Genomic DNA, 114300 nt, shown 5'->3' with positions numbered 1-114300 from the left:
CTCGCCGACCATGGTGTCCAGCCCGTCGGGCAGGGCGGCGACGAAGCCGTCCGCCTCGGCGAGCCGCAGCGCCGCCCAGATGTCCTCGTCGTCGATGCCGGGCCGGTCCAGCCCGATGTTGGCCCGGACGGTGTCGTCGAAGACGAACGGCACCTGGGCGACCAGCGCGACCGTCGAGGCCAGCGACGCGGCGGTGAGGTCGCGCAGGTCCACCCCGTCCAGGGTGACCGCGCCGTCGAGCGGGTCGACCAGGCGCACCGCGAGCGAGGTGACGGTGGACTTGCCGGAGCCGGTGGGCCCGACCAGGGCCACCGTCTTGCCGGCCGGCACGGTGAAGCTCACCTCGCCGAGCACCTCGGTGCCGGGCAGGTGCGCCTCGGCCGGCTCGTACCCGAAGTGCACGTCGCGGAAGGCGAGCGTGGCCGGCGCCGGATCGGCCGGGTCCAGCACGGTGTCGCCGTACGGCATCTCGCCGGTGGCGTCGAGCACCCGGCTGACCCGGTCCCAGCCGGCGACGCTGCGTGGCAGCTCGGCGAGCACCCAGCCGATCGCGCGCACCGGGAAGGCCAGCACGGTGAACAGGAACGCCACGCTGACCAGGTCGGTCACGTCGATCGCGCCCGCCCGCAGCCGGAACGCCCCGACCACCAGCACGGCCAGGGTGCCCACGCTGGGCAGGGTCTCCAGCATCGGGTCGAAGATGCCGCGCAGCCGCCCGACCGAGATCAGCGCGTCCCGCAGCTCGCCGGCGCGGGACGCGAACCGGGCGGTCTCCTGCGCCTCCCGGCCCATCGTCTTGACCACCAGCGCGCCGTCGAAGCTCTCGTGTGCGATCCCGCTGACCTCGGCACGCAGCCGCTGGGCGCGGGCCTGGCGGGGGGCCATTCGCCGGGAATAGATCACGTTCAGCGCGAACAGTGAGGGGAACACCGCCAGCCCGACCAGCGCGAGCGCCCAGTCGGTGAAGAACAGCGAGACCACCGCGCCGACCAGCATCACCAGGGTGCCGACGGCGAACGGCAGCGGGGCGATCGGGTACCAGGCCGCCTCGACGTCGGAGTTGGCGTTGGACAGCAGCGTGCCGGTGGCGTTGCGGTGGTGCCAGGACACCGGCAGGTCGAGGTAGCGGCGGGTGACCCTGCGCCGGTAGGCCGCCTGGAGGCGGAACTGCATGTAGCCGGCGCCGAGCCGGCGGCCGAAGATCCCCACCACCCGCAGCACGCTGATGCCGAACAGCGCGGCGGCGGCCAGCGCGAGCACGCCGGTGCCCACCGAGCCGCGCTCGATCGCCGGCACCACCACGTCACCGACCACCCGGCCGACCACGAAGGCGCTGACGACCACCATGGATCCGAACAGCACACTGCCGGCCACCGCGACCGCGAAGATGCGCGGTTGCTCCCGGATCGCCCGGCCGAGGACTGCCAGTCCCCGGCGGAGCACGTCGCGACTCGTCCCGCTCGCCACACTCTCCCCCGCCGTAAGCCGCAATTATCTCCCCCATCCTTACCGGTGCGCACCAGCTCCGCCGACCCGGAGTGGTATGTCCGCCGTCACGCGACATCCGGTGGCCCGCCCGGCGCGCCGTCCGGGCCGCGCGGCCCTACGATCGGCGACATGCCGCGGTACGCCCGATCGGAGCGCGAGGCGCTCGCCGACCTGATGCTGGAACTGGGACCGGACGCGCCGACGATCGACGCGGGGTGGACCACCCGGGATCTGGCCGCGCACCTGGTGGTGCGCGAGCGCCGCCCGGACGCGGCGGGCGGCATCGTGCTCCCGCTGCTGCGCGGGTACGCCGAGGTGGTGCGCCTGCGGGTCGCCGGGCGCCCCTGGGCGGAGCTGGTCGGGCAGGTCCGCCGACCCCCGGTGTGGAGCCCGGTGAGCAACCCGGTCACCGACGAGCTGGCCAACACCATGGAGTTCTTCATCCACCACGAGGACGTCCGGCGGGCCCGTGCCGGCTGGCAACCCCGGGAGGTGCCGACCGGCCTGCAGCAACGGCTGTGGAAGCCGGCCGGGCTGCTGGCCCGCGCGGCGCTGCGCCGGTTCCCCGCCGACCTGCTGGTGCAGGCGCCCGGGCACGGCGAGTTCACCGTCGGCCGGGGCGGCGACCGGGTCCGGCTGGTCGGCGCGCCGGGCGAGCTGGCGCTGTTCCTCTCCGGGCGGCAGCGGGTCGCGCGGGTGCAGATCGACGGCCCATCGGCGGTGGCCGAGCGGCTGCGATCGGCGTCCCTCGGCATCTGAGCGAGATCATCACCAGCCGGCGCCCGCCCAGGGCCTCGGCGAGACACCGGGCGCCACCCAGGTGCGTGACCGTGGCCTGGGCGGGGTCGGCCTCACCCCGGCTGTCCTCTCCCTGCCTCGTCAAGCCGCCGTTCGGAGACCCGTGAGCTGCCCGAGGTGGTGGCCTCCTCGACCTGGGCCCGATCGGCTCCGGCCGGTGGCAGCCGGACGAACCGGGCACCGGTCAGCACCACCACTCCGCCGAGCGCCACCAGGGTCAGCGCCGCCGACAGGCCCAACCGGCCGGCGAGCACACCCACCAGCGGAGGGCTGGACAGGAAGCCCGCGTAACCCACGATCGTGATCAGCGAGATCGCGCTGGACCGCCGGTCCGGGCCGGCGGCCCGACCGGCCGCGCTGAGCAGTGTGGGCAGGACGGGGGCGATACCGAGGCCGGAGAGCCCGAACCCGACCAGTGCCCACCACGGGTTCCACGCGGCGGCGCCGATCGCCAGACCCACCCCGCCCAGCGTGCCCCCCAGCATGAGCACCCGGCGGTCACTGAACCGGTCACCGTGTCGTTGCGCGACCATCCGCCCCACCGCCAGGCCCGCCATGTACGCCGCTGGCGCGAAACTGCTCACCAGGGGACCCACCCGGAGCTGCTGCTCCAGGTGGATCGCGCCCCACTGCTCGACCGCGTTCTCCATCAGCAGCGCGGTCGCGCCGATCGCCCCGATCAGGACCAGCGGACCGAGGAGCCGGCGGGGACGGGGGCCGGCGGATTCCGCTGCTGTCTCGTGCCAACCGCGCCGGTCCACCACCAGCACCGCGCTGACGGCCACCAGCAGAGCGATCATGACGAGCACCGCCACGGTGGGAACGCCCACCTGTCGCGCCAGGCCGACCGCGGGCGCCGCGGCCAACATCGCCACCGGAGTGGCGGCGTGCACCCGGTTGAACAGCCGACGGCCGTCCCGGGCCTCGTAGGCCGCCGTGGTCGCGTTCAGCGCTACCTCGATCGCGCCGCTGGACCCGCCGACGAGCAACAGCGCCACGGCGAACGCCGGGAACGACGGCGCGAGCCCGACCAGTGCGACCGCCAGCGCGAACACCACCGTCACCAACGGCAGGGTGTGCTGCCTGAGCCGCCGGGTGAGCCGTCCGGTAAGGAGCATGGCCGGCACCGCGCCGACCGGGATGGCGAACAATGCGAACCCGAGCTGCTGGTTGGTCAGCGCGAGATCCGCCTTGATACCGGGGATCAGGGCGGCCCAACCGCCCCAGAAAATGCCCCAGCTGGCGGCTACTGACAGCAATCCGTCAGCCGAGGCGACGCCACGCTTCACCACAATCTCCCCTGCATCTGCCTGGTTGTTGCCGGTGACCGGCCGGTCAGCAGCTGGCCTGCGGAATGCGTTGCCAGCCACCACCATCAGCTCCACCGAAGGGTGGCGGGCAACGATCGGCCAACCGAACGGTGCTTGGGCTAGCCGATGCCCACGGGCAGGCAATACTCTTCGGTAACCGCAGACCGACGTGACCGCCGTCACGTCAGCCACCCCCGAAGGCGGAAACCGCGATGGCTCTCGATGTACCGTACCGCTCCATCCCCGACATGTTCCTCAAGCGGGTGGCCGCGTCCCCGGCCGCTCACGCGTTCGCCCACCCGGCGCCGGACGACTCCGGCCCGGTCTGGCTGACCTGGGAGCAGGTCGGGCGCCGGGCGAAGGCGGTCGCGGCGGGCCTGCACGGCCTCGGCGTCGGCCCGGAGGACCCGGTGGCGATCCTGGCCAACACCCGGCTGGACTGGGTGATCGCCGACTTCGGCATCATGTGCGCCGGCGGCGCGACCACCACCGTCTACCCGACCACCGAGCCCGAGGACGCGACCTTCATCGTGGCCGACTCCGGGTCCCGGGTGCTGTTCGCGGAGAACCCGGCCCAGGCCGCCAAGCTGGCCGGTGCCGACCTGCCCGCGCTGACCCACGTGGTGCTCTTCGACGGGGCGGCCGACCCGGCCGCCGGCGTGCCCCAGCTGACCCTCGCGGAGCTGGAGGAGCGGGGCGAGCGGGCGCTGGCCGCCGAGCCGGACCTGATCGACCGGCTGGTCGCGCCGATCGGCCCGGACCACCTGGCCACGCTGATCTACACCTCCGGCACCACCGGGCGGCCCAAGGGCGTGGAGCTGCTGCACGGCGGCTGGTGCTGGGAGGGGGTCGTGCAGGCCGAGACGAGTCTGCTGCGCCCCGACGACGTGCAGTACCTCTGGCTGCCGCTGGCCCACTCGTTCGGCAAGACGCTGCTCTGCGGGGCCACCCACGTGGGCCTGCCGACGTACGTCGACGGCCGGGTGGACAAGCTGGTCGACCTGCTGTCGGTGGTCCGGCCGACGCTGATGTGCGGCGCGCCCCGGGTCTTCGAGAAGGTCTACAACAAGGCGGTCACCACCGCCCAGGACGCCGGCGGCGCCAAGGCGAAGATCTTCGCCTGGGGGGTCGCGGTGGGCAAGGAGAAGGTCGCCCTGGAGCAGGCCGGCAAGCCGGTCCCGGCCCCGCTGCGGCTGAAGTACGCGGTCGCGGAGAAGCTGGTGTTCAGCAAGCTGCAGGCCCGGCTCGGCGGCCGGATCCGGGTGCTGGTCTCCGGCGCGGCGCCGCTGAGCAAGGAGATCGCCACCTTCTTCGCCGCTGCCAACCTGCCCATCTCCGAGGGGTACGGCCTGACCGAGACCAGCGCGGGCAACTTCGTCAACCCGCCGGACGGCCTGCGGATCGGCACGGTGGGCCGGGCGATGGGCGACCTGGAGTGCCGGATCGACACCGACGGAGAGATCCTGCTGCGCGGCCGGCCGGTGATGCGCGGGTACCACAACCTCCCGGAGGAGACCGCGGCCGCGTTCACCGAGGACGGCTTCTTCCGCACCGGGGACATCGGCAGCCTGGATGACGACGGCTACCTGCGGATCACCGACCGGAAGAAGGACCTGGTCAAGACCTCCGGCGGGAAGTACATCGCGCCGTCGCACATCGAGGGCATGTTCAAGGCGCTCTGCCCGTACACCTCGCAGGCGATCGTGATCGGCCAGGCCCGCAACTACTGCACGATGCTGGTCAGCCTCGACCCGGACGCGCTCAAGGGGTGGGTGGCCGGCGGCCCGCTGGACGGCCGCGACTACGCCGACATCGTCACCTCGCCCGAGGCGAAGGAGATGGTCGAGGGGTACGTCGCCCAGCTCAACGCCCGGCTCAACCGCTGGGAGACGATCAAGAAGGTGACCGTGCTGCCGCGCGACCTGACCATCGAGCACGGCGAGATGACCCCGTCGCTGAAGATCAAGCGGCGCGGGGTGGAGAGCAACTTCGCCGGCGAGATCGACCGGATGTACGAGGGCACGCTGGCCGAGCTCTGACCGGCCGACCGGACCCCGGTGGCCGTGTCTCCCCGTCCCGGGACACGGCCACCGGCCCGGTCACAGGTGCTCGCCGCGCCACCGCGACTGCTCCAGCTCGAAGGCCAGCTGCTCATCCAGCGCCACCTGCCGGATCCGCCGCCGGCGCGGCCCGTCCACCACCGTCTGGGCCACCGTCGAGACCACGCAGACGACCGCCAGCAGGGCCAGCGCGTCCAGCTCCGGCACCCGGGCGGTCACCGGGGAGAGCGCGGCGAGCACCGCCACCGCCGCCAGCGGCGCCCACCGCACCGCGCCGAGCGCACGCCAGCCGAGGCCGGCCAGCGCGAGCAGGTAGACCGCCACCCCGCCGTGCAGCACCGGCACCCAGAAACCCCCCAGCGGTACGCCCCGGGCCGGCGTCGCCGGATCGGCCACCTCCGCCAGCAGGTCCTTGAGCCCCAGGGCGAAGAAGATGATCCCGGCGATCATCGGCAGGTGCAGCCAGGTGTACGCGTCGCGGGCCAGCCGGGCCCGGGCCACCGGTTCCCGGGTGCGGTGCAGCGCCTGCTCGACGGCGAGCGCCAGGGTGTCGAAGTACGCCCACCACAGCGCCGAGGCGACCGCGATGCCGAACCCCGCCGCGGCCACCACCGGCCAGGTCAGCGGCAGCTCCCGGATGAACTTCGGCCCGAAGCCCAGCGCGATGATCGACTCGCCGAGGGCGACCAGCACGATCAGCGCGTGCCGTTCCGCCCAGTGCCCGGCCGACACCACCACCCAGTACGACCACCCCCAGGCCGTGCCCGCGACGTACTCGACCAGCAACGCGGCGATCCAGAGGCCCAGCCGCAGCCAGCCCTGACCGGCGCCGGTGGCGAGCCGCTGCGGCACCAGCGCGGCGACCACCAGCAGCGCGGTGGCGGTCACCGGCAGCAGGGTGAGCCGCAGCCAGCGCCGGCGCTCGGCCGGGTCGGACCAGGCCACCCAGCCGAAGACCGCGAGCTGGGACGCCCGGACCACGAGGTAGCAGCCGGCGAAGAAGACCGGCCCGTTCAGCCCGCCCGGCCGGTCGACGAACGCGCCCGGAGTGCTCAGCGCCAGCAGGAACGTCGCGGTGACGGTGACGAACCCGACCACCGGCAGCACGCCCTGGTCGGTGCGGACCCGGTTGCCCAGGCCGGCGAAGCCGGTCCAGCACCACCACAGCAGCGCCAGCACCAGCAGGCAGGCGATCAGGTTCCGCACCGTCGGCTCGGTGGAGGTCAGCGTGGTGACGGTGAGGAAGGCGTACACGAAGACCAGGTCGTAGAAGAGCTCCAGCCGGGTGGCCCGCGACCCGGGCGCGCCCTGCCGTACCGCACCCGACCAGCGCAGCCTCCCGCCGTCCACACCGGCAGTCTGTCAACCGGACGACCGCGTCCGCCCCGGATCCCCGATATCGCTCCGGCGGCCGGGCATGGGGCCGCTACCGGCCGGGCGCCGGGCCGGCGCCGTGCTCCTCGAGGAACGAGTCGCGCAGCCGGCGCCGGGCGTCGCCGAAGACCAGCACCTCCACGGCGATCATGGCGACGCAGACCGCGGCGAGCAGCCCGAGCGCGGCCAGCGCCGGCAGGTGGTCGGCGACCGGGACGAGCAGCACCAGCAACCCGGTGGCCACCGCCCGGGGCCAGTTCACCGAGCGCATGTTGCGCAGCCGGAAGCCCAGGTGCCCGAGCAGGTAGACGATCACGCCGCCGTAGAGGGCGAGCAGGCCCAGCCCGTGCAGCGGGTCGGTGAGCCGGTGGTGGGTGCCGTCGCCCACGTACGCCAGGACCTTCTTCAGGCCCAGCGCGAGCAGCACGATGCCGGCGACCATCGGCAGGTGCAGGTAGGTGTAGGAGTCCCGGCCCAGCGCGGCCCGCGCGGCGCCCTGTGCCCGGTGCAGCACCCGCTCGGCGGCGATCGCGACCACGTCGAAGTACGCCCACCACAGCGCGGCGGCCACCGCGACGCCGAGGAACGAGGCGACGATGATCGGCCAGGAGATCGGCAGCGCGGTCACCCCGACGCCGATCGACACCAGCGACTCGCCGAGCGCCACGATGATGATCAGCCCGTGCCGTTCGGTCCAGTGCGCGGCCGAGAAGATCCGCCAGCCGCGCGCGCCGATCGCCATGACACCGCCGTAGTCGATGGCCAGTGCGAGCACCCACAGCAGGGTGCGCAGGGTGTCCTGGCCGTGCGAGGTGTCGGTGAGCCGCTGCGGCAGCAGCGCGGCGGTGAACAGCAGGGTCGCCCCGGCCAGCATCGGCAGGGACACCCGCAGCAGCTGCCGGCGCAGCCCGACGTCGCCGCGGGCGGCGTACCAGTAGAGCACCAGGTGCAGCACCCGCACGACCAGGTAGCCGGAGGCGAAGACCACCGGGCCGGAGAGCCCGCCGGGCAGGTCGTCGAAGGCCTCGGGGATGGTCAGCGCGACCACGAACATGGTGGCCATCACCGCGAACAGCGCCGCCCGCACCGCGCCCTCGTCGGCGCGCACGGTGTTGCCCAGCCAGGCGTAGCAGCACCAGCACCACCACAGCAGGGCCAGCACGAGCAGCCCGTGCAGCATGCCCCACCAGGTGAGGTTCGCCGCCATCAGCGCGGTCACCTGGGTCAGCGCGTAGACGAAGACCAGGTCGAAGAAGAGCTCCAGCGGGGTGACCGTGGCGCCCTCGGTCATCCCCCGCATCCGTGGGGGTCGCCGCGCCGGGCCGCCGTTCGTCACGGCGCACAGTCTGGCAGCCGGGCGGCGCCGCCGGCGGCGAACGCCGCCGACCCGGCTCAGGCGATGACGGCGGGCTCCGACCACTGTGGCCGTCCGCCGCGGTCCAGGTCGTAGCGGACCGCGGCGAGCCGGTCGACCGCTTCGACCAGGTCGGCGGCCGGCAGCGTGAACGGCAGCCGCAGGAACCGTTCCAGGGTGCCGTCCAGGCCGAACCGGGGGCCGGGCGCCAGGCGTACGCCGACCTCCTCGGCCGCCCGGGCCAGCGCGCTGGAGATCGGCCCGTCCAGCTCCACCCAGAGGGTCACCCCGCCGCGCGGCGGATACGACCGCCAGTCCGGCAGCCGCCGGTGCAGCGCGTCGACCAGCGCGTCGCGCTGCACCGCCAGCTGGGCCCGGCGGGCGGCCACGATGGCCGGCGCGTCGGCCAGCAGGTGCACCGCGACGAGCTGGTCGAGCACCGGGCTGGCCATGTCCACCCCGACCCGGGCGGCGGCCAGCCGCTGCACCTGCGGCGCGGAGGCGCGCACCCAGCCGATCCGCAGCCCACCCCAGTACGGCTTACTCATCCCGCCGATGCTGATCACCCGGCTGTGCCGGTCGTACGCGGCGACCGGCGGGGGCAGCTCGGTGCCGTCCAGCGGCAGGTCGACGAAGGACTCGTCGACCACCAGGTCGGTGCCGGCGGCGTGCGCGGTCGCCACCAGCCGCTCGCGCAGCGGCGCCGGCATCAGGTGGCCGGTGGGGTTCTGGAACTCGGGGATCAGGTACGCAAGCTTCGGCCGGGTCTGCCGGATCGCACCCAGCAGCAGGTCGGCGTCCCAGCCGGCGCCGTCGGCGGCCAGCCCGTGGGTGGCGATCCGGGCCCGCCGGGCGGCCAGCGCGGCCAGCGCGTTCGGGTAGGTCGGCGACTCCACCAGCACGTTGCCGCCGGGGGCGAGCGCCAGCCGCAACACCAGGTCCAGCGCGTGCTGGGTGCCGCTGGTGACCATGATCTGCTCGGGGCTGGTCGGCAGCCCCCGCCCGGTGTAGGAGCGGGCGACCGCCTCGCGCAGCTCCATGATCCCGGTGGGGTGGTAGCCGGCCCCGCCCAGGTACCGGGGCAGGTCCTCGGTGGCCGCCCGGGCCGCCGGCACCAGCTGCGGCGGGGCGGCCAGCGCGGCCACCCCCAGGTCGATCATGTCCCGGTCGTCGGCCGGGGTCCACAGGCCAGTGCTGGCCACCCGGTGGGTGCCGGGCAGCATGGTCCAGCTGCCCGCGCCGCGCCGGCTGGCCAGGTGGCCGGTCTCGCGCAGTTGCCGGTACGCCGCGGTGACCGTGGTCCGGCTGATCCGCAGCGCCTCGGCCAGCTCCCGCTCGGCGGGCAGGCGTACCCCCAGGGGGAGCCGGCCGTCGGCGAGCAGGCCGCGCACCGCGGCCGCCAGCGCGGCGTAGTCGGGGCTGCGGCGGCGGCCCGGCAGGGCGTGCCACCGCCCGAGCAGACGGGCCAATTGCGCGCCCCGAACCTGACTGGTCATGGCCACCTCCGCCGGATTGGCTCTTCGCTTCCCGAGATTGGCACCTAGGTTGGCATGCGTGGCACTGATTGGCAATCTCCGAGACCGGCCGGCCCGGCGGCTGTCCCAGCTCTACGCCGGGCTGGTGCTGTACGGCCTGAGCATGGCCCTGATGATCCGCTCCGAGCTGGGGCTGGACCCGTGGGACGTGTTCCACCAGGGGGTCGCCCGGCAGACCCACCTCTCCTTCGGCACCGTCACCATCCTGACCGGCGCGGTGGTGCTGCTGCTCTGGCTGCCGCTGCGCCAGCGACCCGGCCTGGGCACGATCAGCAACGTGCTGGTGATCGGGCTGGTGGTGGACGGCGCCGCCGCGCTGCTGCCGGCCGGGCTGCCGCTCGGCGTACGGATCGGCCTGCTGGTGGTGGGGATCGTGGCCAACGGCGCCGCTACCGGGCTCTACCTGGGCGCCCGGCTCGGCCCCGGCCCCCGGGACGGGCTGATGACCGGGCTGGTGGCCCGCCGCCCCGGCTGGTCGATCCGGCTGGTCCGCACCAGCATCGAGGTGACGGTGCTGGCGCTGGGCTGGCTGCTCGGCGGCACGGTCGGCCTGGGCACCGTGGCGTACGCGCTCGCCATCGGCCCGCTGGCCCAGTGGTTCATCCCCCGGCTGACCGTACCGGCAAGGTCCACTACGGACGGTGTCCGGCCCACCCTCGCTGACCTGCGCTGATCCGATCGCCGGAAAGTCGGTGTTTCCTCCGCCGACACCTGCGGGCATCATTCCTGCATGGGGGAGAACGGATGGCGTTGGGCGGACGCCTGGATCTTCGTGTCACTGGTGATCGCGAGCGGGGCCGGACGGCACCGCCGGGCGGCCGACACCCGGCGCCCGGAGGGTGTCCGGCTGGCCGACGTGATCTCCACGGCCGACCACCTCAACCAGGCGATCCCGGAACGCGACGAGGTCGAGTCGGCGGTCCGCCGGCTGGCCGGCGCCGGGCTGATCAGCGTCACCGACGGCTGGTTCCGGATCACCCCCGACGGTGAGCGGCTCTGGCGCACCCGGCCCAACGCCGGGCTGGCCACCACGGTGGACACCGTGCAGGGGGCGCTGGTCCGCCGGCACGCCCCGGGCAGCGCCGACTGGCAGCTCGCCGACGAGGAGCACGCCAAGGCGGTGCAGGAGTACCTGGTCCGGTCGATCCCCGCGCCGCGTCGCTCGCCGGAGGGCCACGGCGGCCACTGACCCGCGTGGGGCGGATGGCAGGCGACGCCCGAGGCAGAGCGGCCGGCGGCGGCCTCAGCGCACCGGGTGACCGGCGGCGCGCAGGGCGTCCTTGACCTCGGCGACGGTCAGCTCGCCGAAGTGGAACACGCTGGCGGCGAGCACCGCGTCCGCGCCCGCGCCGATCGCCGGCGGGAAGTGCGCCACCGCGCCGGCCCCGCCGCTGGCGATCACCGGGACGTCCACCACGGCCCGCACCGCCTGGATCAACGCCAGGTCGAAGCCGGCCTTGGTGCCGTCGGAGTCCATCGAGTTGAGCAGGATCTCGCCCGCGCCCAGCCCGGCGGCGCGCCGGGCCCACTCGACCGCGTCCAGCCCGGTGCCCCGGCGACCGCCGTGGGTGGTCACCTCGAAGCCGCTCGGGGTGGTGCCGGCCGGCGCCCGCCGCACGTCCAGCGAGAGCACCAGCACCTGCCGGCCGAACCGGTCGGCGATCTCGGCGATCAGCTCGGGCCGGGCGATCGCGGCGGTGTTCACCCCGACCTTGTCCGCCCCGGCGCGCAGCAGGGTGTCCACGTCGGCGACGGTGCGGACCCCGCCGCCCACGGTGAGCGGGATGAAGACCGACTCGGCGGTGCGCCGGACCACGTCGAGCATGGTGCCCCGGTCGCTGGCGGAGGCGGTGACGTCGAGGAAGGTCAGCTCGTCCGCGCCGGCCCGGTCGTACGCCGCGGCCAGCTCCACCGGGTCGCCGGCGTCGCGCAGGTCGACGAAGTTGACCCCCTTGACGACCCGCCCGGCGTCCACGTCCAGACACGGGATCACCCGTACCGCCACCGTCATGCCGCGAGCCTATCCAACAGGTACGCCGCGGCGGCCGGCCCGACCGGGCCGACCGCCGCGAAGGAGTTCCGGGTCACACCCGGACGAGCATCTTGCCCAGGTTCTCGCCGCGCATCAGGCCGAGGAACGCCTCCGGGGCGTTCTCGATGCCGTCCACCACGGTCTCGTCGTACGACAGCTTGCCGTCCCGCAGCCAGCCGGCCATCTCCTGGACGAACTGGTCGCGCAGGTGGCCGTGGTCGCCGACCAGGAAGCCGCGCAGGGTGAGCCGCTTGCCGATCACCAGCGCCAGGTTGCGGGGCGCGGCGGGCGGCTCGTCGGAGTTGTACTGCGCGATCATGCCGCAGATCGCGGCCCGGCCGTGCAGGTTCATCGACGAGATGGCGGCCTCCAGGTGCTCGCCGCCCACGTTGTCGAAGTAGACGTCGACGCCGTCCGGGGCGGCGGCCTTCAGCTGGTCGCGCACCGAGCCGTCGTGGTAGTCGAAGGCGGCGTCGAAGCCGAGCGCCTTCAGCCGCTCGACCTTGGCCGCCGAGCCGGCGCTCCCGACCACCCGGGAGGCGCCCCGGAGCTTGGCGATCTGGCCGACCATGCTGCCCACCGCGCCGGCCGCGCCGGAGACGAAGACGCTCTCCCCCGGCTTCATCGCGGCCACGTCGAGCAGCCCGGCGTACGCGGTGAGCCCGGTCATGCCGAGCACGCTCAGGTAGGCGCTGACCGGCGCCAGGCTCGGGTCGACCGCCCGGGCCGCCTTGGCGTCGACCAGGGCGTACTCCCGCCAGCCGAGCCCGTGCAGCACGGTGTCGCCGACCTTGATCCCGTCGGCCTCGCTGGCCACCACCTCGCCGATCGCGCCGCCGTCGAGCGGGGCGTCGATCGCGAACGGCGGCACGTACGACTTCACGTCGTTCATCCGGCCCCGCATGTACGGGTCGACTGACATGAACTGGTTGCGGACCACGATCTGGCCGGGGCCCGGGGTGGGCACCTCGGTCTCCACGAGGCGGAAGTTGTCGGCGGTGGGCCAGCCCTGCGGGCGGGAGGCCAGGTGGATCTCACGGTTGGTGCTCATCCGGTGGTCGTCCTTTCGTACGCGATGATCGTGGGGCTCGGGGCGGCGGTCAGGCCGCGGCGGCCTCGCGGACGGTGAGGGCGACCTCGATGTTGCCACGGGTCGCGTTCGAGTACGGGCAGACCTGGTGAGCGGCCTCGACCAGCTGCTGGGCGGCGCTACGCTCGACCGCCGGCAGGTCCACCACCAGGGCGACGGTCAGGCCGAAGCCGCCGCTGCCGTTGGGGCCGATGCCGACCTCGGCCTCGACGACCGAGCCGGTCACGTCGGCCTTGGCCTTGCGGGCCACCAGCCGCAGCGCCGAGTGAAAGCAGGCCGCGTAGCCGGCCGCGAAGAGCTGCTCCGGGTTGGCCGCGCCGCCGGTGCCGCCCATCTCCTTCGGCACGGCCAGGTCCAGGTCGAGGGTGGCGTCGGAGGTACGGACGTGGCCGTCCCGGCCGTCGCCGGTGGCGGTCGCGGACGCGGTGTAGAGCACCTGCACGGGGATCACTGCTCCTTCTGTCGGTGGATCGTCTCGGTGACCGTGGTGAGGGTGTCGCGCAGGGCGATCAGCTCGGCCTCGCCCAGGCCGGTGGCCCGGGCGACCCGCAGCGGCACCTGCGCCATCCGCTGCCGCAGGGCCGCGCCGTCGCCGGTCAGCCCCACCTCGACCCGTCGCTCGTCGCGCGCCGACCGGGTCCGGACCACCAGGCCCGCCGCCTCCAGCCGCTTGAGCAGCGGGGAGAGCGTGCCGGAGTCCAGCCGCAGCGCGGCGCCCAGCTCGGAGACCGTCGGGGCGTCGTCGCCGCGCTCGAAGAGCACCAGCAGCACCAGGTACTGCGGGTAGGTCAGGCCGAACTCGTCGAGGATGGGCCGGTAGACGTCGGTGAGGGCGCGCGACGCGGCATAGAGCGCGAAGCACACCTGTCGACGCAGCACCAGATCATCGATCACGGGAAAACCGTAGCGCGCAATTCAGTTGTGCACAACCGATCGGCGTACGGGGGTGACCGCCGCCACGGGCCACCCGCGCGGGTCACTCCGGCTGGACGTACGCCTCCAGCTCGATCTCGACCAGGTGGTCGGGGTGGAGGAGGGCGGCCACCACGACCAGGGTGGCGGCGGGGCGGACGGCGCCGAGCACCGCGTTGTGCGCCCGGCCCACCTCGTCGGCGTACAACCGGTCGGTCACGTACATCCGGGTGCGGACGACGTGCGCCGGCTCGACGCCCACCTCGGCCAGCGCGGCCAGGCCGATCCGCAGCGCCTGGGCGGTCTGGGCCGCCGCGTCCCCCACGTGCGCCACCTCGCCGTCGACCGTCGAGGTGCAGCCGGCCGTCCAGGCCGACGACCCGGCCCGGACCACCCGCGAGTAGCCGTACACGGCCTCCCACGGCCCGCCGGAGCCGAGCCGGGTGACGACCGCGCCGTCGCTGTCGAGGTCGGTCACCCGGCGACCCGCAGCGTCTCCAGCGCCTCGGCCACGGTGAACGCGCCGGCGTAGAGCGCCTTGCCGGCGATCACGCCCTCCACCCCGACCGGCTCCAGCGTGGCCAGGGCGCGCAGGTCGTCCAGGGTCGAGACGCCGCCCGAGGCGATCACCGGGGCCTTCGTCCGGGCGCACACCTCGCGCAACAGCTCCAGGTTCGGGCCGCGCATGGTGCCGTCCTTGGTGATGTCGGTCACCACGTACCGGGACGCGCCGGCGGCGTCCAGCCGCTCCAGCACCTCCCACAGGTCACCGCCGTCGCGGGTCCAGCCCCGGGCGGAGAGGGTACGACCGCGCACGTCCAGCCCGATCGCCACCCGGTCGCCGAACTCGCCGCACACCTGGTCGCACCACTGCGGGTTCTCCAGCGCGGCGGTGCCGATGTTGACCCGGGCCGCGCCGGTGCCGAGCGCCGCGCGCAACGACTCGTCGTCCCGGATGCCGCCGGAGAGCTCCACCTTGACGTCGAGCTGGCGGACCACCTCGGCGAGCAGGTGCGCATTGGTGCCCCGCCCGAACGCGGCGTCCAGGTCGACCAGGTGGATCCACTCCGCGCCGTCGGCCTGCCAGGCCAGCGCGGCCTCCAGCGGGTCGCCGTAGGTGGTCTCGCTGCCGGCGGCGCCCTGGACGAGCCGGACGGCCTGGCCGTCGGCGACGTCCACGGCGGGCAACAGGGTGAGGCTCACGATCTTTCTCCTCGCATCAGATTCGACGGTCCAGGGCGATCACCACGATCGCCGGCAGGACCAGCAGTAGCAGGACGACCAGCAGCAGGCGCAGCGCCAGGTCGTCCACCATCGTCCAGATCAGGGCCAGCGCCGCGACGGTCAGGCCGACGATGCCGGCGCGCTGCCCGCGGCTGCGCCGGGCCAGTCGGCCGGTGCGACCGCGCCGCCACTGCGGCGTCAGCCGAAGCACCAGCGCCCGTCGGCTCCGCCGGCGGGCGAGTTGGCGCTCCCGGACCACCCGGGCGCGGGCCGCCTCGGCCTCCCGGGCCGCGCGGCGGCGGGCCCGCTCCCGGCTCACCGGCGCCAGTCCGGGTGATCGTCGCCGGTGGCGCCGGACGGGCCGCCGAACCCCGGCGGCTGCCCGGCCCGGCCAGCGAGCCGGGGGCCGGCCGGCTCAGTCAACCGTGGCCAACCAGTTGTGCAGCAGCGCCGCGCCGGTCTCGGCCGACTTCTCCGGGTGGAACTGGGCGGCCGACAGCGACCCCCGCTCCACCGCGGCGACGAAGTCCGCGCCGTGGTGGGCGGTGGTGACCCGAGCCCCGGCCGCGGTCAGCGCCGCCGCGTCCACCACGCCGTACGAGTGCACGAAGTAGAACCGGCTGTCGGCGGGCAGCCCGGCGAAGAGCACCGAGCCCGCGGCCGGCGTCACGGTGTTCCAGCCCATGTGCGGCAGCCGGTCGGCGGGCAGCTTGGTCACCCCACCGGGCAGCAGCCCGAGCCCCTTGGTCACCACACCGTGCTCGTCACCGTGCTCGAAGAGGATCTGCATGCCGACGCAGATGCCCAGCACCGGCCGGCCGGCGGCCACCCGCTCGGCGATCACCGGGCCGGCGCCGAGCGCCTCGATCCCGGCCATGCACGCGGCGTACGCGCCGACCCCCGGCACCACCAGGCCGTCCGCCTCGGCGGCGGCGGTCAGGTCGGCGGTGACGGTCACCCGCGCGCCGGCGTGCTCCAGCGCCCGCTCGGCCGAGCGCAGGTTGCCCGAGCCGTAGTCGAGCACCACGATCCGCCGGTCCACCGCGCTCATCAGCCCTCCCCGGGCAGCAGCCAGAGCACCCCGGCGACGGTCGCCAGGGCGGCGAGCAGCCCCGTGGTCACGATCGCACCGCGCGGGGCGCCCTGCCGGTACAACGACAACGTCCCGCCGCCCAGCAGGCCGGCCAGGATCAGCAGCAGGGTCGGCAGCACCGGACCCATCAGAGTTCACCCTCATTCGCGACTGCGGGGCTCCGCTGCGCTGCACTCCTCGCGCTCATCAGAACGCACCTTCATTCGCGACTGCGGGGCTCCGCTGCGCTGCACTCCTCGCGCTCATCAGAGCGCGCCCTTGGTGCTGGGCACCACGCCCGCGTTGCGCGGGTCGAGGGCGGTGGCCTCGCGCAGCGCCCGGGAGACCGCCTTGAACTGCGCCTCCACCACGTGGTGGGCGTCCGGGTGGCCGCCCGGGCGGGCCGCCCGCAGCACGTCCACGTGCAGGGTGATCCGGGCCGCCTGGCCGAACGACTCCCAGATGTGCCGGGTCATGCTGGTCGGGTAGACCGGCCCGATGTACGGCGCGAGCACCGGCTCGTCGTGCACCACGTACGGCCGGCCGGAGAGGTCGACCGCGGCCCGGACCAGCACCTCGTCCATCGGGACGGTGGCCGAGCCGTACCGCCGGATGCCGGCCTTGTCGCCCAGCGCCTGGTCGAACGCGGCGCCCAGGGCCAGCGCGGTGTCCTCCATCGTGTGGTGCGCGTCGATCTCCAGGTCGCCGACGGTACGCACGGTCAGGTCGAAGCCGCCGTGCCGGGCGATCTGGTTCAGCATGTGGTCGTAGAAGCCGACGCCGGTGCCGATCTCGGCCTGGCCGGTGCCGTCGAGGTCGAGCTCGACGAGGACCTTGGTCTCCTTGGTGACCCGCTCGATCCGGGCGGTGCGGCTCATTGCTTGCCTTTCGGTGGCGACTGCGGGGCTCGCAAGCTCACTCCTCGCGCTCCCCCTGGGAGTTGCTCCAAAGCGGTGAGGAAGGCGTCGGTCTCGGCGGGGGTGCCGGCGGTGACCCGCAGCCAGCCGGGCAGGCCGACGTCGCGGACCAGCACCCCCCGCTCCAGCAGGGCCCGCCAGGTCACGGACTGGTCGCCGGCCACGGCGAAGAGCACGAAGTTGGCGTCGCTGTCGGCCACCCGGTGCCCCCGGGCGCGCAGCTCCGCGACGATCCGGTCGCGCTGCGCCTTGATCGCCTCGACGGTGCCGAGCAGGGCGTCCCGGTGCGCCAGGGCCGCCCGGGCGGCGGCCTGGGTGAGCGCCGAGAGGTGGTACGGCAGCCGGACCAGCTGCACCGCCGCCACCACCGCCGGGTCGGCCGCCAGGTAGCCCAGCCGGCCGCCGGCGAAGCCGAACGCCTTGCTCATCGTCCGGGTCACCACCAGCCGCGGGTGGCCGGGCAGCACCGCCAGCGCGCTGAGAGTGCCGGGCCGGGCGAACTCGGCGTACGCCTCGTCGACGACCACCATGCCGGGCGCGGCGTCGAGCACCGCGGTCACCACCTCGGGGTCGAGCGCGGTGCCGGTGGGGTTGTTCGGCGAGCAGAGGAACACCACGTCGGGCCGGTGCTCGCGGACCTGGGCGACCGCCTCGGCGGCGGTCAACCCGAAGTCCACCCCGCGCGGCGCGGGGATCCACCGGGTGCCGGTGCCGAGCGCCAGCAGCGGGTGCATCGAGTACGCCGGCACGAAGCCCAGCGCGCTGCGCCCCGGCCCGCCGAACGCCTGCAGCAACTGCTGCTGGATCTCGTTGGAGCCGTTGGCCGCCCACACCTGCTCGACGGTGAGCCCGTGCCCCAGGTACGCCGCCAGGTCGGCGCGCAGCGCCAGCGCGTCGCGGTCCGGGTAGCGGTTCAGGTCGCGCAGCTCGGCGGCGAGCGCCTTGCCGATCGCCTCGACCACCGGCTCCGGCACCGGGTAGGAGTTCTCGTTGGTGTTCAGCCGCACCGCGACGTCCAGCTGCGGCGCCCCGTACGGGCGCAGGCCGCGCAGGTCGTCGCGGATCGGCAGGTCGTCCAGGCCGGTCAGGCCGCGCTCGCTCACGAGGGATCACCCGGGAAGCGGGCCCGGACGGCCTGGCCGTGCGCCGGCAGGTCCTCCACGTTGGCCAGGGTGACCACGTGCGGCGCCACCTCGCGCAGCGCGTCCTCGGTGTACTCCACCAGGTGGATGCCGCGCAGGAAGGACTGCACGGACAGCCCCGACGAGTGCCGGGCGCAGCCGCCGGTGGGCAGCACGTGGTTGGAGCCGGCGCAGTAGTCGCCGAGGGACACCGGAGACCAGGCGCCGACGAAGATCGCCCCGGCGTTGCGCACCCGCAGCGCCCACTCCCGGGCGTTCTCGGTCTGGATCTCCAGGTGCTCGGCCGCGTACGCGTCGACCACCCGCAGGCCGGCGTCCAGGTCGTCGACCAGCACGACGCCGCTCTGCTCACCGCCCAGCGCGGTGCTCACCCGCTCCACGTGCCTGGTGGCCGGCACCTGCCGGGCCAGCTCCCGGTCGACCGCGTCGGCCAGCGCCACCGACGGGGTGACCAGCACGCTGGCCGCCAGCGGGTCGTGCTCGGCCTGGCTGATCAGGTCGGCGGCGACGTGCGCCGGGTCGGCGGTGTCGTCGGCCAGGATGGCGATCTCGGTCGGGCCGGCCTCGGCGTCGATGCCCACCACGCCGCGCAGCAGCCGCTTGGCGGCGGTGACCCAGATGTTGCCCGGCCCGGTGATCATGTCGACCGGGTCGCAGTGCAGATTGCCCTCGGCGTTCACCGCGGCGCCGTACGCCAGCATGGCGACCGCCTGGGCGCCGCCCACGGCGTACACCTCGTCGACGCCGAGCAGCGCGCAGGCCGCCAGCACCCGCTGGTCGGGCAGGCCGCCGTTGTCCTGCTGCGGCGGGCTGACCACCACCAGCGAGCGGACCCCGGCCGCCTGGGCGGGGACCACGTTCATCACCACGGTCGACGGGTACATGGCCAGGCCGCCGGGGACGTAGAGGCCGACCCGGTCGACCGGCACCCAGCGCTCGGTCACCACCCCGCCCGGCACCACCTGGGTGACGTGGTCGGTGCGGCGCTGGTCGGCGTGCACCTTGCGGGCCCGGGTGATCGACTCCAGCAGCGCGGCGCGGACGGCCGGGTCGAGCGTCCCCTCCGCCTCGGCGATGGTCTTGACCGGCACCCGCAGCACGTCCGGGCTGATCCCGTCGAAGCGCTCGCTGGCCTCGCGGATCGCCGGGTACCCATGGTCGCGGACCGCCTCGACGAGCGGGCGGATCCGCTCGACGGCCACCGAGACGTCGAGCTGGGCACGGGGCAGCAGGCGGCGCGGGTCACGGACGCCGCCGCGCAGGTCGATCCGATTCAACACCCTTGCGAGTCTAGGCGGCCCGCCCGACGACTCCCGGGCCGCCCGTGGCGCGGAAGGGGTGAGCCGAGCCACGCCGCCCGGGCGGGCTCCGGCTAGGCTCGACGGCGTGACCGCTCGGCTGCCGGTGTTTCCGCTCGGAACGGTGCTCTTTCCCGGCCTGGTGCTGCCGCTGCACATATTCGAGGAGCGCTACCGCGCGCTGGTCCGCCACCTGGTCGACCTGCCCGAGGGCGCACCGCGCGAGTTCGGTGTGGTGGCCATCGCGGCCGGCTGGGAGGTGGCGCCCGGCGGCGGCCCGGCCACCCCGGGCGGCGGCGGAATCACCCTGCACGAGGTGGGCTGCACGGCGGAGCTGCGCGAGGTCACCGAGCTCGAGGACGGTGGCTTCGACATCGTCACGGTGGGCCGTCGCCGGTTCCGGATCGCCGACGTGGACGAGGGCGCCGCGCCGTACCTGACCGCCGAGGTGGAGTGGCTGCCCGAGCCGGCCGGCCCCGACGAGGCGGCCGACCTGCTGGCCGCCCGGGTGATCGCCGTGTTCCGGCAGTACCTCGCCCTCATCCGGCCGGGCCAGGAGGACATCTCCGAGCAGCTGCCGGAGGACGCGACCGTGCTGTCCCACCTGGTGGCGGCCACCGCCGCGCTGACCGTCGCCGACCGGCAGCGGCTGCTCGCCATCGACGACACCGCCGGCCGGCTGCGCGCCGAGCTGCGGCTGCTCAACCGCGAGGCGGCTCTGCTGCGCCAGGTGCGGGCGGTTCCGGTGCCGCTGTCGGAGCTGGCGTCCCCGCCGACCCCGAACTGAGCCCGCCCGGGTGGGCGGCCAGCTCCAGGTCCGGCTCGGGGCGCAGCGACGGCCAGCGGGACCAGCCGGCCAGCAGGGTGTACACCACCACCGCGGCGAACGCCGGCAGCAGCACGTCGCCGAACGGCACCGGCAGCACGCCCAGCAGCCGCTCGATCCCGCCGGCCCGCAGGTCGGCGGGCTTCGTGAAGGCGGTGCCCTCCGGCGCGGTGGCCAGCAGCCGCTGATACCCGGACAGGCCGATCCGGCGGCCCACCTGCCAGGCCACCAGCCCGGCGCCGAGCGCGCCCAGCGCGACCGCGAACAGCGTGCCGGGCCCGCGACGCCGGCGCAGCAGCATCCACAGGCCGACCGCGCAGAGCAGGCCGAAGGCGAGGCCGAGCACGCTGAACCAGCCGTCGGCGGCGATCGGCTGCTCCGGCTGCGGCTGCGCGTAGATCGCTCCCTCGGCCGTCTTGAGCACCGGGGTGTCCGGCGCCACGGCCGCCCAGAGCAGGCCGAGCGGCACGCCCAGCAGCGCGACCCCGAGCGCGGTGGCCACGGCCACCGCGACCCGGTGCCGGGGACGGTCGGTGACGACCGGCGCGGCCGCGTACGCCGGTGGCCACGCCACCCCGGGCGGCCCGGCGGCGCCGGTCGGATCGGATGCGGCGGCATGCGGCGCGTCGGGACGGTCGACGGGCCGGTACGGATCGGGGGTGTCCGGGCTCACCCGGTGATCCTCTCAGGCGCGGCCGCGCGCCGGGGCGGCGGAGGCCGGACGTCCCTTCACCGGGCGAACGGCTCCAGCATCACCGCGGCGGCCCGCAGCCACGCCTGCCGGGTCTCCGGCTGCAGCTGGGGGTACTCGATCGACGAGCCGGTCTCCAGCGCCGGGTCGTAGGGCACCACGGTGACCGCCCTGGTCCGGGTGGCGAAGTGCTTCTCCAGGTCGGCCTGGAGCGACGAGCGGCCGGGCGTGGGGCAGGAGATCAGGGTGACCGCGTTGTCGGCCAGCTCCCCCATGCCCACCTCGTGCAGCAGGTCCAGCATCCAGTCCGCGCTGAACGCGGCGTCCTCCCGCGGCACGGTGGTCACCACCAGCTGGTCGGCCGCCTGCATGACGGTGCGCCAGTTCGCGCTCTCCACGTTGTTGCCGGTGTCGACGCAGACCACGTCGTGGGTCCGGCGCAGCAGCTCCAGCACCCGCTTGACGGTGAACTGGTCCAGCCGCTGGGCGAACCGGGGGCTCTCCTCGCCGGCCAGCACGTCGTACGAGCCGTCGGAGGCGTGCCGGAGGTACTCGTCCAACGACTCCAGCAGCTCGGCGCCCTCCCGGATCTCGATGTGCGCGAGATCGCTGATCAGGTGCCGGATCGTCCGGGCGTGCCGGGCGCTGCCGGCGCGCAGCCCGAGGGTGCCGCGCAGCTCGTTGTCGTCCCAGGCGAGCACGCCCCGGCCCCGCACGCTGCCCACGGTGGCGGCGGCCAGGACGGTGGCGGTGGTCTTGTGCACCCCGCCCTTGGGGTTGGCGAAGGCGAGCACCCGGGGGCCGCCCAGCTCGCGGCGGAGCACCCCGGCGGCGCGTTCCTGCTCGTCCTGCGGGCTCTGCGGGCGCCACTCGATCCGGGCCGGCTCGATCCGGGCGGGATAGCCACGGTCCCCGGCCACCGCCGCCGGCTCGGCCTGCGGGTACCCCGGCTCGGCCTGCGGATACCCCGGCTCGGCCCGGTACGCCGGCTCCGCGACGGCCGGCGCGCTCCCCGGCCCGGGCCCGGGGTACGCCGGCTCGGCCGGGTACGCCGGCTCCGGCTGGGCCGGCGGCTGCGGATAGCCGGCCGGGGCGCCGCCGGGAAGGTAGCCCCCGTCCAGCAGGGCGGCGTACCGGGACTCGGCCGGCGGCGGCTCGTGCCGGTAGCCGTTGTCCAGCAGCGCGTAGCGGGACGCCGGCGGCTCGACCGGCGGGGGCTCGGACCGGTACGCCGGTTCCGGCCGGCGGTCCGGGCCCTGCCGATAGGCCGGATCGACCCGGTAGGACCCCTCGGCCCGGTGGCCCGGCTCGCCGGCATGGTCCGGCTGGGCCGGATAGCCGGGCGGGTCGGCGGGATGGCCGGGCGCGGCGGGTGGACGGGGCACGGTCGCGCGTCCCGCGCGGGCGGCGTAGCGCGGATCGGGGACGTATCCCTGCTCGGCGGGGTGGCCGGCATCCGGGCCGTAGCCCTGCTCGGCGGCGTAGCCGGGGTCCGCGCCGTAGCCCGGCTCGGCGGCGTAGCCGGGGTCCGGGGCGTAGCCGGGGTCCGGGGCGTAACCCGGGCCGGCGGCGTAGCCGGCATCCGCGCCGTAGCCCTGCGCGGCCGGGTAGCCGGGATCCGAGGCGTAGCCCGGCTCGGCGGCGTACCCCGGGCCGGCGGCCCGGCCCGGGCCGTAGCCGGGCTCCGGGGCGTAGCCCGGGTCGGCGGGCGGGACGGGCGCGGCGGCCCGGCCGGACCAGCCGTTGGCGGATCGTTGCCGGGGCAACGGGTCCCGGTCACGCGGTGCCGGCTCGTCGGCCCGGCGGTCCGGCTCGCCGTGCTCGGCCGCCCGCCCGCCGAGGCGGGCGCGGTCGAGCAGGGCGCGCCATCGCGGCGCCGGTTCGGCCGACCGACCCCAGCCGGTCTCGCTGCCGTCCAAGGCTCGCCCTCCCCGCCCCATCGATCTTCGTCTGACAGGCTACGAACGAAACCCTATGCGGACCACACCCGTCCGCGCACATCCCCCGGTACGGACGCGCAGCGCTACCGGCCCGTCGACCCGCCGTCACCCGGCCGGCCGGCGAGGTCGCGGGGGTGGTCGGCGGCCCCGGACCGGGCGACGCGGAACGGGTCGCGGCCGGCGCGTCTTCCGACGAATCGCCCACCCGCTCCGGTGCGGCTCAGTCGCGCAGCGCGGCGAGCGCGCGGGCCAGGTCGTCGGGGTACTCGCTGACGAAGGTCACCTGGTCGCCGGTGCGCGGGTGTTCGAAGCTCAGCGAGCGTGCGTGCAGCCACTGCCGGGCCAGCCCGAGCCGGGCGGACAGGGTCGGGTCGGCGCCGTAGGTGAGATCGCCCACGCACGGGTGCCGCAGCGTGGAGAAGTGCACCCGGATCTGGTGCGTCCGGCCGGTCTCCAGCCGCACGTCCAGCAGGCTCGCCGCCGGGAACGCCTCGATGGTGTCGTAGTGGGTGATGCTCGGCTTGCCGCCGGAGACCACCGCCCAGCGGTAGTCGTGGTGCGGGTGCCGGTCGATCGGGGCGTCGATGGTGCCGCTCGACGGATCCGGGTGGCCCTGGACCACGGCGTGGTAGCGCTTCTCCACCTCGCGGTACTTGAACGCCCGCTTGAGCGCGGTGTACGCCGGCTCGCTCTTGGCCACGACCATGATGCCGGTGGTGCCCACGTCGAGCCGGTGCACCACGCCCTGCCGCTCGGCGGCCCCACTGGTGGAGATCCGGTGCCCGATCGCGGCCAGCGCGCCGATCACCGTCGGGCCGGTCCAGCCGGGGCTGGGGTGGGCGGCCACCCCGACCGGCTTGTCCACCACCACGATGTCGTCGTCGGCGTAGACCACGGTCAGGCCGGGCACCGCCTGCGGCACCACGGTCGGCGGCGCCGGCGGGGCGGGCAGCGTCACCTCCAGCCAGGAGCCGGCCTTGACCTTGTGCGAGTTGGCGCGGACGACCCCGTCCACCAGGGCGTCGCCGGCGTCGACCACGGCCGCTGCCGCCGTCCGGGACAGCCCGAAGAGCCGGGACACCGCCTGGTCCAGCCGCATGCCGTCGAGGCCGTCCGGCACCGGCAGGGAACGCTGGTCGCCGCCCGCGGCGAAGGCCGAGGTCACGCCCGCTCCCGGTGCTCAGCGCCGGCCGGGGCGCGGTCCGCCTCGGCGTCGCGGTGACCGGCTCGCCGGCCGTCGCGCTGCCGGCCGGTCAGCTCCAGCAGCACCGCCAGCAGCACGCCGGAGACCAGGCAGCTGTCGGCGAGGTTGAACACCGGCCAGACCTGCCCGTACGGGTCGAAGAGGCTGACCATGTCGACCACGTGCCCGACGAAGTGGCCGGGGGCCCGGAAGACCCGGTCGACGAGGTTGCCCAGCGCGCCGCCGAGCACCAGGCCCAGCGACACCGCCCAGGGCAGCGAGCGCAGCCGCAGGGCCATCCAGCCGATCCAGGCCACCACGCCGATCGTGATCAGCGGGAACACCCAGGTGTGCCCGGAGCCGATGCTCCAGGCCGCGCCGCTGTTGCGGATGAGGGTGAAGTAGACGGCGCCGCCCAGCGCGCGGACCGGACCGCGGTCGTCGAGCGCCGACAGCGCCCACTGCTTGGTGAGCAGGTCGGCCAGCAGGGCGGTGGCGGCGATGCCGAGCAGCACCGCCAACGCCCGACGGCGGGGCGTACCCGCCTGCGGCTCAGCGGTGCCCGGCCCGGCGGGACGTGCTGTGGTCATCGACTCCCCATCGACTCCGGACGGCGGCGAGGGTCCGCCGTCTCACGCGGTCGCCGGGAAGCCGCGTCAGCGCCGCTCCTCCAGCTGCTTGCAGGTCACGCAGAGGGTCGCCGACGGGAAGGCGGCGAGCCGCTCCACCGGGATCGGGTTCCCGCACCGCTCGCACCACCCGTAGCCACCCTCGTCGAGCCGCTCCAGCGCGCGCTCGACCTGGGTGATCCGTTCCCGGATGCTGTTGGCGAGGGAGATCTCCTGCTCGCGCTCGAGCGTCTTGGTGCCGGTGTCGGCCTGGTCGTCCCCGGCCGAGTCGGTCAGCCGGTCGCGCTGCAGCTCGGTGATCTCGCTCAGCGTCTGATCGTACTCGGCGCGCAGCTCGTCCCGCCGGGCCGCCAGCGCGGCGCGGATCTTCTCGGTCTCCGCGGCGCTGCGGGTGGGCTTGGCCACCGGCTTGCGGCCGGCGACCCTGGTGTCGGCTGGCTTCGCCATCGTCAGCTCCCTCGGCCGCCGGAACGCGGCCATCGGCGTGCTTGGCCGAGGGGCGCCGGCCTGGCGTCCCCCGCGTACGCAAACGGGCGCACGACAGCGAGCCGTGCACTCCGGAGGTTGGCAAGAATACGGAACGTACACCGGGTACGACAACGTGCCGCACCGACGAACCGCTTTTCCGCCCCTGGTAGGCCCTGAACAGGGCAAAAGGAACGCTAGCAGATCAGCCGTCGCGGTCCTCGCCGTACTCGCCAAACCACCTGGCCAGACGACCCCGCCGGCTGACCGCGCGGAGCCGGCGCTCGGCCTCGTCGCGGGCCCCGGCGGTCGCCACGATCAGCAGGCTGTCGCCGGCCTTCAGCCGGGTGTCCGCGCCCGGCACGAAACCGGACCCGTCCCGCAGCACCAGGGTCACCGAGGCGCCCACCGGCAGTCGCAGCTCGTCGACGTGCACCCCGGCCAGCCGGGAGCCCGGTGGCACCTCGACCTGGAGCAGGTCCGCGCGCATCCGCTCCAGCGGGGCGGTCTCCACCCGGAGCTCGGCGGCCTCGGCGGGCGCGGTCACCCCCAGCCGCCGGGCGGCCGGGGCGAGGGTGCCGGCCTGCAACAGTGTGAAGATCACCACGAGGACGAAGACCGCGTCGAAGAGCCGGTCCGCGCCGGGCACCCGCTCGGAGAGCGGGATGGTGGCGAGCACGATCGGCACCGCCCCGCGCAGCCCCGCCCAGGACAGGAACGCCTGCTCGCGCGGCCCGACCCGGAACGGCAGCGCGGAGACCGCCACCGACAGCGGCCGGGCGACCAGCAGCAGCGCCAGCCCGGTGACCACCGCCGGCAGCACGGCGGCGGGCAGCCGGCCCGGCGACGCCAGCAGCCCGAGCAGCACGAACAGCCCGATCTGGGCCAACCAGGCCAGCCCGTCGGCGAACCCGAGGATGGCCTGCCGGTGCGGCAGCCGGGCGTTGCCCAGCAGCACGCCGGCGACGTACACGGCGAGGAAGCCGGAGGCGTGCAACGTCGCGCCCGCCGCGTACGCCAGGACGGTGAAGCCGACCGCCGCGATCGGGTAGAGCCCCGCCGAGGGCAGCGCCGCCCGCCGCAGCGTGAACCGGCCGGCCAGCCCCACCGCCAGCCCGACGGCGGCGCCCAATCCAAGCTCGTAGCCGACCAGCAGCACCTCGTACCACCAGGGGTGGCCGGCCACGCCGTCCCGGGACAGCAGCACCACCAGGATCACCACGGGGGCGTCGTTCATGCCGGACTCGGCCTCGAGGGTGGCCACCAGCCGCGGCGGCAGCCGCAGCCGGCGCAGGGTGGCGAAGACGGCCGCGGCGTCGGTGGACGACAGCACCGCGCCGTAGAGCAGGGCCAGCCGCCAGTCCAGCCCGAGCAGCAGGTGCCCGATCAGGCCCACCACCAGGATGCTGACCAGTACCCCGACCGTGGACAGCGCGGCGGCCAGGCCGAGCACCGGGCGCAGCGTGCTCCACCGGGCGGTGAGGCCACCCTCCGCGATGATCACGATCAGCGCGCAGAAGCCGAGCACCCGGGTGAGCTCGACGTCGTCGAAGCGGATGCCGAGACCGGCCTCCCCGATCGCCACCCCGAGCGCCAGGTAGACCAGCAGGCTCGGCACCCCGAGGCGGGTGGAGAAGCGGACCGCGCCCACCGCCACCAGCAGGACGGCCGCGCCGAGCAGCAGCCCGAGGTCCAGGCCCGGCGTCACGGCCGACCGATCCAGGGCCCGGTCACCCGGCCGAGCCGTCGCGCAGCCGGCGCAGCGTGTCGGCCACCGCCGGGGTGGGCCGCTCGACCAGGAACAGCTTGTCCCGGCTGGCCGCCCCGGTACGCAGCGACACCGCCCCCGGCCGGACCCCGAGCGCCCCCGCGAGCGCCCGCCGGGCCGCCTCGGTGGCCCGACCGTCGACGGCCGGCGCGTTGACCGCGATCACCAGGGCGGGGCCGTGCGGGCCGTCGAACCGGCCGCCCACCCGTGCCCGGGAGGTGCCGGGCCGGACCCGTACGGCGACGGTGAGCGCGTCGTCGGACATGGTGGCCGGCTCAGCCGGGGAACGCGTCGGCGAGCAGGGCGGTGGCCGGCGCGCAGCGGCCGCACGGGGTGAAGCCGAGGGAGATCGCCTCGGAGACCGGCAGCTGCTCGTGGTCGCGCCCGAGCAGGTGGACGCAGGAGGCCAGGTGGTAGCGGGGGCGGCCGTCGATCACCTCGACGGCGTTGTCCAGCCGGGCCAGCAGCGCGGCGTCCCCGGCCGGCACCCGCTGCACGGCCGGCTCGTCGGACCAGCCGCCGCCGGTGGCCGCCGGCTCGTCGGCCGGCCACCCCGACCCGGGACCGTCGGCCGTCGACCACTGCGACGGAGTGTCGTCCGGCGTCGGGTCGGGGGGCGTGCCGGCGAGGGTGGGATCGGATCGACCCGGCGCGGCGACGGCCGGTTCGCCGGGGCGTACCCAGGGGGTTTCGGTCTCGGGCTCCCACGGCGCCTCCGGCCGCGGCTGCCACGGCGGGTCGGCGTCGTCCGGGGCCGTCCCCGCGACGCGCTGGCGCGGCAGGTCGGCCCGCGGTTCCCAGGTCGGCTCGGCGCGCGGCTCCCAGGGGGTGCCGGGGCCGGACTCGCCGGGCGCCGGATCCCCGGAGTCGGTGGAGGTCGCCGGCTCCGGGCCGGGCCACGGCGCCGGGTCGGGCGCCGCGGGAAGGGCCACGACGTCCCCGGTCACCGGCCGCGAGGGCGGTTGCCGCCACCCGTCGCCGCCGGTGCCGAACGTCGTGGGAACACCTTGGGCGGGCTCCGGATCCGCCCCGTCTGGGGTGGGGGGAGCCGCCGTCCGCGGCCGGCCTCCGCCCGCCGCCGCCCGGGTGGCCGCCGCCTGGCGGGCGCCGGTCACGAGCGCGACGGCGGCCAGCAGGCTGGCCGCGATGGAGCTGATCAGCAGGGTGCTGGAGCCGTCGGCGAGACCGACCACCAGCAATCCGACCGCGACGAGGATGAGCAACAGACTTGCGACTATCACGGCTCACCCCCGCCGCGCCGGATCGGTGTGGGGCGGCCGGCGGCCCGTCCGGGAGGAACGGGCCGCCGGCCGGTGGATCAGCGGCCCGACTCGAGGGCGCCGGAGCGTCCGCCGCCGTACGAGCCGGCCAGGCTGGCCGAGGCCAGCCCGTTGCCACCCGCGGCGCGGGCGCCCTCGGACCGGGTCATCTCGACCTCCAGGCCCTGGCCCCGACCGTCGAGGTCACGCAGCTGGCTCTCCAGGTACGCCTTGAGCCGGGTGCGGTACTCGCGCTCGAACTGCTTGAGCTCCTCGATGTGCTTCTGCAGCGCGGTGCGCTTGGCGTCCAGGCCGCCCATGGCCTCCTGGTGCCGCTGGCGGGCGTCGCGCTCCAGGGCGTCGGCCTTGGCCCGCGCCTCGCGGGTGACCTCCTCGGCCTTGGAACGGGCCTCGGACAGCAGCTGGTCGGCCTCGCGACGCGCGTCGGAGACGTGGTCGTCAGCGGTCCGCTGGGCCATCATCAGCACCCGCAGCGCCTGCTGCTCGCCGTCACCGACGTTGGCCGGGCCACCGCCGGAGCGGACCTGCTCCAGCTCGGCCTGCATGGCGCGGGCGGCCTGCTCGGCCGCGGCCTTGTCCCGCTGGACCCGGTCGAGCTGGGCCTTGACGTCGTTGAGCTCCGCCGCGAGGCGGCCGTCACCGACCGGGCCGGCGGGCGCGCCGCCGCGGCCGCCACGCTCGACCTGAGCGCGCAGCTCGTTGTTCTCCTCGATCAGGCGGGCGAGCTCGCGCTCGACCTCGTCCAGGAAGGCGTCGACCTCCTCCTCGTCGTACCCCCGCTTGCCGATCGGCGGTTTCTTGAAGGCGACGTTGTGGACGTCGGCCGGGGTCAGCGGCATCGAAACTCCTCGGGTCAGTTGCGGCCGCGTAGCGGGCTGGGCCACCGGATGTTCATCCAATGATCAACCGCTTCAACACGAACTCCATCAGCACGAACAGGATAACCAGGAGCACAAGGGAGGCCAGGTCGATGCTCACGTTACCAATGCGCAGTGGAGGGATCACACGCCTCAACGCCTTGAGAGGCGGATCAGTGACGCTCCACACGGATTCCAGCCCCGCCGACGCTCCCCGCCCTGGTTGCCACCGGCGACCGTACTGGAGGACGGCGCTGAGAACGAATCGGGCCAACAGCACGATGAGGAAGAGATAGAGCAGCAGGTAGAGCACTTGCAGCACGATCGACAACACGGCAGGCGACGTCCCTTGCTCGGGGCGGACTAACTCAGGCTGAAAAAGCCGCCCTCAGCGATCTTGGCCTTGTCCTCAGCGGTGACCTGGACGTTGGCCGGTGAGAGCAGGAACACCCGGTTGGTCACGCGCTCGATCGTACCGCGCAGGCCGAACGCCAGCCCGGCGGCGAAGTCCACCAGTCGGCGGGCGTCGGCCTCGTCCATCTCGGTGAGGTTGATGATCACCGGAACGCCGTCGCGGAAGTGCTCCCCGATGGTGCGGGCCTCCCGGTAGGTGGTGGGGTGCAGCGTGGTGATCTGGTACCGCTGCTCCTCCTCGGCCACCACCGCGCGCTCCCGCGGCGCGGACTGCGGGGCGAGGGCGAGATTGTCCCGGGTGTGGTAGGTCAGGGCGCCGGAGGTCTCCCCGCCGCCGGACCGGGTGATCGACCGCACGCTGGACCGCTCCGATCGCTCGGACCGCTCCGGGCGGTCGTCGTCGCCCCGGTCGGCCTCCGCCGACCGGCCCGTGCTCCGCTCGGACAGCCGACCCCGCTCGCCCAGCCGCGGCCGGGGAGCCGGCGGCTCCTCGGCGTCGTCGTCTTCGTCGGCGAACTCGTCGGCGTACCGGCTGGACCGGTACCGCGACGAGTCACGGTAACCGGGCTTGTCGTAGCCGCCCTCGTCGTAGCCCCGCTCGTCGTCCTCCTCGACCAGGCCGAGCCAGACCCCCGCCTTGCGCAGTGCACCCATCGCCGCGCCCTTCCGTCCGCCGTGCGGCACGCACCCCCGTGCCGTGTCGCTTGATCACGATTGGCAACCCATGCCCGTCGGATCGGACCGGCAATCCCGCGCGAGCGATTCGCGGCGCTCGCCGTGGCCCCCAGACAACGGGACGCCGCTCCTCAAACAACACTGATGTAATTTGCTTCTTCCGCGGTCAGGCTACCGCAGCGTGGGGCGCATTCCGAGCAACGCGCTGCCGACGCGGACATGTGTCGCGCCGTATCGCACCGCGGATTCCAGGTCCCCGCTCATTCCGGCGGAGAGCGCGGTGGCCTCCGGGTGCGCCGCGCGGAAGCCGGCGGCCACCTCGGCCAACCGGGCGAACGCGCGGTCCGGCTCCCAACCCAGCGGCGCCACCGCCATCAGCCCGGCCAGCCGCAGCGCGCCGTCGGCCGCCAACGCCTCGGCCACCGGGCCCAGGCCACGGTCCGGGTCGGCGGAGTCCGGCAGCGCACCGCCCCGGGCCGGATCGCCGTCGATGCTGACCTGCACCAGGGCGTCCAGCGGGCGGTCCCGGCCGGCCGCCGCGGTGGCCAGCGCCCGGGCCAGCCGCACGCTGTCCACCGAGTGCACGACATCGGCGTAGCGCACCACCGAGCGGGCCTTGTTGCGCTGCAGCTGGCCGACGAAGTGCCAGCGCACGTCCACCCCGGCGGCGGCCACCTCGGCGGCCTTGCCGGCCGCCTCCTGGTCGCGGTTCTCCCCGACGTCCCGTACGCCGAGCCCGGCCAGCGCCACCACGTCGCCGGCCGGGTACGTCTTGGTCACCGCGATCATGGTGACCTCGGCCCGGTCCCGACCCGCCGCGGCACAGGCGTCGGCGATCCGGGCGCGGACCCGGGCCAGCCCGGCGGCGAGCTCGGCGCGGCGGTCGGGCCGTACCGCGGTGCTGTCGTCCGTCATCGGCGTCGCTCAGGACCCGTTCTTGAGGAAATCCGGCACGTCGACGTCGTCGAACAGCACCCGGCGCGGCGACTGCTGCGCCGGTGGCAGGGTCGCCGGCGGGGTCACCGGCGGGGTCTGCGGGGTGGGCTGGTTCTGGTTCGTCTTGCGCGGCGCCTCGGCCGCCTTGTACGCCGGGGTGCCGCCGTCGAAGCCGGCCGCGATCACGGTCACCCGCACCTCGTCGCCGAGCGCGTCGTCGATGACCGCGCCGAAGATGATGTTCGCGTCCGGGTGGGCCGCGTCGGTGACCAGCTGCGCCGCGTCGTTGATCTCGAACAGGCCCAGGTCGGAGCCGCCGGCGATGGACAGCAGCACGCCCCGGGCGCCGTCCATGCTCTGCTCCAGCAGCGGGCTGGAGATGGCCGCCTCGGCCGCCTCGACCGCCCGGTTCTCGCCGCGCGCGCTGCCGATGCCCATCAGGGCGCTGCCGGCGCCGCTCATCACGCTCTTGACGTCGGCGAAGTCCAGGTTGATCAGGCCGGGGGTGGTGATCAGGTCGGTGATGCCCTGGACACCGGAGAGCAGCACCTGGTCGGCGGTGCGGAAGGCGTCCATCATGGAGATGTTCCGGTCACCGAGCGCCAGCAGCCGGTCGTTCGGGATGACGATCAGCGTGTCGCACTGGTTGCGCAACTCGTCGATGCCGGACTCGGCCTGCACCTGGCGGCGCTTGCCCTCGAACGAGAACGGCCGGGTGACCACGCCGATGGTGAGCGCGCCGAGCTTGCGGGCGATGTTGGCCACCACGGGCGCGCCGCCGGTGCCGGTGCCGCCGCCCTCGCCGCAGGTCACGAAGACCATGTCGGCGCCCTTGAGCACCTCCTCGATCTCGTCGCGGTGATCCTCGGCGGCGTTCTTGCCGACGTCCGGGTTGGCGCCGGCGCCCAGCCCCCGGGTCAGCTCCCGGCCGACGTCGAGCTTGACGTCGGCGTCGCTCATCAGCAGCGCCTGCGCGTCGGTGTTGATCGCGATGAACTCGACGCCCTTGAGTCCAACCTCGATCATCCGGTTGACGGCGTTCACGCCACCGCCGCCGATACCGACGACCTTGATGACCGCCAGGTAGTTGTGCGGAGGTGTCATCTCCGGTCCTTTCCTTCGAGATTGGCATCGGCCGACCCGTTCCGGCGTGGCCGACCAGCGGTCGACGACAGCTGTTCCCAGCGAGGATCGGGGGTGAACCCTCACCCTCTACTAGAGGCTTACAGTTATGTCAACCACTGGTCCTCTTCGGGGCAACGTAAGCGCCCCCGCCCGATCGACCAAGGACCCGCGCGGCGTGTCGCCGGGCGGAGCGGGCCGACTCACGTTCCGGCTCACCGGAAGGTCACCACGTCCGGGGCACTCACGTCGATGGTCGCGGCGTCCCGCCCGAGCAGCGCGGTGGCCACCCGGGCCTTGTCGGTGCCCCGGGTGGCGTCCCCCCAGACCACCGTCCGGTCGCCGCGCAGGGCCAGGCTGATCCGGGCCAGCCCGTCCACGGTGACCTCGGTGAGCTCCGCCCGCAGCTGCGGGGTGAGCGCGGCCAGCACCTGCAACGCGGCCAGCGTGCCCGGGTCCTCCGGCCCGGGCGCGACCACCCGCACCACCGGCAGCCCGTCCGGGGCGCGCGGCACCGCCCGGAACGCCACCCCGGTGCGGTCGAGCACCAGGAACTGGCCGTCCCGCGGCACCACCGCCACCCCGGTGCGCTCGACCACGGTGACCACCAGGGCGCCCGGCCAGTCCCGGGTCACGGTGGCCCGCTCCACCGGGGCCAGCGCGTCGATCCGGCGGGCCGTCGCGGCCAGGTCGACCCGGGCCAGCGGGATGCCGTCCGGCACCGCCGCCGCGTCCCGCACCTCGACCGGGGTGACCAGCCGGGCGCCGACCACCCGCACCTCGCGCACCCCGAACAGCCCGGTGCCGAGCAGCGTCCAGGCCACCAGCCCGGCCAGCGCGAGGACACCGGCCGCCACCGCCCAGGGCAGCGCCGCCCGCATCCGCCGCCGGCGGGCCCGGGCCATGAACCGGCGGGTCGACGGGGGTACGGCGTCACTGCCGGCGCGGACCAGCTGCCAGCGCCGGACCGGGCCGCGCCGCGGGGCGCCGCCGTCGGCGCCGGCGGTACGGCCGCGCGCCGGACCCGGGCTCATCCGGTGGTGGAGGCCGCGCCGTCCGGGTCGACGGCCGCACCCAGCGCCGGCGTGTCCGCGGCGTCGCCGACCCGCGCCGCCAGGGCGTCGAGCAGCTGGTCACCCATCAGCGAGATGGGCGGCGCGCCCATCGTCACCACCACGTCGCCGGGCCGGGCCCGCCGGGCCACCTCGACCGGGGCGTCGTCCCAGGACTCCACGAACACCTTGTGCTCCGCGCCCAGCGGCACCGCCTCGACCAGCGCCGCCGAGCCCTCCCCCGGCTGGCGCAGCTCGCCCGGGCCGAAGACCTCCAGCAGCACCAGCTCGTCGGCGATGCCCAGCGCCTCGGCGATCTCCGCCTGCAGGTCGCGGGTGCGGTAGAGCCGGTACGGCTGGAACACCACGATCACCCGGCCCTCGCCGGCCACCTCGCGGAGCGTCCGCAGGGCCAGCGTCATCGAGGTCGGGTGGTACGCGTACTCGTCGTAGACCAGCACGCCGTCCGCGATGCCCTTGCGCTCGAACCGCCGGCGCACGCCGGGGAACGCCGCCAGCGCGGCCTCCGCCGCCTCGACCGGCAGCTCCAGCAGGTACGCGGTGAGCACGGCGGCGGCGCTGTTGAGCCCCATGTGCCGGCCCGGTACGGGCAGCCGGATCTCGCCCAGCGAGCGGCCGTCGATCTCGGCGAGGTAGCGCACCCCCCGGGCGGACGAGGCGATCTCGCTCATCCGCAGGTCGGCGTCGGCGGACTCGCCGTACGTCCACACCCGACGGCCCTCGGCCCGCAGCGTCTCGGCCAGCCGCCGGCCGCCCGGGTCGTCGGCGCAGGTGACGATGAACCCGGCCGGGTCGGTGAGCCGGGCGAACTCGGCGAACGTCGCCTCCAGGTTGGCCAGGTCGCCGTACGTGTTGAGGTGGTCCGCCTCGATGTTGGTGATCACCGAGACGTACGGGCGGTAGATCAGGAAGGAGCGGTCGCTCTCGTCCGCCTCGACCACGAAGTGCTCGCCGGTGCCGTGGTGCGCGCCGGAGCCGACCTCGGAGATCTCCCCGCCGATCACGAACGACGGGTCGGCGCCGGCCTGCTGCAGCACCATGGTCACCATCGAGGTGGTGGTGGTCTTGCCGTGGGTGCCGGCCACCGCCACCGTCCGCCGGCCGGTCATCGCCGCGGCGAGCGCCTCGGAGCGGTGCAGCACCCGCAGCCCGCGCCGGCGGGCCTCGACCAGCTCCAGGTGGTCCTGCGGGATGGCGGAGGAGTAGACGACCGTGTCCACGCCGTCGAGGTTCGACGCCTCGTGGGTGGAGTGGATCGTCCCGCCCAGCGCGCGCAGGCCGGCGAGCGACGGCCACTCGCGCAGCTCGCTGCCGGAGACCGGCAGCCCGCGGGTGAGGAAGAGCCGGGCCAGGCCGCTCATGCCGACCCCGCCCACCCCGATCAGGTGGATCCGGCCCAGGTCCTCGGCGGTGAGCGTGCCGGCCGGACTGAACTGCGCGGTGTTCATTCGTTGTACCTTCCCGTCGCGCCGGCCCGCGTCAGCGGGCCACCGCCTCGTAGACGAAGTTCAGCAGGGCGACGTCGCCGTCCCGCCGGCCGTACCCGGCGGCGGCGTGGCTCATCGCGGCGAGCCGGTGCGGGTCCCGCACCAGCGGGATCACCGTCCGCTCCAGCCAGTCCGGGGTCAGCTCGGCGTCGTCGACGAGCAGCCCGCCACCGGCCTCCACCACCGGCAGCGCGTTGCGCTTCTGCTCCTGGTTGCTGTGCGGGTACGGCACGTAGATGGTGGGCAGCCCGATCGCGGCCACCTCGGCGCAGGTCATCGCCCCGCCCCGGGCCAGCATCAGGTCGGCCGCGGCGTAGCCCAGCTCCATCTCGGACAGGTACGGCAGCGAGACGTACGGCACCGGCAGGTCGGTGGGGATCGGCACCGGCTCGTTGCGGGCGCCCATCACGTGCAGCACCTGCACCCCGTTGCGGGCCAGCTCCTTGGCCGCGCCGGAGACCGCGAGGTTGATCGAGCGGGCGCCCTGCGAGCCGCCGGCCACGAAGAGCACCGGCAGGTCGGGGCGGAGCCCGAAGTGGGCCCGGGCGGCGTTGCGCAGGGCGGCCCGGTCCAGGCCGGCGATCCCCCGGCGCAGCGGCACGCCGACCACCCGGGCGTCGCGCAGCGCCTCGGCCTGGGCGGGCTGGTGCGGGAAGCCGACGGCGACGTTCTTGGTGAACTTCATGCCGAGCCGGTTGGCCACCCCCGGCGGCACGTTCACCTCGTGGATGACGATCGGCATCTCCCGCCGCCAGGCGGCCAGGTAACCGGGGACCGAGACGTACCCGCCGAAGCCGACGACCACGTCGGCGCGCGCCTCGTCGATCACCTTGCCCGCCGCGCGGGCCGCCTTCCACATCCGGTCCGGGGTGCGGACCAGGCTCATGTTGACCGAGCGGGGCAGCTGGTACGCGGGGATCTGCCGCAGGTCGTAGCCGGCCGGCGGGATCAGCTCGTTCTCCAGGCCCTTCGGCGTGCCCAGGCAGGTGATCCGGACGGACGGGTCGTGTCGGCGCAGGCAGTCGGCGAAGGCGAGCAGCGGGTAGATGTGGCCACCCGTGCCCCCTCCACAGAGCACCACCGAACGCAGCGGACCCATCAGCGTCTCCTCTCGTCCGCCGCACCGCCGCGGGCCCGGGCCTGCCGGACGCCGCGCGGTGCGGCCTGCTCGTCGTCGCGCCGCGCGCGCGACCGGGGGACCGACCCTCGGCCGGCCGGAGGCGACGCCGGGAGGCGACGCCGGCCCGGCAGCGGCGGCAACGGGGCCCACACTAGTCGGACCCATCGGGCCGGCGGACGGGCATGCAGGGCTCTCGCGGCATCGGGTTCGGCGCGGGCGAAGGAGGCCAGCATGCCGATCGCGGCCAGGGTCACCACCAGGGCGCTGCCGCCGTCGGAGATGAACGGCAGCGGCACGCCGGTCAGCGGGAGCAGCCCGGTCACGCCGCCGATGTTGATCACCGCCTGGCCGACCAGCCAGGCGGTGACCCCGGCGGCGGCGAGCCGACGGAACGGGTCCTCCACCCGACCGGCGATCCGCAGCCCGGAGTACGCCAGCACGGCGAACAGCGCGATCACCACGGTGCAGCCCACCACGCCCAGCTCCTCGGCGACGATCGCGAAGATGAAGTCGTTGTGCGCCTCGGGCAGCCAGCCGTACTTGAAGCTGCCCTTGCCCAGCCCGACGCCGAACCAGCCGCCGTGCTCGATCGCGTAGCGCGCCTGGACGATCTGGTAGCAGTTGGACTCGAGACACTTGCCCGGATCGGACTGGTTGAGCCAGGCGGTGAACCGACCGAGCCGGTAGTTCTCGGCGTCGGCCGAGCCGGAGCCGGCGCCGAGCGACGCGGCCGCGACCAACAGGCCCACCCCGAGCAGGCCGACCGCGGAGAGGGTGGCGAAGACCCGGGTGCGCACACCCGCGGCCCAGAGCATCCCGACCACCAGGGCGAGCAGGCAGAGCATGCTGCCCAGGTCGTTGTAGCCGACCAGCACGAAGAGCAGCCCGACCACCGGGAACAGCGGGGTGGCCAGCTCCTTCCACCAGCCCAGCGCGGCGCCCTTGCGGGCCAGCACGTGCGCGGCCCAGAGCACCAGCGCGAACTTCGCCACCTCGACCGGCTGGATGGAGATCGGGCCGAGGTAGAGCCAGAGCAGTTTCGCCCGCAGCGGGCCGATCGAGTCGACCCGGAACAGCGACTCCAGCGCGACCAGCAGGTTGAGCACCACCAGCAGCACCACGGCCACCCCGAGGAACGGCCGGGCCACCGCCCGGTAGGTGCGCGCGGGCAGCCGCTGGCAGGCCCAGAACGCGACGATGCCGATCACCGCGAAGATCGCCTGCTTGGTCACCGACGCCGCCGCGTCGCCGTTGTTGGCGAAGTCGCGCACGCTGGTGGCCGAGAAGACCATGGTGAGCCCGATCAGCAGCAGCAGGCCGGCGCTGGACAGCAGCAGGTAGTAGGAGGCCAGCGGGCGGGCCAGCAGGCCGCGCAGCGCCGCCAGGCCACCGGCCGGGTCCAGGCCGGCCAGCCCCGCCGGCGGATCGCTGGTACGCCCAGTGCCCGCGCCCCGCCGGGGCGGAAGCTGCGTCGTCGTCGTGCCGGTCGTGCCTCGGTCCTCCCCCACCCGCTCATCATCGCGGTTGCGGCCGGCCCGTTCCGGTCGTTCGGCCCGGTCGGCGTGTCGGAACGCGAAGCGGGGGCCCCTCCGCCAGGAGAGGCCCCCGTCTCCGGTCGCGTACCGGCCGGCGTCGGGCGCCGGCGACGCCTGGTCAGCCCATGCTGGCCAGGAAGTCGCTGTAGAACAGGCCGAGCGCGATGGCCACCCCGATGCCGGCGATGATCCAGAAGCGGACCACGATGTTGACCTCGCTCCAGCCGGCCAGCTCGAAGTGGTGCTGCAGCGGGGACATCCGGAACACCCGCTTGCCGGTGGTCCGGAAGGAGATGATCTGGATCACCACGGACATCGTGATGATCACGAAGAGGCCACCGAGGATGGGCAGCAGCAGGATGGTCCGGGTGGACATCGCCATGCCGGCGATCAGGCCGCCGAGGCCGAGCGCGCCGGTGTCACCCATGAAGATCCGGGCCGGCGAGGTGTTCCACCACAGGAAGCCCACGCAGGCGCCGGCCGCCGCGCCGGCGATCAGCGCGATCTCCAGCGGGTCCCGCACGGTGTAGCAGTAGTTGCTCGGGTCGGCGGTGTACGTCGGGTCGGCGCACCAGTGCCGGTACTGCCAGAACGCGATCAGCGCGTACGCGGCCAGCACCATCACCGAGGCGCCGGTGGCCAGGCCGTCCAGGCCGTCGGTGAGGTTCACCCCGTTGGTCGCCGCCATCACCACCAGGATGATCACGATCACCGAGGCGATCTTGCCGATCTCCAGCGCCGGGATGTCCCGGATGAAGCTCAGCATGGTGCTGCCGACGGTCTCGGAGTTCGTCCGGGCGCCGCCGGAGTCGGTCATGGTGCTCGGGAAGTAGAGCGCGATCACCCCGAAGATCGCGCCGACCAGGATCTGGCCGGCCAGCTTCCCGCGCTTGTTCAGGCCGCCGCTGTGCCGCTTGCGCACCTTGAGGAAGTCGTCGATGAAGCCGACCGCGCCGGAGAAGACCATCAGCCCCAGCAGCACCAGCGCGGTGATGGTCGGCTCGACCTGGGCGATCTGGGCGTCCGGCAGGGTGGTCAGGGCCAGGTGACCCGCGACGTACGCGATCACCGTGGCCAGGATGAACACCACGCCGCCCATCGTCGGCGTGCCCTTCTTGCCCTGGTGCATCGCCGGGCCCTCGGCCCGGATCGGCTGGCCCGCCTTGAGCCGGGTGAAGACCCGGATGGCGATCGGCGTGCAGAGCAGGGAGACCAGGAACGCCACGCCGATGGCGACGATGACCGCCCTCACGCGGCGCCGCCCTCGGTCGCCGCGGCACCGTCGGCGGCGTCCGCGCGCAGCGCGTCGGCCACCTCCCAGGTCCGGTACCGGGAGCCCTTCACCAGGACGACGTCCCCCGGCCGTAGCTCGCTGCGCAGCACCTCGACGGCCGCCGCCTGATCGGTGAGCAGCACCGACTCTCCTCCCCAGTCACTTACCGCTGTCGCGCCCTCGTGGATCGGCGCGGCCGGCTCACCCACCACGAGCAGCCGGTCGACACCGAGCTCGGCCGCGAGCCGGCCGACCTCCCGGTGCCCCTCGTCCTCGAACTCGCCCAGCTCGGCCATGTAGCCCAGCGCGGCGAAGGTACGCCCACCCCGGCGCATGCCGGTCAGCGCGCGCAGCGCCACCGCCATCGACCCCGGGTTGGCGTTGTACGAGTCGTCGATCAGGGTCACCCCGTCGGGCCGTTCCACCACGTCCATCCGGCGGGTGGAGACCAGCCCCAGCTCGGCGAGCGCGGCGCCGATCTCGGCCACCGGCATGCCCAGCTCGCGGGCCACCGCGGCGGCGGCCAGCGAGTTGGAGACCTGGTGCCGGCCGGTCAGGCCGAGCCGCACCGGGACGCTCCCCTCCGGGGTCACCAGCGTGTACGCCGGCCGCCCCCGGTCGTCCAGCGTCACGTCGACCGCCCGGACGTCGGCGCGGTCGGACTCGCCGTACCGGACCACCCGGGCGGCGGTGCGCGACGCCATCGCGTCCACCCGCGGGTCGTCGGCGTTCAGCACCGCCAGCCCGTCGGCCGGCAGCGCCTCGACCAGCTCGCCCTTGGCCAGCGCGATGTTCTCCACCGAGCCGAACTCGCCCAGGTGCGCGACCCCGACGTTGAGCACCACGGAGATCCGCGGCGGCACCACGTCGCACAGGTAGCGCACGTGCCCGACCCCCCGGGCGCCCTTCTCCATCACCAGGTAGCGGGTCCGCTCGGTGGCCTGCAACGCGGTGTACGGGTGACCCAGCTCGTTGTTGAACGACCCGGGCGGGGCGACCGTCGGGCCGAGCCGGACGGTCAGCTGGGCGATCAGGTCCTTGGTGGTGGTCTTGCCGGACGAGCCGGTCAGCCCGATCACGGTGAGCTGCGGCAGCCGGTCCACCACGGTGCGGGCCAGCCGGCCCAGCGCGTCGAGCGCGTCGTGCACCAGCACCATCGGCACCCCGGGGACCTCCCGGGTGCCCAGCACCGCGACCGCGCCCGACTCGACGGCGGCCACCGCGTAGTCGTGCCCGTCCACCCGCTCGCCGGGGAACGCCACGAACAGCGATCCCGTGCCGACCTTGCGGGAGTCGAACTCGACCGCGCCGGTGACCACGGCGTCCGGGTCGGCGCCGGCCAGCCGGCCGCCGACGGCCGAGGCGACCTCGGCCAGGCTCAGCGGGATCACCGGTGACCCGCCAGGTCCCCGAAGCGCACCCGCAGCGCGTCAGCCAGCTCGACCCGGTCGTCGAAGGGCAGCACCTCGCCGGCGATCTCCTGGCCGCGTTCGTGGCCCTTGCCGAGCACCGCCACCACGTCCCCCGGCTCGGCCAGCCGGACCGCCTCGTCGATGGCGGCCCGCCGGCCCGGCGCCTCGATGATCCGGGCGGGGGTGGCCGCCGCGTACGCCCCGGCGAGCACCTCGGCCCGGATGGTGGCCGGATCCTCGCTGCGCGGGTTGTCGTCGGTCACCAGCACCACGTCCGCCCCTTCCGCCGCCGCGGCGCCCATCACCGGGCGCTTGCCCCGGTCCCGGTCGCCGCCGGCCCCGATCACACAGATCAACCGTCCACTACCCGTCTCCCGCAGCGCGGCCAGGGCGGCCACCACCGCGTCCGTCTTGTGCGCGTAGTCCACCACCCCCCGCACCGGGGCGTCCCCGCTGACCAGCTCGAGCCGGCCGGGAACCCCACCGCAGGCGGCCACCCCGCGCGCGGCGGTCGCCGGGTCGACCCCGGCGGCCACCAGGCTGGCCAACGCCAGCAGCGCGTTGGCGATGTTGTGCCGTCCGGGTAGCGCCACGCCGGCCGGAACCGTCACGTCGCCGGGGCCGTGCGCGGTGAACCGCTGGGCGTACCCCTCGCCGTCGACGTCGGACGCCCACCAGGTGGCGGCCGGGTCGCCGGCCGCCGAGTAGCTGACCGTGGCGGGCTTGAACAGCGGGCGCAGCGCCGGGTCGTCGAGGTTGAGCACCTCCACCCCGCAGCGGCCGTCGAAGAGCTTGGCCTTGGCCGCGAAGTAGTCCGCCTCGTCGACGTGGAAGTCGAGGTGGTCGGAGCCGAAGTTGGTGTAGCCGCCGACGGCGAACCGGACCCCGCCGACCCGGCCCATCGCCAGCGCGTGGCTGGAGACCTCCATGACCACCGCGGTCACCCCGCGCTCCAGCGCCACCGCGAGCATGGCGTGCAGGTCGGTCGCCTCGGGGGTGGTGCGCACGCTGTCCACCACCAGGTCGCCCAGCCGGGTCTCCACGGTGCCGACCAGCCCGGTCACGTGGCCGGCCGCGCGCAGGCCCGACTCGACCAGGTAGCTGGTGGAGGTCTTCCCGGCGGTGCCGGTCATCCCGATCACCGTCAGCCGCGCGGTGGGGTCGCCGTAGACGGCCGAGGCCAGCTCGCCGAGCACCGCCCGCGGGTCCGCCACGACCAGCGCCGGCAACCCGGCCGCGGCGACCGCGGCGGCGCCGGTCGGGTCGGTCAGGGCGGCCACCGCGCCGGCGGCCGCCGCCCCGGCGGCGAACTCCGCGCCGTGCCGGCGGGCGCCGGGCAACGCCGCGTACAGGTCACCGGGGAGCACCTCCTGGCTGGCGTGGGTCGCCCCGGTCAGCACCAGGTCGGCGGCCCCCTCCGGCGGGGTGACGGCGAGTCGGGCGGCGAGGTCGCCGAGCCGGACTCCGGGCACGGTACGGGGACGTGGATTGCCGGGCACGGCGTCAGACCCTACCCGGTCGCCCGGTTCCGACCGCACAGCCGCCCCGGTGGTTCGTCGCCACTCACCGATGATGTCCCGCCCGCCCCGCTCAGCGCGGAAAGACCTCGAAGTTGGGGGATTTACCGCTCGACGGCGGCACCTTGTAGTGACGCAGCGTGAAGCCCATCATCTCGCGGAACGCCGGCGCGGCGACCGCGCCGCCCTCACCGCCCGGGCTCCACACGAAGACCGCCACCACGTAGCGCGGGTGCTCCGCCGGGGCCATCCCGATGAACGAGCCGACCTCGCCGGGCTGCTGCTTGCCGTTGTCGTAGCGCAGCCCGGTGCCAGTCTTGCCGGCCACCCGGTAGCCGGGCACCGCGGCGGCCAGGCCGGTGGCCCGCCCGTCCGGGCCGTCGACCGTGGTGACCGCCTCCAGCATGGTGCGCAGCTCCTCCGCCGTCCTGGGGCTGAGCACCGAGCGGGTGGTGGGCGGGGCGGACGGGGTGTGCTTGCCGTCGGCGCCGACCACCTCCTTGATCAGGTGCGGCTGCACGTACGTGCCGTCGTTGGCGATCGCGTTGTACGCGGCGGCCATCTGCAGCGGCGTGGCGTCCACGCTGTGCCCGATCGGCACCGACCCGTACGACGACCCGCTCCACTCCTGCGCCGGCAGCAGCCGCCCGGACGCCTCGCCGGGCATCCCCTCGCCGGTGCGCTGGCCCAGCCCGAACCGCTTCTGGTAGTCGATCAGGCGGTCCTTGCCGAGCTTCTCGGCGATCTCGATGGTGCCCACGTTCGAGGAGAACGCCAGCATCCCCGGGATGCTCATCGGCCGGCCCTCGGCCGGATGGGTGTCGGCGAAGGTGACGTCGCCCATGGTGATGGTGTTCGCGATCGGCAGCACCGTGCTCGGGCTGATCACCCCCTCCTGCAGGGCCGCGCCGAAGGTGATCGCCTTGTGGATCGAGCCGGGGTCGACGATGAAGCTGGTGGCCGCGTCCTCCCGGTCGGTCGGGGAGGCGACCTTGTCCGGCGCGGACGCGTCGTAGCTGGGGTAGCTGGCCTGGGCCAGCACGTCCCCGCTCTTGACGTCCATCGCCACCAGCGCGCCGACGCTGCCCTTGGTCTGCGCCATCTGCCGGCTGAGCACCTGCTGCGCCTGGAACTGCAGGTCGCGGTCGACGGTCAGCACCAGCGAGCTGCCCGGCTTGGCGGGGGTGGTCTGGCTGTAGCCGCCCGGGATCGGCGCGTCCAGGTCGCCCAGGCCGGCCTCGTAGAGCCGCTGGCCGTCCTTGCCCTCCAGCAGGTCGTCGTAGCGGGCCTCCAGCCCCTCCAGGCCGTTCATGTCCTGGCTGACGAAGCCCACCAGGTTGGCGGCGAGGTCACCGCCGGGCACCTCGCGCCGCTCGTCGCGGTGGGTGCCGATGCCGGAGAGATCCAGCGCCAGGATCTGCTTGGCGACGGAGATGTCGACGCCCCGGGCGAGGTACTGGAACTTGGACTCGCCGGTGCCGCCGGGCAGCGGCCGCCGCTTCATCTTGTCGGCCAGGTCGGACACCGGCAGGCCGAGCAGCGGGGAGAGCGCCCTCGCGGTGGCCTCCCGGTCCTTGATCAGGGTGGGGTCGGCGAAGACGTACCGCGCCTCGATGCTGCGGGCCAGCGGCGCGCCGGTGCGGTCCAGGATCGCCCCGCGCGGAGCGGGCAGGTCCACCCGGGTCAGCCGGGCGGCGAGGCCGCCGCCCGCGTACGCCGGGGTGTCCACGGCCTGGAGGAAGACCAGCCGGATGCCGACCACGGCGAAGAGGCTCAGCACCAGCAGGGTGCCGAGCCGCAGCCGGCGGCGCGGATCGGCCAGCTTCGGCGGGCGGCGCGGCTTGCGCACCGGCCGCCGGCCGGCCGGGCGGTCCGCGCGGCGCGGCGGACGGCCGCCGGGCCGGCGCGGCGGCGGCGCCTCGTCGAGGTCGAACTCGCCGTCCGGCACGGGCCGGGCCCGGACGGTGCGGATCACGCCCGCCCGCCCGGCCGCCGCGCTCTCCCGCCGGCCGGCCCGGCCCCCGCCGGCCCGGCCGGCGGCGGCGCGACCACCGTCGAGCACCTGCAGTGCGGGCCGGAACGGGTCGCCGGACCGGGTGGCCCGGGGGGTACGCCGCTGGCCGCCGCCGTGCTCCTCAGTGCTCTCCCGGATGGTGCGCCCCCGCGGGGTGTACGCCCGCGCGTCGGAGATGCCGCCGACGCCCGGCTCACCGGTCCGCGGCTCGGCGCCCCGCCCCGCGCCGCGAACCGGACCGCGCCGGGAGCCCGTGGCGTCCCGGCGCGGATCCTCGGATCTCGGTGGCACCGTGCTATCCCCCGTTGCCCTGCTGGCTGGTGACCGCCGGCTGGCCGTTGGCCGGCTGCGGCACGCCGATCATCCGCCCGTCCGGCAGCCGGATGTACGCCGGCTCGTCCGCCTCGACGAGACCGAGCTTGCGGGCGTTGGCGGTCAGGTTGCCCGGCGCCTTGGCCTCCTCGATCTCCTTCTGCAGCTGGGACTCGTCCACGTCCAGCCGGGCCTGCTGCTGCTGCAGCTTCTCCAGCCGGAACGCGTTCTCGTTGATCTTGGTGTTCACCGTCAGGATGCCCAGCACCCCGCCGACCACCAGCACCACGATCAGCGCCGCGAACGGCGCCCGCGGCACCCGGATCGGCGCCGGCGGCGCCACCCGCAGCCGGGGCGAGCTCGGAGCGGTGGTGGCGGTGACCCGCTCGGCCGGCCGCAGCGCGGCGTTGCCCTGGGTCGGGAACTCGCGCGTCCCCCGGCCGCGAGCCTCGTCGTGCCGGTCGGCGCGGGGCGCCGGCGGCGTCGTCGTACCGGCGCGCGTGGTCCGCTGCGCCGCGGTCCGGCCCCCCGACCGCGGTGCACGCTGCCCGACGGCCCCGTCCCGGCCGCCGCGCTTGTCAACGTTCATCTTCCCTCCCCCTCTTCGTCCGTCCCTCTGCCGGCCCTCGGCGTCGTGCCCGGGCCCCCGGTGGAACCCGTGGCCGACGCCGACCCCGGTTGGTGCATCGCCTTGACCCGTCGGCGGGACCGTTCGCGGTCGGCCCGCCCCTGCTGGTCGTCCTGCGGATCGAGTCGGACCGCGGCCCGCAGGCGCACCGAGGCGGCGCGCGGGTTCGCGGCGACCTCCGCCTCCCCGGGCAGCTCGGCGCCCCGGCTGAGCAGCCGGAACGTCGGGCCCGACCCGGGCAGTTCGACCGGGAGGTCGACCGGGCCCTTACTGCGGACCCGGTCGGCGAGCGCCTGCTTGGTGAGCCGGTCCTCCAGCGAGTGGTAGGACAGGACCACCATGCGGCCACCCACGTTGAGCGCGTCGAGGGCAGCCGGCAGCGCCGTCTCCAGCGCCGCCAGTTCCCTGTTTACCTCGATCCGTAAAGCCTGAAACGTTCTCTTTGCCGGGTGTCCGCCGGTTCGCCGAGCCGGTGCCGGAATGCTCTCCCGGACCAGCTCCGCCAGCCGGGCCGAGGAGGTGATCCGGCCCCGCTCCCGCTCGCGGATGATCGCCGAGGCGATCCGCCCGGCGAACTTCTCCTCGCCGTACACCCGCAGCACCCGGGCCAGGTCCGGATGGGCGTAGCTGTTGACCACCTCCTCGGCGGTCACCCCCCGGGTCTGGTCCATCCGCATGTCCAGCGGGGCGTCCTGGGCGTACGCGAACCCGCGGTCGGGCGCGTCCAGCTGCAGCGAGGAGACCCCCAGGTCGAACAGGATCCCGTCGATGCCCGGATAACCCAGCCGCGCCAGCACCTCGGGCAGCTCGTCGTAGACGGCGTGCTCCAGGTGCACCCGGTCGGCGAACCGGGCCAGCCGGACCCGCGCGTGGGCGAGGGCCTCGGTGTCCCGGTCAAGACCGATCAGCACCGTCTGCGGGTGCCGCTCCAGCACCGCCTCGGCGTGCCCGGCCAGGCCCAACGTCGCGTCGACGTGCACCGTCCGGCCGCCCCGGTCCAGCGCGGGGGCCAGCAGCTCGAGACACCGCTCGAGCAGCACCGGCACGTGCGTGCCGCGAAGCTCCCCCATGTCGACCCCCACCTGTTGCGTGAACTCGTACCTGCTGTGCCTGCTCGTCGGACGACGCCTGCCGTCGTACCGCCAGATCCCCATCCGCTCCCGCTTCATCCGCCGGGCCGCGGTCCCGGGGTGGAAGTCGTGCGCCTGGCACCGGGGAAGGGGTGCCAGGAACGCGAAAGCGGCTGGAGATCTCGCAGTACGCCGGGCGTCGTTCCGCCCTACAGACCGCCGGGCAGCACCCCCTCCTCGATGTCGGCGAAGTCGTCTTCGCTCTCCGCGAGGTAGGTCTCCCACGCCGAGCGGTCCCAGATCTCCACCCGGGTGCTCGCCCCGATCACCACCAGCTCCCGGTCCAGCGCGGCATAGTCGCGCAGGTGGCCCGGGATGGTCACCCGACCCTGCTTGTCCGGGACCTCGTCGTGGGCGCTGGCGAAGAAGACCCGGCTGTAGGCGCGGGCCGCCTTGCTGGTCATCGGTTGGGCGCGTAGCTGCTCCGCGATCCGCTGGAACTCGGGCATCGGGAAGACGTAGAGGCAGCGCTCCTGCCCTTTGGTGATCACGACACCCCCCGCCAGCTCGTCCCGGAACTTCGCCGGAAGGATCAGCCGGCCCTTGTCGTCCAGGCGCGGAGTGTGGGTGCCGAGAAACATCGGCCCAACCCCCTCGCCCCGAGCGGCGTTCGCGGCGCCGCTGACCCCCTGGGCCGGTGGGCCCTCCCGGCCTCACCATCGCGCCCCACTCTACTCCACTTCCCTCCACCTGCAACCAGATTCGCCCGCGTGGCGCGCCATTTGGGCGGGCAAACGCGCACGTCAGAGCGGGTGGGGCGGAGTGGAGGGCCGCGGCCGGCCCCGGCCGCGTCCGCAACCCGACAGGCCGCTCCGCCGTGCGGCGGAGCGGTCGGCGTCCGGCCGACCGGCCGACCCCGGCCGAACGGTTCGCCGTCGGCGGCGATCTGGCGACCGGCGCGGTCCGGTAACCTCGCTCGCGTGACGGACGCGAAGATGCCCCTGCGGGCGAAGGTGGCCACCTCCGTGTCGAAGACCGCCGCGGCGCTCTCCCGGGCCGCCGGGCGGGGCGACGGGTCGGTGATCGGCGGCTGGATCGGGCTGAAGATCGACCCGGACCTGCTGGCGCACCTGTCCGTCGGCCGCGCGATCGCGCTGGTCTCCGGCACCAACGGCAAGACCACCACCACCCGGCTCACCGCCGCCGCGGTCGGGGTGCTCGGCCGGGTCGCCACCAACTCCTTCGGCGCCAACATGCCCACCGGGCACACCTCCGCGCTGGCCAAGGCCGGCAGCACCCCGTACGCGGTGCTGGAGGTGGACGAGCACTACCTGGCGCAGGTGCTGGAGGCGACCGAGCCGCACGTGGTGGCGCTGCTCAACCTCTCCCGCGACCAGCTCGACCGGGCCAAGGAGGTCGCCATGATGGCGCAGCTCTGGCGCGCGGCGCTGGTCCGGCACACCGACGTGCGGGTGGTCGCCAACGCCGACGACCCGATGGTGGTGTGGGCCGCCACCCCGCCCGGCGACCCGGCCAACGGCATCCGCCCGCCGCACGTCACCTGGTTCAGCGCCGGCCAGCGCTGGCACGACGACTCCTGGGTCTGCCCCGAGTGCGGCTCCACCATCCAGCGCTCCGGCGAGCAGTGGTGGTGCACCGGCTGCCCGCTACGTCGCCCCGAGCCGCAGTGGACGGTGGAGGACGACGGCGTGCTGGACCCGGCCGGCGCCTGGCACAAGGTGCGGCTGCAGCTGCCCGGCAAGGTCAACCTCGGCAACGCGGCCACCGCGCTGGCCGTCGCCGCCGAGTTCGGGGTACGCCCCGTCGACGCGGTGTCCCGGCTGGGCAGCGTCAGCTCGGTGGCCGGGCGCTACGCCCAGGTCGACCGGGACGGGCGCAACATCCGGCTGCTGCTGGCCAAGAACCCGGCCAGCTGGCTGGAGGCGTTCGACATGGCCGACGAGGCGCCGACCCTGCTGTCGATCAACGCGCGGGACCCCGACGGGCTGGACACCTCCTGGCTGTTCGACGTCGACTTCGCCCCGTTGCGCGGCCGGCAGGTGCTGATCACCGGCGACCGGGCGTACGACCTGGCGGTCCGGCTACAGGTCAACGACGTGCCGTTCCAGCACGTCCGGACGTTCGACGAGGCGCTCCGCTCGGTCCCGCCGGGCCGGCTGGAGGTCATCGCGAACTACACCGCCTTCCAGGACATCCGAGCGGAGTTGGACCGTGTCAACTGAGAGCCTGCGCATCGTCTGGATCTACCCCGACCTGCTCTCCACCTACGGCGACCGCGGCAACCTGCTGATCCTGGCCCGCCGGGCGCAGCAGCGCGGGATGCCGGTGGAGGTGCTGGAGGTCCGCTCCGACCAGCGGCTGCCCGCCACCGCCGACATCTACCTGCTCGGCGGCGGCGAGGACGGCCCGCAGGCGCTCGGCGCGCAGCGGCTGATCGCCGACGGCGGCCTGCACCGCGCGGCGGCCCAGGGCTCGGTGGTCTTCGGCGTCTGCGCCGGCTACCAGCTGCTCGGCACCTCCTTCTTCGCCAAGGGCGCCCAGTGCGCCGGGCTGGAGCTGCTGGACCTCTCCTCCGACCGGGGGCCCACCCGGGCGGTCGGCGAGCTGGCCGGCGAGATCGACCCGCGGCTGGGCGTCCCGGCGCTGTCCGGCTTCGAGAACCACGGCGGTCGTACCCACCTCGGCCCGAGCGTCTCGCCGCTGGCCCGGGTCACCGCCGGGGTGGGCAACGACGGCGCCACCGAGGGCGCGTGGCGGGGCAAGCTGCTCGGCACGTATTCGCACGGGCCGGCGCTGGCCCGCAACCCGGCCCTGGCCGACCTGCTGCTGCGCTGGGCCACCGGCGTGCAGCAGCTGCCGCCGCTGGACGACTCCTGGCCGGAGCGGCTGCGCTCCGAGCGCCGCGCCGCGGTGGCCGCCGCCACCCGGCCGTGATCCCCGGCGTCCGGCGGCTGCTCGGGCAGCCGTCGGCACGACGGTTCGCTCTGCTGCTGGTCATCCTCACCGGGTTCGCGGTGCTGCTGCTCACCGTGCCCCGCCCCGACCTGCGGCGGCTGCCCGCACTGGCCGACCCGCTCGGCGGGTACGCCCCGGTGGTGGCCGTGGTGGTCGGTGCGCTGCTGCTGGTCGCACTCGTCCCCCGGACCTTCGTCACGCTCGCCGCCGGCGCGGTCTTCGGCCCCTTCGAGGGCGCCGCGTACGCGCTCGGCGCGGCACTGCTGGCCGCGGCGATCGGCTTCGCGGTGGGTCGGATGCTCGGTCGGGAGTTCGTCGCGGAACAGGTCCGTGGCCGGCTCGCCCGGCTGGACGGATGGTTCTCCCGGCAGAGCGTGCTCGGGGTGATCACCGTCCGGCTGCTGCCGATCGCCGGCTTCGGGTTGGTCTCCTACGGCTACGGCACCACCGGCGCGCGGGTGCTGCCGTTCCTGGTCGGCAGCGTGATCGCCTCCGCCCCGACCGCGATCGGCTACGCCGCGATCGGCGCCGCGGTCAGCTCCCCCGGCCAGGTCAACTGGTACGCCGCCGCCCCGGCCAGCCTCGGCCTGATCGCCAGCGTGGTGATCATCAACCGCTGGTGGCGGGCCGAGCGGCAGCGCCGCCGCGACCCCGCCGACGCCCAGCCGTGACCCGGCCCGACCCGACCGGTGGCGGCGCCGCCGAGGAGGTGCTGGCGGGCGGCTTCGTCGCCGAGGTGGTCCGGGTCGGCGACACCGTCCGTCGTACCCTCCCGGCGAACGCCGCCTTCGTCACCGCCCTGCTGGAGCACCTGGCCACGACCGGCCTCGACCTGGCGCCCCGGCACCTCGGCGTGGACGAGCGGGGCCGGCAGGTGCTCGGCCACCTCGACGGCCGGGTGCCGTGGCGGGACACCGAGGATCCCTCCTTCTTCTCCGACGCCGCGCTGACCCGGCTGGCCGAGCTGATCCGGGCGCTGCACGACGCGTGCGCCGGCAGCGACCTGGCCGGCGACGCCGAGACGGTCTGTCACCGGGACCTCTCCCCCAAGAACACCGTCTACCGCGACTCCCCCGCCGGCCCGCTGCCGGTCGCGTTCCTCGACTGGGACCTGGCCGGCCCGGGCCGGCGGATCACCGACGTCGCGTTCGCCGGTTGGCACTGGGCCGCGCTCGGCGCCGGTGCCGACCCGGCGGAGCTGGGCCGGCGCTGCCGACTGCTCTGTGACGGCTACGACGCGGCCGACCCGGGCGCGCCTCTCCGGGCCGGACTCCCCCGGGCCGACCTGCTCGAGGTGATGCTCGACCAGATCGAGGGCACCTGGCGGGGCATCGCCGCCGGCGCCGACCGCGACGAGCCCGGTATGCGCCGGCTCCGCGCGGCCGGCGTCGTCGAACGGGTACGCGGCTGGCACGAGTGGCTCCTCGCAAATCGCCCCACCGTGGACACTGCCCTGCGCGGCTGACCGGTCCGCCGCGTCCGGCGGCGGATGGCCGCGGCGGAAGGCGACTCCGTGCGGCCGGCTCGCCGCGACTCCGAGGTAGCGACGGGCGGCGGCTCCGGCCCGGCTTGCCGCCAGCTACCGGCGGCCTCCGGACGGCCGGGCGGTCCATGGCGGCTGGCCGGCAGCGAATGGCCGTTCACGAAGGCAACGATCCGGACCAGCCTCGCGCGACCACCGCCCGAGACCCTGCGCCAGTGCGGCTCGGTGGCGGGAACGGGGTCGGTCTCGGGCGTGTTGGCGGGTGGAGGCACTCATGTGCGTGAGCGGTATGACGGAGAGGAATATTGATGCCTCTCCGTCATACCGCTCATGACCATGTCCGTCGCCGTGGAGCGACGCTCCGTGTTTCCGGCGCCCTGCGCCCGCCGAGGACGACGGCGGCGAGGTCGACCGATCGGCCCACCGGCCGTCGCGCCTCGCCGACCGCCGACCGCCGACCTTCAGCCAAGGTGCGGAGTGCGGCGGCCTCAACCGGCCGGGGAGACCAGGCCCGCCTCGTAAGCGGCGATCACCAGGTGCACCCGGTCGCGGGCGCCGAGCTTGGTGAAGAGCCGGGCCACGTGCGCCTTCGCGGTGGCCGGACTGATCACCAGCTCCGCCGCGATCTCCGCGTTGGACAGCCCCCGGCCGACCAGGGTCAGCACCTCCCGCTCCCGGTCGGTGACGCCGGCCGGCGGGAGCCGGCGGGGTGACGGGACGGGGCGGCGGACGACGTCGGCGATCAGCCGCCGGGTCACCGCCGGGGCGAGCAGCGCGTCGCCGGCCGCCACCACCCGGATCGCGCCGACGATCTCCTCCAGGGCCATGTCCTTGACCAGGAACCCGCTCGCCCCGGCGCGCAGCGCGCCGTACACGTGCGTGTCGTCGTCGAAGGTGGTGAGCACCAGCACCCGGGTGCGGCCACCGGCGGCGGTGATCGTCCGGGTCGCCCCGATCCCGTCGGTGCCGGGCATCCGCAGGTCCATCAGGACCACGTCCGGCGCCACCTCGCGGGCCAGCCGGACCGCCTCGGCGCCGGTGCCCGCCTCGCCGACCACCTCGATGTCGGCGGTGTCCGCGAGCACCACCCGCAGCCCGGCCCGCACCAACGGTTGGTCGTCGGCGAGCACCACGCGGACGCTCACTCCGTCACCGCCACGGTCCGACCCGCCACCGCGTCACCCGCCGGACCCTCCCCATCCACCGCGTTCCCGGGCGCGGCGGCGTCCGGCAGCGGCAGCCGGACGGCGACCCGGAAGCCACCCTGCGGACGCGGCCCGGCGCGGAACCGGCCGCCGAGCAGGTCGACCCGCTCCCGCATGCCGATCAGGCCGTGCCCCTCGCCGCCGACCGGTCCACCGTGGCCGTCGTCGACGACCTCGACGGTCAGCTCGTCCGAGCGCTGCTCGACGCTGACCCGACAGCTGTCCACCCCGGCGTGCCGTACCACGTTGGTGACCGCCTCCTGCACGATCCGGAACGCGGCCAGGTCCACATCGGCCGGTACCGGCAGGTGCGCACCGATCCGCCGTACCTCCAGCCGTACCCCGGCGTCCGCGGCGGAGCGCGCCAGCCGGTCCAGGTCGGCCAGGCCGGGGGTGGGGTCCAGCGGCGCCGGGCCGCCCTCGGGCCGGCGCAGCGCGCCGAGCGTACGCCGCAGTCCGGCGAGCGCGTCGCGGCTGGCGGTCTCGACGGCGGCCAGCGCCGCCCGCGCCTGGGCCGGCTGCGTCTCGATCACCCGGGCGCCCGCGCCGGCCTGGATGGCGATGACGCCGAGGCTGTGGGCGACCATGTCGTGCAGCTCGCGGGCGATCCGCAGCCGTTCCGCGGTGACGGCCGCCGCGGCGGCACGGTCGCGCAACTCAGCCGCGTGCCGGCGGCGACTGCGGACCGAGTCGCCGACCACCCACGCGGTGGTGACCGCCAGCACCGACAACTCGGCCCGGCCCACCGGGTCGTGGGCCAGGCTGAGGAAGCTCGCGCCGATCTGCACCGCGAGGGTGAGGCCGGCGGCCGGAACGGAGACCCGACGCGGTCGGTGGGCGGCGATCACGCCCACGACCAGGTCGACCACCAGGAACTGCAGGTACCAGATGTCCGCCAGGTAGCCGTCCTCCCAGGAGTGCACGGTCCCGGTGACCAGCGACGAGCCGACCAGCATCAGCGTCAGGGCCAGCATCGGGCGGCGCCCCAGCAGCCCGAGCGGCAACGTGACGACCAGGATCGGCAGCAGGTACCGCAGCGACACCACGACACCACCGACCGTCAGGCCGGCGCCGGTCCCGACCACGGTCGGGGCGAACACCACGACCACGGGCAGGACGGCCACGGCGGCCCACGCCAGCACCGTCCGCACCCGCCCGCCGGTCCGCGCCGCCGTCGCCTCCACCGGCACACGGTATCCAGCAGCAGGCCCGCGGGTCATCGGCCGACGGGCGTACGCCCCGGGGCGGGTCGCCGGCCGGCGGGTGTGGCCCGCGGTGCGACGACCGACGAGGGATGCGCCGGCAGGGTGGAGCCATGATCGAGCTACGAGAACTGACCAAGAGATACGGCCGCACCACGGCCGTCGACCGACTGACCCTCACCGTCCGGGCCGGCCACGTGACCGGGTTCCTCGGCCCGAACGGCGCGGGCAAGTCCACCACCCTGCGGCTGATCCTCGGCCTGCACCGCCCGACCGGCGGCACCGCGCTGGTGGCCGGCCGCCCGTTCGCCGACCGGCCACGGGGGCTGCGCCTCGTCGGCGCGCTGCTCGACGCCGGCGACGTGCACGGCGGCCGGTCGGGGCGGGCGCACCTGGCCGCCCTTGCGGCCAGCAACGGCATCGGCCGGTCCCGGGTGGACGAGGTGCTGCGCGAGGTCGGTCTGGCCGACGCGGCGCGACGCCGGGTCGGCGGCTACTCCCTCGGCATGAAGCAGCGCCTCGGCATCGCCGCGGCGCTGCTCGGCGACCCGCCGGTGCTGCTCTTCGACGAACCGTTCAACGGCCTCGACCCGGAGGGGGTCCGCTGGGTACGCGGGCTGTTCCACCGGCTGGCCGGCGACGGCCGCACCGTCTTCGTCTCCAGCCACCTGATGAGCGAGATGGAGCAGACCGCCGACCACCTCGTCGTCATCGGTCGGGGCGAGCTGATCGCCGACGAGAGTCTCGCCGCATTCGCCGCCCGAGGCGCGCGGCCCCAGGTCGTCGTCCGCGCCGCCGACCCGACGGCACTCACCGCCGCGCTGCGCGGCGCGGGCGTCGAGGTCGCGGTCGGCGCCGACGGTTCGCTCGTCGTGTCCGGCCTCAGCCCGACCGCGCTGGGTGAGCTGGCGGCCGGGCGCGGGATCGTGCTGCACGAGCTGTCCAGCCGGACCGCCTCGCTGGAGGAGGCGTTCATGGAACTCACCGCCGACCGCGTCGACCACCGGGCAGGAGACCACCGATGAATACCCCGATCCGCACCCCCACCGAGATCCGTCCGCTTGTCGGAGAGGCCCCCGACCGATTCCGTCACCTGCTCGCCGCCGAGTGGATCAAACTGTGGTCGCTGCGCTCCACGTACTGGTCGCTGGCGCTGATCGCGGTCTCCGCCGCGCTGTTCAGCGTCCGTGCCGCGCTGGCCGACCACCACAACTGGCCGGACTATTCTCCCGAGCGGCAGGCCGCGTTCGACCCCGTCCACGACGCCTTTCCCGAGGAGGGGTGGCTGTTCGTCATGCTCGCCGCCGGGGCCGTCGGGGCCGTGATGATCGCCGGCGAGTACGCCAGCGGCCAGATCCGCACCACGTTCGCCGCGGTACCGGACCGGCGGGCGGTGATCACCGCCAAGGTCGCGGTGCTGGCCGTCGTGATGCTGGCCGTCGGCGGGCTCGCCGCGGGCCTGTCGTTCGGGTTGTCGCAGGGGATCCTCGCCGACCGGGGCGCCGCCACGTCGTTGGCCGACCCGGAGGCGCTGCGCGCTGTCATCGCGTCGGTGCTGCTGCTGCCGGTGTGCGCGCTGATCGGGCTGGGCATCGGGGCGCTGGTGCGGCACACCGCCCCGGCGATCGTCACCGTGACCACGGTGCTGCTCCTGCTGCCGCTGGGCTTCGACATCACGCACCGCGGGACGGCGGCGATCCATAACGCCCTGCCGGTGCCGGCCTGGGAGCGGCTGGTCTCGAACCCGTACGTGGTGGCGAACCTGCACGTGGCGAGCGTGCCCGGCTCGTGGCTGGTCCTCGCCGCGTGGCCGGTGGCCGCCGCGCTGGTCGCCGTGCTGGTGGTGCACCGCCGAGAGCCCTGACCCGGCGCGGGGCGCGTCCCGGTTCGGGACGCGCCCCGCGAGGACGGACGGTCAGGCCACGACGGAGACCATCCGGCCCTTCACCACGATGACCTTGCGCGGCTCCTTGCCGGCCAGCGCGGACGCGACGGCCTCCAGCGCCGCCGCCCGCACGTCGTCCTCGGCGGCGTCGGCGGGCACCTCGATCCGGCCGCGGACCTTGCCGTTGACCTGCACCGGGTAGGTCACCGTCTCGGCCACCAGCAGGGCCGGGTCGGCGGTCGGGAAGTCCGCGTACGCCAGCGAGCCGGTGTGGCCCAGTCGCTGCCACAGCTCCTCGGCGATGTGCGGGGCGACCGGCGCCACCATCAGCACCAGCGGCTCGGCCACCTCGCGCGGGGTGGCCGGCAGCCGGGTCAGTGCGTTGGTCAGCTCGATCAGCTTGGCGATCGCGGTGTTGAACCGGATCCCCTCCATGTCGCCGCGGACCCCGTCGATCACCTTGTGCAGCAGCCGACGGGTGGCCTCGTCGGCCGGCGCGTCGGCCACCCGGGACTCCCCGGTCTGCTCGTCGACGACCGCCCGCCAGACCCGCTGCAGGAACCGGTACGACCCGACGACCGCCCGGGTGTCCCAGGGGCGGGACACCTCCAGCGGGCCCATCGACATCTCGTACACCCGGAAGGTGTCCGCGCCGTACGCCTCGGACATCTCGTCCGGGGTGACCACGTTCTTCAGCGACTTGCCCATCTTGCCGTAGTCGCGGCGCACCTCGGTCTCGCCGTGGAACCAGCGGCCGTCGACCTCGACGACCTCCTCGGCCGGCACGTAGGCGCCGCGCGGGTCCTGGAAGGCGTACGCCTGGATCATGCCCTGGTTGAACAGCTTGCGGAACGGCTCGAACGACGAGACGTGGCCCAGGTCGTACAGCACCTTGTGCCAGAAGCGGGCGTACAGCAGGTGCAGCACGGCGTGCTCGGCGCCGCCGACGTACAGGTCGGTGCCCCCGCAGTCGCCCGTGCCGCGCGGGCCCATCCAGTACGCCTCGTTCTCCGGGTCGACGAAGCGCTCGCTGTTGGTCGGGTCCAGGTAGCGCAGCTCGTACCAGCAGGAGCCGGCCCACTGCGGCATCACGTTGGTCTCCCGGGTGTACCGCTTCGGCCCGTCGCCCAGGTCCAGCTCGACCTCGACCCAGTCGCGCCGGCGCGACAGCGGGGTCTCCGGGTTGCTGTCCGCGTCCTCCGGGTCGAACGTCTTCGGCGAGAAGTCGTCCACCTCGGGCAACTCGACCGGCAGCATCGACTCGGGCAGCGCGATCGGGGTGCCCGACTCGTCGTAGACGATCGGGAACGGCTCGCCCCAGTAGCGCTGCCGGGAGAACAGCCAGTCGCGCAGCCGCCAGGTGGTCGCCCCGGTGCCGTGCCCGTTGGCCTCCAGCCACTCGATGATCCGGGCCTTGGCGTCGGCGACCCCCAGGCCGTCCAGGTCCAGGCCGCGCTCGGGCGCGGCGCTGTTGATGGCCGGCCCGTCCCCGGTGTACGCCTTGCCGTCGAAGCCCTCGGTCGGCTGGACGGTACGCACGATCGGCAGGTCGAAGACCTCGGCGAAGTCCCAGTCCCGCTGGTCCTGGCCGGGCACCGCCATGATCGCGCCGGTGCCGTAGCCGGCCAGCACGTAGTCCGCGACGAAGATCGGGATCTGCCCGCCGGTGACCGGGTTGGTGGCGTACCCGCCGACGAAGACGCCGGTCTTCTCCCGGCTGTCCGCCTGCCGCTCCAGGTCCGTCTTGGCCGCGGCGGCCTTGCGGTACGCCTCGACGGCCGCCCGCGGGTTGGCGTGCCCACCGGTCCAGGCCGGCTTCGTCCCGGCCGGCCAGGCGGCCGGCGTCAGCGCGTCGACCAGCTCGTGCTCCGGCGCCAGCACCAGGTAGGTGGCCCCGAAGATGGTGTCCGGCCGGGTCGTGAACACCCGCACCGGGGCCGCGCCGGTGGGAAAGTCGATGTGCGCGCCGGTGGAGCGGCCGATCCAGTTGCGCTGCTGCAGCTTGATCGGTTCCGGCCAGTCCAGGGTGTCCAGGTCGTCCAGCAGCCGGTCACCGTACGCGGTGATCCGCATCATCCACTGCTTCAGGTTGCGCTTGAAGACCGGGAAGTTGCCCCGCTCGGAGCGGCCGTCGGCGGTGACCTCCTCGTTGGCCAGCACGGTGCCCAGCCCCGGACACCAGTTCACCGGCGCCTGCGAGACGTACGCCAGCCGGTGGTCGTCGACGACCTGCCGGCGCTCGGCGACGGACAGCCGCGCCCACGGCCGGCCGTCCGGGGTCTGCCGGTTGCCCCCCTCGAACTCCGCGATCAGCTCGGCGATCGGGCGGGCCTTGCGCGCGTCGGTGTCGTACCAGGAGTTGAAGACCTGCAGGAAGATCCACTGGGTCCACCGGTAGAAGTCGGTGTCGATGGTCGCCACCGACCGCCGCTCGTCGTGGGCCAGGCCCAGCCGGCGCAGCTGCTCCTTGTACCGCTCGATGTTCGCCACCGTGGTGGTGCGTGGGTGGGTGCCGGTCTGCACCGCGTACTGCTCGGCGGGCAGGCCGAACGCGTCGAAGCCCATCGCGTGCAGCACGTTGCGGCCGGCCATCCGCTGGTAGCGGGCGAAGCAGTCGGTGCCGATGTAGCCCAGCGGGTGCCCGACGTGCAGGCCGGCGCCCGAGGGGTACGGGAACATGTCCAGCACGTAGAGCTTCTCCGCGCCCGCCCGGGGGTGGTCCGGGTCGGCCAGCGGGCCGGTGGGATTGGGCGCGTGGAAGGTGCCCTCCCGCGCCCAGGTGTCCTGCCACCGGCGCTCGATCTGGTCGGCCAGGGCCGCGGTGTACCGGTACGGGGGAATGTCGCCCGCCGGTGCGGCTGCCTCACTCATGGGGTCTCCTTGGCGCGGGTCATGTCGGATTCGGGGAGCCTCGCTGCGGGCACAAAAAAGCCCCTCGCGCAGGAGGGGCCGCCGTGCTGTCGCGCGTCAGCGCATCAGCACGGCCCGGTAAGAAGCAGGAAGACTCCGGCCATGAGCAGGAGTGTACCCCGTCCCTCAACCTGACGAATTCGGTGCGTAACCGACGGAGTTCCTGCGGGGGTCGGCGATCACGACAAACATGGTTAGCCTGAGAGGCCAGTGAGATTTCTGCGGCAGAAGAGGCTCGACGTCGCGAACCCAACGGCGGGTCCAGGTGCTCTATTCAGAGCTGCCGTCCGGCGACGAGGAGGAGGCCCGTGACACAGCAGACCTGGGACGAGGTGGGCGGCATCCTGCCGCACGACGAGTTCCGCGCCGCCAGCGAGGCCATCGTGGCCAACATCGAGCAGGTCATCGAGGGCAAGACCGCCACCGTGCGGCTGGCGCTGGCCGTGCTGCTCGCCGAGGGCCACCTGCTCATCGAGGACGTTCCCGGGGTCGGCAAGACCAAGCTGGCCAAGGCCCTGGCCCGCTCGATCGACTGCTCGGTGCGCCGGATCCAGTTCACCCCCGACCTGCTGCCCAGCGACGTCACCGGGGTCAGCGTCTACAACCAGGAGACCCACGACTTCGAGTTCCGCCCCGGCGCGGTCTTCGCCAACCTGGTGGTCGGCGACGAGATCAACCGGGCCTCGCCGAAGACCCAGTCGGCGCTGCTGGAGTGCATGGAGGAGCACCAGGTCACGGTCGACGGGGTGACCTATCAGCTCCAGACCCCGTTCATGGTGATCGCCACCCAGAACCCGATCGAGATGGAGGGGACGTACCCGCTGCCCGAGGCGCAGCGCGACCGGTTCACCGCCCGGATCGCGATGGGTTACCCCGGCCCGGACGCGGAGCTGGCCATGTTGGACGGTCACGGCGCCGCGGACCCACTGCAGGAGCTGCGCGCGGTCTCCGACGCGGACACCGTCCGCCGGCTGATCGCCACGGTCCGCCAGGTGCACGTCGCGGACGCCGTCAAGCAGTACGCGGTCGACCTGGTCACCGCCACCCGCGAGGCCCCCGACCTGCGGCTGGGCGCCTCCCCCCGGGCCACCCTGCAGCTGCTGCGCACGGCCCGCGCGGTGGCCGCCCTGGAGGGGCGCGACTTCGTGCTCCCCGACGACCTGCAGGCGCTGGCCGTGCCGGTGCTGGCGCACCGGATCATCCCCACCGCCGACGCCCAGCTGGCCCGCCGCACCACCGACGCGATCGTCTCCGACGTGGTGCACCGGCTGGCGCTGCCGCAGGAGCGCAAGCGCACCCAGTACGACCCGCCCCGACCGGCCACCGGCAACGGCCGCGGCCCGTTCGAGCCGCGGAGGCCGTGACGTGCGCGACGGGCTGCGTGGGCTGACCACCCGCGGTCGCTCGTTCCTGGCGGCCGCGATCGCCGCGGCCATCTCCGCCGGCGTCCTCGGCGAGAAGGACCTGCTGCGCGTGGCGGTGCTGCTGGCGGTGCTGCCGCTGCTCGCCGCCCTCTACGTCGGGCGCAGCCGCTACAAGCTGGCCTGCAACCGCTCGCTGGAGCCGCACCGGGTGCCGGTCGGCGCCAGCTCCCGGGTGGTGCTGCGGCTGCAGAACCTGTCCCGGCTGCCCACCGGCACCCTGCTGCTGGAGGACCGGCTGCCGTACGCGCTGGGCAGCCGGCCCCGGGTGGTGCTGGAGCGGCTCGGCGCGCAGCAGGCGAGCTCGGTGGCGTACACGGTCCGCGCCGACGTGCGCGGCCGGTACGAGGTGGGCCCGCTGGTGGTCCGGATGACCGACCCGTTCGGTCTGTGCGAACTGACCCGGGCCTTTCCCAGCACCGACAGCCTCACGGTGATCCCGCAGGTCAACCCGCTGCCCACGGTCCGCCTCCCCGGCGAGTACGCCGGCAGCGGCGACAGCCGGGCCCGGTCGGTCGCGGTGCACGGCGAGGACGACGCCGCGACCCGGGAGTACCGGATGGGCGACGACCTGCGCCGGGTGCACTGGAAGTCGACCGCCCGCACCGGGGAGCTGATGGTGCGCCGGGAGGAGCAGCCCTGGGAGAGCCGGGCCACCGTGGTGCTGGACACCCGGGCGTACGGCCACCGCGGCGACGGGCCGACGGCCAGCTTCGAGTGGGCGGTCTCGGCCGCCGCCAGCATCGCGGTGCACCTGCGCCAGTCGGGCTACAAGCTGCGGCTGGTGACCGGTTCCGGCGCGGACGTCGACGCCACCGAGGCCGCCGGCGACGGGGTCCTGCTCGACCACCTCGCCGACGTCCGGCTGGACCAGCGCGGCGAGCTGGCGACCCTGGTCCAGCGGGTGCGGCAGCGCTCCGACGGTGGGCTGATCATCGCGCTGCTCGGCTCGCTGACCGGCGCCGAGGCGGAGCTGCTGGCCGGCCTGCGTGGCAACGGCGCGACCTGCGTGGGGTTCCTGTTGAACAGCTCCACCTGGCTCAACCTGCCAGAGAAGGCCCGGTTCGAGGCGGAGCGGGCGCACGGCGCCGCCGCGCTGGCGCTGCTGCAGGGCGGCTGGCGGGTGATCGGCGTCGACCACGAGGCCCGGCTGCCCGGGCTCTGGCCGCAGACCGCGCGCGGCTCCCAGGGGTTCGCGCTGCGCGCCGCGCTGGCCGAGACGGTGGCCGGCGGGGTCCGATGACGAGAAGGAGGGCGTCGTGATCGCCTCCCGTAACCTGGGGTTCGTGGCCGCGGCGGCGACGCTGCTGGCCGCGGCGCCCCTGTCGGCGATCTTCGAGCGCTGGACGTGGCTGATCCAGGCGGCCATCGCGGTCGCCGTGGTGGCCGGCGCGGCGGCGCTGACCCGGCTGGTCCGGGCCCCGCTCTGGGGTCAGGTGCTGGGCATGCTCGCCGGGCTGCTGCTCGCCCTGACCTGGCTCTTCCCCAGCGGCGGCGAGCTGGTCGCGTTGCTGCCCACGCCGGACACCCTGGCCAACTTCGGCGAGCTGCTGCACGGCTCGCTGCGCGACATGCGCGCGTACGGCGTGAAGGTGCCGGACACCACCCCGCTGCTGTTCCTCGCCGTGCTCGGCATCGGCGCGGTCGCGGTCCTGGTGGACGTGCTGGCGGTCGGCCTGCGCCGGCCCGCGCTGGCCGGCCTGCCGATGCTGGCCATCTACTCGGTGCCGGTGGCGGTCTACGTGGACAGCGTCCCGGCGCTGCCCTTCGTGGTCGGCGCCTGCGGCTACCTCTGGCTGCTGGTGACCGACAACGTCGACCGGGTACGCCGGTTCGGCCGCCGATTCACCGGCGAGGGCCGGGACGTGGACATCTGGGAGTCCTCCCCGCTGGCCGCGGCCGGGCGACGACTCGCCGTGGTCGGCGTGGCCCTGGCCGTGGTGCTGCCGCTGGTGCCCGTGCCGGGGATGGACGGCAGCCTGCTCGACCGGATCAGCTCGGCCGGCGAGGGTGCCGGCAACGGCCGGCCCGGGCAGGGCGGCACACCCGGCCGGATCGACCTGTTCGCCGCGCTCAGCGGGCAGCTCAACCAGTCCCAGGTGACCGACCTGGTCAAGGTCACCACCAACGAGCCGAACCCGTTCTACCTGCGCTTCGGCGTCGCCGACGACCTGCGGCCGGACGGCTTCCGGGTACGCGGCCCCAACGGGCGGCCGGTCAACCGGGAGCTGCCGGATCCGGCCAAGCCGGGCGTGGAGCAGCAGCGGTACCGGGCCACCGTGGAGGTCACCCGCGGCCTGGAGATGCCCTTCGTGCCGCTCTACGCCGACCCGGTCAAGGTGGACGGGCTCGGCGGCAACTGGTCGTACGACGCGAACCTCGGGGTGATCTTCTCCAACCGGGACAACTCCCGGGGCAAGCGCTACGAGTTCGACTACGTGCGCTCGACGTACTCGCCGGCGGCCCTGCGCCGGGTCCGGCCGCTGTCGGCCGAGCACCCGATGGTCCTGCAGCAGACCAAGACGCCACCGGCACAGGAGGTCGACCGGCTGGTCAGCCGGCTGGTGGACGGGAAGAACACCGACTACGACAAGGTCCGGGCGATCTACGACTACTTCTCCCGGGAGAACGGCTTCAGCTACTCGCTGAGCACCAAGGGCGGCACCAGCGGCAAGGAGATCGTCGACTTCCTCACCAACAAGACCGGCTACTGCCAGCAGTACGCGGCAGCGATGGCCTGGATGGTGCGCGCCGCCGGCATCCCGGCCCGGGTCGCGTTCGGCTTCACCAACGGCAGCAACGTCAGCGGTGAGGCGCACGTGCTGACCAACCGGAACCTGCACGCCTGGACGGAGGTCTACTTCGACGGGATGGGCTGGGTGCCGTTCGACGCCACCCCGGCGTCCAGCGTGGCCGGTTCCACCCGCTCGGCGTGGGCGCCGGACAGCGACGCGCCCGACCCGGAGACGTCGGAGTCCGCGGCGCCCGGCACCGTTCCGAACGACCCGGCCGCCTCGGCCGGCGCGGAGCGGCCGGACAACGCCGACCGGGACACCGACACCGGCTTCGACCCGAACGCCGCCGCCCCGGCGGCCCAGGCACCGAGTTGGCCGTGGTGGACGGCGGGTGCCCTGGTCGCGCTGCTCGCTCTGCTGGCGTTGCCGGCGCTGCGCCGGGCCGCACTGCGTCGCCGCCGCCACGGTCGGGCGACACCGGCGGCGGTGGCGGTGGACGCCGCCGCGGAGGGTGGCGCGACGCCGATGGTCGTGGTCGGCGCGGACGCCACCCAGGCCCGGGCGGACGCCCACGCGGCCTGGGACGAGCTGCTGGACACCCTGGTCGACTACCGGGTGCCGGTGGACCGGACGGAGACCCCCCGAGCCACCGCGGAGCGGCTGGTCCGGGAGGCGGTCGGCGACGACACCGAGGCCGTGGGGGCGGTGCGGCTGCTCGGCCGGGCCGAGGAGCGGGCCCGGTACGCCCGCGACCCGCTGACCGGCGAGCCGCTGCATCCGGCGCTGCGCGCGGTCCGTGGCACGCTCGCCGCGCGGGCCGACCGGCGGACCAGGTTCCTCGCGACGGTGCTGCCGCCGTCGGTGCTGCTGCGCTGGCGGCTCGCGTTCGGCGACTCGTCGTCGCGCTGGGTGGCCACCGGTGGGCGGGCCCGCTATCGGGCGGAGCGGCTGAGCCCGCGCCGGCTGCTGGCGAACCGCCTCGCCCGCCGCGCCTGACCGACCCGGCCGCCCGCCGCGGCCGGTGCAGGGCCCGGGCACGACTGAGCGGGATGACGGACTGTCGCCAACACGACAACCCGTCATCCCGCTCACGCGTGTCGGGCGCTCGCTCGGGCTCAGGGAGAGGCTCTGCCGGCGGAGGCGGCACTCGGGCTCAGAGGCTCTGCCGGCGGAGACGGCGCTCGGGCTCAGGGAGAGGCCACTGCCGACGGGCGCTCCCGGCCCGGACGTGCTGATCCGACGGAGGTGACCGGACCTGGTCCGGCACCCGCCGCCGCGGTGACGCCCGCCCACCTCAGGGGTGGGTGGCGATCAGCGATGTCCCTCCGGGCGCTGCCGCCACCGGTCCTCCATGCGGTCCAGCAGCGACGACCGTCGACCGGACCGCCCGCGCGGACGGCGACGACTCGTGGTGCCACCCACCACGTGCAGGTCCGGTGACTGTGCCCGGCGGTGTGACTGCACCGCGTAGCCCAGCGCTGCCAACATCACGACGAACCCCGCCAAGCCCAACGGCGGGGTCTTGATCACCACGCCGTAGACCAACAGGGCCAGGCCGACGACGACCACACCGGCAGCGACGAGCAGGCGACGCCGCGCGTGGAAACGCGGGTCGCTGGCGCGAACGGCCGAGGCGAACTTGGGGTCCTCGGCAAGCGACCGCTCGATCTGCTCGAACAGCCGCTGCTCGTGCTCCGAGAGCGGCACGGCACTCCTCCCCGGTCACGTTGGTCGGCCCGGTCGGGCCGACAGACCGTGGCAGCCAACCGGCTGCTTACCGCCAAGTCTACGAGGGGGGTCGCGCGTCGGAAAGCGGGACGACCTACGGCCGGGGTTGATTTTCGCCGCGCCGGGGCTCCCGCTTGCCCAGCAGACTGGCCGGACCTATGACGGATCGCCCGAATCGGGCAGCCGCGGCGTCGGCGGCAGCTTCCGCCTCCCGCCAGCCGTGCTCGGGCGCGCCGAGGGTGAGCTGGCGCGGCGACTCGGCCGCCGCGGCGAGCCCCTCGGCCCGGACGCCCAGCAGCCGGACCCGCTCCCCCGGGTCGAGAGCCGTCCAGAGCGCCCAGGCGGTGTCGAACAGCTCGCGGGCCACGTCGGTCGGCACCCCGAGGGTGCGGGACCGGCTGACCGTGCGGAAGTCGGCCAGCCGCACCTTGAGCGACACCGTCCGCCCGACCTGCCCGGCCCGGCGCAGCCGGACCCCGACCTTCTCGCTCAGCGCGAGCAGGGTCCGCCGGATCTCCCCCGGGTCGTCCACGTCGGCGTCGAAGGTGACCTCGGCACCGATCGACTTCTCCACGTGCTCCGGGCTGACCGCGCGCGGGTCCCGCCCGTGGGCCAGCTCGTGCAGGTGCCCGGCGGCCGCCGCGCCGACCGCCCGGCGGAGCAGGCCCAGCGGCGCCACGGCCAGGTCGCCGATGGTGGTCAGGCCGAGCCGTCGCAGCGTCTCGGCGGACCGCTCCCCCACCCCCCAGAGCGCGTCGACCGGCAGCGGGTGGAGGAACTCCAGCACCCGGTCGGCCGGCACCACCAGCAGGCCGTCCGGCTTGGCCCGGGTCGAGCCGAGCTTGGCCACGAACTTGGTCGGCGCCACCCCCACCGAACAGGTCAACCGCTGCTCGGCGAGGACCCGTTCGCGGATCCGACGGGCGATCAGGGCCGGCGGGCCGAACAGCCGTCGAGCGCCCGCCACGTCGAGGAACGCCTCGTCCAGCGAGAGCGGCTCCACCAGCGGGGTGACGTCCCGGAAGATCCGCATCACCGCCGCCGACGCGGCAGAGTACTGCGGGAAGTCGGGCGGGAGATAGACGGCGTGCGGGCAGAGCGCGCGGGCCCGCGCGGTGGGCATCGCGCTGCGGACGCCGTACCGCCGGGCCTGGTAGCTGGCGGAGCTGACCACGCCGCGCGGCCCCACCCCGCCGACCACCACCGGCCGGCCGCGCAGCTCGGGGCGCCGGCGCACCTCGACCGAGGCGAAGAAGGCGTCCATGTCGACGTGCAGGATCAGGCTGCCCGAATCGTCCCCGTCCGGCCCGAAGCCCGGGTCCCCACCGCGCGGCAACGACTGGCTCCGACCCATGACCGCAGGCTATCCGGGCGGTGAGACAGAACCGCCGGTCAGCCCCGGGCGTGGGACGGAACCGCCGGTCAGCCCCGGACCACCAGCAGCGGGATCGTCATCTCGGCCGCGGTGTCCGCCCCGTGGTACGCCACCAGCCGGGACACCGCCGGCGGCTCGGACCGGGTGGCCAGCACCGCGTAGGTGTCCCGGCAGGTCACCACCACGTCGCCGATGCGCCCCAGGTGCTCCGGCGGCACCGGGCCGAACCGGCCGTCGGCCACCGCCTCCTCGCGGGTCTGCACCAGGGCGGCCGGCCCGAGCACCGCCGACCACGCCGCCAGCACGTCCGGCACCGCGCCCGGCGCCGCGTGCAGGTAGCGCACCCGCGGCTCACCGGCGACCACCCGGACGCCGGCCCGCAGCCGCGGGTCGGTGTCCAGGTCGAAGCGGTGCGCGGCGGGCACGTCGAGCTGCCCGTGGTCGGCGGTGACCAGCAGCGCGGCGTCCGGCGGCAGATCGTCGACCAGCCGGGCGAGCAGCGCGTCCACCTCGGCGGCGGCCACCCGCCAGGGGCCTGAGTCGACGCCGCTGAGATGACCGTGCCGGTCCAGCTCCGGGTGGTAGCCGGAGACCAGGGTCGGGCCGGCACCGGCGGTCAGCGCCGCTCGCATCGTGCCGGCCAGCGCGTCGATGCCGGCGGCGCCCCGGTAGTCGCCGCCCCGGTTGGCGGCCAGGGTCAACCCGCTGCCGGCGAACTCGGGGCGGCTGACCACGGTCACCGCCACCCCGGCGGCCCGGGCCCGCTCCCACTGGGTACGCACCGGCTGCCAGCGCAGCGGGTCCGGGTCGCCGGTCCACTCGATGTGGTTGAGCACCCGGTCGGTGCCGGGCACCCGGACGGTGAAGCCGACCACCCCGTGCGCGCCCGGAGCGGCACCGGCGCCGAGGGTGACCAGGCTGGTCGGGGTGGTGGACGGGAAGCCGGCCGTCAACGGCCGACCCACGGTCGCGGCCAGCCCGGCCAGGGTCGGGGCGTACGGGGCGGCGGTGGGGATCTGGTACCAGCCGAGGCCGTCCACCAGCAGCACCGCGATCCGGCGCACCCCGGCCAGCCGCGGGGCCAGGCCGAGCAGGTCGACCGCGCCGGGGACGCCGAGCACCGCCAGCGCGCTGGGCAGCACGTCGGCCAGGCTGCCGCCGCCGTAGCGCGGGGCCACCACGTCCAGCGGGCCGGGCGGGGAGTGCGTGCCGGTCGGCGCGCTCATGCCGGGCGGCGGGCGAACAGGTGCAGTTGGGCGGCGAGGTCGCGGTACGGCGGGCGGGCGGCCAGCGCCCGTTCCAGCTCGACCAGGGCGCCCGGCTGGCCGTCGGCCACGGCCGCGGGCAGCAGGTCGGCCAGCACGCGTACCCCGTGGGTCTCCTCGACCACCAGCCCGGCGGCGCGCAGCAGCGCGGCGGCGCCCTCGGCGTCGAACCGGCGGCGCAGGGTGTCCCGTCGGCCGGCGGACCCGGCCGGCGCGGTGGCCAGCGCGGCGGCGACGTCGAGGTGGCCGTTCATCGCCCGGCCCAACACCGCGGCGGCCCGGCCGGCCACCAGCACGCTGGCCGCGCCCCCGGGACGCAGCGCGGTGGCCAGGGCGGTGACCACGGGTGCCGGGTCGTCCACCACCTCCAGCACCGAGTGGCAGAGCACCAGGTCGGCGCCGCCCGGCTCGACCAGCCCGGCCATCGCGTCGCCGTCGCCCTGCACGGCGCGTACCCGGTCGGCGACCCCGGCCTCGGCGGCCCGGCGGGTCAGCGCGGCGAGCGCGTCGGGACTGGCGTCGACCACGGTGACCCGGTGCCCGGCCTGGGCGAGCGGCACGGCGAACCCACCGGTGCCACCGCCCACGTCGAGTACGGTCAGCTCGGCGCCGGCGCGGCGGTCCAGCTCGGCGGCGAGCACCGACCAGATGACAGCGGTACGGGGGGTCAGCGGCGGCCCGGCGAACCGGCCTGGGGTGGTCTGCTCCACCCGGTCGAGCCTAGTCACCCGCGCCACCCGACCCCCCGTACCGGTGGTGGGCTGTTTCGATCAGGTCAGGACTCGCCGCCGCCGGCCGGGTCCTCCTCGGCGCGGGAGCGCTGGGCGTTCGCCACCGGCCCCTCGGTCACCTGGTACTCGCGCGGCTCGGCGTCCTGCGCCGGCGCCCAACCGGCGCCGAGCCGGGTGCGCCGGGAGTTCGCCACTCCGGTGTACGTGCTGTTCCCCGTCACTGGTCATTCCCCCTTGCGGCGAGCGGGCCACTCTGCCCGCACGTGCCACGAAGTCTCCCGCCCGCCGGCCGCGGAAACCGTAATGGGGATCACTCCGGTCAGCGAAAATCCCGTGACGCCGGGGTGACCGGCGGCTCGATCGCGTCCAACCGGTCGGCGGTCAGGCTGGTGACTCCCTCGTGCCGCTGCAACCGGCCGCGGACCACCAGGGCCGCGCTGGTCCGGGCCACCCGGCGGTAGCGCTGCCACAGCCCCGGGGAGCACGTGACGTTGAGCATCCCCGTCTCGTCCTCCAGGTTGAGGAAGGTGACCCCGCCCGCGGTCGCCGGCCGCTGCCGGTGGGTGACGATCCCGCCCACCCGGATCCGCCGGCCGGGCTCCACCCGGCCGAGCCGGGCGATCGGCACCGCGCCCAGCGCCGCCAGCCGGTCCCGGATGAACCGGGCCGGGTGGCTCTCCGGCGACAGGCCGGTGGCCCAGACGTCGGCGACCAGCCGGTCCACCGCCTCCATCCCGGGCAGGGTGGGCGCCGCCGCGCCGGTCACCGTGCCGGGTAGCCGGCCCGGCCGGTCCTGAGCCGCCGCGCCGGCCGCCCACAGCGCCTGCCGGCGGGTCAACCCGAAACAGGCGAAGGCGTCCGCGGTGGCCAGCGCCTCCAGCTGCGCGGCGGTCAGACCGACCCGCCGGGCCAGGTCCGGCATGTCCCGGTACGGCCCGCGCGCCGTCCGCTCCGCCTCGATCCGCTCGGCCACCCCGTCGCCGAGGGTACGCACGCCCGACAGCCCCAGCCGGACCACCGGACCGCCCAGCCCCCAGGCGTGCGGCGGCTCCCCCGGCACGCTGCCCCAGCGGGTCTCCGGGGTGGATTCCAGCACCGCCGCGGCGCCGCTGGCGTTGACGTCCGGCCGGCGCACCTCGACGCCGTGCCGGCGGGCGTCGTCGACCAGGGTCTGCGGCGAGTAGAAGCCCATCGGCTGGGCGTTGAGCAGCGCGGCCAGGAACGGCGCGGGGTGGTAGCGCTTGAGCCAGGAGCTGGCGTAGACCAGGTAGGCGAAGCTCATCGCGTGGCTCTCCGGAAAGCCGTAGCTGGCGAACGCGGAGAGCTTGTGGAACACGTCGTCGGCCAGCTCCCCGGTGATCCCCCGCTCGGCCATACCGGCATACAGCCGGTCGGCGATCCGGGCCATCCGCTCCGCCGACCGCTTCGACCCCATCGCCCGGCGCAGCTGGTCGGCGCCGGCCGCGTCGAAGCCGGCCAGGTCGATCGCCAGCTGCATCAGCTGCTCCTGGAACAGCGGGACGCCGAGGGTCTTCTCCAACGCGTTGCGCATCAGCGGGTGGGCGAACTCCACCGGCTCCTGGCCGTTCTTGCGGCGGATGAACGGGTGCACCGAGCCGCCCTGGATCGGACCGGGGCGGATCAGCGCCACCTCCACCACCAGGTCGTAGAACTCGCGCGGCTTGAGCCGGGGCAGGGTGGCCATCTGGGCGCGGCTCTCCACCTGGAACACCCCGACCGAGTCGGCCCGGCAGAGCATGTCGTAGACCTCGGGGTCGTCCAGCGTCATGTCGCCCAGGTCGAGGGTCTCGCCGATCATGTCGTACCCGTAGTGCAGGGCCGACAGCATGCCCAGGCCGAGCAGGTCGAACTTGACCAGGCCGACCGACGCGCAGTCGTCCTTGTCCCACTGCAGCACGCTGCGGCCGGGCATCCGGCCCCACTCCACCGGGCACACCTCGATCACCGGACGGTCGCAGATCACCATGCCGCCGGAGTGGATGCCCAGGTGCCGGGGGAACGTCTGCAGCTCGTTCGCGTACGCCACCACCTGCTCGGGGATGTCCTCGACGTCGACCGACGCGACCGAGCCCCAGCGGTCGATCTGCTTGCTCCAGGCGTCCTGCTGGCCCGGGGAGAAGCCGAACGCCTTGGCCACGTCCCGCACCGCCGAGCGGGGCCGGTAGGAGATGACGTTGGCGACCTGGGCGGTGTGCTCCCGGCCGTACCGGGCGTAGACGTGCTGGATCACCTCCTCCCGGCGGTCGGACTCGATGTCCACGTCGATGTCCGGCGGGCCGTCCCGCTCGGGGGCGAGGAACCGCTCGAAGAGCAGCCGGTGCCGCACCGCGTCCACGTTGGTGATCCGCAGCGCGTAGCAGACCGCCGAGTTGGCCGCCGAGCCCCGGCCCTGGCAGTAGATGTCCTGCTTCCGGCAGAAGTCGACGATGTCGTAGACCACCAGGAAGTAGCCGGGGAAACCCAGCTCGTCGATCATCCGCAGCTCGTGCTCCAACTGCCCGTACGCCTCCGGGTGCGCCTCGGGCGGGCCGTACCGCTCGCGGGCGCCGGCCATCGTCAGGTGGCGCAGCCAGCTCATCTCGGTGTGCCCCGGCGGCACCGGGTACGCCGGCAGCTGCGGCGCGACCAGTTGCAGGTCGAAGGCGAGTTCCGCGCCGAACTCGGCGGCCCGGGCCACCGCACCCGGGTACGCCCCGAACCGCGCCGCCATCTCCGCGCCGCTGCGCAGGTGGGCGGTGCCGGCGGCGGGCAGCCAGCCGTCGAGCTCGTCCAGGCTGCGCCGGGCCCGGACCGCCGCCACCGTGGTGGCCAGCCGGCGCCGGCCCGGGGTGGCGTAGTGCACGTTGTTGGTGGCCACCGTGGGCAGCCCGGCGGCGGCGGCCAGCTCGGCCAGGGCGTCGTTGCGGTCGGCGTCGACCGGGTGCCCGTGGTCGGTGAGCTCCACCGCCACCGTCTCCGCGCCGAAGAGGTCGGTCAGCCGGTCCAGCTCGCGGGCCGCCGCGTCGACGCCCTCGGTGAGCAGCGCGCCCGGCACGTGCCCCTTGCGGCAGCCGGTGAGCACCAGCACGTGATCCTTGAGCTCGGCGGCGACCTCCTCCAGCTCGCCGTAGACCGGGCGGCCCTTCTCGCCGCCGCGCAGCTGGGCGCGGGAGATGGTGGCGGCGAGTCGGGCGTACCCCTCGTGCCCGTGCGCGAGCACCAGCAGGTGCCGCCCGTGCGGGTCGGGCTCGCCGTTCTGCGGGCCGGGCAGCCCGAGGGAGAGCTCCGCGCCGAAGATCGTCGGCAGGTGCAGCGCGCGGGCCGCCTCGGCGAACCGGACCACGCCGTAGAAGCCGTCGTGGTCGGTGACGGCGAGCGCGGTCAGCCCCAGCCGGGCCGCCTCCTCGGCCAGCTCCTCGGGGTGGCTCGCCCCGTCCAGGAAGCTGAAGTTGGTGTGCGCGTGCAGCTCGGCGTACGGAATCGTGCCGTCCGGGCGGGGCAGCTCGGGCGGTTCGTACCGCTCGCGGCTGCGGCTCCAGGCCGGCGAGTCGCCGCCGTCCGGTTCGACGGCGAGCGGATCCACCACGTGCAGGTGCCGCTCCTCGCGCGGCCGCCCGCCCCGCGGCCGGTCACCCGGCCCGCCGTCGGCGGGCCGGCCGGAGAGCACCCGCTCCAGCTCCGACCAGGGCAGCTTCGGGTTGTGGAAGCTCATCCGGCAGCCCTCCCCCGGCCCGGCACGGACGCGGAACCGGCCCGGGTCGTCGCGGGCGGGAACGCATTCCCTGAGGAGCGATATGCCGCTGCGTCATAGATATTCCTCTGCGTCATACCGCTCATCCGGGGAGGTGTCTCCACGACGCCGGCCGCGGCCGGGTGCGCCACCGACGGTCCCGGCCAGCAGGTCCGACCCGCATCGGACCGACCACCACCTGCCCGGCCGCGGAGCGACGGCCTGGTCCGTCGCTCAGTCATAGATCGCCTCCACCAGCCAGTGGCCGCCCTCCACCGCCAGCAGCAGGGCGGCACCGTCGGCCAGGCTGACCTGGAACCGGGCCCGGCGCCGGGCCTCGGCCGGCGCCCACCATCGCTCGTCCACCGGCCACGGGCCCACCCACCCGACGATCTCTGCCGGGCGGCCCGTGCCGACGGTCAGCCGGGCCGGTGGGGCGCTCACCGCGAGCCGCGCGGTCACCACGACCGGCTCGCCGGTGGCGTCGTGCACCGCGGCGGGCAGCGGGCTGGGCAGCACCACCGCCGGCGCGGGCGGTGGCAGCCGCCCCGGCCAGGGCGGGGGCGCGGTCCGCCCCGGGGACGGCGAGCCCGGCGTGCCAGGGCCGGCCGACGCGCCGAGGGCGGCCGGTGGCGGAGGCGGGCCGGGGCGGGCGGGCAGCCGCTCGTCGCCCCACGGCACCAGGTGGGTCTGGTCGGCCGGAGAACGGCCGCCGCCGAGCACGGCGGTGACCACCGCCTCCGGGCCGAGGATGCCCTGCACCCGGCTGAGCGCCCGGTGCGCCCGGTCCCGCTCCTCGCCGGTCTCCCCCCAGAGGCCGGGCTGCAGGCCCGCGCGGGCGAGCACCCCGTCAGGGACCAGCCGCAGCCGGACGATCCCGGCGGTCGGCCGGGCCGGACGGCCGCCGGCCCGGCCGGAGCTGCCGGAGAGCCACCCGTCGAGCTGCCAGCGGACCCGGTCGGCGATGGCGGCGGCGGTGAGCAGCCCGTCGTGCCGCCAGACCCGGTGCAGCTCCTGCCCGTGCGCGGTGACCGCCTCGATGCCGAGCCGGGTGCAGGCCAGCCCGTACCCGGCCAACCGGTCGTGCAGCCGCTCGGCCAGGGCGCGGGCGGCGAAGGCCGCCGCGTCGACCCGGTCGAGCGGCTCGTCGTGGTCGGCGGTCACCGCCAGGTCCACCGGGGGCTGCCGGACGGCCAGCGGCCGGTGGTCCCGGCCGGCGGCGAGCCGGTGGGCGAGCGCCCCGTCGAAACCGAACCGGGCCAGCACGTCGCCGGGCGGCAGTGCGGCGAAGTCGCCCAGGGTGCGCACCCCGAGCCGGCGCAGCAGGTCGGTCAGGGCCGGCCGGCCGATCGCCTCGACCGGCAGCCCGGCGAGGAACTCCGGCGTCCCGCCGGGGGGCACGACCCGACCGTCCCGCGCGGCGAGCCCGGCGGCGAAGACCCCGTCGGCGATCCCGACCTGGCTCTCCACCGCGCAGGCCTGGGCCACCTGCTCGACGATCCGCTCGGCGGCGGCCTCCTCGCCGCCGAGGTAGCGGGCCGGCCCGCGGGCGGCCAGCGCACAGGCGCCGGGGCGGACCACCTCCAACCCGGCGGCCACCTCCTCCACGGCGGCGACCACCGGCTCGAAGGCGCGGGCGTCCCGCCCCGGATCGTGGTCGACCACGATCAGCTGGGGGCAGCGCCCCTGCGCCTCCCGCCGGCGCAGGCCCCGGCGCACCCCCTCGGCGCGGGCCCGCTCGGAGCAGGCCACCACCCGGTTGGCGTGCAGCACGGCGACCGCCGCGGTGGCGGGCACCCCGTCGACGATCTCCGCCGCGACGACCGGCCAGTCCGGGCACCAGAGCAGCAGGGTGCGCACCGGCGCGCCGGTCACGCCGGACCCACCACGGTCAACGCCCGCCGCGTCCCACCGGACGCCGCGGCGCGCGGGATGACCCGGGTGAGCGCGTCGCCGGGCAGCCAGACCCTGGCCTCCTTCGGCCGGGCGGCCGCGCCGCGCCCGCGCGCCGACACGGTGACCTCGCGGCGGCGCAGCCGGCCCCGGCCCTGGCCGAGCCCCTCCCAGACGCCCCGGACCACCTGGAGGGTGACGTCCGCGCCGTCCCACCGGCCGTACGGGACGAGCACGCAGCCGCGCTGCCGGGCGCGGGCGGTCAACCGGTCGGCGACCGAGGCGGAGACGGCGTGCGGCACGGCGGTCACCACCACGTCGACCCCGTCGATCAGCGCGGCGACGACGGTGGGCCACTCCGGGCCCGGGTTCGGCACCAGGGCCAGCCGGTCCAGCGCGATGCCGAGCTCGGCCGCCGCGCCGGCCCCGAAGGTCGGCACCCCGACCACGGCGCACCACGAGCCGGCCCGGGACGCCTCGGCGAGCAGCGCCAGCATCAGCGAGGTGCCGCCGCTGTGCCGGGAGCGGCCCGTGGTGACCGCGATCGTGCTGCCCCGGCGCAGGCCCCGGTTGGGCAGCAGACCGGTCAGCTCGGGCGCCACCGGGAGCATCCGGTGACCGCCCGCCGGGTCCGGCGCGCTCGCCGGACGGACCAGCTCGGCCAGTGCGGCGGACCCGACCACCATGCGGCCCGCCATGGGACCAACCCCCCGTCGTGTTGCGCTGGTACCAGGTGCTCCCGCTGACGGGAACGGATGGACGTGCCGGGCGGCGCCGCCCGGCGAGGGACCCGGGCGGCGCCGGGGTCAGGCGGCGAGACCGTCCAGGGTGGGTTGGTGCGCCAGCCCGAGCGTGGCCTCGACCACGGTCACGAAATGCTCGGCGGCCCGGAGCAGGTCGTCGGCCTCACGGGCGGTCACCACCCGGGGTATGCCCGCCTCGGCGGCGGCGCGCTTGCCGGCGCCGGCGGCGAAGTAGCGGGACCACTCGTCGAGCTCGGGGGCGACGGCGCAGAGCAGGACCCAGACGCTGGTGATCCGGTTGCGCCGGGTGGGGGCGGGACGGGCCCGGGCGGCGAGCAGGGCGGCCGCCGCGCGCAGCGCCGCCAGGTGGGCGGCCGCGTAGCGCAGGCCGTCGGGTCGGGTCTGGGCGGCCTCGGCGAGCCCGCGCCGGGCCACCGCGAGGAGCTGGGCCGGGGTGCGGTGGGGCAGCACGTGCGCCGGCACCGTCGGTGCCTGGGCCGGGTTGATCGGCATGACTGTCTCCTCCACGTGGCCGGGGCGGGGGCGACGCGCGACGGATCGGACCGTCGGTGCGGAGCACCCGGAGCGGGTGGTGCGGAGGAAGACGCACCGGTGTGGGGGCCGGCCGGATGTGGATGCTTCCCCACACCACACCCGGCCGGCGAACCGGCGGGTTCGTCGCCCGCCGCCCGGGGGTCGGTGGGCGGCGGACGACGATCCTGCCTTGACGGGACCGGGCTCGCGACTGCCCGGAACCCAGGTGCGGTCCGCGAAACCGCACCGCCCGGAAGCCGGCGCCGCGAAACACCGCCTCCGGGAGCGTTTGGAACGGGCGTACGATTCAATCGAACACTCGTTCTAACTGCTCTGACAGTACACCCTGCCTACGATGAAAACGCAACGTGTGGCCGGCGGCGTGCCGGCCGGAGCGGGCGGACGGATTCCCAGCCCGGGCACAGCAACCGCAAAGCCGTGCCAGAGGTCGCCTCGGCAGGGTGGGACCCATGACAGACCGACCCACCGAGACGAGCCTCGGATGAGCGCCACCGTCCTCGACCGGCGCACCGCGTACCGGCCGCTGCCCACCGCGCCCCGCTGGTGGGCCGACCTGGCGGGCGCCGCGGCGGTGCTCAGCCTGCTGGTCGTCACCGCGCTGTGGACCGCCGACCGGGGCGTGCAGGAGCTGGTGGGTGGCCTCGCCACCGGCCTCACCTCCGCCGGCCGGCTCGCCGGCCTGCTCAGCGCCGACCTGATGCTCATCCAGGTGGTGCTGATGGCCCGGGTGCCGCTGATCGAACGGCGCTTCGGCCAGGACCGGATCGCCCGCTGGCACCGCCTCGCCGGCTTCACCTCGTTCCACCTCCTGCTCGCCCACGTGCTGCTGACCACCGTCGGTTACGCCGGCACCAGCCGGGAGAACGTGCTGACCGAGACCTGGACGCTGGTCACCGAGTACCCCGGAATGCTGCTCGCCACCGCCGCGCTGGCCCTGCTGGTGCTGGTCGTGGTCACCTCGATCCGGGCCGCCCGGCGACGGCTGCGCTACGAGTCCTGGCACCTGCTGCACCTGTACGCGTACCTGGGCGTCGGGCTGGCGCTGCCGCACCAGCTCTGGACCGGCGCCGACTTTGTCGAGTCGGCCGCCGCCCGGGCGTACTGGTGGACGGCGTACCTGGTGACGCTGGGCAGCGTGCTGGTCTTCCGGCTCGGCGTGCCGGTCTGGCGCTCGCTGCGGCACCGGGTCGAGGTGGCCGCGGTGGTCCCCGAGGCCAGCGGCGTCACCTCGGTCTGGCTGCGCGGGCGCCACCTGGACCGGCTGCCGGTACGGGCCGGTCAGTTCTTCGGCTGGCGGTTCCTGGACGGCCCCGGCTGGACCCGGGCGCACCCGTACTCGCTCTCCGCACCGCCGTCCGGTGACCTGATGCGGATCACCGTCAAGGAGCTCGGCGACGACAGCGCCCGGGTGGCCACCCTGCGCCCCGGCACCCGGGTGCTGCTGGAGGGCCCGTACGGGCGGATGACCGGCCAGCACTGGCGCGGCGGCGGGATCACCCTGCTGGCCTGCGGCGTCGGCATCACCCCGCTGCTCGCGCTGCTCTGGGAGCTGCCGTACGCGCCGGGCCACGCGGTGCTGCTCTACCGCGCGCGTACCCACGAGGAGCTGGCCTTCGGCGCGGAGCTGGACCGGCTGGCGGCCGAACGCGGCGTGCTGGTCCACCTGCTGGTCGGGCCGCGCGCCAGGCGACCGGCCTGGCTGCCGGCGTACGCCGAGGGCCTGTCCGACGCGGAGGCGCTGCGCCGGCTCTCCCCCGACATCGCCCACCACGACGTCTACCTCTGCGGCCCGGACGGCTGGATCGACGCGGCGCGGGCCGCGACCCGGGCCGCCGGGGTGCCCGAGGCCCACACCCATCACGAACGCTTCGCCTGGTGACAGGCGCGAAGGGAGGATCCGTGCGACGGATCACCATCTGGCTGCTGTCCACCGTGGCGGCCCTGGTCCTGCTGTTCAGCTACAAGACCAGCACCATGGGCGTCGGCGGGGAGACCAGCGCCGTCGCCACCGGCGGGGGCGACGCGGGCGCCGGCCCGGCCGCCGGGAACGCCACCGGAGGGGGTACGACCGACGACGGCAGCACCGCCGGCTCCGGCACGTCCGACGGCTCCGGCACCTCCAGCGGGAGCGGTACGTCCAGCGGGTCCGGCACGTCCGGCGGGAACGGCAGCTACGACGGGTCGGTGGCGCAGACGCGGTGGGGGCCGGTGCAGGTCCGGATCAGCACCTCGGGCGGGAAGATCACCGAGGTCAGCGTGCTCCAGGTGCCGGACGGCAACCGCCGGGACCAGGAGATCAACGACTACGCGGTGCCGGTCCTGCGGCAGGAGGCGATCGCCGCGCAGAGCGCTCAGATCGACACCGTCTCCGGCGCGACCGTGACCAGCGACGGCTACCGCGAGTCGCTGCAGGCGGCCATCGACGCGGCGCACCTGCGATGAGCGCGCCGACGATCCCGGCCCGGGACCTGGACCGGCGGGCCTGGGTGGTGCAGGTGATGGGGCTGCCGGTCAGCGTGCACCTGCGCGGGCCGGCCGTGCACACCGACGCCGTCGCCGAACGGGTGCAGCGGCTCTTCGCCGAGCTGCGCGCGGTCGACGACACGTTCAGCACGTACCGCCCGGAGAGCGAGATCGGGCGGCTGGCCGGCCGGGTGCCCGACCCGGCCACCGCCGGCCCGGCGGTGCGCGAGGTGGTCGAGCTGTGCGAGCGGGCCCGGCTGCGCACCGGTGGCCGGTTCGACGCCCGGCGGTTGCCGCTGCCCACCGGGGGCGCCGGCTTCGACCCGTCCGGCCTGGTCAAGGGCTGGGCGGTGGAGCGGGCCGCGCGCCTGCTGACCGACCTGCCCGGGCACGACCTCTGCCTCAACGCCGGCGGGGACGTGCTGTTGCGGACCGCGCCGGGCCGGCCGGCGTGGCGGGTGGGCGTCGAGGACCCGGACCGCCCCGGGCGCCTGCTGGACGTCCTCAAGCGGCGGGACGGCGCGGTCGCCACCTCCGGCACCGCCCGGCGCGGCGCGCACATCGTCGACCCGCGTACCGGCCGGCCGGCGACCGCGCTCCGCTCGGTCACCGTGGTCGGCCCGGAGTTGCTCTGGGCCGACGTGTACGCCACCGCCGCGATGGCCGCCGGCCCGGACGCCCTGGCCTGGCTGGCCACCCTGGAGGGCTACGCCGCCCTCCTCCTCGACACCGCCGGCCACCTCCACACCACCCCCACCTGGCCCACCCCCACCGCCCCCTCCCCCACCTCCTCTCCCGCGTCGATCTAGGGCCAAGTGCTGCCAGTCGATCTCCAATCACGACAACAACTCCTAGATCGACGAGGTGGGGGGCGGGGCGGGGGCGCGGGGCGGGGCGGGGGCGGGCGGCGCGCGGCGGGCGGGCAGCGTGCGGGCGGGCGGCGTGGGGGCGGGGCGGCGCGGGCGGGGTGGGGGTGGGGAAGAATGGGGGCATGGAGGTTCACCCGAACGTGCAGGCGGTGCAGGCGGCGCTCGACGCGACGGACGCCCGGGACGGCTCCGGCCTGCCCAGCCGGGTCCGCCTGCTGCCCGAGGCGGTGCACACCGCCGCCGCGGCCGCCGAGGCGCTCGGCGTCGAGGTCGGCGCCATCGCCAACTCGCTGATCTTCGCCGCCGACGACGCGCCGCTGCTGGTGCTCACCTCCGGCGCCCACCGGGTGGACATCGCCGAGCTGGCCGCCCGGCTCGGGGTGACCCACCTGCGCCGGGCCACCCCCGAGTTCGTCCGCGAACACACCGGCCAGGTGATCGGCGGGGTCGCGCCGGTCGGCCACCCGCGCCCGCTGCGCACCCTGGTCGACACAGCCCTGCGGGGGTACGCCGAGGTCTGGGCCGCCGGCGGGGTGCCCCGGGCGGTCTTCCCCAGCACGTACGCCGACCTGCTGCGGATCACCGCGGGCACGCCGGCCGAGGTGGCGTGAGCGAGCGCATCGGCCCGGCCGTACCCGAGCTGGTGACCCTGCACGTCTGGCGGGTTCCCCGGGCCGCGCTGCCCCGGGCGCTGACCCGGATGGCACTGGACCCGCGCCGGTTGCGGGCGACCCCCGGCGTGCGGTTCGGCAAGCTGCTCGGCACCGGGACCGGCACCGGCTTCGGGCCCGGCGACGCCGACCTGACCCGGTGGGCGGCGCTGACCGTGTGGGACTCCCCCGCCGCCGCGGCACGCTTCGACTCCGGCCCGGTCGGCCGGGCCTGGGCCCGGATCGCCCGCGCCGCGGTCCGGGTCGACCTGCGCCCGGTGTCCAGCCGGGGCGAGTGGTCCGGCCGACGCCCGTTCGGCGACCCGCCGGGCGGCCGGGTCGACGGGCCGGTGCTGGCGCTGACCCGGGCCCGGCTCCGCCCCCGCCGGGCGGCGACCTTCTGGAAGGCGATCCCACCGGTGGCCGCCGCGCTGCACGAGGCGCCGGGGCTGCTCGCCCGGTTCGGCGTGGGCGAGGCCCCGCTGGGCTGGCAGGGCACGGTCAGCGTGTGGCGCGATCCCGCTGCCCTGGTGGCGTTCGCGTACCGTCACCCCGAGCACCGCGCCGCGATCGCCCGTACCCCCACCGAGGGGTGGTACGCGGAGGAGCTCTTCGCGCGGTTCGAGGTGCGCGGGGTGGTCGGCGACCGGACGGTGCTCGGATGGGTCGCCGACGGCGACCCGGCAACGGTGAAGGGACATCCATGAGGTTGGTGCGCTGGACGTCGGACGACCTCGTCCGGCGGCTGGACGACGTGGTCGCCGTCTACGGGGAGGCGATGGGCTACCGTACCGACCTGTTGCTGGCCCGGCGCGGCTACATCGCCACCCACGTGCGCCGGCCCGGGTTCCGGGCGGTCGCCAGCCTCACGACCGAGGGCCACCTGGCCGGCTTCGGGTACGGCTACCTCGGCGCCCCCGGGCAGTGGTGGCACGACCAGGTCTTCCGCGCCCTGCACCCGGACGACCGGCGGCGCTGGCTGACCGACTGCTTCGAGGTGGTCGAGCTGCACGTCCGGCCGCCCGCCCAGGGGCACGGCGTGGGCGCCCGGCAGCTGCGGGCGCTGCTCAGCCTCGCCGAGGGCAGCACCACCCTGCTGTCCACCCCGGAGGCCGACGAGCAGACGTCCCGGGCCTGGCGGCTCTACCGCCGGTTCGGCTTCACCGACGTGCTGCGGCACTTCCACTTCCCCGGCGACGAGCGCCCGTTCGGCGTGCTCGGCCGGGACCTGCCGCTGACCCCGCCCGCCCCGGCCGACCCCGCCGCGTCGTGACCCGGCGACGGTTCTGCTGGGCGCTGCTGGCCGTCCTGGTCCTCGCCCAGATCTGCTACCCGCTCACCACCGGCGACACCCGGGCCCGGCTGACCGTCGCCACGGTGGTGCTGGGCTACCTGCTCTCGGTGGGGCACGCGCTGCTGAGCCGGGGCCCGCGGACGGCGGCGGCGCTGGTCGCGGTCGCCACCGGCGGCGGGTTCGCCATCGAGGCGCTCGGGGTGGCCACCGGCTTCCCGTTCGGCAGCTACGACTACTCCGGCGAGCTGGGCCCGAAGCTGGCCGGGGTGCCGCTGATCATCCCGCTCGCCTGGACCTGGATGGCCTGGCCGGCCTGGCTGGCCGCGGTCCGGCTCACCGGCTCGACGGCCGGTCGGATCGCGCTGGCCACGCTCGGCCTGGCCACCTGGGACCTCTTCCTCGACCCGCAGATGGTCGCCGAGGGGTACTGGATCTGGCGGGACGCCACTCCGGCCCTGCCCGGGCTGCCCGGCATCCCGGTCAGCAACTACCTGGGTTGGGCGCTGTTCGCGGTGCTGCTGATGAGCGCGCTGCGGCCGCTGGCCGGGCCGCCCGTCGGGCACACCGACGGGCGGGACGCGCCGATGTTCGCGCTCTACCTGTGGACGTACTTCTCCAGCGTGCTGGCGCACGCGGTCTTCCTGGGCCTGCCCGCCTCGGCGGTCTGGGGCGCGGTCGGCATGTCGGTCGCGGCGGTGCCGCTGGCCGTGACGCTGTGGCGTGCCCGCGGGCGGGTCGAGCCGGCCCGGGACCGGCGACCCGGCGTGGACGTCGACGCCACCGCATGACCGCCGTCCTCGCCCTGACCGTCGTGGTGGCCGCGCTGACCGGGCACACGCTGGTCAACGCGGGCCGCTGGCTGCGCCGCCCGACCGGCGACCCGGTCGAGGTCGGCCAGCCGGTCGCGGTGCTGCTGCCGCTGCGCGACGAGGCCGCCCGGGTCACCCCCTGCCTGCGCGCGTTGCTGGCCCAGCGCGGGGTACCGCGGCTGCGGATCGTGGTGCTCGACGACGGCTCGACCGACGGCACCGCCGACGTGGTGCGCGCGGTCGTCGGTGACGACCCGCGGGTCACCCTGCTCACCGGGGTCGCCCCGCCGCCGGGCTGGCTGGGCAAGCCGCACGCCTGCCACCAGCTGGCCACCCGCGCCGACCCGGCCGCCACCGTGCTCGCCTTCGTGGACGCCGACGTGGTGCTCACCCCGTACGCGGTCGCGGCGGCGGTGGCCGAGCTGCGCGCGGCCGGGGCGACGCTGCTGTCGCCGTACCCCCGGATCCTGGTGCGGACGGCGGCCGACCGGCTGGTCCAACCGCTGCTGCAGTGGTTGTGGCTGACCTTCCTGCCGCTGCGCGCGATGGAGCGCTCGGCGCGGCCGTCGCTGGCCGCGGCCGGCGGGCAGTTCCTGGTGGTGGACCGGGCCGGCTACGACCGGGCCGGCGGGCACGCCGCGGTGGCCGACAAGGTGCTGGAGGACATCGAGCTGGCCCGGGCGGTCAAGCGCGCCGGCGGCCGGATCGCCCTGGCCGACGGCTCCCGGCTGGCCGCCTGCCGGATGTACGACGACTGGCCGCAGCTGCGCGACGGCTACTCGAAGTCGCTGTGGGCCTCGTTCGGCCACCCGGCGGCCGCCGCGACCGTGGTCACCCTGCTGCTGGCGCTCTACACCGCGCCCCCGCTGATCGCGCTCGGGGCACTGGCCGCGGGGGCCTGGAGCCTCGCCGGGCTCGCCCTGGCCGGGTACGCGGCGGGGGTCGCCGGGCGGGTGGTCAGCGCCCGGGCGACCGGCGGCCGGGCCTGGCCCGACGCGCTGGCACACCCCGTGTCGGTCGTGGTCCTCGGTTGGCTGACCCTGCGGTCGTACCATCTGCGGAAGCGGCGCCGACTGTCCTGGCGGGGCCGCCCGGTCAGCTAGGGGGCGGCATGGCGCGCATCGTGGTCATCGGCGCCGGGGTGGGCGGGCTGGCCACCGCGGCCCGGCTGGCCGTCACCGGGCACCAGGTCACCGTCCTGGAACGGGCCGACGCCGTCGGCGGCAAGCTCGGCCGGTACGCCCACCACACCCCGGACGGGTCGTTCCACTTCGACACCGGCCCCAGCCTGCTCACCCTGCCCGAGGTCTTCCACGACCTGTTCGAGGCGACCGGCGCCAAGCTGGACGAGTACCTCGACCTGGTGTCGCTGGACCCGATCGTCCGGCACGTCTTCCCCGGCGGGCGGACCCTGGACTCCTGCGCCGACCCGGACGAGTTCGCCGCCCGGATCGGCGCCGCCCTGGGCGACCGGTCCGCCGCCGACTGGCGCCGGCTGTGGCGCCGGGCCGAGCGGGTCTGGGCCGCCTCGCACCGGGACATCCTGCGCCGCGCCGTCGGCTCGCCCCGGGACCTGGCCGGCCTGGCCTGGCGGCTGGGCGACCTGGCCGCCATCGCGCCGGGCCGCACCCTGCGCGGGCTGGGCCGCGGCCACCTGTCCGACCCGCGGCTGCGGATGCTGCTCGACCGGTACGCCACCTACACCGGCGCCGACCCGCGCCGGGCCCCCGCCGCGCTGGTCGCGGTGCCGTACGCGGAGCTGGCCTTCGGCGGCTGGTACCTGCGCGGCGGGCTGGGCACGCTGGCCGACGCGCTGCTGTCACGCTGCCTGGACCTCGGCGTGGTGATCCGCACCGACAGCACGGTCACCCGGATCGACGCCGCGGGCGGCCGGGTGCACGGGGTACGCCTGGCCGGCGTCGCCGCCCCGGTCCCGGCCGACGTGGTGGTGGCCAACGTGGACGCGCTCACCGTCTACCGCGACCTGCTGCCCCACCCGGGCCGGCTGGCCACGCTGACCGACCGCAGCCTGGCCGGCTTCGTGCTGCTGCTCGGGGTGCGCGGCGACAGCGGGCTGGCCCACCACAACGTCTTCTTCCCCCGTGACTACGACGCCGAGTTCGACGCGGTCTTCGGCGACCCGGGTCGGGGCGTACCGGCCCGGCCGGCGGCGGATCCGACCGTGTTCGTCACGGTCGCCGACGACCCGGCGGTCCGCCCGGCCGGCCACGAGTCGTGGTTCGTGCTGGTCAACGCCGCCCGCCAGGGCACCGCCACCGGCGCGGTGGACTGGCGCCGGCCAGGGCTGGCGCAGGCGTACGCCGACCGGATCCTGGACGTGCTCGCCGAGCGGGGCGTGGACGTCCGGGACCGGCTGGTGTTCCGGGAGATCCGTACCCCGGCCGACCTGGACACCGCGACCGGCGCGCCCGGCGGGACGATCTACGGCACCGCCGGTGGGCTGCTCCGGCCGGCGAACCGCGGCCCGGTCGAGGGGTTGTGGCTGGTCGGCGGCTCCAGCCACCCCGGCGGCGGCCTGCCGATGGTGACCCTCTCCGCGCAGATCGTCGCCGAGGAGATCGGCCCGGCCTGGTGACGCGCGGGGGCACCACGCCCCCGGGAGCCTCCAGGGCCGGCGGGTGCTGACCGGTCAGCCGGCGTCGATCAGGGCGCGGCGGACGGTGGAGAGCAACTGGCCGAGGCCGAAGCCGGCCAGCAGGACCCAGACGGCGGTGGCCATGGTGACGGTGCCGGCGGCCAGGTCGGGGTCGATCAGCGCGGTCAGCCCGGCCAGCAGCAGCCCCACCAGGGCCACGCAGACCCGGGTGGGCCGCTCCCCCACGGTCACCGCGCCGATCTCCCGCATGCCGGCGGCGACCGCGCGGGCCCGGACGTACTCGTGCAGCCAGGACAGCGCGCCACCGGCGACGACCAGCGCGCCGGGCGCGCCGACCAGCCAGAACGCGAGCAGCCAGGCGATCTCACCGAGCCGGTCGGCGGCCGAGTCGTAGACGTAGCCGAGCCGGGTGGTGCGGCTGGTGGCCACCGCGACCGCGCCGTCCACGCTGTCGGCCACCGAGGCGAGCAGCACGAACAGCGCCCCGACGATCGGCCCGGTCGGCGACCGGACGGCGAACAGCGGTACGCAGAAGCAGAGCAGCACCCCGGCCACGGTGACCGCGGTCGGGGTGACCCGGAGCCGGCCGAGGACGTACCCCACGTGGTACGCGAACCGCAGCCAGGCGCGGACCACCGGCGCGGCGACCCGGGGGTCGAAGCCGCCGTGCAGCCGCGCCCAGGCGGTCGCGTAGTCGTCCCACTTCAGCTGAGTGCCCACCATCGGTCAACCGTCCCGGGGTGGTTCGGGTGTCGGGTTCGGCGCGTTCACCCGCGTACGTCGGCCCGCAGGCTGCGCCACACCTCGCGGGTGGCGGTCGAGCGGTTCAAGGTGATGAAGTGGATGCCCGGCACCCCCTCGGCGAGCAGCTTCGCGCACATCTCGCTGGCCTGCTCCACGCCGAGCCGGCGGACCGCCTCGGGGTCGTCGGCGATCCGTTCGAAGCGCTCGGCCAGCGCCCGCGGGAACGGCGCGCCGGACAGCTGCACCGATCGCTCGATGGTGCCGAAATGGGTGACCGGCATCACCCCGGCCAGGATCGGCGTCCGGCAGCCGGCGGCCGCCACCCGGTCGCGCAGCCGCAGGTAGTCGTCGGCGTCGAAGAACATCTGGGTGATCGCGAACTCGGCGCCGGCCCGGCACTTGCGGACGAAGTACGCCGTGTCGCTCTCGACGTCGGACGAGCGGGGGTGCTTGTACGGGAAGGCGGCCACCCCGACGCTGAAGTCGCCGGCATCCCGCACCAGCCGGACCAGGTCCTCCGCGTACCCCACGCCCTCGGGGTGCCGGACCCACTCGCCACCCGGGTCGCCCGGCGGGTCGCCCCGCACCGCCAGCACGTTGCGCACGCCGACGCCGGCCAGCCGGCCGATCACGTTGCGCAGCTCGGCGACCGAGTGGTTGACGGCGGTCAGGTGCGCCATCGGCAGCAGGGTGGTCTCGGTGGCGATCCGCTCGGTCACCGCGACCGTGGTGTCCCGGGTCGACCCGCCGGCGCCGTAGGTGATCGAGACGAACGAGGGCCGCAGCGACTCCAGCTCGCGGATCGACTGCCAGAGCAGCCGCTCGCCCTCCGGCGTCTTGGGCGGGAAGAACTCGAACGAGAACGTCGGCTGACGGTCGCGGATCAGCTCCCCGATCGCCGGCTGCGGATTGGGGAGGACGGAGGGAAGACCGAGCGCCACTCCCCGACTCTAGCGGGCGGGCCGCGCCGGACCCACGAGGTTCCCATCGGGCGATCGAGATCCGTCAGAGACGCCCCGGCCGGGTGCGCCGTCTCGTCGTACCCCCGGGGTAGGAATGGTTCGCGCGGTGGCGCCGGTCCTGGGCCGGCGCCCGGGGGCACGCGCGGGGGTCAGCACCGCTTCAGCGGCGCGCCGTCCCGTCCGGCCGGACGGTCGACGTCGCGTCGACTCCCCGACCGGAGGACCGATGACCCCGCCCGACCCCCACCTGCTCGGGCCGCTGATCGCCCAGGCGCGGCTGGCCCGTGGCTGGAGCCAGCAGCGGCTCGCCGCCGAGCTCTGCGCCGCGGCCGGCGTGCCGACCCTCACCCGGCACGAGGTGTCCCGCTGGGAGCGGCAGGCCCGGCTGCCGGGTGGGCGCTGGCTGGCCCGACTCGCCCCGGTGCTCGGCGTGCCGGCCGAGCTGCTCGCCCAGGCGGCAGCCCGCAGCCGACCCCCGGACGCGCCGCGCTGGCCCGGGGGCGCGCGCTCCCGGGCCGCGCTGCTGGCCCTGGCGCAGCGCTGGTCGGCCGACCCGGGCGCGCCGCTGCCGGGCGCGCCCGCCGCCGCCCGGCCGGACCCGACCGCCGCGGAGCCGGCCGAGGAGCCGGCGGCCGCCGGCCCGCCGGACGCCGCGGCGCTGGCCCGGCTGCGCCGCCTCGACGACCTGACCGGCGGGGCCGACCTCGTCCCGGCCGCGGCGGGCGGGCTGCGCCGGACGGCCCGGGCGCTGGCCGGCGCGGGCCCGGCGCGGCGGCGCCGGCTGCTGCCCGTGCTGGCCGAGACCGCCCAGCTGACCGGCTGGCTGCGCGCCGACGCGGGTGACCGCGCCGGCGCGCTGGACGCGTACCGCCTCGGGCTGCGGGCCGCCGCCACCGCCGGCGACCGGGCGTTCGCCGGGTACGTGCTGGCCTCGGCCAGCCACCTGCTGGCCGAGGCGGGCGACGCGGAGGGCGCGTTGCTGCTGGCCCGCGCCGGCCAGCTGGGCGCACGCCGGGCGGCCAGCCCGGGCCTACGGGCGCTGCTGCGGCACCGGGTGGCGCTGGCCACCGCGCTCGACGGGCGGCCGGCGGCCGGCCGGCGGGCCCTCGACGCGGCCCGCGGCGGGAACGCCGTCGCGGCGGGCGCCGAGCCGCCCTGGCTGTACTGGCTGGACGAGGCGGAGCTGGCCGCGATGACCGGTCGCGCCCTGGTCGCGCTGGGCCGGCCCGGCCCGGCGGTGCCGCTGCTGCACGCCGGCGCGGAGCGCGGCCGGCCGCGCCGGGCGGCGATCTACGGCGGCTGGCTGGCCCGTGCGCTGCTCCAGCTGGGCGAGGTGGAGCAGGCCTGCGCGGTGGCCGAGGAGGCGCTGCTGGACGCGGTCCGCGCCGGCTCCACCCGGGCCACCGCGTCGCTGGCCGGGCTGGACCGGCGGCTGGCCGCCCACCGCACCGAGCCGGCGGTACGCCGCTACGCCGCGCTGCGCGCCGACGCGCGCCCGTTCCTGCCGCCCGGGCCGGGCACACGCGGCCGGCCGACGCGGGCCGGGACCGCCGGCCCCGAGCGACGCGCCGACCAGGTGGTGGGACGCGGCAGGTGACGACCGGCTAGCGTCGGGGCGTGACCCACGCTGCCCCCGTCTCCCCCGTCGACCGCGCCGGCCTGCGTCAGCGGGTCGACAAGGCGCTGGCCGAGTTCCTGGCCAACCAACGCACCTGGATGGCCGGCGTCGACGACGCGCTGGCGCCGGTCGCCGAGGCGATCGAGGCGTTCGTGCTCGGTGGCGGCAAGCGGCTGCGCCCGGCCTTCGCGTACTGGGGGTTCCGGGGCGCCGGCGGGGTGGACGCCGACCAGGTGGTGACCGCCCTGGCGGCGCTGGAGTTCGTGCAGGCCAGCGCCCTGATCCACGACGACCTGATGGACCGGTCCGACACCCGGCGCGGCGAGCCGGCGGTGCACCGGCGATTCGCCGCCCGGCACCGGGCCGCCGGCTGGGTCGGCGACCCGGACGGATTCGGCGACGCCGCCGCGCTGCTGCTCGGCGACCTGTGCCTGGTCTGGTCGGACGAGCTGCTGCACTCGGCCGGGCTCGACCCGCGCACGGTGGCCCGGGCCCGGCCGGTCTTCGACGAGATGCGCGCCGAGGTCACCGTCGGGCAGTACCTCGACGTGCTGACCCAGGCCACCGGGGACGTCTCCATGGAGCGGGCCGGGAAGGTGGCCCGCTACAAGTCGGCGAAGTACACGGTGGAGCGTCCGCTGCTGCTCGGCGCCGCGCTCGCCGACGCGCCGGCCGACGTCCGGACGGCGTACTCGGCGTACGGGCTGCCGCTGGGCGAGGCGTTCCAGCTCCGGGACGACGTGCTGGGGGTCTTCGGCGACCCGGCGCAGACCGGCAAGCCGGCCGGCGACGACCTGCGCGAGGGCAAGCGCACCTACCTGGTCGCGGCGACCGTCGAGGCGACCGACGACGCCGGCCGGGAGCTGCTGCTGGGCGGACTGGGCGACCCGGACTTGGACCAGGCCGGGGTGGCCCGGCTGCGGGAGCTGATCAGCGGCTGTGGCGCGCTGGCCCGGACCGAGCAGCGCATCGTCACCCTCACCGATGCCGCCCTGGCCGCGCTCTCCGCCGTCGACCTGGACACCGAGGCCCGTCAGGCCCTGGTCGACCTGGCCATCGCCGCCACCCGGCGCACCGACTGACCGCCGCACCGAGGAGCTGCCGCCCGAGCCCGGCCCAGGACATTTGTCCCGGCGCACCGGGTATTCGCGGCTCTGCCCGCCGGACGGGCGCGCCCATAGCGTCGTCGGCATGGATGACAGCGCGGTACGTCTCACCCGGGTCAGCCGGCGGTTCGGATCCGTACGGGCCGTCGACGACCTCGACCTGACCATCGAGCGGGGCAGCGTGGTGGCCCTGCTCGGACCCAACGGCGCCGGCAAGACCACCGCGATCTCGCTGCTGCTCGGCCTGGCCCGGCCCGACACCGGTGCGGTGGCGCTGTTCGGCGGCGCCCCCGCCGAGGCGGTGCGCGCCGGCCGGGTCGGCGCGATGCTGCAGGAGGGCGCCTTCGTTCCCGGCGCCACCGTCCGCGACGTGATCGCGCTGGCCCGGGCGCTCTACCCGCGCCCACTGGACACCGACCGGATCCTCACGGTCGCGCGGCTCACCGGCCTCGCCGGCCGGCGGCTCGACCGACTCTCCGGCGGCGAGGCACAGCGGGCCCGGTTCGCGTTCGCCCTGGCCGGCGGCCCCGAGCTGCTGGTGCTCGACGAGCCGGCCGCCGCTCTGGACGTCGCCGCCCGGCAGACGTTCTGGACCACGATCCGCGAGTACGCGGCCGGCGGCCGGACCGTCCTGTTCAGCACCCACCAGCTGCACGAGGCGGACGAGTACGCCGACCGGATCGTGGTGCTCACCGCCGGTCGCGTGGTGGCCGACGGGACGCCCGCGCAGATCCGCGCCCGGGCCGGCGTGCGGGACGGGGTCTCCCTCGACAAGGCCTTCCTCGCCCTGACCACCGAGATGGAGCACTGATGCGCCCCTACCTGCGATTCGAACTGCGCCGGCTCGTCCGCGACCCGCGGCTGATGTTCTTCTCGATCATCGGACCCGTCGCGACGTACCTGGTCTTCTCGGGGTGGTCCGCCGGTGACCGCCTGGAAGGTCTCCCCGCGCCGGTCGCGGTCATGATCGGTCTGGCCGCCTACGGTGCGGTGGCGGGTGTGCTCATGGTCGGCTCGGCGGTGTCGCAGGAGCGCGCGGTCGGCTGGCTGCACCAACTCCGGGTGACCCCCCTGCCACCCGCCCGGGTGGTGGCCGCGAAGGCGCTGGTCGGCAGCCTCACCGCGGTCCCGCCGGTGCTCGCCGTAGGTGTCGCCGCCTCGGTCCAGCACCACGTCCAGTTGTCGGCCGGCCGATGGATCGCGCTGCTGCTGCTGATGTGGGCCGGTACCGTGCCGTTCGCCCTGCTCGGCCTCGCCATCGGATATGCCCTGGCCCCGCAGCTCGCCGTGCCGGTCAACTTCCTGGTCTTCCTCGTCCTGTCGGTGCTAGGCGGCCTGCTGGCACCCGCCGCGTACTTCCCGGAGACGCTGCGCGAGCTTGCCCACGGTCTGCCGACCTACCGGTACGCCGAACTGGGCTGGCGCTCCGCCGCCGGGCAACCACCGAGCATCGCCGGGCTGGCCGTGCTGGCGGCCTGGACCGCGCTCTTGGCCGCGCTCGCGACCTGGGCCTACCGGCGGTCCACGGCGCGACGCTGACGGTCGATACGGTGGCGACCATGTCCGGTGACCGGAGCAGGCGGCGGCGCGGGTTCCTGCTGGTGGCGGCGCACACCGCCTGGCTGTGGCTGCTGCTGCCGGCCGCCCGTGCGGCGGCGCGGGAGCCGGTGGCCGCAGCCGGGCTGGCCGTCTTCGTGCTGCTGTACCTGACGCTGGTAGCGGTGCCCGTCGCTGACCTACCGGTCTCGCCGACGCTGCACCACGTGGGTCTGGCCCTGCACGCCCTGCTCGGGGTGACGCTCGCGGCCGCCTACGCCGGGGCGTCGGACGGCTGGCTGACCGTCCTGCTGTACGTGTGCTCCGCCGGTGCGGTCGGGTTGACCCGCCCCGCTCAGGCGTTCGCCTGGACCGGCGCCAGCGCCGTCGCCGTCCTGGTGATCGGCGCCGCGCATCGGCTGCCGGCCGGGGACATCACCCCCACCGCCCTGATCACGGCACTCGCCGGCGTGTCGACCATCGCCTTCGTCCGGATGGCCCGCCTCGTCGAGGAACTCCGCCGCACCCAGCAGGAGTTGGCCCGGACGGTCGTCGAGCGGGAACGGCTGCGCTTCGCCCAGGACCTGCACGATCTGCTCGGTCACACGCTCTCGTTGATCGTCGTTAAGGCGGAGGTGGCGCGCCGCCTCGCCGCGGCGGAACCGGCCCGGGCGGCGGCGGAGGCGGCCGACATCGAGCGGATCGGTCGCACCGCGCTCGCCGAGGTGCGCGAGGCCGTCACCGGGTACCGCGATCACGGATTCGGCCGGGAGCTGACGAACGCCCGCGTCGTCCTCGCCGACGTCGGCATCACGGTCACCGTGCGCGACGACGAACGTCCGCTGAGCGTCGAGGCCGACGACGCCTTCCGCTGGGTGCTGCGGGAGGGGGTGACCAACGTGCTGCGGCACAGCGGTGCTACCCGCTGCGAGATCACGGTCACCAGCGACCCGGCGGGAGCCGTGCTGACCGTCCGGGACAACGGTGTCGGCGGTCGTCCCGCACCCGGCAACGGCCTGCGCGGCCTCGCCGAACGGCTGGAGCAGGCCGGCGGCTGCCTCGGGGTCGGCCCGGCACCCGGCGGTGGCCTCGAGCTGACCGCCCGCCTTCCGGCCCCGGTGGCGGCATGATCCGGCTGCTGCTCGCCGAGGACCAGGGCATGATGCGCGGCGCGCTGGCCCTGCTGCTGAACCTGGAGCCCGACTTCGAGGTGGTGGCCGAGGCGGGCACCGCAGCCGAGGCGCTCGCCGCCGCCCTGCGTAGCCACCCCGACGTCGCCCTGCTCGACATCGAGCTGCCCGACGGCAGCGGTCTCGACACGGCCGCCGAGCTGCGGGACCGACTACCCGGATGCCGGGTGCTGATCCTCACCACGTTCGGCCGGCCCGGCTACCTGCGCCGGGCCATGGAGGCGGGAGCAGCCGGCTTCCTGGTCAAGGACGGCCCGGTCGAGGATCTGGCGGTGGCCGTCCGCCGCGTCCTCACCGGTGAGCGGGTGATCGACCCGGCCCTCGCCGCGGCGGCGTTGTCGGCCGGCCCCAACCCGCTCACCGACCGCGAGCGCACCGTGCTCGCGGCCGGTACGGACGGCGCCACGGTGGCCGACATCGCCGCCCGCCTGCACCTGTCCGAGAGCACCGTCCGCAACTACCTGTCGTCCGCGATCGGCAAGACCGGCACCCGTAACCGCATCGAGGCGGCGCACCGGGCCCGGTCCCAGGGCTGGATCTAGAAGCCGAGGGCCTGGGCGCGGCGCTTGACCTCGCGGGCGTGGTCGCCGCCGAGGGTACGGGCCGGGGTGCCACCGGAGAGGGTGTCGTCGGGCTGGTAGAGCCAGCGCAGCGCCGCCTCGTCGTCGTAACCCGCGTCGGTGAGCAGGGTCAGCACGCCGGGCAGGTGCTTGAGCACGATCTTGTTGGCCACCAGGTCGGCCGGGATCCGGCGGACGCCGTCGCGGCGCACGGCGAGCAGCTCGCGGTCGCGGATCATCTGGTGCACCTTGCTGATCGACACGTCGAGCCGCTCGGCCACCTCGGGCAGGGTGAGCCAGGCGGCCGGGTCGGCCGGGCCGGCGGGGGCGACGGCGGGATCGGTGCCGGGAGCCTGGTCGGCGAAGGAATCGGTCACCCGACCACCCTGCCACGTCCGCCCGAACGGGTGCGGCGGCACCCCCGGTGGCCTGCGTGAGCGCGGCGGGAACCCGCGGATCGCACCCCGCCTGTAGCATCCTGTGCAGCCTTCACCCTCCGGACACATAGACTGCCTGCCGATGGACACACAGGTCGCCGACACGTTGCTGGGCTCGCTGCTCGACGGGCGCTACCGCATTCGCGGGCGCGTCGCCCGTGGCGGCATGGCGACCGTGTACACCGCCACCGACGAGCGCCTGGAGCGCACCGTGGCGGTCAAGATCATTCACCCGACCCAGGCACCCGAGGCGCGGGCCCGGATGGCCGGCTTCGTGGCGCGGTTCACCGACGAGGCGAAGACCATCGCCCGGTTGACCCACCCCAACGTGGTCGCCGTCTACGACCAGGGCACCCACGACGGCCTGCCGTACCTGGTGATGGAGTACGTCCGCGGCCGCACGCTGCGGGACGTGCTGGCCGAGCGCCGCCGGCTCAACCCGGACGAGGCGCTCGCGATCATGGAGCAGATGCTCGCCGCGATCGGCGCCGCGCACCGGGCCGGCCTGGTCCACCGGGACGTCAAGCCGGAGAACGTGCTGGTCGCCGAGGCGCCCACCGGCGGGGTGGCCAACCTGGTCGACAGCGTGGTCAAGGTGGCCGACTTCGGGTTGGCCCGGGCGGTCGAGGCGAGCGCCGAGGACGCCGACGGCAACCAGCTGATGGCCACCGTGGCGTACGTGGCGCCGGAGCTGGTCACCGACGGCCGGGCGGATCCGCGCACCGACGTCTACTCGGCCGGGATCGTGCTGTTCGAGATGCTCACCGGCCGCGTCCCGTACGACGGTGACCGGCCGGTGGACGTCGCCTGGCAGCACGTCGACCGGGACGTACCGGCCCCGTCGACCCTGGTGCCCGGCCTGCCCCGGGCGGTCGACGAGCTGGTCCGCCGGGCCACCCGGCGCGATCCGGGCGCCCGGCCGGTCGACGCCGGCGCCCTGCTCGCCGAGGTGCAGGCGGCCCGGGAGGAGCTGGGCAACCCGAACGCGCACACCGCCGTGCTGGGCCGGGTCACCGACCAGCCGGTGGCGCAGCCCACCATGGCGGTGGCGGCGGTCAGCCCGGCCGAGCGCCCGGCGTGGGCGCGGCTTCCGGAGGGGCAGCCGCAGCCGGCCCGCCGCCGGCGGGCCGGCGCGGATGGCGGGCCGGCCGGCCTGGCCGCGCTGCGGGACCGGGTGCTGGGCACCCCCCGGGGCCGACTGTCGCTGGCCGCGGCGGTGGTGGTGCTCGGCCTGCTCGCGGCGGTGGGCGGCTGGTGGGTCGGGGTGGGCCGCTACACGGTCGCCCCGGAGCTGGTCAGCCTGAGCAAGGAGCAGGCACAGACGCAGGCCGACCGGGCCGGCTTCGTGCTCGACTTCGCCGAGCCGCGGTACGACGAGAAGGTCCCCCGCGACAACGTGGTCGCCCAGGACCCGCCGTCGGCGGCGCGGATCGTCAAGGGCGGCACCATCACCCTCACCCTGTCGCTCGGCCCCGAGCGTTTCCCGGTGCCGGACGTGGTGGGCAAGGAGTTCGACCTGGCCGAGGCGGACCTGACCGGCGCGAAGCTGGTGGTGGTCAAGGGCGCGCCCCGCTACGACGACACCCTGCCCACCGGCGTGGTGGTGGAGACCAGTCCGAAGGCCGGCACCCAGGCGCGGCCCGGCACCAGGGTCACCGTCGTGCTCAGCAAGGGGCGGGCGCCGATCTCGGTGCCGAGCCTGGTCGGCAAGAACGTCAACGAGGCGCGGGCGGCGCTGGCGCAGCTCGGGCTGCAGCCGGTGGAGACGTACAAGGACTCCGACAAGCCCAAGGACGAGGTGCTTGGCCAGAGCCCGGCCGACGGCGCCGGGGTGGAGAAGGGCGCCCAGGTCAAGCTGGACCTCAGCAAGGGGCCGCCCGGCGTGGTGGTGCCCCGGGTGATCGACCTGCCCTGCCCGCAGGCCCAGCAGCAGTTGCAGGCGCTGGGCTTCCCGGTGACCGTGCAGTTCAACCCGAACGGCGTCGTCCGGTTCCAGAACCCGGGCGAGAACTCGCAGGTGCCGCCGGCCACCCCGGTGACGCTGGGGTGCCTGTGATCGCGCCGGCGGTCGTCCGGCCGGTCGGCTCGCACACCCGGACGGCGGGCGGGCTGGCGAAGGCGGCGCTGCCGTACCTCGACGCGACCGGCTCGCGGGTGGTGCAGGTCTACGTGTCGAACTCCCGCGGCTGGGCGTTGCCCGCCGGTGACCCACGCCAGGACGTGCTGTTCCGGGACGGTTGCGCCGAGCGGGAGGTGCCGGTCTTCATCCACGCCTCGCTGCTGGTCAACCTGGGCTCCCCCACCGCGGCGACGGTCGAGCGGTCCGCCGCGACCCTCGCGCACGGGCTGCGCCGGGGTCGGGAGATCGGCGCTCGCGGCGTGGTGTTCCACGCCGGCAGCGCGGTCGACGCGGGGCACGCCGACGCGGCCCTCCGGCAGGTACGCGAGGCGCTGCTGCCGCTGCTGGACGAGACGCTCGCGGCGGGCGGGCCGATGTTGCTGGTCGAGCCGAGCGCGGGCGGGGGCCGGTCGCTGGCCTCCCGGGTCGAGCAGCTCGGCCCGTACCTCGACGCGGTGGACCGGCACCCGGCGCTGGGGGTCTGCTTCGACACCTGCCACGCCTGGGCGGCCGGCCACGACCTGGCCGCCGAGGGCGGCATGACCGCGACGCTGGACACGCTGGTGGCCACCATCGGGGCGGACAGGCTGCGCCTGGTGCACGCGAACGACTCGAAGGACCTGTGCGGTTCCACCCGGGACCGGCACGAGAACATCGGCAAGGGCAGCATCGGCGAGCCCGCGTTCGCCGAGCTGATGACGCACCCCGCCACCGCGGGCGTCCCGATCGTGGTGGAGACCCCCTCCGAGCAGCACGCGGGCCACGCCGCCGACATCGCCACCCTCAACCGCCTCCACGGCTGATCCCACCCCCGCCCGGGGCCTCGGCCCACCCCTGTGTCGACCAAGAAGTTCGCGCACTCCGGAGCGTCGGCTCGGTGCGCAAACTTCTTGATCAACGCGGGCAGGCGGGAGGGTGGGCGGTTGGGGTGGTGGTCAGGTGCGCAGGAGGTGGGGGAGGGTTTCGGCGGCGCGGGTGACCGCGTCGTCGGAGAGGTCCAGGTGGGTGACCAGGCGGGCGGTGCGGGGGCCGAGCACCGAGATCAGCACGCCCTGCTCGCGGGCCGCGGCCGCCAGGGCGCGGGCGTCGCGCGGGTGCTTGGTGAGGTCCAGCGGGACGATGTTGGTCCGCACCGGGCCGGCGAGCACCCCGAACGGCGCCACGGCCTCGGCCAGCCGGGCCGCCTTGGCGTGGTCCTCGGCGAGCCGCTCGACGTGGTGGGCGAGGGCGTACCGGCCGGCCGCGGCGAGCACGCCGACCTGGCGCATGCCGCCGCCCATCCGCTTGCGCAGGAACCGGGCCCGCTCGATCTTCTCCGCGCTGCCCACGACCAGCGAGCCGACCGGCGCGCCGAGGCCCTTGGAGAGGCAGACCGACAGCGTGTCGAACAGCCGCCCGTACTGGGCCAGCGGCACCCCGTCGGTGACGTGCGCGTGCCAGATCCGGGCGCCGTCGCAGTGCAGCGCCAACCCGTTGTCGTCGGCGACCCGACGCAGCTCGCGCAGGGTCGGCAGCGGGATCACCCCGCCGCCGCCCCGGTTGTGGGTCTGTTCGACGGCGATCGCCCGGGTCGGCACCGCGAAGTAGCCGTCCGGGCGGACCATGCCGGCGACCACCTCCGGGTCGACGTCCGCGCCGACCGCCGGCCAGGTCCGCGAGGAGATCCCGCCGTACGCGGCCGCCGCCCCGATCTCGTACGTGACCACGTGCGCGTCGGCGTCGCAGAGCAGCTCCTCGCCCGGGGGCACCACCAGCTGGAGGGCGATCTGGTTGGCCATCGAGCCGGTCGGCGCGAACAGCGCCGCCTCGTGCCCGAAGAGCGCGGCCACCTCCGCCTCAAGGGCGGTGACGGTCGGGTCCTCGCCGTAGACGTCGTCGCCGACCTCGGCGGTCGCCATCGCCTCGCGCATCCCGGCGGTGGGCCGGGTCACCGTGTCGGACCGCAGGTCGATCAGATCGTCAGGCACCGTCACTCCCCTTTACAAGCTCACCTCGGTCACCAGAACCAGCGTCAGCCACGGAGCCTGCTTCGGCTGCCGACTGCGGGGCTCGCAAAACCGGCTCGCTCCTCGCGTCAGCCACGGAGCCCTCTTCGGCTGCCGACTGCGGGGCTCGCAAAACCGGCTCGCTCCTCGCGTCAGCCACGGAGCCTGCTTCGGCTGCCGACTGCGGGGCTCGCAAAACCGGCTCACTCCTCGCGTCAGCCACGGAGCCCTCTTCGGCTGCCGACTGCGGGGCTCGCAAAACCGGCTCGCTCCTCGCGTCAGCCACGGAGCATCTCCGCGACGAGAAAGGCCAGCTCCAGCGACTGCTGGGTGTTCAGTCGCGGGTCGCAGGCGGTCTCGTACCGGTCGGGCAGATCCAGGTCCTCGATGCCCTGGGCGCCGCCCAGGCACTCGGTGACGTCCTCGCCGGTCAGCTCGACGTGAATGCCGCCCGGGTGGGTCTCCAGGCCGCGGTGCACCTCGAAGTAGCCGAGCACCTCGTCGACGATCCGGTCGAAGTGCCGGGTCTTGTAGCCGTTGGAGGACTCGTGGGTGTTGCCGTGCATCGGGTCGCACTGCCAGACCACCTTCGCGCCGGCCGCGGTGACCTTGGCGACGATCGGCGGCAGCGCCTCCCGGACCCGGTGGTTGCCCATCCGGCTGATCAGGGTGAGCCGGCCGGGGACGTTCTCCGGGTTGAGCTTCTCGCAGAGCTCGATCGCCTCGTCCGGGGTGGTGGTCGGGCCGAGCTTGACGCCGATCGGGTTGGCGATCCGGGAGATGAAGTCGATGTGCGCCCCGTCGATCTGCCGGGTCCGCTCGCCGATCCACAGGAAGTGCCCGGACAGCCCGTACGCCCGGTTCGCGGAGACCCGGGTGAGCGCCCGGTCGTACTCCAGCGCCAGCGCCTCGTGTGAGCAGTAGAGGGTGACCGTGCGCAGCGCCTCCTCCTCGGTCATCCCGCAGGCCCGGATGAACGCCAGCGCCCGGTCGATCTCCCGGGCGATCGCCTCGTAGCGCTCGCCGGCCGGGGAGTTCTTGACGAAGCCCTTGTTCCAGTCGTGCACCGCGTGCAGGTCGGCCAGACCCCCACCGAGGTACGCCCGGAGCATGTTCATCGCGGCGGCCGAGTTCGCGTACGCCCGGATCATGCGCTGCGGGTCGGCGGCCCGCGCCTCCGGCGTGGCCTCCAGCCCGTTGATCATGTCTCCTCGGTACGCGGGCAGCCCGCGCGCGTCGGTGGGCAGCGACCGGGGCTTGGTGTACTGGCCGGCGACCCGGGCCACCTTGACCACCGGCAGCGAGGCGCCGTAGGTCAGCACGATCGCCATCTGGAGCAGCGTGCGGGCGTTGGCCAGCAGGTGGCTCTCGGTGTTGTCGGCGAAGGTCTCGGCGCAGTCGCCGCCCTGGAGCAGGAACGCCCGACCCTCGCAGACCAGCGCGAGCTTCTGCCGGAGCTGGTCCACCTCGTAGGGGGCGACCACCGACGGGACGGTGTCCAGCACCTTGCAGACCTCGGCGACCTGGTTCTGGTCCGACCACGGCGGGGTCTGCTCGCGGGGCAGCTCACGCCACCGGTCCAGGCCCAGGGCGGCGTCCTCGGCAGAGTCGACGGTGGGCCGGCTGGTCTGCAGCCCGGGGCTGCTCACGGCGGGATGGCTCAGCTGGTGCCACTCATGGCGCATGACAGGAAGCGTACGGCGACGGCCGGGTCGGACCGGCGGCGAGGGGGCGGGTTCCGGTAGATGGGAGTCAGGGGGTGGCGGTGGGCGAGGGCCGGTGACCGCCGGGCGTTTCACCTGAGATGCACCAGTCGGCGCCGCCCCGGGTCACCGTGAACAGCAGCGGCCGGACGACGTCCTTCGCCCCCACCGACACGGTGATCGACGTGCTGACCTCCTGGCCACGCGGGCCGGTGCGGACGTCGGTGATCGCGGTCCTCGACACCTCGAAGTGATCGGCGAAGTCGCCGTTCGGGCCGGTCGCGGCCGCGGCGAAGGCCTCGTGCATGGGCGCGCACAGCTGACTACGGCCGGCGTCGACGTCCTTGGCGGTCATCGCGTCGAGGTAGGCCTGCACCCGCTCCCGGGCCTTGCCGGCGGCCTCCTCCGCGGGAGCCCGCGGCGTCGCGGCGGTGGCGCCGCCCTGCCCGTCGTCGCCGCCGATGCCGCAGCCGAGCAGGGCGAGCGGCAGGAACGCGACGGCGGCCACGCCGCCGGCCCGGCTGCGATGCCTGGCGCCCATCGGTCCTCCGCTGCGGGTGCGATCCGGACAGTTGTCGAGCGGCGAGTCTTCCACATCGACGCTCTTGCATGTCACGCCGCAGTGGTCGAGACTTTTAGTTAAGACTGTTTACTGTAAGGAGGAGCGATGGAACGACGACGACGCCGGGCGCTGACCGCCGCGCTGGTCGGGGGCGGCCCGGTGCTGGCCGCGCTGGCACTGGTCGGCACCGCCGGGGCACACGGCTCGATGCAGTCCCCGGTCAGCCGCCCGTACGGCTGCTTCCTGGAGGGTCCGGAGTCACCGGACTCGGCCGCCTGCCGGGCCGCGGTCGCGGCGGGCGGCACCCAGGCGCTCTACGACTGGAACGAGGTCAACATCGCCGACGCCGCCGGCCGCCACCGGCAGCTCATCCCGGACGGCCGGCTGTGCAGCGCCAACCGGGACAAGTACCGCGGCCTCGACCTGGCCCGGGCCGACTGGCCGGCCACCGCGCTGCCCTCCGGCGGCAGCTGGACCTTCGCCTACCGGGCGACCGCGCCGCACCGCGGCACCTTCGAGCTCTACGTCACCCGACCCGGGTACGACCCGACGCAGCCACTGCGCTGGGCCGACCTGGAGCTGTTCCACACCGCCACCGACCCGGCGCTGACCGATGGGGCGTACCGGATGACGGCCCGGCTGCCGCAGCGCTCCGGGCGGCACCTGGTCTACTCGATCTGGCAGCGCTCGGACAGTCCGGAGGCGTTCTACACCTGCTCGGACGTCACCTTCGGTGACACCACCCCACCGAGCACCACGCCCCCGCCGACCAGCACGCCCCCGGCCACGACGCCGCCGCCCACCACCACGCCGGCACCGACCACCGCCCCGCCGAGCAGCACTCCGGCGCCGACCGGGGCACCGGCCTGGCAGCCGGGTACGGCGTACCCGCTGGGCACCCTGGTCTCCTACGCGGACCGCACCTGGCGGTGCCGCCAGTCGCACACCTCGCTGCCCGGCTGGGAGCCCCCGAACGTGCCCGCCCTCTGGCTCCCCGCCTGACAGTCGGCCCGACCCGATCACGATCCACACAACTTCCTGGAAGTAGTGGCCTCACGCTTCGACGGAGGCCACTACTTCCAGGATCGAGCACGATCTTGACGCGGGGCGGGGCGGGCGCGGCGCGCGGGGCGGGCGCGGCGCGCGGGGCGGGCGCGGCGCGCGGGGCGGGCGCGGCGCGCGGGGCGGGCGCGGCGCGCGGGGCGGGGAGGGCGCGGGCGGGGCGGGCGCGGGCGGGGAGGGACCGGTGCCTGGTCCCTCCCCGCCTGGTGGGTGGTGCGTCGGCAGGCTCGGCTCAGCCGAGACCGCCCCTGATGGCGCCGATCAGCTCGCCGTTGCTGGTGTCACCGGAGAGCTCCCAGAAGAAGGCGCCACCGAGGCCCTGGTTCTTCGCGTACGTCATCTTGCCGTTGATGGTTGCCGGGGTGTCGTAGCTCCACCAGTTGTTGCCGCAGAGCGCGTACGCCGTGCCGGCCACGGTGCTGGTGGCCGGGCAGGTGTTCCTGAGGACCTTGTAGTCCTCGATGCCCGCCTCGTACGTGCCCGGCGCCGCGCCGGTGGCGCTGCCGCCCGGGGCGGCCTGGGTGACCCCGGTCCAGCCCCGACCGTAGAAGCCGATGCCGAGCAGCAGCTTGCTGGCCGGCACACCCTTGGCCTTGAGCTTCTGGATCGCCGCGTCGGAGTTGAAGCCCTGCTGCGGGATCCCGGGGTACGAGTACAGCGGCGAGTGCGGGGCGGTGGGGCCCTGCGCGTTGAAGGCGCCGAAGTAGTCGTACGTCATCGGCATGAGCCAGTTGAGCGACGGCGCGGCCGCGGCGTAGTCGGCGGCGTCGATCTTGCCGCCGTTGCTGCCGTCGGCGGTGATCGCGGCGGTGACCAGCGCGGACGAGCCGAACCGGGTACGCAGCGCGCCGACCACGTTCTTGAAGGCGTTCGGCCCGCTGGCGTCGCACTGCAGGCCGCAGGCGTTCGGGTACTCCCAGTCGACGTCGATGCCGTCGAAGACGTCCGCCCAGCGCGGGTCCTCGACCAGGTTGTAGCAGCTGTCGGCGAAGGCGGTCGGGTTCTGCGCGGCCTGGGTGAAGCCGGCCGACCAGGTCCACCCGCCGAAGGACCAGAGCACCTTCAGGTTGGGGTACATCTTCTTGAGCTTGCGCAGCTGGTTGAAGCTGCCGCGCAGCGGCTGGTCCCAGGTGTCGGCGACCCCGTCCACGCTGTCCGCGGCGGTGTACGCCTTGTCGTAGTCGGCGTAGCTGTCACCGATGCTGCAGCGCCCGCCGGTGGTGTTGCCGAAGGCGTACAGGATGTGGGTGAGCTTGGCGGCGGAGCCGCTGGTGGCGATGTTCTTGACCTGGTAGTTGCGGCCGTAGACCCCCCACTCGGCGAAGTAGCCGACCACCTTCTTGTCGCCGGTCGGCGGCGGCGTCGTGGGCGGGGTCGTGGTCGGCGGGGTCGTGGTGGGCGGGGTCGTCGTGGGCGGGGTCGTCGTGGGCGGGGTCGTGGTCGGCGGGGTGGTGGTCGGCGGCGGGGTGCCGCCTCCGCCGCAGGGGGCGCCGTTGACGGTGCAGTTCACCGGCGCCCGGTACGGCCCGGTGCCGTTGTAGCCCCAGCTGAAGCTGGCCCCGGGCGCGAGCGGGCCGGCCCAGCTCTTCTTGACCGCGACGTAGTGGTTGCCGCTGCTGGTGACGTCGGCGTCCCAGAAGCTGCTGATCGTGGTGCCCGAGGGCAGGTCGAACTCGATGCGCCAGGTGTCCACGCTGGCCGAGGAGCCGTTCGCGACGGTCACCCGGCCCTCGTGGCCGGTCCCCCAGTCGGAGGCCTGGGCGAACGTGGCGGTGACGCTGCCGGCGCCGAACGCCGAGGTCACCGGGACCGCCGCGACGGTCACCGCGAGCACGGCGCCGGCCCACAGGGCGCGGCGGAGCGTTCTCTTCATGTTGGCGCCTCCCCTAACAGTTAGGAAACTTTCCAGAAGATGGGGAGACGCTACTCACGCCGTCATCACTTCGTCAAGATGTACATGTGTCGATTCAGGGCGGACCATCGGCGGCACCCGGTCCCGGCCGCGTAGCCTCGCGGCATGACCGTCTTCGACATCGAGATCGACGCGCTGGCCGGCGGCCCCGCCGACCTGGCCGGATTCCGCGGCAAGGCCCTGCTGGTGGTGAACGTGGCCTCCCGCTGCGGCCTCACCCCGCAGTACGCGAGCCTGCAGGAGCTGTACACCGAGTACGCCGACCGGGGCCTGGTGGTGCTCGGCGTGCCGTGCAACCAGTTCGCCGGCCAGGAGCCGGGGACGGCCGACGAGATCGGCGAGTTCTGTCAGGTGAACTACGGCGTGACCTTCCCGCTGACCGAAAAGGTGGACGTCAACGGGCCGGCGCGGCACCCGCTCTACGCCGCCCTGGAGCCCACCCCGGACGCCGAGGGGCACACCGGCGACGTCCGGTGGAACTTCGAGAAGTTCCTCGTCGCGCCGGACGGCAGGGTGGCCGCCCGGTTCGCCCCCACGGTCACCCCCGGACGCGCCCGAGCTGCGCGCCGCGATCGAGCGGGTCCTGCCGGCCTGAGCCGACGGCGCGCCACGCGGCGAGCGCTCCGGGCCCTGCCGGCCCGAGGCGACGGCGCGCGGCGGGCGTCCCCGGCACTGCCGCCACCGACGCGACGGCCGACGCCGACGAGCCCGGGATGGCGTCACCATCCCGGGCCCGTCGGTGGTACGGCCGGGAGCCGGCCCGGTCGGGTCGCCCGCCCGCCCGTGCGAGCGGGCCGCCCGCGCGATCAGCCGGCGGCGGAGCGGAAGACCGGGTAGTAGCCGCCCGACTGGCCGGCCGCCGTCGGGTGGTACGAGATGCCGATGTCCAGGTAGTTCAGCGCGTGCAGCCACTTCTCCCCATAGCTGCACAGCTGGTGGCCGACGAAGGCGGACCGCACGTCGGCGAACCGGAATCCGGCCGCCGTCGCCGCGGACCGGGTGATGTCGTCAACCAGATTGATGCCCTCGTTGATCTTCGCTCGGGAGGTCGCGCTGAGCCCGACGCAGAGGGTGCCGAGCTGGTAGAACACCGGGTAGCCGACGACCACCACCCGGGCCGACGGCGCCCGGGTGCGGATGCCGTTGTAGACGGTGGCGAGCAGGCCGGCGAGCTGGCTGCGGGCCTTGTCCTCGGCGGCCTGCACGGACGCCACGCACTGCGTCTCGCCGAGCAGCACGCAGGTGGTCATGATGCTCGAGAAGCCCACGTCGTTGCCCCCCACGGTCACGCTGACCAGCGTGGTGGTGCTGGACAGCGCGGCGAGCTGGCTGCCGGTGACGTCCACCGTGGTCGCCCCGGCACAGGCCACCGAGCGGTACGAGGCGGGCTGAACGGCGGCGTTGTAGAGCGCCGGGTAGGCGCTCGTGCTGCGCTGACACGACCCGCTCTCGGCGGTGTAGGAGCCGGCGCCGAGGCCGGAGGCGTACGAGTCGCCGAGGGCGACGTAACGGTCGGTGGGGGCGGCCTGGGCGGGCGCCGCGAGGCCGAGGCCGGCGGCGAGGGTGGCCGCGAGACTCGCGGCGAGGGTCACGAGACGGAATCTCCGCACGTCGCACTCCTGGGGTGGGAAGCGGTGGTGAGAGATAGATATCACTGGATGATTAACGCAGGAAAGGCCGTCGATGAAGCTAAGGGGTGGGCAGGGGGCACCCCCACCCCGCCCAGGACGGCCGTGCGGTCAGTCGGGCGCGCGCCACTGCGGCGCCAGCACCGACCAGATCTCGATGTCCACCCGGCCCGCCGGCCCGGGCTGGGCCGCGCGCTGGACGCCGTCGCGGCGCATGCCCAGCCGGCGCGCCACGGCGATGCTGCGGACGTTGCCCGCGTTCGTGTGCCACTCCACCCGGTGGATACCGCGCTCGCGGACGGCCCAGTCGACGATCCGCCCGACCGCCCGGGTGACCAGGCCCCGCCCCTCGGCTGCCGGCTCCAGCCAGCAGCCGGCCTCGCACACCCCCGCGGCGGCGTCGAACCGGACGAACATCACCCCGCCCACCAGCCGGCCGCCGTCCCAGATCCCCCAGATCCCGCCCGCGTCGTCCGCCCACAGCTGCGCGTAGCGGCGCAGCACCGTCCGGGCGCCGGCCAGGTCGGTGGCCACGAAGGACGCTCCCACCCACGGGCGGATGTGCTCGCGGGCCCGGTCGAGATTGGCGAGGAACTCCTCGGCGTGCCACGGCCACAGCGGGCGCAGCTCGGCGGCGTCGGTCAACGGCAGCGCGAACACCGTGGCCGCCGTCAGGCCGGCAGGCCGGCGCCGACGGGCAGCGCCAACCGCATCGTCGGGCCCGAGGTGGGGCGGAAACCCAGCGAGCGGTAGAGCGGCTCGCCCTCGGTCGACGCCCGCAGGTCGATCTTCGACACCTCCCGCTGCCGGTACCACGCCAGCAGCGCCGACATGCACGCCCGCGAGTGACCGCGCCGGCGGTGCTGCGGGTCGGTGACCACGTTGAAGACGTACCCGGTCAGGCCGTTGGGGTTGGCCGGGCCGCCCAAGCGGCGCTCGATGGTGCCGACGACGCAGGCGGCCAGCTCGCCCGGCCGGCCCGGCGCGTCGACCACGAAGGCCGCCATCAGGTCCGCCGGCTCGGCCAGCCGCTCGTGCAGCACCTCCCGGGCGGCCTGCTGCCACGGCCCGGGTGGCGGCTCCGCGCCGTCCATCGAGGCCAGCATCACCCCGCGCAGCCGGACGATCTCCGCCGCGTCCCGGGGGGTCGCCCGTCGCACCTGGATCATGGGGTCAGACGGTAGCCGTCCGGGCCGCTCCGGTGGGGGCGTGGCGCGCCGACTTGCGGTCCTGGTCCCGTTCACGGGACCCTATGGGTGGGATCACGCCGACCAACCCCGGAGACGACATGCCCCAGCTCCGTACCGCGCTGCGCCGACTCGCCACGGCGGGCGGCGCCCTCCTGCTCGGCGCCGCGCTGAGCACCGCCGCCGCCGCGCCCGCCGGCGCCGCCCCGCAGGACGTCGGCTACGTCCGGCTGGCCCACCTGTCGCCGGACACGCCGGCCGTCGACGTCTATCTCACGCCGCCGGGGGCAACCAAGCCGCGGGTCTTCCAGGCGGTCGCGTACGGCGCGGTGTCGAACTACCTCACCCTGCCCACCGGCCGGTACGCGGTGGCGATGCGCAAGGCCGGCGCGCCGGAGAGCCAGCCGCCGGTGCTCACCACCGAGGTCGCCGTGGACGGCGGCGCCGCGTACACGGTGGCCGGGGTCGGCCGCTACGCCGACCTCGGGCTGCGGGTGCTCTCCGACGACCTGAGCGCACCGGCCGGCGGGCAGGCCAAGGTCCGGGTGGTGCAGGCCTCGGTGCGGGCTCCCGTGGTGGACGTCGCCGCCACCGACGGGCCGGCCATCGCCGACGCGGTGCGCTTCGCCAGCACCACCGACTACCGCCAGGTCGAGCCGGGTCGCTGGCGGCTGCGGCTGGGCGGCGGCAACGGCCCGAGCACTGAGACCGAGGTAACCCTGGACGCGGGTCGGGTCTACTCGCTGCTGGTGCTGGACGCCAAGGGCGGCGGCCTCACCACCGAGCTGCGCGAGGACGCCCGGGCCGGGGCGGTCGCCCCGGCCGGCGGCGTGGCGGCGGGCGACGGTGGGCTGACCGGGCGGGGCGTCGGGGCGTACCCGATGATCGCCGGCGGCCTGCTCGCGGCGGCCGTGGTGGTCGGCGCGGTGGTGCTGGTCCGGCGCCGGCGGCGACCGGTCTGGTGAGCGACCGGCCGGGCTTCGGGATCCGGCGGCACCGGGACCGCCGGGTGTCGGCGGCCGCCCTGGTGGTGGCCGCCGCGGCGCTCGGCGTCGCGGCCGGCACCGGGGTCGGACTGGCCGACGGCTCCCGGCCCGCGCCGCCGGCGGCCAGCTGGCTGCCCGGCTGCGCGGACGGTTGCCCGGCGACCGCCGCCGCGACCCGCTCCCCCCGGCCGGCCGTCCCCACCCGGATACGGGTGCCCCGGATCGGCGTCGACTCGACGCTGGAGCGACTCGGCCTGGACGCGGCCGGCGCCCTGGTCCCGCCGGCCGTCTTCGCCGAGGCCGGCTGGTACGGCGGCGGCCCGACGCCCGGCGAACCGGGCCCCGCCGTGATCGCCGGCCACCTGGACTCCCGGCGCGGGCCGGCCGTCTTCGCCCACCTCGCCGAGCTGCGCCGGGGCGACCGGGTCGAGGTCCAGGTCGCCGGCCGGTGGGTGGGCTTCCGGGTCACCGGCATGCTGCGCACCCGCAAGGACGCCTTCCCCACCGCCACCGTGTACGGCCCGACGCCCGTGCCGGAGCTGCGCCTGATCACCTGCGGCGGCACGTTCGACCGGGGCACCGGGCACTACCGGGACAACGTGGTGGTGTTCGCGGTCGCCGACCTTCCGGCCGACCCGTTCCCCCGCTCCCCCGTCGGCTGAACCGTCGTATCGGGTCCGGCCAGGTCGCTTCGGCGGCGCGGGTCAGACCGGGCGGCGGCCGGCGAAGCCGCACTCGACCCGGTGGTACCAGCGCACGTCGGAGTCGCCCTCCAGCCAGCACCACAGCACCGGCCGGCCGGCCCGCTCGCCGGGAAAGTCCAGCAGCACCGGGGCGATGCCCTTGACCTGGATGTCGTGCCCGTTCAGCTCCTCCAGCACGGCGTGCAGCCGCGCCTCGAGCGCCTTGACCTCCGCCCGGCCGCCGAGCGCGGAGACGCCCGGACCGGCCAGGTCGGCCCGCAGCTCGGCCAGGTCGGCCCGGATCCGGATCAGCTCGTCGACACGGGGCTTCAGCGTCGCCACCAGATAGCGCGCCTGGGCGAGAGTGAACACCGCGCCAGTATGAGCCACCGGCGGCCCACGGCGGCGCCCCCCGCCCGGCCGGGCCGCCGTTGCGGTCGGTGCCGGGCCGGTCGGTCCGCCTGGTGGCCGGTTCGCGGGCCGGTGGGTCGGCCCGCGAGGGCCGGTCGCGGGCCGCTCAGTCGGCCTGGGCGGCCAGCTCGCGGGCCCGGTCGCGGGCCGCCTCCAGGGCCGCCAGCATGGCCGCCCGGACGCCGTGGTTCTCCAGCTCGCGAATCGCCGAGATGGTGGTGCCGGCCGGTGAGGTGACCGCCTCGCGCAGCTTCACCGGGTGCTCGCCGGAGTCGCGCAGCATCACCGCCGACCCGATCGCGGTCTGCACGATCAGCTCGTGCGCCACCTGCCGGGGCAGGCCGAGCAGGATGCCGGCGTCGATCATCGCCTCGACCAGCAGGTAGAAGTAGGCCGGGCCGGAGCCGGAGAGCGCGGTGACCGCGTCCTGCTGGGACTCGGGCACCCGGATGGTCGCGCCCAGCGGGCTGAACATCTCCTCCGCCAGGGCCAGGTGCGCGGCGGTGGCGTGCGCGCCGGCCGAGATGGCCGTCATGGCCTCGTCGACCAGGGCCGGGGTGTTGGTCATCACCCGCACCACCGGGGTGCCCTCGGGCAGCCGGCGGGCGAAGAACGCGGTGGGCAGGCCGGCGCAGAGCGAGACGACCAGCTTGTCGGCCGGCACCTTCGGCCCGATCTCGTCCAGCAGGATGGCCGCGTCCTGCGGCTTGACCGAGATCGCCAGCACGGCCGCCTCGTCGACGGCGGTCAGGTTGTCCACCACCCGGACGCCGTACCGGGCGGCGATCTCCTCGGCCCGGGCCGGCCGGCGGGCGGTCGCCAGCAGCCGCTCGGCCGGCCAACCCGACCGCAGCAGCCCGGAGAGCATCAGCTCGCCGATCTTGCCCGCCCCGATCACCGCGACGGTGTGCACCTCGGACGCCATGACCCGTACCCCTTCCCACCGACCCCAACAAGCCCGCGCCGCGCCCGCCGGCGCCGCCCCGCCGCCCCGCGCCGATCTAGGGAACAACGTCGTTGATGGAGATCAACTAGCGACGATTGCCCCTAGATCGGCGGGGACGGGTCAGCTGCCGAAGAAGACCTCGGCCTCCTCGTAGCGCTCGAGCGGCACGGTCTTGAGCTCCGCGGTGGCCTCGGCCAGCGGGACGCGGACGATGTCCGTGCTCTGCATCGCGACCATCTTGCCCCAGTCGCCCTCGTGCGCGGCGTCGATCGCCTGCAGGCCGAGCCGGGTGGCGAGCACCCGGTCGAACGCGGTCGGGGTGCCGCCGCGCTGGATGTGGCCCAGCACCACGGTGCGGGCCTCCTTGCCGGTCTTGGCCTCCAGCTGCTCGGCGAGCCACTGGCCGATGCCGCCGAGGCGGACGTGGCCGAACGAGTCCAGCTCCTGGTTGTGCAGCACCATCTGGCCGTCCAGCGGCTGGGCGCCCTCGGCGACCACCACGATCGGGGCGTACTGGTGCTGGAAGCGCTTCTCGACGTAGCCGGCGACCTGCTCGACGTCGAACTGCCGCTCCGGCAGCAGGATCACGTTGGCGCCACCGGCCAGGCCGGCGTGCAGGGCGATCCAGCCGGCGTGCCGGCCCATCACCTCGACCACCAGGGTGCGGTGGTGGCTCTCGGCGGTGGTGTGCAGCCGGTCGATCGCCTCCATCGCGATGTTGACCGCGGTGTCGAAGCCGAAGGTGTAGTCGGTGGCGCCGAGGTCGTTGTCGATCGTCTTCGGCACGCCGATCACGTTGACGCCCAGCTCGTGCAGCTTGGTCGCGACGCCGAGGGTGTCCTCGCCGCCGATCGCGATCAGCGCGTCCACACCCTGCGCGGCGAGGTTCTCCTTGATCCGCTCCACCCCGCCGTCGATCTTGAACGGGTTGGTCCGGGAGGAGCCGAGGATGGTGCCGCCGCGCGGCAGGATGCCGCGGACCTCCGCGATGCCGAGCGGCTTGGTCAGCCCCTCCAGCGGGCCCTTCCAGCCGTCCCGGAAGCCCACGAACTCGTGACCGTAGCTGGCGACGCCCTTGCGGACCACCGCCCGAATGACCGCGTTGAGACCTGGGCAGTCGCCGCCGCCGGTGAGCACGCCGATACGCATGATCTGCTCATCCTCCTGGAGCATCAGATGAAGCCCGGAAAAGCCCCAGGATGCGGGTCGGATCAGACCGTCGGCGCCGTTGCCGGCCCGGGGCGGGCCGTCAGAGCGCACTGTAGTCGTCGGGGTGGGACGGCGACAGCGCGGCCTGACCCGTCCCACCCGACGGATGTGCTACCGATCAGTAGCTGACCTCGTGGTTCTCGCCCGCCTTCGGCGGCGTGCCGGTCACCGCCGCCTTGGCGAACCCGAACAGGTTGACCACCGTGCTGCTCGGCGAGTCCCAGTACTCCGCGGAGCTGGCGTGCACCTTGATCAGGGTCAGCCCGGGGGTGTCCAGGCCGTCCGGGAACCAGGCCTTCAGGATCGGGTTCCACAGCTGCTCGGCCCGCGCCCGGTCGAAGCCCTCCTGGGCGGTCCCGGAGATGGACACCCAGGCGTTGTGCTTCTGGTCGGAGAAGGCCACGTTGACCTCCGGGTTGACCCGGAGCTGGCGGACCTTGGCCGAGTCCGCGTACGCGAAGAACCACAGGTCGCCGTCGAACTCGGCCTCCTGCAGCCCCATCGGCCGGCTGACCATCCGGCCGTCCAGCCCGATCGTGGTCAGCATGCCGATCCGCGCCTTGCGGATCAGCTCGGTCACCCGGTTGCGGTCGTCGGCGGTGGTGGTCGGTTCCTCGGACATGGCGGATCCCTTCCGTTCGGCTGACCGAAGCGGTGCCCGGGACGGAACGGGTCAAACCTGTCAGCCGGTGGTCATCGCCCGCCACCGGGCCAGGTTGTGCCGGGCGTCGACCAGGGCGTCGTGCCGGTCCGCCTCCGCGTCCGGCAGTCGCGGCCGGCCGCGGTCGTCCCAGAGCTGACGCAGCTCCTTGGTGAACCGCGGGATCTCCCGGGGCAGGGCCGGCATCGCCCCCCAGAGCTGGGCCAGCACCACGTGGTCGTACGCGGCGTACCAGGCCCACAGCTCGAGCTGCTCGCCGGGCCGGTCGCGCACCGGCTCCAGCAGGAACTCGTGCAGCTCGTCGCGGATCCGGGCCCGCGAGCGCCAGGCCCGGTCGGCCGGGGACGGCAGCTTGTCCAGCACGTTGCGGCGCACCCAGGGCACCGCCCGAGAGTCGTCGAACTCGGTGGAGACCGCGTAGAACTCGCGGCCGTACTCGTCGACGACGCCGATCGACACCAGGTCGACGGTGCGGCCGTCCTCGATGAATTCACAGTCGTAGAAATAGCGGTAGACCATCGCCGCCCATCCTCGCCCACCGCCGCCGCGCTGCGCCGCGCGGGTCCCCCGCCCCGACCTGCCCCGACCGGCCCGTCAACCGCCTCGGGGAGCGTCACGGAGACGATTTGAGGGGTGTACAGCAAGCGACCGGACCGTCATGATCTGATGTGTACCGCTACCGGACGCCGAACCGGTGTTTCGCCTCGTTCACCCGATGAGCGAGCTGTGGTCCGTGACCGGGGAGGGGTTGGGCCGTGGAGATGCGCCTGCCGGAGCCGGGCGACGCCCTGACGGGCGTGGAGATGTTCGCCGGGCTCGAGCCGGAGGTGCGCCAGCGGGTGATCGCGGCGGCCGTGCCGCGGACGTACCGCAAGGGCCAGCTGCTCTTCGTGGAGAACGACCCCGGTGAGTCGCTGATCGTGCTGCGCCGCGGGGCGGTGGCGGTCTTCCGCACCGCGCCGACCGGCGAGCGGGCCGTGCTGTCGGTGATCCGACCGCCGGACGTGCTGGGCGAGGTCTCCCTGCTGGACGCCTCCACCCGGTCGGCGTCGGCCGAGGCGATCGAGGACTGCGCCGCGCTGGCGCTGTCCCGGCCGGCCTTCATGGAGCTGGTGCACTCCAACCCGCGGATCCTCGACGCGGTGATGCGCTCGCTGGGCGGGCTGATCCGCCGGCTGACCGAGCAGAACGCCGACCACGTCTTCCTCGACCTGCCCGGTCGGGTGGCCAAGACACTGGTCCGGCTGGCCGGCGAGAGCCAGGCTCCGATGATCACCATCGAGCTGAACCAGAGCCAGCTGGCGGAGATGGCCGGCGGCTCCCGGCAGAGCGTCAACCAGGCGATCGGGTCCTTCGCCAGCCGCGGCTGGCTGCGCACCGAGGGCCGGCGGATCGTGGTGACCGACGTGTCGGCGCTGCGCCGCCGGGCCGGCATGAACGACCGCTGACCGCGGATCACCCCCACCGGGTACGACGAACGGCGCGACCGACGAACCGTGGGGCCGCCGGTCGCGCCGGTGGGTCAGTTGCCGGTCTCGTCCGCGGGCGGCGCGGTCGGGCCGGGGCCGATGTTCTTCGGCGGTGCGGTCGGGCCGGGGCCGATCTTCTGCGGCGGCGCGGTCGGGCCGGGGCCGATCTTCTGCGCGTCGCTCGACGTGCTGCTGTCCGATGTGGACCGCCGGCCGTCCGGGTTTTCTACCATGCCCTGCTCCTCCAGTCTGGCGAGAGTGACCGCGTCGATCTCCACCGTCTCGCCCGGAGACCGGACCGTCCCGTCCGGGTCGGTCCAGTAGGCGGACAGTCGCACCTGCACGGGCACTCTCCTGACGGCGAACTCTGGTCGTGGGGAACACTAGCCCCGGCCGATCGGCCGCAGGGTCCGCCCGCACGTCGGGTACCCGACTGACCAGGGCCGGCGGGACACTGACCTCTCCCGGAGTACGGAGTTCGTCATCGACCTCAAGTGTGGACACTGCTCCCGGGCGGCGGGGCCGGACGACCGTTTCTGCGGCGGTTGCGGGCAGGCGCTGACGCTCGCCTGCGCCGGTTGCGGGCACGCCAACAACCCCGAGGCCAACTTCTGCACCGGCTGCGGGCAGCCGCTGCGCGACCACCTGACCGTGGTGCAGGAGGACCGCCGCCAGGTGAGCGTGCTCTTCGTCGACATCGTCGACTTCACCACGTACGCCGAGCGGGCCGACCCGGAGCAGGCGCGCGGCCTGCAGCAGGCGTACTTCGCCACCGTCCGCCGGCTGGTCCACCAGTACGGCGGGGTGGTGGAGAAGTACATCGGCGACGCGGTGATGGCGCTGTTCGGCGCCCCGGTGGCCACCGACAACGACGCGCTGCGCTGCGTACGGGCCGGCCTGGAGCTGCAGCGCAGCCTGGCCCGGCAGGCCGGCGGCCCGGGGCCGGCGCTGGAGTTCCGGGTCGGCGTCGCCACCGGCGAGGCGCTGGTCGACCTGTCGGCCACCCGCGACGGCGGGCAGGCGTTCGTCACCGGGGACGTGGTGAACACCGCCTCCCGGCTGCAGTCGCTGGCGCCCGCCGGGGGCGTGGTGGTGGACGAGGGCACCTGGTCGGCGACCCGGCACGAGATGGAGTACGTGGACCGCCCGCCGGTCACCCTGCGCGGTCGCAGCGCGGTCAGCCGGCTGTGGCTCGCCGTGCAGGCCCGGCCGCGCAGTGACCCGGGCGGCGCCGAGCTGACCCCGATGGTCGACCGGGACCACGAGCGCGGGCTGCTGGTCAGCGCGCTGCACCGCAGCGTCACCGAGCGCGCCTCCCAGCTGGTGACCGTCTTCGGGCCGGCCGGGGTGGGCAAGAGCCGGCTGCTGCGCGAGCTGTCCCGGCACGCCGCCAACCTGCCCGGGCACCGGGTGACCTGGCTGGTCGGGCAGTGCCCGCCGTTCGGGGAGAACGTCACGTACGCGGCGCTGGCGGACATCGTCAAGGGCTGGCTGGGCGTGCCGAAGAGCGGCCGCGCCGACGCGCTGGCCGACCGGCTGCGCCACCGGCTGGCCGAGCTGGGCGATCCGCACGCCGCCCGGCTGGCCGCCGCGCTCGGCCCGCTGCTCGGCGTACCCGGGGAGCGGCTGCTGCCCGGCGAGACCGAGGCCGCCTGGCGGCGGTTCCTGCTCGCGCTGGCCGCGCGCGGCCCGACGGTGCTGGTCTTCGAGGACATGCACTGGGCCGACCAGGCCATGCTCACCTTCGTCGAGCAGCTGGGCGCGGCGGCCCGGGGCGTGCCGCTGCTGGTGGTGGCGACGGCCCGGCCGGAGCTGCGCGAACGGCACCCGGCCTGGACCGGAACGATCAGCGGGGCGATGTCGATCTCGGTGCCGCCGATGCACGACGGCGACATCGACACCCTCTACTCGTTGCTGCTCGGGCAGGCCACCCTGCCGGCGCAGGCCCGGGCGCCGCTGATCGAATTCGCCGACGGCAACCCGCTCTACGCCCAGGAGTACGCCCGGATGCTGCTGGACGGCGGCATGCTGGAGCCGGCCACCCGGGTCGACCCGGTCGGCGGCGCGGGGATGCCGCGCACCGTGCAGGCGGTCATCGCCAACCGGCTCGACCTGCTCGACGCGGGCGACCGGGCGGTGCTGCAGGCCGCCGCGGTGGTCGGCGTGCAGTTCTGGGCGGCGCCGGTGGCCGCCGCGCTGGGCCGGCCGACGGAGTGGGTGGAGCGGGCGTTGGACCGGTTGCAGCGTCGGGACATGGTGTACGAGCTGCCCGGCTCGACCATGCCCGGCCAGCCGGAGTACCGGTTCCGGCACATCCTGGTGCGGGACGTCTGCTACCAGCGGCTGCCCCGCGCCGAGCGGGTGCTGCGGCACCAGCGCACCGCCGACTGGCTGGAGCAGCTGACCGACGGGCGGCAGCTGGACCTGGCCGAGATGCTGGCCAACCACCGCTGGACGGCGCACGAGATCGCCCGCACCGTGGGGCTCGACCCGGCGCCGTACGCCGCGGCCGCCCGCACGGCGCTGCACCGGGCCGCCCGCCGGGCGTACGCGCTGCACGCCCTGGAGAACGCCGCGACGCTGATCGACCGGGCGATCGCGGTGAGCGCCGAGCCGGCGCCGACGCTGGAGCTGTTCGCCGCGGAGGTGGCGCTGCACCGCGACAGCGACGCGTTCCTGCTCGACGGCGGCACGGCGATCCTGACCGAGCTGGCCGGCCGGCTCGCCGCGGACGGCGACCGCACCGGCGCGGCCCGGGCCTGGACGCTGCTGGCCACGGCCGCCTGGGCCCGGGCCGACCGCCCGGCGACCCTGCACTGCCTGGACCGGGCCATCGGCGCGTACGCCGAGCTGCCGGACACCGGCGAGAAGGCCGAGGCCCTGCTGGAGCTGGCCCGGGTGCGGATGCTCAACGCGGAGACCGACCTGGCCTGCCGGGCGGCCCGGTCGGCGGCCGAGCTGGCCGACCGGCTCCAGCTGCGCGAGGTGCGCGGGAACGCCCGGATCACGCTGGCCGTGGCCCGCTTCATGGCCGGCGAGCCGGACGGGTACGCGGAGCTGGCCGAGGTGACCGAGCACTGCCGGGTGGAGCGGCTCAGCAGCCGGCGGCGGGCGGTGCAGAACCTCGCCTGGGCGGCGCAGGAGGAGGGCGACCTGGCCGGTTCGGCGCGGCTGGTCGACGAGCAGCGCTCGCTGGACCTGGCCGGCGGCCAGGGGGTGGTGACCAGCTACGCCGACCAGTGGGCGCGGGCGTACTACGCCGGTGACTGGGTGTCGGCGCTGGAGACCGCCGCCGAGTCGGTCCGCCGGCCCACCACCGCCGAGTGGGACCTGCACATCGTCGCGGTCTCCGGCTGGATGCGGGCGCTGCGCGGCGACGCTCCGGGGGGCCTGGCAGCGGCCGACCGGAGCGCGCCGGGCGAGCCGGACCACGTGGCCCGGGCGCTGGTCGCCGCCCGGCGCAGCGGGTTCCACCGGGTGCTGCGCTCGACGCTGGCGCACGCGGCGCTCTGCCGGGCGGTCAGCGGGCAGCGGGACGAGGCGCGGGCGCTCCTCGCCGAGCTGGACGAGGACTGGCGGCGGACCCGGATGATCCCGTTCGCCGAGTGGGCGCCGGCGGTCGGCCACGTGGCCGCGGTGCTCGGGCCGCAGGCGGCGCGGACGGTCCACGACATGTTCGCCCGGTCGCCCCGGATGACCCCGTGGGCGCTGGCCGCCGGGCAGGTCGCGGACGGCACCCTGGCGCTCGCCGAGGGCGATCCGGGCGTCGCCGCCCGGCTGTTCCGCGCCGCGGCGGGCAGCTACGCGCGGATGACCGACACCACCGACCACATCCTGGCCACCGCGCTGTCGGTGACCGCCGTGGCCGCGGTGGACCCGGCGGAGGCGGCGGCGGCCCGCGAGCGGGTCGCCGGGTTCGCCGACCGCAACGGGGTGCCTGGGCTGCTCCGGCTCGCCGATCGGGCCGGCCCGCCGCCTGGGGCCGCCTCTTGATGCCCTTACCGGGGAAGTGCACCGTTTTGATGGGGAAAGTGACTTTTCGCGGTGAGCACCGGCGGGCGCCGTAGGCCCCGGCGACCGAGGTGGGCCGGCCGGTGACCGGCTCGGGGCCGGCCGGGCGGACACCCGCGGGGCCCGGCACGCCCGGCGGACGGCTCGCCGGCGGCCGGGATCGCCCCCGCGGCGAGCACGAACAGGGAGCGGCACGCCACAACGCACTCCCGGAACCGGGCTCGGACGTGTCACGATTCAGGGCACGGCGTACGGGGCGCCGACACAACCGCACCGCGAGGTGCGCGGAGGAGGATGTCCGGTGTCAGCGGGTGGGGCCCGCCGGGGGCGGCGGGACAACGGGCTCGACGCGAACGAGTACGCGATCGCGGGCGACGTCGACCCGCGCGTCGGTGAGCACCTGCTGGACGTGCTGGCCGCCGGCGGCATCGCCGCGTACCTCCAGCCGTCGGCCGACCTCAACCCGATCACCCGGACCACCACCGTGCCCGCCCGTCCGGTCGACCGGTTGTACGTGGACCGGTCGCACCTGACCACCGCTCGCGACTACCTCACCCAGCTCGCCGACGAGGCGACCCCCGAGCCGCCCCGGGACCAGCCCGACGTGGACGCCGAGTGGGAACGGATCGTGGCCGCCTTCCACACCGCCCCGTCGGCCGGCAGCCACCCCTGGCCGGACGCGGAGGACGTCGACGACGACCCCGACCAGCAGCCCGGCGCGGCCGGCGGCCCGACCGCCGGGCGCGGCGAGGAGCCCGCCGGGCCGACCGCCACCGACGTGCGCCGGCTGCCGTACGCGGCGGACGTCTCCGGCATCTCGATCGGCCGGGCCCGGCCGGAGGAGCCGTCGCTGCTGGACGGGCTGGACACCTTCGGCGCCGATCTGCCCGACGGCGCGGACGAGGGCTACACCCCGCCACCGCCCCCGCCGCTGCCGCGGATCTCGAAGTACGCGGCGGTCGGCGTGCTCGGCATCGTGGTCGGCTTCGTGCTCTTCCTCAACCCGGCGCTGCTGCCGGTCGACCCGTCGGTGGTGACCCTGCTCGGCTTCACCGGCATCCTGGCCGGCTTCGTCACGCTGATCTGGCGGCTGCGCCCCGGCGACGAGGACGACCACGACCCGGACGACGGCGCGGTGGTCTGACCCGTTGCGGGGGTCGGCGTCACCGTCCGTATCGCGGGACCGACCCACCCCCGTCAGCGGCGTAACAGTGGTGTAACTTACGGTCAGTAGGAATATC

105 protein-coding genes and 2 pseudogenes (1 of these 107 cut by a window edge) are annotated in these 114300 nt (G+C 75.0%); 38 read left to right on the top strand and 69 right to left on the bottom strand.

The features are described from left to right. A protein-coding gene (locus ACFY3U_RS05785; RefSeq protein ID WP_387195459.1) for an ABC transporter ATP-binding protein crosses the window boundary here: on the bottom strand, window positions 1-1467 show its 5' portion. The gene continues 411 nt to the left of window position 1, outside the view; 1467 of the gene's 1878 nt are visible here — the first part of the coding sequence; the start codon lies at window positions 1465-1467; the stop codon falls past the left edge of the window. A gap of 150 nt (window positions 1468-1617) precedes the next feature. On the opposite strand from ACFY3U_RS05785, the gene ACFY3U_RS05780 reads away from it, so the two are divergent. Further along, window positions 1618-2247 carry a TIGR03085 family metal-binding protein gene (locus ACFY3U_RS05780; protein ID WP_387195455.1) on the top strand — a complete coding sequence of 210 codons (630 nt, stop codon included), beginning with the start codon at window positions 1618-1620 and terminating at the stop codon, window positions 2245-2247. A gap of 92 nt (window positions 2248-2339) precedes the next feature. On the opposite strand, the gene ACFY3U_RS05775 is transcribed toward ACFY3U_RS05780, so the two are convergent. After that, the gene (locus ACFY3U_RS05775; RefSeq protein ID WP_387195452.1) at window positions 2340-3788 is read right to left on the bottom strand and encodes an MFS transporter; all 1449 of its coding nucleotides are present in this window, start codon (window positions 3786-3788) and stop codon (window positions 2340-2342) included. 20 nt (window positions 3789-3808) lie between these two features. On the opposite strand from ACFY3U_RS05775, the gene ACFY3U_RS05770 reads away from it, so the two are divergent. Next, window positions 3809-5635 (top strand): AMP-dependent synthetase/ligase, encoded by a 1827-nt coding sequence (locus ACFY3U_RS05770; protein ID WP_387195449.1) that lies wholly within the window; start codon window positions 3809-3811, stop codon window positions 5633-5635. Window positions 5636-5695: 60 nt separating this feature from the next. On the opposite strand, the gene ACFY3U_RS05765 is transcribed toward ACFY3U_RS05770, so the two are convergent. The 3 genes from ACFY3U_RS05765 to ACFY3U_RS05755 form a co-directional block, all read right to left on the bottom strand. Then, entirely contained in the window at window positions 5696-7006 is a 1311-nt protein-coding gene (locus ACFY3U_RS05765; protein ID WP_387195446.1) for a low temperature requirement protein A, read from the bottom strand. A 76-nt stretch (window positions 7007-7082) separates the two neighbouring features. Beyond that, window positions 7083-8321: a low temperature requirement protein A gene (locus ACFY3U_RS05760; protein WP_387195443.1), complete on the bottom strand. Its 1239-nt coding sequence runs from the start codon at window positions 8319-8321 to the stop codon at window positions 7083-7085. Window positions 8322-8422: 101 nt separating this feature from the next. Further along, window positions 8423-9880: a PLP-dependent aminotransferase family protein gene (locus tag ACFY3U_RS05755; protein WP_387195440.1), complete on the bottom strand. Its 1458-nt coding sequence runs from the start codon at window positions 9878-9880 to the stop codon at window positions 8423-8425. Between the two features lie 58 nt (window positions 9881-9938). On the opposite strand from ACFY3U_RS05755, the gene ACFY3U_RS05750 reads away from it, so the two are divergent. Further along, window positions 9939-10592, top strand: coding sequence for a YitT family protein (locus ACFY3U_RS05750; RefSeq protein WP_387195437.1), 654 nt, complete (start codon window positions 9939-9941; stop codon window positions 10590-10592). A gap of 57 nt (window positions 10593-10649) precedes the next feature. Next, entirely contained in the window at window positions 10650-11108 is a 459-nt protein-coding gene (locus tag ACFY3U_RS05745) for a hypothetical protein (RefSeq protein WP_387195434.1), read from the top strand. 54 nt (window positions 11109-11162) lie between these two features. On the opposite strand, the gene hisF is transcribed toward ACFY3U_RS05745, so the two are convergent. The 12 genes from hisF to hisD form a co-directional block, all read right to left on the bottom strand. Continuing rightward, window positions 11163-11930, bottom strand: coding sequence for an imidazole glycerol phosphate synthase subunit HisF (gene hisF / locus ACFY3U_RS05740; protein WP_387195431.1), 768 nt, complete (start codon window positions 11928-11930; stop codon window positions 11163-11165). 73 nt (window positions 11931-12003) lie between these two features. Then, on the bottom strand, window positions 12004-13002 hold the full coding sequence (locus tag ACFY3U_RS05735) for an NADP-dependent oxidoreductase (protein ID WP_387195428.1): 999 nt from the start codon (window positions 13000-13002) through the stop codon (window positions 12004-12006). A 49-nt stretch (window positions 13003-13051) separates the two neighbouring features. Next, window positions 13052-13483: an organic hydroperoxide resistance protein gene (locus ACFY3U_RS05730; protein ID WP_387195982.1), complete on the bottom strand. Its 432-nt coding sequence runs from the start codon at window positions 13481-13483 to the stop codon at window positions 13052-13054. Between the two features lie 5 nt (window positions 13484-13488). Next, window positions 13489-13935, bottom strand: coding sequence for a MarR family winged helix-turn-helix transcriptional regulator (locus tag ACFY3U_RS05725; protein ID WP_387195425.1), 447 nt, complete (start codon window positions 13933-13935; stop codon window positions 13489-13491). Window positions 13936-14017: 82 nt separating this feature from the next. After that, entirely contained in the window at window positions 14018-14431 is a 414-nt protein-coding gene (locus ACFY3U_RS05720) for a Rid family hydrolase (RefSeq protein ID WP_387195422.1), read from the bottom strand. Further along, window positions 14428-15156, bottom strand: coding sequence for a bifunctional 1-(5-phosphoribosyl)-5-((5-phosphoribosylamino)methylideneamino)imidazole-4-carboxamide isomerase/phosphoribosylanthranilate isomerase PriA (gene priA, locus ACFY3U_RS05715; RefSeq protein WP_387195419.1), 729 nt, complete (start codon window positions 15154-15156; stop codon window positions 14428-14430). The genes ACFY3U_RS05720 and priA overlap by 4 nt, the downstream gene beginning before the upstream one ends. 16 nt (window positions 15157-15172) lie before the next feature. After that, the gene (locus ACFY3U_RS05710; protein WP_387195417.1) at window positions 15173-15496 is read right to left on the bottom strand and encodes a hypothetical protein; all 324 of its coding nucleotides are present in this window, start codon (window positions 15494-15496) and stop codon (window positions 15173-15175) included. A gap of 96 nt (window positions 15497-15592) precedes the next feature. Then, window positions 15593-16228 (bottom strand): imidazole glycerol phosphate synthase subunit HisH, encoded by a 636-nt coding sequence (hisH, locus tag ACFY3U_RS05705; RefSeq protein WP_387195415.1) that lies wholly within the window; start codon window positions 16226-16228, stop codon window positions 15593-15595. Further along, a complete protein-coding gene (locus ACFY3U_RS05700) occupies window positions 16228-16398 on the bottom strand; it encodes a hypothetical protein (RefSeq protein WP_387195413.1) in 171 nt (56 codons plus the stop codon). Before ACFY3U_RS05700 ends, hisH begins: the two co-directional genes overlap by 1 nt. Before the next feature lie 117 nt (window positions 16399-16515). Further along, a complete protein-coding gene (hisB, locus tag ACFY3U_RS05695; protein ID WP_387195410.1) occupies window positions 16516-17127 on the bottom strand; it encodes an imidazoleglycerol-phosphate dehydratase HisB in 612 nt (203 codons plus the stop codon). Next, a complete protein-coding gene (locus ACFY3U_RS05690; RefSeq protein WP_387195979.1) occupies window positions 17124-18254 on the bottom strand; it encodes a histidinol-phosphate transaminase in 1131 nt (376 codons plus the stop codon). The genes hisB and ACFY3U_RS05690 overlap by 4 nt, the downstream gene beginning before the upstream one ends. Before the next feature lie 11 nt (window positions 18255-18265). Further along, window positions 18266-19588 carry a histidinol dehydrogenase gene (hisD, locus tag ACFY3U_RS05685; RefSeq protein ID WP_387195407.1) on the bottom strand — a complete coding sequence of 441 codons (1323 nt, stop codon included), beginning with the start codon at window positions 19586-19588 and terminating at the stop codon, window positions 18266-18268. A gap of 106 nt (window positions 19589-19694) precedes the next feature. Here hisD and ACFY3U_RS05680 point away from each other — a divergent pair, with 106 nt between their 5' ends. Beyond that, on the top strand, window positions 19695-20393 hold the full coding sequence (locus ACFY3U_RS05680) for an LON peptidase substrate-binding domain-containing protein (protein WP_387195404.1): 699 nt from the start codon (window positions 19695-19697) through the stop codon (window positions 20391-20393). Here the strand turns inward: ACFY3U_RS05680 and ACFY3U_RS05675 are convergent. From ACFY3U_RS05675 to mraZ, 24 genes and pseudogenes are all read right to left on the bottom strand, one after another. Then, entirely contained in the window at window positions 20308-21105 is a 798-nt protein-coding gene (locus tag ACFY3U_RS05675; RefSeq protein WP_387195401.1) for a DUF2567 domain-containing protein, read from the bottom strand. The two genes, ACFY3U_RS05680 and ACFY3U_RS05675, sit on opposite strands and share 86 nt — an antisense overlap. 56 nt (window positions 21106-21161) lie before the next feature. Further along, window positions 21162-23063 (bottom strand): AAA family ATPase, encoded by a 1902-nt coding sequence (locus tag ACFY3U_RS05670; protein ID WP_387195398.1) that lies wholly within the window; start codon window positions 23061-23063, stop codon window positions 21162-21164. A 220-nt stretch (window positions 23064-23283) separates the two neighbouring features. Next, window positions 23284-24228: an RluA family pseudouridine synthase gene (locus tag ACFY3U_RS05665; RefSeq protein WP_387195395.1), complete on the bottom strand. Its 945-nt coding sequence runs from the start codon at window positions 24226-24228 to the stop codon at window positions 23284-23286. Then, entirely contained in the window at window positions 24225-24836 is a 612-nt protein-coding gene (lspA, locus tag ACFY3U_RS05660) for a signal peptidase II (protein ID WP_387195392.1), read from the bottom strand. The genes ACFY3U_RS05665 and lspA overlap by 4 nt, the downstream gene beginning before the upstream one ends. Window positions 24837-24902: 66 nt before the next feature. Further along, complete coding sequence (locus ACFY3U_RS05655; RefSeq protein ID WP_387195389.1) at window positions 24903-25322, bottom strand: TraR/DksA family transcriptional regulator; 420 nt, start codon at window positions 25320-25322, stop codon at window positions 24903-24905. Between the two features lie 223 nt (window positions 25323-25545). Further along, on the bottom strand, window positions 25546-27048 hold the full coding sequence (locus ACFY3U_RS05650) for a potassium/proton antiporter (RefSeq protein WP_387195386.1): 1503 nt from the start codon (window positions 27046-27048) through the stop codon (window positions 25546-25548). 22 nt (window positions 27049-27070) lie between these two features. Further along, the gene (locus ACFY3U_RS05645) at window positions 27071-27373 is read right to left on the bottom strand and encodes a DUF167 domain-containing protein (protein ID WP_387195383.1); all 303 of its coding nucleotides are present in this window, start codon (window positions 27371-27373) and stop codon (window positions 27071-27073) included. Window positions 27374-28010: 637 nt separating this feature from the next. Continuing rightward, window positions 28011-28349, bottom strand: a pseudogene (locus tag ACFY3U_RS05640) (hypothetical protein); the annotation flags it as partial. A gap of 77 nt (window positions 28350-28426) precedes the next feature. Continuing rightward, window positions 28427-29227 carry a DivIVA domain-containing protein gene (locus ACFY3U_RS05635; protein ID WP_387195380.1) on the bottom strand — a complete coding sequence of 267 codons (801 nt, stop codon included), beginning with the start codon at window positions 29225-29227 and terminating at the stop codon, window positions 28427-28429. A 52-nt stretch (window positions 29228-29279) separates the two neighbouring features. Continuing rightward, entirely contained in the window at window positions 29280-29579 is a 300-nt protein-coding gene (locus ACFY3U_RS05630; protein WP_387195376.1) for a YggT family protein, read from the bottom strand. Window positions 29580-29608: 29 nt separating this feature from the next. Further along, entirely contained in the window at window positions 29609-30313 is a 705-nt protein-coding gene (locus tag ACFY3U_RS05625) for a cell division protein SepF (RefSeq protein WP_387195373.1), read from the bottom strand. Window positions 30314-30505: 192 nt separating this feature from the next. Continuing rightward, entirely contained in the window at window positions 30506-31249 is a 744-nt protein-coding gene (locus ACFY3U_RS05620; protein ID WP_387195370.1) for a YggS family pyridoxal phosphate-dependent enzyme, read from the bottom strand. Between the two features lie 9 nt (window positions 31250-31258). Further along, window positions 31259-32374: a cell division protein FtsZ gene (ftsZ, locus tag ACFY3U_RS05615; protein ID WP_387195367.1), complete on the bottom strand. Its 1116-nt coding sequence runs from the start codon at window positions 32372-32374 to the stop codon at window positions 31259-31261. Window positions 32375-32607: 233 nt separating this feature from the next. Next, window positions 32608-33426: a cell division protein FtsQ/DivIB gene (locus ACFY3U_RS05610; protein ID WP_387195364.1), complete on the bottom strand. Its 819-nt coding sequence runs from the start codon at window positions 33424-33426 to the stop codon at window positions 32608-32610. Then, on the bottom strand, window positions 33423-34913 hold the full coding sequence (gene murC / locus ACFY3U_RS05605; RefSeq protein ID WP_387195361.1) for a UDP-N-acetylmuramate--L-alanine ligase: 1491 nt from the start codon (window positions 34911-34913) through the stop codon (window positions 33423-33425). The genes ACFY3U_RS05610 and murC overlap by 4 nt, the downstream gene beginning before the upstream one ends. Before the next feature lie 31 nt (window positions 34914-34944). Continuing rightward, on the bottom strand, window positions 34945-36051 hold the full coding sequence (gene murG, locus ACFY3U_RS05600) for an undecaprenyldiphospho-muramoylpentapeptide beta-N-acetylglucosaminyltransferase (RefSeq protein WP_387195358.1): 1107 nt from the start codon (window positions 36049-36051) through the stop codon (window positions 34945-34947). Further along, window positions 36051-37475: an FtsW/RodA/SpoVE family cell cycle protein gene (locus ACFY3U_RS05595; protein ID WP_387195976.1), complete on the bottom strand. Its 1425-nt coding sequence runs from the start codon at window positions 37473-37475 to the stop codon at window positions 36051-36053. The genes murG and ACFY3U_RS05595 overlap by 1 nt, the downstream gene beginning before the upstream one ends. Before the next feature lie 250 nt (window positions 37476-37725). Continuing rightward, a complete protein-coding gene (mraY, locus tag ACFY3U_RS05590; RefSeq protein ID WP_387195355.1) occupies window positions 37726-38859 on the bottom strand; it encodes a phospho-N-acetylmuramoyl-pentapeptide-transferase in 1134 nt (377 codons plus the stop codon). Then, window positions 38856-40271: a UDP-N-acetylmuramoyl-tripeptide--D-alanyl-D-alanine ligase gene (gene murF / locus ACFY3U_RS05585; RefSeq protein WP_387195352.1), complete on the bottom strand. Its 1416-nt coding sequence runs from the start codon at window positions 40269-40271 to the stop codon at window positions 38856-38858. Before murF ends, mraY begins: the two co-directional genes overlap by 4 nt. Continuing rightward, window positions 40268-41830: a UDP-N-acetylmuramoyl-L-alanyl-D-glutamate--2,6-diaminopimelate ligase gene (locus ACFY3U_RS05580; RefSeq protein ID WP_387195349.1), complete on the bottom strand. Its 1563-nt coding sequence runs from the start codon at window positions 41828-41830 to the stop codon at window positions 40268-40270. Before ACFY3U_RS05580 ends, murF begins: the two co-directional genes overlap by 4 nt. 52 nt (window positions 41831-41882) lie before the next feature. Then, a complete protein-coding gene (locus ACFY3U_RS05575) occupies window positions 41883-44114 on the bottom strand; it encodes a peptidoglycan D,D-transpeptidase FtsI family protein (RefSeq protein WP_387195346.1) in 2232 nt (743 codons plus the stop codon). Window positions 44115-44118: 4 nt separating this feature from the next. Further along, the gene (locus ACFY3U_RS05570) at window positions 44119-44724 is read right to left on the bottom strand and encodes a hypothetical protein (RefSeq protein ID WP_387195343.1); all 606 of its coding nucleotides are present in this window, start codon (window positions 44722-44724) and stop codon (window positions 44119-44121) included. Beyond that, complete coding sequence (gene rsmH, locus ACFY3U_RS05565) at window positions 44721-45833, bottom strand: 16S rRNA (cytosine(1402)-N(4))-methyltransferase RsmH (RefSeq protein WP_387195340.1); 1113 nt, start codon at window positions 45831-45833, stop codon at window positions 44721-44723. Before rsmH ends, ACFY3U_RS05570 begins: the two co-directional genes overlap by 4 nt. 209 nt (window positions 45834-46042) lie before the next feature. Beyond that, entirely contained in the window at window positions 46043-46474 is a 432-nt protein-coding gene (mraZ, locus tag ACFY3U_RS05560; RefSeq protein ID WP_387195337.1) for a division/cell wall cluster transcriptional repressor MraZ, read from the bottom strand. 354 nt (window positions 46475-46828) lie between these two features. Between mraZ and ACFY3U_RS05555 the strand changes: the two genes are divergently transcribed. The 4 genes from ACFY3U_RS05555 to ACFY3U_RS05540 are packed head-to-tail and all read left to right on the top strand — an operon-like array spanning window position 46829 to window position 50274. Further along, complete coding sequence (locus ACFY3U_RS05555) at window positions 46829-48076, top strand: MurT ligase domain-containing protein (protein ID WP_387195973.1); 1248 nt, start codon at window positions 46829-46831, stop codon at window positions 48074-48076. Further along, entirely contained in the window at window positions 48066-48788 is a 723-nt protein-coding gene (locus ACFY3U_RS05550; protein WP_387195334.1) for a type 1 glutamine amidotransferase, read from the top strand. Before ACFY3U_RS05555 ends, ACFY3U_RS05550 begins: the two co-directional genes overlap by 11 nt. Next, window positions 48785-49480, top strand: a complete 696-nt coding sequence (locus ACFY3U_RS05545; RefSeq protein WP_387195331.1) for a TVP38/TMEM64 family protein — start codon at window positions 48785-48787, stop codon at window positions 49478-49480. The genes ACFY3U_RS05550 and ACFY3U_RS05545 overlap by 4 nt, the downstream gene beginning before the upstream one ends. After that, a complete protein-coding gene (locus tag ACFY3U_RS05540) occupies window positions 49477-50274 on the top strand; it encodes a phosphotransferase (RefSeq protein WP_387195328.1) in 798 nt (265 codons plus the stop codon). The genes ACFY3U_RS05545 and ACFY3U_RS05540 overlap by 4 nt, the downstream gene beginning before the upstream one ends. A gap of 506 nt (window positions 50275-50780) precedes the next feature. Here the strand turns inward: ACFY3U_RS05540 and ACFY3U_RS05535 are convergent. Both ACFY3U_RS05535 and ACFY3U_RS05530 read right to left on the bottom strand, forming a co-directional pair. Continuing rightward, a complete protein-coding gene (locus ACFY3U_RS05535; RefSeq protein ID WP_387195325.1) occupies window positions 50781-51437 on the bottom strand; it encodes a response regulator in 657 nt (218 codons plus the stop codon). Next, window positions 51434-52681 (bottom strand): sensor histidine kinase, encoded by a 1248-nt coding sequence (locus tag ACFY3U_RS05530; RefSeq protein WP_387195323.1) that lies wholly within the window; start codon window positions 52679-52681, stop codon window positions 51434-51436. The genes ACFY3U_RS05535 and ACFY3U_RS05530 overlap by 4 nt, the downstream gene beginning before the upstream one ends. A 131-nt stretch (window positions 52682-52812) precedes the next feature. On the opposite strand from ACFY3U_RS05530, the gene ACFY3U_RS05525 reads away from it, so the two are divergent. After that, window positions 52813-53724 (top strand): ABC transporter ATP-binding protein, encoded by a 912-nt coding sequence (locus ACFY3U_RS05525; protein ID WP_387195320.1) that lies wholly within the window; start codon window positions 52813-52815, stop codon window positions 53722-53724. Further along, entirely contained in the window at window positions 53721-54563 is an 843-nt protein-coding gene (locus tag ACFY3U_RS05520) for an ABC transporter permease subunit (RefSeq protein ID WP_387195317.1), read from the top strand. The genes ACFY3U_RS05525 and ACFY3U_RS05520 overlap by 4 nt, the downstream gene beginning before the upstream one ends. 51 nt (window positions 54564-54614) lie before the next feature. Here the strand turns inward: ACFY3U_RS05520 and leuS are convergent, their stop codons facing one another. Next, complete coding sequence (leuS, locus tag ACFY3U_RS05515; RefSeq protein ID WP_387195314.1) at window positions 54615-57455, bottom strand: leucine--tRNA ligase; 2841 nt, start codon at window positions 57453-57455, stop codon at window positions 54615-54617. A gap of 347 nt (window positions 57456-57802) precedes the next feature. On the opposite strand from leuS, the gene ACFY3U_RS05510 reads away from it, so the two are divergent. The 3 genes from ACFY3U_RS05510 to ACFY3U_RS05500 are packed head-to-tail and all read left to right on the top strand — an operon-like array spanning window position 57803 to window position 62646. Continuing rightward, complete coding sequence (locus ACFY3U_RS05510) at window positions 57803-58858, top strand: AAA family ATPase (RefSeq protein WP_387195311.1); 1056 nt, start codon at window positions 57803-57805, stop codon at window positions 58856-58858. Window position 58859: 1 nt separating this feature from the next. Next, window positions 58860-60158 carry a DUF58 domain-containing protein gene (locus ACFY3U_RS05505; RefSeq protein ID WP_387195308.1) on the top strand — a complete coding sequence of 433 codons (1299 nt, stop codon included), beginning with the start codon at window positions 58860-58862 and terminating at the stop codon, window positions 60156-60158. Between the two features lie 16 nt (window positions 60159-60174). Then, entirely contained in the window at window positions 60175-62646 is a 2472-nt protein-coding gene (locus ACFY3U_RS05500; RefSeq protein WP_387195305.1) for a DUF3488 and DUF4129 domain-containing transglutaminase family protein, read from the top strand. 315 nt (window positions 62647-62961) lie between these two features. Here the strand turns inward: ACFY3U_RS05500 and ACFY3U_RS05495 are convergent, their stop codons facing one another. From ACFY3U_RS05495 to ACFY3U_RS05455, 9 genes are all read right to left on the bottom strand, one after another. Beyond that, window positions 62962-63357, bottom strand: coding sequence for a DUF3040 domain-containing protein (locus tag ACFY3U_RS05495; protein ID WP_387195302.1), 396 nt, complete (start codon window positions 63355-63357; stop codon window positions 62962-62964). Window positions 63358-63472: 115 nt separating this feature from the next. After that, window positions 63473-64732, bottom strand: a complete 1260-nt coding sequence (locus tag ACFY3U_RS05490) for a DNA polymerase IV (protein WP_387195299.1) — start codon at window positions 64730-64732, stop codon at window positions 63473-63475. 68 nt (window positions 64733-64800) lie between these two features. Beyond that, window positions 64801-65979 (bottom strand): alkaline phosphatase family protein, encoded by a 1179-nt coding sequence (locus tag ACFY3U_RS05485; protein ID WP_387195296.1) that lies wholly within the window; start codon window positions 65977-65979, stop codon window positions 64801-64803. Beyond that, window positions 65976-66746 (bottom strand): class I SAM-dependent methyltransferase, encoded by a 771-nt coding sequence (locus ACFY3U_RS05480; RefSeq protein WP_387195292.1) that lies wholly within the window; start codon window positions 66744-66746, stop codon window positions 65976-65978. Before ACFY3U_RS05480 ends, ACFY3U_RS05485 begins: the two co-directional genes overlap by 4 nt. A gap of 47 nt (window positions 66747-66793) precedes the next feature. Beyond that, on the bottom strand, window positions 66794-66970 hold the full coding sequence (locus tag ACFY3U_RS05475; protein ID WP_387195289.1) for a hypothetical protein: 177 nt from the start codon (window positions 66968-66970) through the stop codon (window positions 66794-66796). Between the two features lie 98 nt (window positions 66971-67068). Further along, complete coding sequence (locus ACFY3U_RS05470) at window positions 67069-70461, bottom strand: error-prone DNA polymerase (protein ID WP_387195285.1); 3393 nt, start codon at window positions 70459-70461, stop codon at window positions 67069-67071. Between the two features lie 252 nt (window positions 70462-70713). Beyond that, window positions 70714-72354 (bottom strand): DNA polymerase Y family protein, encoded by a 1641-nt coding sequence (locus ACFY3U_RS05465; RefSeq protein ID WP_387195282.1) that lies wholly within the window; start codon window positions 72352-72354, stop codon window positions 70714-70716. Then, window positions 72351-73070 carry a hypothetical protein gene (locus ACFY3U_RS05460; RefSeq protein ID WP_387195279.1) on the bottom strand — a complete coding sequence of 240 codons (720 nt, stop codon included), beginning with the start codon at window positions 73068-73070 and terminating at the stop codon, window positions 72351-72353. Before ACFY3U_RS05460 ends, ACFY3U_RS05465 begins: the two co-directional genes overlap by 4 nt. A 108-nt stretch (window positions 73071-73178) precedes the next feature. After that, window positions 73179-73628: an SAV_6107 family HEPN domain-containing protein gene (locus tag ACFY3U_RS05455; protein WP_387195276.1), complete on the bottom strand. Its 450-nt coding sequence runs from the start codon at window positions 73626-73628 to the stop codon at window positions 73179-73181. A gap of 523 nt (window positions 73629-74151) precedes the next feature. On the opposite strand from ACFY3U_RS05455, the gene ACFY3U_RS05450 reads away from it, so the two are divergent. The 9 genes from ACFY3U_RS05450 (at window position 74152) to ACFY3U_RS05410 (ending at window position 82351) form a co-directional block, all read left to right on the top strand. Continuing rightward, window positions 74152-75549: a ferric reductase-like transmembrane domain-containing protein gene (locus ACFY3U_RS05450; RefSeq protein WP_387195273.1), complete on the top strand. Its 1398-nt coding sequence runs from the start codon at window positions 74152-74154 to the stop codon at window positions 75547-75549. A 20-nt stretch (window positions 75550-75569) separates the two neighbouring features. After that, window positions 75570-76112: an FMN-binding protein gene (locus ACFY3U_RS05445; RefSeq protein ID WP_387195270.1), complete on the top strand. Its 543-nt coding sequence runs from the start codon at window positions 75570-75572 to the stop codon at window positions 76110-76112. Next, window positions 76109-76942: an FAD:protein FMN transferase gene (locus ACFY3U_RS05440; RefSeq protein WP_387195267.1), complete on the top strand. Its 834-nt coding sequence runs from the start codon at window positions 76109-76111 to the stop codon at window positions 76940-76942. The genes ACFY3U_RS05445 and ACFY3U_RS05440 overlap by 4 nt, the downstream gene beginning before the upstream one ends. 182 nt (window positions 76943-77124) lie before the next feature. Further along, window positions 77125-77613, top strand: coding sequence for a YbaK/EbsC family protein (locus ACFY3U_RS05435; RefSeq protein WP_387195264.1), 489 nt, complete (start codon window positions 77125-77127; stop codon window positions 77611-77613). After that, window positions 77610-78359: a monooxygenase gene (locus ACFY3U_RS05430; protein WP_387195261.1), complete on the top strand. Its 750-nt coding sequence runs from the start codon at window positions 77610-77612 to the stop codon at window positions 78357-78359. Before ACFY3U_RS05435 ends, ACFY3U_RS05430 begins: the two co-directional genes overlap by 4 nt. Further along, window positions 78356-78925, top strand: coding sequence for a GNAT family N-acetyltransferase (locus tag ACFY3U_RS05425; protein ID WP_387195258.1), 570 nt, complete (start codon window positions 78356-78358; stop codon window positions 78923-78925). The genes ACFY3U_RS05430 and ACFY3U_RS05425 overlap by 4 nt, the downstream gene beginning before the upstream one ends. Beyond that, complete coding sequence (locus tag ACFY3U_RS05420; protein WP_387195255.1) at window positions 78922-79734, top strand: carotenoid biosynthesis protein; 813 nt, start codon at window positions 78922-78924, stop codon at window positions 79732-79734. The genes ACFY3U_RS05425 and ACFY3U_RS05420 overlap by 4 nt, the downstream gene beginning before the upstream one ends. After that, complete coding sequence (locus tag ACFY3U_RS05415) at window positions 79731-80858, top strand: glycosyltransferase (protein WP_387195252.1); 1128 nt, start codon at window positions 79731-79733, stop codon at window positions 80856-80858. Before ACFY3U_RS05420 ends, ACFY3U_RS05415 begins: the two co-directional genes overlap by 4 nt. Window positions 80859-80866: 8 nt before the next feature. Next, window positions 80867-82351: a phytoene desaturase family protein gene (locus tag ACFY3U_RS05410; protein ID WP_387195249.1), complete on the top strand. Its 1485-nt coding sequence runs from the start codon at window positions 80867-80869 to the stop codon at window positions 82349-82351. A 54-nt stretch (window positions 82352-82405) separates the two neighbouring features. Here the strand turns inward: ACFY3U_RS05410 and ACFY3U_RS05405 are convergent, their stop codons facing one another. Next, a complete protein-coding gene (locus ACFY3U_RS05405) occupies window positions 82406-83095 on the bottom strand; it encodes a CDP-alcohol phosphatidyltransferase family protein (RefSeq protein WP_387195246.1) in 690 nt (229 codons plus the stop codon). A gap of 44 nt (window positions 83096-83139) precedes the next feature. Then, window positions 83140-84057, bottom strand: coding sequence for a methylenetetrahydrofolate reductase [NAD(P)H] (metF, locus tag ACFY3U_RS05400; RefSeq protein WP_387195243.1), 918 nt, complete (start codon window positions 84055-84057; stop codon window positions 83140-83142). A 247-nt stretch (window positions 84058-84304) separates the two neighbouring features. On the opposite strand from metF, the gene ACFY3U_RS05395 reads away from it, so the two are divergent. From ACFY3U_RS05395 to ACFY3U_RS05370, 6 genes are all read left to right on the top strand, one after another. Beyond that, window positions 84305-85675 (top strand): transcriptional regulator, encoded by a 1371-nt coding sequence (locus ACFY3U_RS05395; protein ID WP_387195240.1) that lies wholly within the window; start codon window positions 84305-84307, stop codon window positions 85673-85675. A gap of 20 nt (window positions 85676-85695) precedes the next feature. Further along, the gene (locus tag ACFY3U_RS05390) at window positions 85696-86778 is read left to right on the top strand and encodes a polyprenyl synthetase family protein (RefSeq protein ID WP_387195237.1); all 1083 of its coding nucleotides are present in this window, start codon (window positions 85696-85698) and stop codon (window positions 86776-86778) included. A gap of 109 nt (window positions 86779-86887) precedes the next feature. After that, a complete protein-coding gene (locus ACFY3U_RS05385; RefSeq protein ID WP_387195235.1) occupies window positions 86888-87613 on the top strand; it encodes an ABC transporter ATP-binding protein in 726 nt (241 codons plus the stop codon). Continuing rightward, entirely contained in the window at window positions 87613-88341 is a 729-nt protein-coding gene (locus ACFY3U_RS05380; RefSeq protein WP_387195233.1) for an ABC transporter permease, read from the top strand. The genes ACFY3U_RS05385 and ACFY3U_RS05380 overlap by 1 nt, the downstream gene beginning before the upstream one ends. Window positions 88342-88361: 20 nt before the next feature. Continuing rightward, the gene (locus ACFY3U_RS05375) at window positions 88362-89468 is read left to right on the top strand and encodes a sensor histidine kinase (protein WP_387195230.1); all 1107 of its coding nucleotides are present in this window, start codon (window positions 88362-88364) and stop codon (window positions 89466-89468) included. Next, window positions 89465-90070, top strand: coding sequence for a DNA-binding response regulator (locus ACFY3U_RS05370; RefSeq protein ID WP_387195227.1), 606 nt, complete (start codon window positions 89465-89467; stop codon window positions 90068-90070). Before ACFY3U_RS05375 ends, ACFY3U_RS05370 begins: the two co-directional genes overlap by 4 nt. Here the strand turns inward: ACFY3U_RS05370 and ACFY3U_RS05365 are convergent. After that, entirely contained in the window at window positions 90067-90465 is a 399-nt protein-coding gene (locus ACFY3U_RS05365) for an Rv2175c family DNA-binding protein (RefSeq protein WP_387195224.1), read from the bottom strand. The two genes, ACFY3U_RS05370 and ACFY3U_RS05365, sit on opposite strands and share 4 nt — an antisense overlap. A gap of 142 nt (window positions 90466-90607) precedes the next feature. Between ACFY3U_RS05365 and pknB the strand changes: the two genes are divergently transcribed. Together pknB and ACFY3U_RS05355 are read left to right on the top strand one after the other, a co-directional pair. Further along, window positions 90608-92581 carry a Stk1 family PASTA domain-containing Ser/Thr kinase gene (gene pknB / locus ACFY3U_RS05360; RefSeq protein WP_387195221.1) on the top strand — a complete coding sequence of 658 codons (1974 nt, stop codon included), beginning with the start codon at window positions 90608-90610 and terminating at the stop codon, window positions 92579-92581. Next, entirely contained in the window at window positions 92578-93447 is an 870-nt protein-coding gene (locus tag ACFY3U_RS05355; protein ID WP_387195969.1) for a deoxyribonuclease IV, read from the top strand. Before pknB ends, ACFY3U_RS05355 begins: the two co-directional genes overlap by 4 nt. Before the next feature lie 132 nt (window positions 93448-93579). On the opposite strand, the gene ACFY3U_RS05350 is transcribed toward ACFY3U_RS05355, so the two are convergent. The 3 genes from ACFY3U_RS05350 to ACFY3U_RS05340 form a co-directional block, all read right to left on the bottom strand. Next, window positions 93580-94611 carry a threonine aldolase family protein gene (locus tag ACFY3U_RS05350; protein WP_387195218.1) on the bottom strand — a complete coding sequence of 344 codons (1032 nt, stop codon included), beginning with the start codon at window positions 94609-94611 and terminating at the stop codon, window positions 93580-93582. Between the two features lie 296 nt (window positions 94612-94907). Then, the gene (locus ACFY3U_RS05345) at window positions 94908-96314 is read right to left on the bottom strand and encodes a class II 3-deoxy-7-phosphoheptulonate synthase (RefSeq protein ID WP_387195215.1); all 1407 of its coding nucleotides are present in this window, start codon (window positions 96312-96314) and stop codon (window positions 94908-94910) included. Between the two features lie 67 nt (window positions 96315-96381). Then, window positions 96382-96873, bottom strand: coding sequence for a hypothetical protein (locus ACFY3U_RS05340; protein ID WP_387195212.1), 492 nt, complete (start codon window positions 96871-96873; stop codon window positions 96382-96384). 126 nt (window positions 96874-96999) lie between these two features. On the opposite strand from ACFY3U_RS05340, the gene ACFY3U_RS05335 reads away from it, so the two are divergent. After that, on the top strand, window positions 97000-97896 hold the full coding sequence (locus tag ACFY3U_RS05335; RefSeq protein ID WP_387195209.1) for a lytic polysaccharide monooxygenase: 897 nt from the start codon (window positions 97000-97002) through the stop codon (window positions 97894-97896). A gap of 292 nt (window positions 97897-98188) precedes the next feature. Here ACFY3U_RS05335 and ACFY3U_RS05330 read toward each other — a convergent pair whose 3' ends face one another. After that, a complete protein-coding gene (locus tag ACFY3U_RS05330; protein ID WP_387195206.1) occupies window positions 98189-99829 on the bottom strand; it encodes a glycosyl hydrolase family 18 protein in 1641 nt (546 codons plus the stop codon). 144 nt (window positions 99830-99973) lie between these two features. Here ACFY3U_RS05330 and ACFY3U_RS05325 point away from each other — a divergent pair. Next, window positions 99974-100463: pseudogene (locus tag ACFY3U_RS05325) on the top strand (glutathione peroxidase). 211 nt (window positions 100464-100674) lie between these two features. On the opposite strand, the gene ACFY3U_RS05320 reads toward ACFY3U_RS05325, so the two are convergent. The 3 genes from ACFY3U_RS05320 to ACFY3U_RS05310 all read right to left on the bottom strand — a co-directional run bounded on the left by ACFY3U_RS05320 (window position 100675) and on the right by ACFY3U_RS05310 (window position 102665). Continuing rightward, the gene (locus ACFY3U_RS05320; RefSeq protein WP_387195203.1) at window positions 100675-101478 is read right to left on the bottom strand and encodes an SGNH/GDSL hydrolase family protein; all 804 of its coding nucleotides are present in this window, start codon (window positions 101476-101478) and stop codon (window positions 100675-100677) included. Between the two features lie 129 nt (window positions 101479-101607). Further along, window positions 101608-102156, bottom strand: coding sequence for a GNAT family N-acetyltransferase (locus ACFY3U_RS05315; RefSeq protein ID WP_387195200.1), 549 nt, complete (start codon window positions 102154-102156; stop codon window positions 101608-101610). An 11-nt stretch (window positions 102157-102167) separates the two neighbouring features. Beyond that, window positions 102168-102665: a GNAT family N-acetyltransferase gene (locus ACFY3U_RS05310; RefSeq protein WP_387195196.1), complete on the bottom strand. Its 498-nt coding sequence runs from the start codon at window positions 102663-102665 to the stop codon at window positions 102168-102170. 119 nt (window positions 102666-102784) lie between these two features. On the opposite strand from ACFY3U_RS05310, the gene ACFY3U_RS05305 reads away from it, so the two are divergent. Both ACFY3U_RS05305 and ACFY3U_RS05300 read left to right on the top strand, forming a co-directional pair. Continuing rightward, window positions 102785-103648 (top strand): DUF4397 domain-containing protein, encoded by an 864-nt coding sequence (locus tag ACFY3U_RS05305; protein WP_387195194.1) that lies wholly within the window; start codon window positions 102785-102787, stop codon window positions 103646-103648. After that, entirely contained in the window at window positions 103645-104331 is a 687-nt protein-coding gene (locus ACFY3U_RS05300) for a class F sortase (RefSeq protein ID WP_387195191.1), read from the top strand. Before ACFY3U_RS05305 ends, ACFY3U_RS05300 begins: the two co-directional genes overlap by 4 nt. A 42-nt stretch (window positions 104332-104373) precedes the next feature. On the opposite strand, the gene ACFY3U_RS05295 is transcribed toward ACFY3U_RS05300, so the two are convergent. The 5 genes from ACFY3U_RS05295 to ACFY3U_RS05275 form a co-directional block, all read right to left on the bottom strand. Then, a complete protein-coding gene (locus ACFY3U_RS05295) occupies window positions 104374-104724 on the bottom strand; it encodes a DUF2203 domain-containing protein (protein WP_387195188.1) in 351 nt (116 codons plus the stop codon). 145 nt (window positions 104725-104869) lie between these two features. Beyond that, window positions 104870-105688 (bottom strand): pyrroline-5-carboxylate reductase, encoded by an 819-nt coding sequence (gene proC / locus ACFY3U_RS05290; RefSeq protein WP_387195185.1) that lies wholly within the window; start codon window positions 105686-105688, stop codon window positions 104870-104872. A gap of 141 nt (window positions 105689-105829) precedes the next feature. Then, a complete protein-coding gene (locus ACFY3U_RS05285; protein WP_387195966.1) occupies window positions 105830-106858 on the bottom strand; it encodes a 6-phosphofructokinase in 1029 nt (342 codons plus the stop codon). 178 nt (window positions 106859-107036) lie between these two features. Then, window positions 107037-107540, bottom strand: a complete 504-nt coding sequence (locus ACFY3U_RS05280) for a pyridoxamine 5'-phosphate oxidase family protein (protein ID WP_387195182.1) — start codon at window positions 107538-107540, stop codon at window positions 107037-107039. A 60-nt stretch (window positions 107541-107600) separates the two neighbouring features. After that, window positions 107601-108098: a polyadenylate-specific 3'-exoribonuclease AS gene (locus ACFY3U_RS05275; protein WP_387195179.1), complete on the bottom strand. Its 498-nt coding sequence runs from the start codon at window positions 108096-108098 to the stop codon at window positions 107601-107603. 236 nt (window positions 108099-108334) lie between these two features. On the opposite strand from ACFY3U_RS05275, the gene ACFY3U_RS05270 reads away from it, so the two are divergent. Beyond that, window positions 108335-109027, top strand: coding sequence for a Crp/Fnr family transcriptional regulator (locus ACFY3U_RS05270; protein WP_334490553.1), 693 nt, complete (start codon window positions 108335-108337; stop codon window positions 109025-109027). 74 nt (window positions 109028-109101) lie between these two features. Here the strand turns inward: ACFY3U_RS05270 and ACFY3U_RS05265 are convergent, their stop codons facing one another. Continuing rightward, window positions 109102-109392, bottom strand: coding sequence for a hypothetical protein (locus tag ACFY3U_RS05265; protein ID WP_387195175.1), 291 nt, complete (start codon window positions 109390-109392; stop codon window positions 109102-109104). Window positions 109393-109531: 139 nt separating this feature from the next. Here ACFY3U_RS05265 and ACFY3U_RS05260 point away from each other — a divergent pair, with 139 nt between their 5' ends. Further along, window positions 109532-113041, top strand: coding sequence for an ATP-binding protein (locus tag ACFY3U_RS05260; protein ID WP_387195963.1), 3510 nt, complete (start codon window positions 109532-109534; stop codon window positions 113039-113041). Between the two features lie 319 nt (window positions 113042-113360). Next, entirely contained in the window at window positions 113361-114203 is an 843-nt protein-coding gene (locus ACFY3U_RS05255) for a DUF308 domain-containing protein (protein ID WP_387195172.1), read from the top strand. The last annotated feature ends 97 nt before the right edge of the window (window positions 114204-114300 follow it).

It is taken from the genome of Micromonospora sp. NPDC000089, from assembly GCF_042899365.1.
GTDB lineage: Bacteria > Actinomycetota > Actinomycetes > Mycobacteriales > Micromonosporaceae > Micromonospora.
This window is presented reverse-complemented; position numbering and strand designations above follow the sequence as displayed.

Coding starts and splice junctions, on each gene's coding strand:
- ACFY3U_RS05570 (WP_387195343.1), bottom strand. CDS start 44,724: ATGAACGTTGACAAGCGCGGCGGCCGGGACGGGGCCGTCGGGCAGCGT.
- ACFY3U_RS05770 (WP_387195449.1), top strand. CDS start 3,809: ATGGCTCTCGATGTACCGTACCGCTCCATCCCCGACATGTTCCTCAAG.
- ACFY3U_RS05745 (WP_387195434.1), top strand. CDS start 10,650: ATGGGGGAGAACGGATGGCGTTGGGCGGACGCCTGGATCTTCGTGTCA.
- lspA (WP_387195392.1), bottom strand. CDS start 24,836: ATGACCACAGCACGTCCCGCCGGGCCGGGCACCGCTGAGCCGCAGGCG.
- ACFY3U_RS05520 (WP_387195317.1), top strand. CDS start 53,721: ATGAATACCCCGATCCGCACCCCCACCGAGATCCGTCCGCTTGTCGGA.
- mraZ (WP_387195337.1), bottom strand. CDS start 46,474: ATGTTTCTCGGCACCCACACTCCGCGCCTGGACGACAAGGGCCGGCTG.
- ACFY3U_RS05625 (WP_387195373.1), bottom strand. CDS start 30,313: ATGGGTGCACTGCGCAAGGCGGGGGTCTGGCTCGGCCTGGTCGAGGAG.
- ACFY3U_RS05760 (WP_387195443.1), bottom strand. CDS start 8,321: ATGACCGAGGGCGCCACGGTCACCCCGCTGGAGCTCTTCTTCGACCTG.
- ACFY3U_RS05395 (WP_387195240.1), top strand. CDS start 84,305: ATGACCCCGCCCGACCCCCACCTGCTCGGGCCGCTGATCGCCCAGGCG.
- ACFY3U_RS05435 (WP_387195264.1), top strand. CDS start 77,125: ATGGAGGTTCACCCGAACGTGCAGGCGGTGCAGGCGGCGCTCGACGCG.
- ACFY3U_RS05410 (WP_387195249.1), top strand. CDS start 80,867: ATGGCGCGCATCGTGGTCATCGGCGCCGGGGTGGGCGGGCTGGCCACC.
- ACFY3U_RS05370 (WP_387195227.1), top strand. CDS start 89,465: ATGATCCGGCTGCTGCTCGCCGAGGACCAGGGCATGATGCGCGGCGCG.
- proC (WP_387195185.1), bottom strand. CDS start 105,688: ATGGCGTCCGAGGTGCACACCGTCGCGGTGATCGGGGCGGGCAAGATC.
- ACFY3U_RS05415 (WP_387195252.1), top strand. CDS start 79,731: ATGACCGCCGTCCTCGCCCTGACCGTCGTGGTGGCCGCGCTGACCGGG.
- ACFY3U_RS05345 (WP_387195215.1), bottom strand. CDS start 96,314: ATGCGCCATGAGTGGCACCAGCTGAGCCATCCCGCCGTGAGCAGCCCC.
- ACFY3U_RS05335 (WP_387195209.1), top strand. CDS start 97,000: ATGGAACGACGACGACGCCGGGCGCTGACCGCCGCGCTGGTCGGGGGC.
- ACFY3U_RS05460 (WP_387195279.1), bottom strand. CDS start 73,070: ATGGCGGGCCGCATGGTGGTCGGGTCCGCCGCACTGGCCGAGCTGGTC.
- hisF (WP_387195431.1), bottom strand. CDS start 11,930: ATGACGGTGGCGGTACGGGTGATCCCGTGTCTGGACGTGGACGCCGGG.
- leuS (WP_387195314.1), bottom strand. CDS start 57,455: ATGAGTGAGGCAGCCGCACCGGCGGGCGACATTCCCCCGTACCGGTAC.
- ACFY3U_RS05380 (WP_387195233.1), top strand. CDS start 87,613: ATGCGCCCCTACCTGCGATTCGAACTGCGCCGGCTCGTCCGCGACCCG.
- ftsZ (WP_387195367.1), bottom strand. CDS start 32,374: ATGACACCTCCGCACAACTACCTGGCGGTCATCAAGGTCGTCGGTATC.
- ACFY3U_RS05470 (WP_387195285.1), bottom strand. CDS start 70,461: ATGAGCTTCCACAACCCGAAGCTGCCCTGGTCGGAGCTGGAGCGGGTG.
- ACFY3U_RS05645 (WP_387195383.1), bottom strand. CDS start 27,373: ATGTCCGACGACGCGCTCACCGTCGCCGTACGGGTCCGGCCCGGCACC.
- pknB (WP_387195221.1), top strand. CDS start 90,608: ATGGACACACAGGTCGCCGACACGTTGCTGGGCTCGCTGCTCGACGGG.
- ACFY3U_RS05655 (WP_387195389.1), bottom strand. CDS start 25,322: ATGGCGAAGCCAGCCGACACCAGGGTCGCCGGCCGCAAGCCGGTGGCC.
- ACFY3U_RS05620 (WP_387195370.1), bottom strand. CDS start 31,249: ATGACGGACGACAGCACCGCGGTACGGCCCGACCGCCGCGCCGAGCTC.
- ACFY3U_RS05635 (WP_387195380.1), bottom strand. CDS start 29,227: ATGCCGCTGACCCCGGCCGACGTCCACAACGTCGCCTTCAAGAAACCG.
- ACFY3U_RS05305 (WP_387195194.1), top strand. CDS start 102,785: ATGCCCCAGCTCCGTACCGCGCTGCGCCGACTCGCCACGGCGGGCGGC.
- ACFY3U_RS05610 (WP_387195364.1), bottom strand. CDS start 33,426: ATGAGCCCGGGTCCGGCGCGCGGCCGTACCGCCGGCGCCGACGGCGGC.
- ACFY3U_RS05755 (WP_387195440.1), bottom strand. CDS start 9,880: ATGACCAGTCAGGTTCGGGGCGCGCAATTGGCCCGTCTGCTCGGGCGG.
- ACFY3U_RS05440 (WP_387195267.1), top strand. CDS start 76,109: ATGAGCGCGCCGACGATCCCGGCCCGGGACCTGGACCGGCGGGCCTGG.
- ACFY3U_RS05780 (WP_387195455.1), top strand. CDS start 1,618: ATGCCGCGGTACGCCCGATCGGAGCGCGAGGCGCTCGCCGACCTGATG.
- ACFY3U_RS05280 (WP_387195182.1), bottom strand. CDS start 107,540: ATGTCCGAGGAACCGACCACCACCGCCGACGACCGCAACCGGGTGACC.
- rsmH (WP_387195340.1), bottom strand. CDS start 45,833: ATGGGGGAGCTTCGCGGCACGCACGTGCCGGTGCTGCTCGAGCGGTGT.
- ACFY3U_RS05670 (WP_387195398.1), bottom strand. CDS start 23,063: ATGGGGCGGGGAGGGCGAGCCTTGGACGGCAGCGAGACCGGCTGGGGT.
- ACFY3U_RS05425 (WP_387195258.1), top strand. CDS start 78,356: ATGAGGTTGGTGCGCTGGACGTCGGACGACCTCGTCCGGCGGCTGGAC.
- ACFY3U_RS05385 (WP_387195235.1), top strand. CDS start 86,888: ATGGATGACAGCGCGGTACGTCTCACCCGGGTCAGCCGGCGGTTCGGA.
- ACFY3U_RS05555 (WP_387195973.1), top strand. CDS start 46,829: ATGCCCCTGCGGGCGAAGGTGGCCACCTCCGTGTCGAAGACCGCCGCG.
- murC (WP_387195361.1), bottom strand. CDS start 34,913: ATGAACACCGCGCAGTTCAGTCCGGCCGGCACGCTCACCGCCGAGGAC.
- ACFY3U_RS05340 (WP_387195212.1), bottom strand. CDS start 96,873: ATGGGCGCCAGGCATCGCAGCCGGGCCGGCGGCGTGGCCGCCGTCGCG.
- ACFY3U_RS05525 (WP_387195320.1), top strand. CDS start 52,813: ATGATCGAGCTACGAGAACTGACCAAGAGATACGGCCGCACCACGGCC.
- ACFY3U_RS05485 (WP_387195296.1), bottom strand. CDS start 65,979: ATGAGCGCGCCGACCGGCACGCACTCCCCGCCCGGCCCGCTGGACGTG.
- ACFY3U_RS05275 (WP_387195179.1), bottom strand. CDS start 108,098: ATGGTCTACCGCTATTTCTACGACTGTGAATTCATCGAGGACGGCCGC.
- ACFY3U_RS05735 (WP_387195428.1), bottom strand. CDS start 13,002: ATGAGCACCAACCGTGAGATCCACCTGGCCTCCCGCCCGCAGGGCTGG.
- ACFY3U_RS05450 (WP_387195273.1), top strand. CDS start 74,152: ATGAGCGCCACCGTCCTCGACCGGCGCACCGCGTACCGGCCGCTGCCC.
- ACFY3U_RS05405 (WP_387195246.1), bottom strand. CDS start 83,095: ATGGTGGGCACTCAGCTGAAGTGGGACGACTACGCGACCGCCTGGGCG.
- hisB (WP_387195410.1), bottom strand. CDS start 17,127: ATGAGCCGCACCGCCCGGATCGAGCGGGTCACCAAGGAGACCAAGGTC.
- ACFY3U_RS05375 (WP_387195230.1), top strand. CDS start 88,362: ATGTCCGGTGACCGGAGCAGGCGGCGGCGCGGGTTCCTGCTGGTGGCG.
- ACFY3U_RS05700 (WP_387195413.1), bottom strand. CDS start 16,398: ATGGGTCCGGTGCTGCCGACCCTGCTGCTGATCCTGGCCGGCCTGCTG.
- ACFY3U_RS05310 (WP_387195196.1), bottom strand. CDS start 102,665: ATGATCCAGGTGCGACGGGCGACCCCCCGGGACGCGGCGGAGATCGTC.
- ACFY3U_RS05330 (WP_387195206.1), bottom strand. CDS start 99,829: ATGAAGAGAACGCTCCGCCGCGCCCTGTGGGCCGGCGCCGTGCTCGCG.
- ACFY3U_RS05285 (WP_387195966.1), bottom strand. CDS start 106,858: ATGCGTATCGGCGTGCTCACCGGCGGCGGCGACTGCCCAGGTCTCAAC.
- hisH (WP_387195415.1), bottom strand. CDS start 16,228: ATGAGCGCGGTGGACCGGCGGATCGTGGTGCTCGACTACGGCTCGGGC.
- murG (WP_387195358.1), bottom strand. CDS start 36,051: ATGGGTCCGCTGCGTTCGGTGGTGCTCTGTGGAGGGGGCACGGGTGGC.
- ACFY3U_RS05455 (WP_387195276.1), bottom strand. CDS start 73,628: ATGCCGATCAACCCGGCCCAGGCACCGACGGTGCCGGCGCACGTGCTG.
- ACFY3U_RS05490 (WP_387195299.1), bottom strand. CDS start 64,732: ATGGGTCGGAGCCAGTCGTTGCCGCGCGGTGGGGACCCGGGCTTCGGG.